Annotated in this window: 98 protein-coding genes and 1 riboswitch (1 of these 99 only partly in view); of the genes, 31 read left to right on the top strand and 67 right to left on the bottom strand. The window is 42.7% G+C overall.

Annotated elements, in window-relative coordinates; all coding sequences use genetic code 11:
• Nucleotides 1–139: 139 nt before the first annotated feature.
• Nucleotides 140–2,494, top strand: a complete 2,355-nt coding sequence (locus DUL71_RS01965; RefSeq protein ID WP_114936501.1) for a T9SS type B sorting domain-containing protein — start codon at nucleotides 140–142, stop codon at nucleotides 2,492–2,494.
• Here DUL71_RS01965 and DUL71_RS01960 read toward each other — a convergent pair.
• Entirely contained in the window at nucleotides 2,491–3,207 is a 717-nt protein-coding gene (locus DUL71_RS01960) for a pyridoxine 5'-phosphate synthase (RefSeq protein ID WP_114936500.1), read from the bottom strand. The two genes, DUL71_RS01965 and DUL71_RS01960, sit on opposite strands and share 4 nt — an antisense overlap.
• A gap of 367 nt (nucleotides 3,208–3,574) precedes the next feature.
• Here DUL71_RS01960 and DUL71_RS31825 point away from each other — a divergent pair, with 367 nt between their 5' ends.
• Together DUL71_RS31825 and DUL71_RS01950 are read left to right on the top strand one after the other, a co-directional pair.
• On the top strand, nucleotides 3,575–3,799 hold the full coding sequence (locus DUL71_RS31825) for a hypothetical protein (RefSeq protein WP_154402292.1): 225 nt from the start codon (nucleotides 3,575–3,577) through the stop codon (nucleotides 3,797–3,799).
• Nucleotides 3,780–4,781 carry a polysaccharide deacetylase family protein gene (locus tag DUL71_RS01950; RefSeq protein ID WP_244228680.1) on the top strand — a complete coding sequence of 334 codons (1,002 nt, stop codon included), beginning with the start codon at nucleotides 3,780–3,782 and terminating at the stop codon, nucleotides 4,779–4,781. The genes DUL71_RS31825 and DUL71_RS01950 overlap by 20 nt, the downstream gene beginning before the upstream one ends.
• An 89-nt stretch (nucleotides 4,782–4,870) precedes the next feature.
• Here DUL71_RS01950 and DUL71_RS01945 read toward each other — a convergent pair whose 3' ends face one another.
• The 4 genes from DUL71_RS01945 to DUL71_RS01930 all read right to left on the bottom strand — a co-directional run bounded on the left by DUL71_RS01945 (nucleotide 4,871) and on the right by DUL71_RS01930 (nucleotide 8,878).
• A complete protein-coding gene (locus tag DUL71_RS01945; RefSeq protein WP_114936498.1) occupies nucleotides 4,871–5,467 on the bottom strand; it encodes a hypothetical protein in 597 nt (198 codons plus the stop codon).
• Between the two features lie 436 nt (nucleotides 5,468–5,903).
• Nucleotides 5,904–7,220 carry an adenosylhomocysteinase gene (gene ahcY, locus DUL71_RS01940; RefSeq protein WP_114936497.1) on the bottom strand — a complete coding sequence of 439 codons (1,317 nt, stop codon included), beginning with the start codon at nucleotides 7,218–7,220 and terminating at the stop codon, nucleotides 5,904–5,906.
• 264 nt (nucleotides 7,221–7,484) lie between these two features.
• Complete coding sequence (locus tag DUL71_RS01935) at nucleotides 7,485–7,868, bottom strand: bactofilin family protein (protein WP_114936496.1); 384 nt, start codon at nucleotides 7,866–7,868, stop codon at nucleotides 7,485–7,487.
• A 140-nt stretch (nucleotides 7,869–8,008) separates the two neighbouring features.
• Nucleotides 8,009–8,878, bottom strand: coding sequence for a M23 family metallopeptidase (locus DUL71_RS01930; RefSeq protein WP_114936495.1), 870 nt, complete (start codon nucleotides 8,876–8,878; stop codon nucleotides 8,009–8,011).
• A 200-nt stretch (nucleotides 8,879–9,078) separates the two neighbouring features.
• Here DUL71_RS01930 and DUL71_RS01925 point away from each other — a divergent pair, with 200 nt between their 5' ends.
• On the top strand, nucleotides 9,079–9,489 hold the full coding sequence (locus DUL71_RS01925; RefSeq protein ID WP_114936494.1) for a BrxA/BrxB family bacilliredoxin: 411 nt from the start codon (nucleotides 9,079–9,081) through the stop codon (nucleotides 9,487–9,489).
• A 207-nt stretch (nucleotides 9,490–9,696) separates the two neighbouring features.
• On the opposite strand, the gene DUL71_RS01920 is transcribed toward DUL71_RS01925, so the two are convergent.
• The 4 genes from DUL71_RS01920 to DUL71_RS01905 form a co-directional block, all read right to left on the bottom strand.
• Nucleotides 9,697–12,090, bottom strand: coding sequence for an ABC transporter permease (locus DUL71_RS01920; RefSeq protein WP_114936493.1), 2,394 nt, complete (start codon nucleotides 12,088–12,090; stop codon nucleotides 9,697–9,699).
• 118 nt (nucleotides 12,091–12,208) lie between these two features.
• Nucleotides 12,209–14,569, bottom strand: a complete 2,361-nt coding sequence (locus tag DUL71_RS01915; protein ID WP_114936492.1) for an ABC transporter permease — start codon at nucleotides 14,567–14,569, stop codon at nucleotides 12,209–12,211.
• A gap of 191 nt (nucleotides 14,570–14,760) precedes the next feature.
• Entirely contained in the window at nucleotides 14,761–17,190 is a 2,430-nt protein-coding gene (locus DUL71_RS01910; protein ID WP_114936491.1) for an FtsX-like permease family protein, read from the bottom strand.
• Between the two features lie 159 nt (nucleotides 17,191–17,349).
• Entirely contained in the window at nucleotides 17,350–20,133 is a 2,784-nt protein-coding gene (locus DUL71_RS01905) for an ABC transporter permease (protein WP_244228679.1), read from the bottom strand.
• 330 nt (nucleotides 20,134–20,463) lie between these two features.
• Here DUL71_RS01905 and DUL71_RS01900 point away from each other — a divergent pair, with 330 nt between their 5' ends.
• Nucleotides 20,464–21,510, top strand: a complete 1,047-nt coding sequence (locus DUL71_RS01900) for a sterol desaturase family protein (protein WP_114936490.1) — start codon at nucleotides 20,464–20,466, stop codon at nucleotides 21,508–21,510.
• 56 nt (nucleotides 21,511–21,566) lie between these two features.
• Here DUL71_RS01900 and DUL71_RS01895 read toward each other — a convergent pair whose 3' ends face one another.
• Nucleotides 21,567–22,121: an arylesterase gene (locus DUL71_RS01895; protein WP_114936489.1), complete on the bottom strand. Its 555-nt coding sequence runs from the start codon at nucleotides 22,119–22,121 to the stop codon at nucleotides 21,567–21,569.
• Between the two features lie 12 nt (nucleotides 22,122–22,133).
• A complete protein-coding gene (locus DUL71_RS01890) occupies nucleotides 22,134–22,343 on the bottom strand; it encodes a hypothetical protein (protein ID WP_091175047.1) in 210 nt (69 codons plus the stop codon).
• Between the two features lie 101 nt (nucleotides 22,344–22,444).
• Here DUL71_RS01890 and DUL71_RS01885 point away from each other — a divergent pair, with 101 nt between their 5' ends.
• Nucleotides 22,445–23,194, top strand: a complete 750-nt coding sequence (locus DUL71_RS01885) for a YdcF family protein (RefSeq protein ID WP_114936488.1) — start codon at nucleotides 22,445–22,447, stop codon at nucleotides 23,192–23,194.
• Here the strand turns inward: DUL71_RS01885 and DUL71_RS01880 are convergent, their stop codons facing one another.
• Together DUL71_RS01880 and DUL71_RS01875 are read right to left on the bottom strand one after the other, a co-directional pair.
• Nucleotides 23,195–23,419 (bottom strand): hypothetical protein, encoded by a 225-nt coding sequence (locus DUL71_RS01880; protein ID WP_114936487.1) that lies wholly within the window; start codon nucleotides 23,417–23,419, stop codon nucleotides 23,195–23,197.
• A 68-nt stretch (nucleotides 23,420–23,487) separates the two neighbouring features.
• Nucleotides 23,488–24,492: a nucleoside hydrolase gene (locus DUL71_RS01875; RefSeq protein WP_114936486.1), complete on the bottom strand. Its 1,005-nt coding sequence runs from the start codon at nucleotides 24,490–24,492 to the stop codon at nucleotides 23,488–23,490.
• A gap of 759 nt (nucleotides 24,493–25,251) precedes the next feature.
• On the opposite strand from DUL71_RS01875, the gene DUL71_RS01865 reads away from it, so the two are divergent.
• Together DUL71_RS01865 and DUL71_RS01860 are read left to right on the top strand one after the other, a co-directional pair.
• Nucleotides 25,252–25,989, top strand: coding sequence for a proteasome-type protease (locus DUL71_RS01865; RefSeq protein WP_114936484.1), 738 nt, complete (start codon nucleotides 25,252–25,254; stop codon nucleotides 25,987–25,989).
• Between the two features lie 4 nt (nucleotides 25,990–25,993).
• Nucleotides 25,994–26,842 carry a transglutaminase-like domain-containing protein gene (locus tag DUL71_RS01860; protein WP_114936483.1) on the top strand — a complete coding sequence of 283 codons (849 nt, stop codon included), beginning with the start codon at nucleotides 25,994–25,996 and terminating at the stop codon, nucleotides 26,840–26,842.
• A gap of 301 nt (nucleotides 26,843–27,143) precedes the next feature.
• On the opposite strand, the gene DUL71_RS01855 is transcribed toward DUL71_RS01860, so the two are convergent.
• On the bottom strand, nucleotides 27,144–27,548 hold the full coding sequence (locus DUL71_RS01855; RefSeq protein WP_114936482.1) for a transmembrane 220 family protein: 405 nt from the start codon (nucleotides 27,546–27,548) through the stop codon (nucleotides 27,144–27,146).
• A 306-nt stretch (nucleotides 27,549–27,854) separates the two neighbouring features.
• Nucleotides 27,855–27,969: riboswitch (SAM riboswitch) on the bottom strand.
• Between the two features lie 459 nt (nucleotides 27,970–28,428).
• Between DUL71_RS01855 and DUL71_RS01850 the strand changes: the two genes are divergently transcribed.
• Together DUL71_RS01850 and DUL71_RS01845 are read left to right on the top strand one after the other, a co-directional pair.
• Complete coding sequence (locus DUL71_RS01850; RefSeq protein WP_114936481.1) at nucleotides 28,429–29,190, top strand: SDR family oxidoreductase; 762 nt, start codon at nucleotides 28,429–28,431, stop codon at nucleotides 29,188–29,190.
• 203 nt (nucleotides 29,191–29,393) lie between these two features.
• Nucleotides 29,394–30,329 carry a DUF72 domain-containing protein gene (locus DUL71_RS01845; protein ID WP_114936480.1) on the top strand — a complete coding sequence of 312 codons (936 nt, stop codon included), beginning with the start codon at nucleotides 29,394–29,396 and terminating at the stop codon, nucleotides 30,327–30,329.
• On the opposite strand, the gene DUL71_RS01840 is transcribed toward DUL71_RS01845, so the two are convergent.
• Nucleotides 30,321–30,824 (bottom strand): hypothetical protein, encoded by a 504-nt coding sequence (locus tag DUL71_RS01840; RefSeq protein ID WP_114936479.1) that lies wholly within the window; start codon nucleotides 30,822–30,824, stop codon nucleotides 30,321–30,323. The two genes, DUL71_RS01845 and DUL71_RS01840, sit on opposite strands and share 9 nt — an antisense overlap.
• Before the next feature lie 9 nt (nucleotides 30,825–30,833).
• A complete protein-coding gene (locus DUL71_RS01835) occupies nucleotides 30,834–32,099 on the bottom strand; it encodes an alkaline phosphatase family protein (protein WP_114936478.1) in 1,266 nt (421 codons plus the stop codon).
• A 159-nt stretch (nucleotides 32,100–32,258) separates the two neighbouring features.
• On the opposite strand from DUL71_RS01835, the gene DUL71_RS01830 reads away from it, so the two are divergent.
• The gene (locus DUL71_RS01830; protein WP_114936477.1) at nucleotides 32,259–33,227 is read left to right on the top strand and encodes a glycoside hydrolase family 5 protein; all 969 of its coding nucleotides are present in this window, start codon (nucleotides 32,259–32,261) and stop codon (nucleotides 33,225–33,227) included.
• Nucleotides 33,228–33,568: 341 nt separating this feature from the next.
• Here DUL71_RS01830 and fmt read toward each other — a convergent pair whose 3' ends face one another.
• Together fmt and DUL71_RS01820 are read right to left on the bottom strand one after the other, a co-directional pair.
• Nucleotides 33,569–34,486 carry a methionyl-tRNA formyltransferase gene (fmt, locus tag DUL71_RS01825; protein ID WP_114936476.1) on the bottom strand — a complete coding sequence of 306 codons (918 nt, stop codon included), beginning with the start codon at nucleotides 34,484–34,486 and terminating at the stop codon, nucleotides 33,569–33,571.
• A gap of 32 nt (nucleotides 34,487–34,518) precedes the next feature.
• A complete protein-coding gene (locus DUL71_RS01820) occupies nucleotides 34,519–35,760 on the bottom strand; it encodes an exo-beta-N-acetylmuramidase NamZ family protein (protein ID WP_114937440.1) in 1,242 nt (413 codons plus the stop codon).
• An 86-nt stretch (nucleotides 35,761–35,846) separates the two neighbouring features.
• Between DUL71_RS01820 and DUL71_RS01815 the strand changes: the two genes are divergently transcribed.
• Nucleotides 35,847–37,067 (top strand): FtsX-like permease family protein, encoded by a 1,221-nt coding sequence (locus tag DUL71_RS01815; RefSeq protein ID WP_114936475.1) that lies wholly within the window; start codon nucleotides 35,847–35,849, stop codon nucleotides 37,065–37,067.
• Between the two features lies 1 nt (nucleotide 37,068).
• Here DUL71_RS01815 and DUL71_RS01810 read toward each other — a convergent pair whose 3' ends face one another.
• The 5 genes from DUL71_RS01810 to mazG all read right to left on the bottom strand — a co-directional run bounded on the left by DUL71_RS01810 (nucleotide 37,069) and on the right by mazG (nucleotide 41,375).
• Nucleotides 37,069–37,821, bottom strand: a complete 753-nt coding sequence (locus DUL71_RS01810; RefSeq protein WP_114936474.1) for an outer membrane beta-barrel protein — start codon at nucleotides 37,819–37,821, stop codon at nucleotides 37,069–37,071.
• Entirely contained in the window at nucleotides 37,818–39,344 is a 1,527-nt protein-coding gene (locus tag DUL71_RS01805) for an outer membrane beta-barrel protein (protein WP_114936473.1), read from the bottom strand. Before DUL71_RS01805 ends, DUL71_RS01810 begins: the two co-directional genes overlap by 4 nt.
• Nucleotides 39,337–39,891 (bottom strand): RNA polymerase sigma factor, encoded by a 555-nt coding sequence (locus DUL71_RS01800; RefSeq protein WP_114936472.1) that lies wholly within the window; start codon nucleotides 39,889–39,891, stop codon nucleotides 39,337–39,339. Before DUL71_RS01800 ends, DUL71_RS01805 begins: the two co-directional genes overlap by 8 nt.
• A gap of 174 nt (nucleotides 39,892–40,065) precedes the next feature.
• Complete coding sequence (locus tag DUL71_RS01795; protein ID WP_112567280.1) at nucleotides 40,066–40,494, bottom strand: hypothetical protein; 429 nt, start codon at nucleotides 40,492–40,494, stop codon at nucleotides 40,066–40,068.
• 77 nt (nucleotides 40,495–40,571) lie between these two features.
• Nucleotides 40,572–41,375: a nucleoside triphosphate pyrophosphohydrolase gene (mazG, locus tag DUL71_RS01790; protein ID WP_114936471.1), complete on the bottom strand. Its 804-nt coding sequence runs from the start codon at nucleotides 41,373–41,375 to the stop codon at nucleotides 40,572–40,574.
• A 139-nt stretch (nucleotides 41,376–41,514) separates the two neighbouring features.
• On the opposite strand from mazG, the gene DUL71_RS01785 reads away from it, so the two are divergent.
• A complete protein-coding gene (locus tag DUL71_RS01785; RefSeq protein ID WP_114936470.1) occupies nucleotides 41,515–42,345 on the top strand; it encodes a hypothetical protein in 831 nt (276 codons plus the stop codon).
• A 7-nt stretch (nucleotides 42,346–42,352) separates the two neighbouring features.
• Here DUL71_RS01785 and mnmC2 read toward each other — a convergent pair whose 3' ends face one another.
• Nucleotides 42,353–43,030 (bottom strand): tRNA (5-methylaminomethyl-2-thiouridine)(34)-methyltransferase MnmC2, encoded by a 678-nt coding sequence (gene mnmC2, locus DUL71_RS01780; RefSeq protein WP_114936469.1) that lies wholly within the window; start codon nucleotides 43,028–43,030, stop codon nucleotides 42,353–42,355.
• Between the two features lie 110 nt (nucleotides 43,031–43,140).
• On the bottom strand, nucleotides 43,141–44,487 hold the full coding sequence (locus DUL71_RS01775) for an MBL fold metallo-hydrolase (RefSeq protein WP_114936468.1): 1,347 nt from the start codon (nucleotides 44,485–44,487) through the stop codon (nucleotides 43,141–43,143).
• Nucleotides 44,488–44,613: 126 nt separating this feature from the next.
• Here DUL71_RS01775 and DUL71_RS01770 point away from each other — a divergent pair, with 126 nt between their 5' ends.
• Nucleotides 44,614–44,802: a hypothetical protein gene (locus DUL71_RS01770; protein WP_114936467.1), complete on the top strand. Its 189-nt coding sequence runs from the start codon at nucleotides 44,614–44,616 to the stop codon at nucleotides 44,800–44,802.
• Nucleotides 44,799–45,179, top strand: coding sequence for a type II toxin-antitoxin system death-on-curing family toxin (locus DUL71_RS01765; RefSeq protein ID WP_114936466.1), 381 nt, complete (start codon nucleotides 44,799–44,801; stop codon nucleotides 45,177–45,179). The genes DUL71_RS01770 and DUL71_RS01765 overlap by 4 nt, the downstream gene beginning before the upstream one ends.
• Before the next feature lie 10 nt (nucleotides 45,180–45,189).
• Here DUL71_RS01765 and DUL71_RS01760 read toward each other — a convergent pair whose 3' ends face one another.
• Both DUL71_RS01760 and DUL71_RS01755 read right to left on the bottom strand, forming a co-directional pair.
• Complete coding sequence (locus DUL71_RS01760) at nucleotides 45,190–45,636, bottom strand: DUF1569 domain-containing protein (protein WP_114936465.1); 447 nt, start codon at nucleotides 45,634–45,636, stop codon at nucleotides 45,190–45,192.
• 153 nt (nucleotides 45,637–45,789) lie between these two features.
• Nucleotides 45,790–47,865 (bottom strand): M13 family metallopeptidase, encoded by a 2,076-nt coding sequence (locus DUL71_RS01755; RefSeq protein ID WP_208645463.1) that lies wholly within the window; start codon nucleotides 47,863–47,865, stop codon nucleotides 45,790–45,792.
• Between the two features lie 788 nt (nucleotides 47,866–48,653).
• Here DUL71_RS01755 and DUL71_RS01745 point away from each other — a divergent pair.
• Nucleotides 48,654–51,302: a valine--tRNA ligase gene (locus tag DUL71_RS01745; protein WP_114936463.1), complete on the top strand. Its 2,649-nt coding sequence runs from the start codon at nucleotides 48,654–48,656 to the stop codon at nucleotides 51,300–51,302.
• A 90-nt stretch (nucleotides 51,303–51,392) separates the two neighbouring features.
• The gene (locus DUL71_RS01740; RefSeq protein ID WP_114936462.1) at nucleotides 51,393–53,204 is read left to right on the top strand and encodes an ATP-binding protein; all 1,812 of its coding nucleotides are present in this window, start codon (nucleotides 51,393–51,395) and stop codon (nucleotides 53,202–53,204) included.
• 152 nt (nucleotides 53,205–53,356) lie between these two features.
• Here DUL71_RS01740 and DUL71_RS01735 read toward each other — a convergent pair whose 3' ends face one another.
• The 7 genes from DUL71_RS01735 to DUL71_RS01705 form a co-directional block, all read right to left on the bottom strand.
• Nucleotides 53,357–55,315, bottom strand: coding sequence for a M1 family metallopeptidase (locus DUL71_RS01735; protein WP_114936461.1), 1,959 nt, complete (start codon nucleotides 55,313–55,315; stop codon nucleotides 53,357–53,359).
• A gap of 198 nt (nucleotides 55,316–55,513) precedes the next feature.
• Nucleotides 55,514–56,758 carry an anthranilate synthase component I family protein gene (locus DUL71_RS01730; RefSeq protein WP_244228678.1) on the bottom strand — a complete coding sequence of 415 codons (1,245 nt, stop codon included), beginning with the start codon at nucleotides 56,756–56,758 and terminating at the stop codon, nucleotides 55,514–55,516.
• A gap of 229 nt (nucleotides 56,759–56,987) precedes the next feature.
• Nucleotides 56,988–58,265 carry an adenylosuccinate synthase gene (locus DUL71_RS01725; protein WP_114936460.1) on the bottom strand — a complete coding sequence of 426 codons (1,278 nt, stop codon included), beginning with the start codon at nucleotides 58,263–58,265 and terminating at the stop codon, nucleotides 56,988–56,990.
• Complete coding sequence (locus tag DUL71_RS01720; protein WP_114936459.1) at nucleotides 58,265–58,897, bottom strand: nucleotidyl transferase AbiEii/AbiGii toxin family protein; 633 nt, start codon at nucleotides 58,895–58,897, stop codon at nucleotides 58,265–58,267. The genes DUL71_RS01725 and DUL71_RS01720 overlap by 1 nt, the downstream gene beginning before the upstream one ends.
• The gene (locus tag DUL71_RS01715) at nucleotides 58,852–59,145 is read right to left on the bottom strand and encodes a DUF6922 domain-containing protein (protein WP_114936458.1); all 294 of its coding nucleotides are present in this window, start codon (nucleotides 59,143–59,145) and stop codon (nucleotides 58,852–58,854) included. The genes DUL71_RS01720 and DUL71_RS01715 overlap by 46 nt, the downstream gene beginning before the upstream one ends.
• Nucleotides 59,146–59,151: 6 nt before the next feature.
• Complete coding sequence (locus tag DUL71_RS01710; RefSeq protein ID WP_091222155.1) at nucleotides 59,152–59,619, bottom strand: Fur family transcriptional regulator; 468 nt, start codon at nucleotides 59,617–59,619, stop codon at nucleotides 59,152–59,154.
• A gap of 170 nt (nucleotides 59,620–59,789) precedes the next feature.
• Entirely contained in the window at nucleotides 59,790–62,012 is a 2,223-nt protein-coding gene (locus DUL71_RS01705; RefSeq protein ID WP_112567231.1) for a RelA/SpoT family protein, read from the bottom strand.
• Nucleotides 62,013–62,121: 109 nt separating this feature from the next.
• On the opposite strand from DUL71_RS01705, the gene DUL71_RS01700 reads away from it, so the two are divergent.
• The 3 genes from DUL71_RS01700 to bshB1 are packed head-to-tail and all read left to right on the top strand — an operon-like array spanning nucleotide 62,122 to nucleotide 63,986.
• Nucleotides 62,122–62,736 (top strand): DUF4294 domain-containing protein, encoded by a 615-nt coding sequence (locus tag DUL71_RS01700; protein WP_112567228.1) that lies wholly within the window; start codon nucleotides 62,122–62,124, stop codon nucleotides 62,734–62,736.
• Nucleotides 62,737–62,740: 4 nt separating this feature from the next.
• On the top strand, nucleotides 62,741–63,247 hold the full coding sequence (locus DUL71_RS01695) for a glutathione peroxidase (protein WP_114936457.1): 507 nt from the start codon (nucleotides 62,741–62,743) through the stop codon (nucleotides 63,245–63,247).
• Between the two features lie 13 nt (nucleotides 63,248–63,260).
• Nucleotides 63,261–63,986 (top strand): bacillithiol biosynthesis deacetylase BshB1, encoded by a 726-nt coding sequence (gene bshB1, locus DUL71_RS01690; RefSeq protein ID WP_114936456.1) that lies wholly within the window; start codon nucleotides 63,261–63,263, stop codon nucleotides 63,984–63,986.
• 100 nt (nucleotides 63,987–64,086) lie between these two features.
• Here bshB1 and DUL71_RS01685 read toward each other — a convergent pair whose 3' ends face one another.
• Entirely contained in the window at nucleotides 64,087–64,524 is a 438-nt protein-coding gene (locus DUL71_RS01685; RefSeq protein WP_112567219.1) for a hypothetical protein, read from the bottom strand.
• A gap of 223 nt (nucleotides 64,525–64,747) precedes the next feature.
• Nucleotides 64,748–66,079: an L-lysine 6-transaminase gene (lat, locus tag DUL71_RS01680; RefSeq protein WP_114936455.1), complete on the bottom strand. Its 1,332-nt coding sequence runs from the start codon at nucleotides 66,077–66,079 to the stop codon at nucleotides 64,748–64,750.
• A gap of 350 nt (nucleotides 66,080–66,429) precedes the next feature.
• Here lat and DUL71_RS01675 point away from each other — a divergent pair, with 350 nt between their 5' ends.
• Entirely contained in the window at nucleotides 66,430–68,442 is a 2,013-nt protein-coding gene (locus DUL71_RS01675) for a sensor histidine kinase (protein ID WP_114936454.1), read from the top strand.
• Nucleotides 68,443–68,445: 3 nt separating this feature from the next.
• Here DUL71_RS01675 and DUL71_RS01670 read toward each other — a convergent pair whose 3' ends face one another.
• Nucleotides 68,446–69,336, bottom strand: a complete 891-nt coding sequence (locus DUL71_RS01670) for a 1-aminocyclopropane-1-carboxylate deaminase/D-cysteine desulfhydrase (protein WP_114936453.1) — start codon at nucleotides 69,334–69,336, stop codon at nucleotides 68,446–68,448.
• A 75-nt stretch (nucleotides 69,337–69,411) separates the two neighbouring features.
• Here DUL71_RS01670 and DUL71_RS01665 point away from each other — a divergent pair, with 75 nt between their 5' ends.
• A complete protein-coding gene (locus DUL71_RS01665; RefSeq protein WP_114936452.1) occupies nucleotides 69,412–70,449 on the top strand; it encodes an RluA family pseudouridine synthase in 1,038 nt (345 codons plus the stop codon).
• 73 nt (nucleotides 70,450–70,522) lie between these two features.
• A complete protein-coding gene (locus DUL71_RS01660) occupies nucleotides 70,523–71,359 on the top strand; it encodes an aminotransferase class IV (RefSeq protein WP_114936451.1) in 837 nt (278 codons plus the stop codon).
• A 201-nt stretch (nucleotides 71,360–71,560) separates the two neighbouring features.
• Here DUL71_RS01660 and DUL71_RS01655 read toward each other — a convergent pair whose 3' ends face one another.
• Nucleotides 71,561–72,238 carry a DUF3050 domain-containing protein gene (locus DUL71_RS01655; protein ID WP_425270973.1) on the bottom strand — a complete coding sequence of 226 codons (678 nt, stop codon included), beginning with the start codon at nucleotides 72,236–72,238 and terminating at the stop codon, nucleotides 71,561–71,563.
• Between the two features lie 138 nt (nucleotides 72,239–72,376).
• Here DUL71_RS01655 and DUL71_RS01650 point away from each other — a divergent pair, with 138 nt between their 5' ends.
• On the top strand, nucleotides 72,377–73,096 hold the full coding sequence (locus DUL71_RS01650; RefSeq protein ID WP_114936449.1) for a hypothetical protein: 720 nt from the start codon (nucleotides 72,377–72,379) through the stop codon (nucleotides 73,094–73,096).
• Between the two features lie 46 nt (nucleotides 73,097–73,142).
• Here DUL71_RS01650 and DUL71_RS01645 read toward each other — a convergent pair whose 3' ends face one another.
• The 5 genes from DUL71_RS01645 to DUL71_RS01625 all read right to left on the bottom strand — a co-directional run bounded on the left by DUL71_RS01645 (nucleotide 73,143) and on the right by DUL71_RS01625 (nucleotide 76,898).
• On the bottom strand, nucleotides 73,143–73,874 hold the full coding sequence (locus DUL71_RS01645; RefSeq protein ID WP_114936448.1) for a YqjF family protein: 732 nt from the start codon (nucleotides 73,872–73,874) through the stop codon (nucleotides 73,143–73,145).
• Nucleotides 73,875–73,925: 51 nt separating this feature from the next.
• Nucleotides 73,926–74,726 (bottom strand): M48 family metallopeptidase, encoded by an 801-nt coding sequence (locus DUL71_RS01640; protein ID WP_114936447.1) that lies wholly within the window; start codon nucleotides 74,724–74,726, stop codon nucleotides 73,926–73,928.
• Nucleotides 74,727–74,731: 5 nt separating this feature from the next.
• Nucleotides 74,732–75,382 carry a glycerol-3-phosphate 1-O-acyltransferase PlsY gene (gene plsY, locus DUL71_RS01635; protein WP_112567189.1) on the bottom strand — a complete coding sequence of 217 codons (651 nt, stop codon included), beginning with the start codon at nucleotides 75,380–75,382 and terminating at the stop codon, nucleotides 74,732–74,734.
• Nucleotides 75,383–75,485: 103 nt separating this feature from the next.
• Nucleotides 75,486–76,331, bottom strand: a complete 846-nt coding sequence (gene nadC, locus DUL71_RS01630) for a carboxylating nicotinate-nucleotide diphosphorylase (protein WP_114937437.1) — start codon at nucleotides 76,329–76,331, stop codon at nucleotides 75,486–75,488.
• 168 nt (nucleotides 76,332–76,499) lie between these two features.
• A complete protein-coding gene (locus DUL71_RS01625; protein WP_114936446.1) occupies nucleotides 76,500–76,898 on the bottom strand; it encodes a DUF4783 domain-containing protein in 399 nt (132 codons plus the stop codon).
• A 195-nt stretch (nucleotides 76,899–77,093) separates the two neighbouring features.
• Here DUL71_RS01625 and gpmI point away from each other — a divergent pair, with 195 nt between their 5' ends.
• Nucleotides 77,094–78,617, top strand: a complete 1,524-nt coding sequence (gene gpmI, locus DUL71_RS01620; protein WP_114936445.1) for a 2,3-bisphosphoglycerate-independent phosphoglycerate mutase — start codon at nucleotides 77,094–77,096, stop codon at nucleotides 78,615–78,617.
• Nucleotides 78,604–79,170: a hypothetical protein gene (locus tag DUL71_RS01615; RefSeq protein ID WP_114936444.1), complete on the top strand. Its 567-nt coding sequence runs from the start codon at nucleotides 78,604–78,606 to the stop codon at nucleotides 79,168–79,170. The genes gpmI and DUL71_RS01615 overlap by 14 nt, the downstream gene beginning before the upstream one ends.
• 21 nt (nucleotides 79,171–79,191) lie before the next feature.
• Here DUL71_RS01615 and DUL71_RS01610 read toward each other — a convergent pair whose 3' ends face one another.
• Entirely contained in the window at nucleotides 79,192–79,842 is a 651-nt protein-coding gene (locus tag DUL71_RS01610; RefSeq protein ID WP_114936443.1) for a tetratricopeptide repeat protein, read from the bottom strand.
• Nucleotides 79,843–80,210: 368 nt separating this feature from the next.
• Here DUL71_RS01610 and lon point away from each other — a divergent pair, with 368 nt between their 5' ends.
• Nucleotides 80,211–82,685 (top strand): endopeptidase La, encoded by a 2,475-nt coding sequence (gene lon, locus DUL71_RS01605; RefSeq protein WP_114936442.1) that lies wholly within the window; start codon nucleotides 80,211–80,213, stop codon nucleotides 82,683–82,685.
• Nucleotides 82,686–83,091: 406 nt separating this feature from the next.
• Nucleotides 83,092–84,051: a lipid A deacylase LpxR family protein gene (locus DUL71_RS01595; RefSeq protein WP_114936440.1), complete on the top strand. Its 960-nt coding sequence runs from the start codon at nucleotides 83,092–83,094 to the stop codon at nucleotides 84,049–84,051.
• 160 nt (nucleotides 84,052–84,211) lie between these two features.
• Here DUL71_RS01595 and arfB read toward each other — a convergent pair whose 3' ends face one another.
• Nucleotides 84,212–84,622 (bottom strand): alternative ribosome rescue aminoacyl-tRNA hydrolase ArfB, encoded by a 411-nt coding sequence (gene arfB / locus DUL71_RS01590; protein WP_114936439.1) that lies wholly within the window; start codon nucleotides 84,620–84,622, stop codon nucleotides 84,212–84,214.
• A gap of 71 nt (nucleotides 84,623–84,693) precedes the next feature.
• Here arfB and cmk point away from each other — a divergent pair, with 71 nt between their 5' ends.
• Nucleotides 84,694–85,371 (top strand): (d)CMP kinase, encoded by a 678-nt coding sequence (gene cmk, locus DUL71_RS01585; protein WP_112567162.1) that lies wholly within the window; start codon nucleotides 84,694–84,696, stop codon nucleotides 85,369–85,371.
• A gap of 65 nt (nucleotides 85,372–85,436) precedes the next feature.
• Here the strand turns inward: cmk and DUL71_RS01580 are convergent, their stop codons facing one another.
• Both DUL71_RS01580 and DUL71_RS01575 read right to left on the bottom strand, forming a co-directional pair.
• Nucleotides 85,437–85,910: a deoxycytidylate deaminase gene (locus tag DUL71_RS01580; protein WP_114936438.1), complete on the bottom strand. Its 474-nt coding sequence runs from the start codon at nucleotides 85,908–85,910 to the stop codon at nucleotides 85,437–85,439.
• Between the two features lie 112 nt (nucleotides 85,911–86,022).
• Complete coding sequence (locus DUL71_RS01575; RefSeq protein ID WP_114936437.1) at nucleotides 86,023–87,657, bottom strand: MFS transporter; 1,635 nt, start codon at nucleotides 87,655–87,657, stop codon at nucleotides 86,023–86,025.
• 167 nt (nucleotides 87,658–87,824) lie between these two features.
• Here DUL71_RS01575 and DUL71_RS01570 point away from each other — a divergent pair, with 167 nt between their 5' ends.
• Nucleotides 87,825–88,481: a LysE family translocator gene (locus DUL71_RS01570; RefSeq protein ID WP_114936436.1), complete on the top strand. Its 657-nt coding sequence runs from the start codon at nucleotides 87,825–87,827 to the stop codon at nucleotides 88,479–88,481.
• A gap of 247 nt (nucleotides 88,482–88,728) precedes the next feature.
• On the opposite strand, the gene DUL71_RS01565 is transcribed toward DUL71_RS01570, so the two are convergent.
• From DUL71_RS01565 to DUL71_RS01555, 3 genes are all read right to left on the bottom strand, one after another.
• A complete protein-coding gene (locus DUL71_RS01565) occupies nucleotides 88,729–90,636 on the bottom strand; it encodes an amidophosphoribosyltransferase (RefSeq protein ID WP_114936435.1) in 1,908 nt (635 codons plus the stop codon).
• A 171-nt stretch (nucleotides 90,637–90,807) separates the two neighbouring features.
• Entirely contained in the window at nucleotides 90,808–92,787 is a 1,980-nt protein-coding gene (locus tag DUL71_RS01560) for an amidohydrolase family protein (RefSeq protein WP_161964354.1), read from the bottom strand.
• A gap of 65 nt (nucleotides 92,788–92,852) precedes the next feature.
• On the bottom strand, nucleotides 92,853–93,461 hold the full coding sequence (locus DUL71_RS01555) for an alpha-ketoglutarate-dependent dioxygenase AlkB family protein (protein ID WP_114936433.1): 609 nt from the start codon (nucleotides 93,459–93,461) through the stop codon (nucleotides 92,853–92,855).
• Nucleotides 93,462–93,774: 313 nt separating this feature from the next.
• Between DUL71_RS01555 and DUL71_RS01550 the strand changes: the two genes are divergently transcribed.
• Nucleotides 93,775–95,772, top strand: coding sequence for a KUP/HAK/KT family potassium transporter (locus DUL71_RS01550; protein WP_112567141.1), 1,998 nt, complete (start codon nucleotides 93,775–93,777; stop codon nucleotides 95,770–95,772).
• Nucleotides 95,773–96,173: 401 nt separating this feature from the next.
• On the opposite strand, the gene DUL71_RS01545 is transcribed toward DUL71_RS01550, so the two are convergent.
• From DUL71_RS01545 to porG, 17 genes are all read right to left on the bottom strand, one after another.
• Nucleotides 96,174–97,481, bottom strand: a complete 1,308-nt coding sequence (locus tag DUL71_RS01545; RefSeq protein ID WP_114936432.1) for an ammonium transporter — start codon at nucleotides 97,479–97,481, stop codon at nucleotides 96,174–96,176.
• Between the two features lie 95 nt (nucleotides 97,482–97,576).
• Nucleotides 97,577–99,070 (bottom strand): NADH-quinone oxidoreductase subunit N, encoded by a 1,494-nt coding sequence (locus tag DUL71_RS01540; protein ID WP_114936431.1) that lies wholly within the window; start codon nucleotides 99,068–99,070, stop codon nucleotides 97,577–97,579.
• 7 nt (nucleotides 99,071–99,077) lie between these two features.
• Entirely contained in the window at nucleotides 99,078–101,057 is a 1,980-nt protein-coding gene (locus DUL71_RS01535; RefSeq protein ID WP_114936430.1) for a DUF4139 domain-containing protein, read from the bottom strand.
• A gap of 8 nt (nucleotides 101,058–101,065) precedes the next feature.
• Nucleotides 101,066–102,670, bottom strand: a complete 1,605-nt coding sequence (locus DUL71_RS01530) for a complex I subunit 4 family protein (protein WP_114936429.1) — start codon at nucleotides 102,668–102,670, stop codon at nucleotides 101,066–101,068.
• A gap of 5 nt (nucleotides 102,671–102,675) precedes the next feature.
• Entirely contained in the window at nucleotides 102,676–104,736 is a 2,061-nt protein-coding gene (gene nuoL / locus DUL71_RS01525; protein ID WP_244228677.1) for an NADH-quinone oxidoreductase subunit L, read from the bottom strand.
• 93 nt (nucleotides 104,737–104,829) lie between these two features.
• Nucleotides 104,830–105,135 (bottom strand): NADH-quinone oxidoreductase subunit NuoK, encoded by a 306-nt coding sequence (nuoK, locus tag DUL71_RS01520; RefSeq protein ID WP_114936428.1) that lies wholly within the window; start codon nucleotides 105,133–105,135, stop codon nucleotides 104,830–104,832.
• A complete protein-coding gene (locus DUL71_RS01515) occupies nucleotides 105,132–105,680 on the bottom strand; it encodes an NADH-quinone oxidoreductase subunit J family protein (protein ID WP_114936427.1) in 549 nt (182 codons plus the stop codon). Before DUL71_RS01515 ends, nuoK begins: the two co-directional genes overlap by 4 nt.
• Nucleotides 105,677–106,267 carry a 4Fe-4S binding protein gene (locus DUL71_RS01510; protein WP_114936426.1) on the bottom strand — a complete coding sequence of 197 codons (591 nt, stop codon included), beginning with the start codon at nucleotides 106,265–106,267 and terminating at the stop codon, nucleotides 105,677–105,679. The genes DUL71_RS01515 and DUL71_RS01510 overlap by 4 nt, the downstream gene beginning before the upstream one ends.
• Nucleotides 106,268–106,395: 128 nt before the next feature.
• A complete protein-coding gene (gene nuoH / locus DUL71_RS01505; RefSeq protein ID WP_114936425.1) occupies nucleotides 106,396–107,466 on the bottom strand; it encodes an NADH-quinone oxidoreductase subunit NuoH in 1,071 nt (356 codons plus the stop codon).
• Between the two features lie 183 nt (nucleotides 107,467–107,649).
• Nucleotides 107,650–108,498: a glutamate racemase gene (gene murI, locus DUL71_RS01500; protein ID WP_114936424.1), complete on the bottom strand. Its 849-nt coding sequence runs from the start codon at nucleotides 108,496–108,498 to the stop codon at nucleotides 107,650–107,652.
• Between the two features lie 66 nt (nucleotides 108,499–108,564).
• Entirely contained in the window at nucleotides 108,565–109,077 is a 513-nt protein-coding gene (locus tag DUL71_RS01495; protein ID WP_112567114.1) for an OmpH/Skp family outer membrane protein, read from the bottom strand.
• A gap of 222 nt (nucleotides 109,078–109,299) precedes the next feature.
• Complete coding sequence (locus DUL71_RS01490; RefSeq protein WP_114936423.1) at nucleotides 109,300–109,812, bottom strand: OmpH/Skp family outer membrane protein; 513 nt, start codon at nucleotides 109,810–109,812, stop codon at nucleotides 109,300–109,302.
• 48 nt (nucleotides 109,813–109,860) lie between these two features.
• Nucleotides 109,861–110,391 (bottom strand): OmpH/Skp family outer membrane protein, encoded by a 531-nt coding sequence (locus DUL71_RS01485; protein WP_112567108.1) that lies wholly within the window; start codon nucleotides 110,389–110,391, stop codon nucleotides 109,861–109,863.
• 16 nt (nucleotides 110,392–110,407) lie between these two features.
• A complete protein-coding gene (bamA, locus tag DUL71_RS01480; RefSeq protein WP_114936422.1) occupies nucleotides 110,408–112,960 on the bottom strand; it encodes an outer membrane protein assembly factor BamA in 2,553 nt (850 codons plus the stop codon).
• Nucleotides 112,961–113,023: 63 nt separating this feature from the next.
• Nucleotides 113,024–113,764 (bottom strand): isoprenyl transferase, encoded by a 741-nt coding sequence (locus DUL71_RS01475; protein ID WP_114937435.1) that lies wholly within the window; start codon nucleotides 113,762–113,764, stop codon nucleotides 113,024–113,026.
• A gap of 372 nt (nucleotides 113,765–114,136) precedes the next feature.
• Nucleotides 114,137–114,655 carry an ExbD/TolR family protein gene (locus DUL71_RS01470; protein WP_114936421.1) on the bottom strand — a complete coding sequence of 173 codons (519 nt, stop codon included), beginning with the start codon at nucleotides 114,653–114,655 and terminating at the stop codon, nucleotides 114,137–114,139.
• A gap of 174 nt (nucleotides 114,656–114,829) precedes the next feature.
• Nucleotides 114,830–115,343, bottom strand: partial view of a type IX secretion system protein PorG gene (porG, locus tag DUL71_RS01465; RefSeq protein ID WP_114936420.1) — the 3' portion only. It continues 272 nt past the right edge of the window; 514 of the gene's 786 nt are visible here — the last part of the coding sequence; its start codon lies off the right edge, out of view; the stop codon is at nucleotides 114,830–114,832.

The following is a 115,343-nucleotide window of genomic DNA, read 5'->3' as shown; positions in this document are numbered from 1 at the left end:
ATTCAAAACTTCACAAAACAAAACAACCTGTGTGACACTGTAGCGTTATTGTCAACAAAGTCGTAACTTACTATCGGACAATATCAACCAATTTATTGCCAATTAATTATAAACTAATATTCATACCCAAATCGCAACCATGAAACAAAGGTTGTTGCTGTTTACGTTATTCCTGGTACTGGCCGGTTCGCGTGCTATTGCTGCTGTATTTACAGTTACAAACAATGCCGATGCCGGACCGGGTACATTACGTGAGGCCCTCACCCAGGCAGCCGCCAACGGAACGGTTCAGCAGGATGTTATTAATTTTAATATAACGGGCAATTCAACCATAACACTTTACACGCAGCTTCCGGAAGTTACCTCCAATTTAATTATCGACGGCAGTACGCAACCCGGGCCAAAATTTGGCCGGAGCGACGCCAGGGTTTACATCATACCTGACGTAAGCTATACCTTTCCGGGCACTAAGGCCGCCGCGTTTCTCATGACCGAAGTTACCGATGTCAGTATATATGGCTTATGTGTAAAAGGCTACAGCAGCAAACTCACAAATTTTAACGGCAACCTGCTTTTCACTGCTATATCGGCTTATGATTGTGCTAATATCACTATAGGCGCACCCGATAAAGGCAACGTTTTTTGCGATAATATTTATGGCGTTTACTGTGGTACAAACTCGTTAACCGATTCAAAGAACAACGATAACATAATTATCCAATCAAACTTTATCGGTTATGACGAGTCGGGAGTTAACGTTGTTGAACTGGGCTATGCGCTTGACATTACTGCAGATAACTCGTTGATAGGTGGCGCGTCACCAAAAGAACGAAACTATTTTGCTACCGCTATAGCCCTGAACGGGATCGATAATAAGTTTATTAACAATTCGCTTTCGCTTGATGTAAACGGACAGGACAACCGTGGTAATTCATCTATTTTGTTACGGTTTCAGGGAAGTAACGCACTGATAACTGATAATGATTTTTGCGCTACACAGTTTCAATTTGTTTCAGTAAACGGATTCCTGTTTGTACGGAATAAACAAAGCAGTATACAGGGCAATTCAGGCATGTCCTTATTTAAATGCAATAATGCTTTTATTGGCGATAATAATGACAGCGATATCAATATTTTCAGAAATGATGGCGGCGCGTTTTATGCCGTGCAATCAACCAATATTACTATAGCTAAAAACAGTATCATGTGCAATACTGTACCTTATCTTATTTCGCAGGGCACAGCAATACCTGATATTAACGTACTCATCAGCAATGCCGATGAATTTTCAGGAACAGCATCGCCTGGGGCTGCCGTCTACATTTATAATGATAATACAGATTGTGATGTTTGTAACCCGGTTCAATACATAACCACAATTATTGCCGATGCCAACGGCAAATGGAAGTTTACCGGCGACCTGCACAATAAAAAAATGGTAGCAAACGCTACACTTAACAACAGCTCGTCTGAATATACACAGCCGGTTATTTCAACTTTAGCAGCTGATTATATTAAGGTTAACCCAACCTGCTTTAAAAATAACGGCTCAATCACCCTGCAAAATTTAAAGAATGTGATTGGGGTGGACTGGTATAATGACCAGGACCACCTGGTACAATCCGGCGGCCCTAAACTGGATGGTGTTGGTATTGGCACCTACTATGCCAAATGTTATAACGGCAATTGTTTTGCAAAATCTATTCCGATAACATTAACTAGCTCAAACCCCGGCGTAGATGATTCAGGGATTCAGAAAATTAATGCCTCATGCGATGCCGCAAACGGCAGCATCAGCAACTTAAAAATCATAAACACCAATGACGTTGTACCACCATTAAAGTGGACAAACGAAGCAGGCGATGTAATACGTACCACTCTTGACGTGGATAAACTTCCGGGCGGAAATTATACGCTTACCATCGACCCTGACGGATGCGCCGTACAATATCATGTTACCATTCTTAACCAGGAACTTATTCTTGATCCGCCGGTGGTTAAAAATTTTCAGCTATGCGGCCCCGGCGAAACCATTATACCGGTTAGCAACCCGGCGGCAACATCAACCTACAGGCTTTATGTTAACGAAACAGACGTCACTCCGCTTGATGAGGAAGCCAATGGTAAGTTTAAGGTAAACGTTACTACCAACAGGAGTTATTACATAAGCCGGTTTAGTAATGCCTGCGAAAGCACCCGCACTAAGGTTGATGTAAGTGTAGGCCTCTCCAACCTCAATATTGCCAATGTAATTACCCCAAACAACGATGGCGTAAACGATTACTGGCAGATAGCAGGCATGGAAAATTATCCTTTGGCAACGGTAAAAATATTTAACCGTTACGGGAAAAACATTTTTGATTCAAAAGGATACAGCCATCCCTTTAACGGCATGTATAATGGCCAAAAATTACCTTCCGGCAGTTATTACTATATCATTAACCTTAGTGCGGGGTGCGGCCTGTTATCAGGCAACTTAAGCATTATCCGCTAAGCCAGTTGTCGTAAATACATCTGGATGGTATTTTCCAAACCGTAATACAGGGCATCGCTTACCAGGGCATGGCCAATGCTAACTTCAAGCAAGCCCGGTATGTTTTCGGCAAAGTATTTCAGGTTATGCAAATCAAGGTCATGACCGGCATTTAAGCCCAAGCCTGCTTGCTGAGCAGCTTTCGCAGCTTCAACGTAAGGAGCAATAGCCAATTCTTTTCCTTGTGGGAAATGGGTAGCATAACCTTCGGTATACAGTTCTACGCGGTCGGTACCGGTTTTAGCGGCACCTTCAACCATTGCGGGAATAGGGTCAACAAAAATAGATACACGGATACCGGCTTCTTTAAATACCGCTATCATATCTTTTAAATAATGATAATTGGCGATGGTATCCCAGCCGTGGTTTGAAGTGATCTGTCCCAAAACATCGGGCACCAGGGTAACCTGTTCGGGCTTATTGGCCAATACCAGGTCGATAAATTTTTGTTCCTGGCAATTGCCTTCGATATTAAACTCGGTAGTAACAATTTTCTTAAGCTCAAACACATCGTTATAACGGATGTGGCGCTCGTCGGGACGCGGGTGTACGGTGATACCCTGCGCGCCAAAACGTTCACAATCTTTAGCAACCTGTATCAGGTCGGGGTTATTACCACCACGCGAATTGCGTAAAGTGGCTATTTTGTTGATATTGACAGATAGACGGGTCATATTTCAAAGTTAGATATCATTTAGATAAAATGCCCGATATATTTAACTTTAGGTCATGAAGCCTAAACAAATTGTTATTGAACCTGCAATACTAATTTCACTATTTGCACTTGTAACATTGGGCATCCGCTTGATTTGGATGGCCTTTTTTAGAAATTTGAATATAGAGATCGGCCTGCATGATACTTATCTTTCTTTGCCTTTCAACTGGTTATATTTCGGAATCATACCCTTTTTATTAGTTACAGTAATAGTTTATTTGATCAGAGCACTTTTAGGCCGTTTCAAAAACCAATTGGTAAATACTATTCTCGTAATAAGCAATTTAGCGCTAACAATTCTCCTTCTTAAACTATTGAAAATCGTTATGTCGCTTGAACAAAACATGGTTGGCAACTCGCGCGGCTGGACTATATACCCTCCTTTATCGGCACTTCCCGATAATCAATTATCCCGGGGACCTGGCGAACACCCTAATTTTGATACTTATGTAATAACCTTTATTTCCATTTTTATATTGATATTGGTTGTAAGCAGTATCCTCACCGGGAAAAACTGGAACGCTAAGACCCATGAACAAAACATTAGTTAAATTAATACCCGCACTATTATTTTGCTTAATAGCTTTTATTGAGCAGTTATCGGCCCAAACCATCTACCGTAAAATAGAAAACTACAAGGTTTATTACGGCTGGGCACACAATTACCCGCAGGATTGGATGATCCTACGCCGCTTTGATAATGAAGGCCATAATTACCTGCTCATGGTAAATCCGCAAACGCTGGAGACCAAAATAAACGAAAGCAGTTTTTACCAGGTAAAGCCCATGACAATGGAACAGGCACGTGATTTTTTTAAAAGCACACCTTATCAAAAAGCTTTAACCAAAGCCGAAAAACAATCGGTAAATATCCAGGATGCGGGTATTGAAAGCGGCATCCCCAAACAAACAGGTATCAGCCTCACTGCTGATCTTTGCCCCTCCCATCGTCCGCTGGATAAACGCATTTTCACCGATATCTTTACGGAGTTTAAAAAGGTGGAGCGCCCGGTTCCTATCGCACTTTCGGTAACCGGTATCTGGATGCGCCAACACCCGCAGGACCTGGCCTGGCTAAAGCAAATGCAGGCGAACCGCGAGATCTATATCACCTGGATCAACCATTCCTTCAATCACCGGGTGAGCCTGAAGGCTCCACTCAAAGAAAACTTTTTATTGGAACCCGGCACTGATATCAGTTACGAAGTACTGGAAACGGAACAAGCCATGTTACGCAACGGACTGTTACCATCAGTATTTTTCCGCTTTCCGGGACTGGTGTCTGACCAACAACTGGTTTACCAAATCACCAACTTCGGATTGATACCCGTTGGTACTGATGCCTGGCTGGCTAAAGGTCAACAGCCGCAAAACGGCAGCATTGTGCTCATCCATGGCAATGGCAACGAGCCTGTTGGCGTGAACGATTTTATTAAACTGCTGCAATCAAAAACACGATCCATAGCAGGGAAGCAATGGTTACTGTATGATCTTCGTGAAAGCGTAGATGAAGAGTTTAGCGAAGCACCCTGAGTTCAGTTGGCAGTTTGCAGTGGCAGTTGGCAGTTTCAGACATACAGCCTTACGAAGTTTTGAAAACTTCGTAAGGCTTTTTTAACATGTTATAAACTTTTATCAAGCGCGTCCAACTGCACCCAAACTTTATGGCCGTATGATTGCGGCGATGCTTCAAAATAAACTGCGGTAACATCACTGCCGGGTTTCGCTTTTTTAACGTGGATCCGGAAGTTAAGAATTAGCGGATCCTGCGTCATATAATCAGTCATTGCCGCCTTACCTTCAAAAGTCTGAGTATCTTTTTCATTTGTTTTGATATTTCGAAGTTTTACTTTTACGGGTGCAGCAATCGCGGTATCAATTTTTGCTTCTTTGAAATTGGCCTTTACCAGGCCTGTATAATAATCGCACATGTATTTTTCAAGTTGTGTTTTGGTAAAAGTGGCCTTCCCGGTAATTATCCATAAAAAAGCATAAGTCCAGTAACCTTCCGATCCCTTTTTTGCCCAGTCAGGTGAAAAGCGAATGTCCTCAGTACCTTTAAAAGGCAAGCTATTTGCAAACTGCGGAGGCAACGAAAAAGTTTCGGTATGCCAGTTTTCGGGTTTAGTTAGCGCATATGCCGGTGCGGCTTGCTGGCCATAGCAAGCGCATTTCAATAAAACGATGAACAAACACGTAAAAAACGTTTTGAAATGCATAATAGTTTAGATTTATGATCAAAGTTAAGGTAAAGCAACCTGGGTATTTGTTAAAAAGAGTTAAGAGCGCGGGTAAAATAAAAGCCCCATAGCACTCGCTGCATGGGGCTTTAAACCTAAACCTTATCACAAATCCGGGTGTAGATACCCGTTATTGAATTGTAAATATAATATGAATTTTGATAATTGTATCACGTTTGTTACAATTTTTCTCGTTTATATCATATCACATCTATTGTTACGGATTTCTTAGTTTTTTGTTACGATTAGCGAAATATTTGTACTAAAAGTTGCATAAAAGTATAGGCATACAAGCCCGTTATCCGCTTACGTTACGGTAGAAATAAACCAAAAAAGGCACGGTTTTGAAAACCATGCCTTTTATATTTAAATAGCAAAAACCTTTCAGCTTTCGCCTTTAACCTTTCACCTAAATTTAGTAACGGTAGTACTCAGGTTTAAACGGACCTTCAACAGTTACACCGATGTAATCAGCCTGATCCTGGTCAAGTACTTCCAGTTCAACACCAATTTTAGCTAGGTGTAGACGGGCTACTTTTTCGTCAAGATGTTTTGGCAAAGTGTAAACTTTGTTTTCGTAAGCGGCACCGTTTGTCCAAAGCTCTAACTGGGCCAAAGTTTGGTTGGTGAACGAGTTACTCATTACAAAGCTTGGGTGACCGGTAGCGCAACCTAAGTTAACCAAACGACCTTCGGCTAATACAATAACGTCTTTGCCATTGATTGTATATTTATCAACCTGTGGTTTAATTTCAACTTTAGTATTGCCATAAGCACCGTTTAACCAGGCCATGTCAATTTCATTATCAAAGTGACCGATGTTACAAACGATAGCTTTATCTTTCAAGGCACGGAAGTGTTGCTCACGAACGATGTTTTTGTTACCAGTAGCGGTAACCACGATATCAGCTTCAGCGATAGCGGTGCCCAATTTTTTAACTTCAAAGCCTTCCATTGCAGCTTGTAAAGCACAGATAGGGTCAATTTCGGTAACGATAACACGAACACCAGAGTTACGTAATGAATCTGCCGAACCTTTACCTACGTCGCCATAACCGCAAACAACAGCCACTTTACCGGCCATCATCACGTCAGTTGCGCGACGGATAGCATCAACCAATGATTCGCGACAGCCGTATTTGTTATCAAATTTTGATTTGGTAACCGAGTCGTTAACGTTAATTGCCGGCATTGGCAGGGTACCTGCTTTCATGCGCTCATATAAACGGTGTACACCGGTAGTAGTTTCTTCTGATAAACCTTTGATAGCAGCAACCAGTTCAGGGTATTTATCCAATACCATGTTGGTTAAATCGCCACCATCATCAAGGATCATGTTAAGCGGCTGGCGCTCTTCGCCAAAAAATAAAGTTTGTTCAATGCACCAGTCAAACTCTTCGGCATTCATACCTTTCCAGGCATACACAGAAATACCGGCAGCAGCGATAGCGGCAGCAGCATGATCCTGAGTTGAGAATATATTACATGACGACCAGGTAACTTCGGCACCAAGAGCAATCAGGGTTTCAATCAAAACAGCGGTTTGGATGGTCATGTGTAAACAACCGGCAATCCTTGCACCTTTAAGCGGCTGGCTTGGACCGTACTCTTTACGCAAAGCCATTAAGCCAGGCATCTCAGCCTCAGCCAGTTCAATTTCCTTGCGACCCCACTCTGCCAGCGACAGATCTTTTACTTTGTATTTAACGAATGCAGTTTCTACTGATGACATATCGATTTTTATTTTTGAGAGTGCAAAGTTAACTTATATCCTTGTGAAAATGAAATGTTTGGTTTGCATCTAAAGTATTATCAATTTGAAGGTTGCACCTATGGCGCAAAACTTTTATTGAGTACTTTGAGCTATAAACATGGTACTCCTACGGAGTTTTTAGAAAAACATGCTGACACTCCGTAGGAGTATCGTGTTTGTAGTATTAATATAAACGGCAATTTGGCTCCGTAGGTGCCTCCTACTATCTCCATTACCCAAACCTTACGCCTGCAACTGCTTTTGCATCTCTGCCTGCTGCATGGTAAGGTTGCCATTGTAAACCCCGCCATTTTCAACGGCCAGGTTCTGTGTTTTGATGTCGCCGGTGATACGGCCCGTAGCTTTTATTTCAAGCGATGAAGTATTGATATCACCCCTTACCGTACCGTAAACAAATATCTCTTTGGTATTTATATTCCCCTTAACCTCGCCCTTTTCGCCCAAAATGAGGCCTTCATCAACAGTTACATCACCGTTAACCACACCGTCAATACGCGCAAAAGCCGGAGCTTTTAAATTACCTTCCAATACACTGCCTTCACTAATGAGGGTTGAGATTGCCTGCAGGTCGAGCGCAACCTTCTCTTTTTTAGAAAAAATAGCCATGTTGTTTTTAGTCTTAAGTTCTAAGTAGGTAGTCGTAAGTCAATGGTTTCAAATCTTAAGTTCTAAGTTTAAAGTAATAAATAACCGGTCGCCGACTTAGGGCTCACGACTTAAGACTCAGAACTTCAGACTAAAAAAACCTATTTATTAAGGGTTAAAAAGTTTACAGGATTAACTGGTTTTCCGTTTTTACGTACTTCATAGTGCAGGTGTGTACCAGTTGAATGGCCGGTTGAACCTACTTTGCCAATATTGTCGCCAACGGTAACTTGTTGACCAACCTTTACTTCAATTTTTGAAAGGTGACCGTAAAGCGTTTCCAAATCATTGATATGTTTTATACGGATGCAATTACCGTAACCGCCGGCCCATCCCGCAAAAACAACTTTGCCGCTGGCAGTACATTTTACCTCGTCACCGCGATGGCCCTGAAAATCGATACCCGGATGAAACTCGGCATGCTCCGAATTAAAAGGATCGCTCCGGTAACCAAAAAACGAAGTGAATGAACTGATCCTTGGGTAACCCATTGGGGTAAATGCAATGGTGCTGGTTAAATGTTTAAGATAATCGTCGTACAAACTGTAAGCTTCGGTATCAGGAAGTTTAGCCGCCTCATTGTTACCACTGCCCCCGGTTCCTTTAATAGCGAAGCCTTTAAGGCCTCTTCTCTTCAAATATTCGTTTATTGTTTTAAGCTTTACTTCGATAGATTGAATATATGACTGCGCAGTAACTTTGGTATTTACTACAGGGCCCCGAGCTACCGGAATAGCACCCTTAAGCTTAGCAATTTGTGCCTGTAACTGCAGGTTTTGAGCTTCCTGTTCGGCACTTTTATGATGCAGATAAAACACCAGGCCACCAAGTACGGCAACAACTGCCGCAATACTCCATGCATAGTGTTTTAACCTGTCAAGATGTTTAGTTTTTATTTGTAATGATTTGGTATGTTGCTGGTTTTTGTTGATGATAACAACGGTACTAATATCAGATGTTTTACGCTTCATCAAGTTTAAATAAATTAGGGAATGCAAGTTATAAATTACCGATAATAAAACAATATTAAATGTATGTAAACAGGTTATCAATAGAATAGCCTTGTACGCTAATCGTCAACCAATTGTTATTATTAAGTTTTTATAAACGTAAACCAAGTATCATTTCTTATTTTTGTAATACTGATTTTATTGTAAAGCAAAAAGAAATGATGTATCCTGAATATTTAGTAGCCCCGATGCGGGAAGACCTGACCAAGGTTGGATTTGAGGAATTGAAAGATGCAGATGCTGTAAAAAACGCTATTGAAAGCGAAGGTACAGTATTTGTAATGGTTAATTCGGTATGTGGTTGTGCTGCAGCTAATGCACGCCCTGCTGCTAAAATTGCTGCCGCTAACGGCAAACATCCCGATAAACTGGTAACCGTATTTGCCGGTATGGAAAAAGATGCTGTTGATACTGCACGTAACTACATGTTGCCTTACCCACCGTCATCACCAGCTATGGCGCTGTTTAAAGATGGCAAACTGGTACATATCATCGAGCGTTACCAGATTGAAGGTCGCCCGGCACAAATGATTGCCGATAACCTGATCGACGCGTTTGAACAATACTGCTAATTAAGCTGAAGGCTGAAAGCTAAAAACATAAAAGAGCTGAGGGAAAATCCTTCAGCTCTTTTTTTGTTTGTCTGAACTCGAATTTATTGAATTAAAGAATTTATAGAATTCTCTGTTCTTCTATTCTGATAATCCATTAATTCAATAAATTTAGGTTCAGACAATTCCGAAATCCATCTAACCTCTAATCTCCAATCACTAACCTCCCTACTCCGTTTTCAAACTTTTTACAGGGTTCATAGATGCAGCTTTTATACTTTGATAACTTACTGTAAGCAGCGTAATCGCGATGGCGCCTATTGCCGTAAGCCCGAAGATCCACCAGGATAATTCGGCCTGGTACTTATAATCCTTCAACCAGCCTTCCATAAAATAGTAGGCTGTAGGTATAGCGAACAATAAAGAGATACTCACCAATACCACAAACTCTTTCGACATTAGCTGCCAAAGGCTGAAAACAGACGCGCCCAGTACCTTGCGTACCCCAATTTCTTTAGTGCGCTGTTCGGCCATGAACGATGCCATGCCAAATAAGCCCATACAACTGATAAAAATAGCCAGCAGTGTGAAAAAACCGGCCAGTTTGCCTATGCGCTCTTCATTAGTGAATTTACGGGCATATTCCTCGTCGGTAAATTTATATTCAAACGGACTTCCGGGAGCGTACTGTTTAAAAACCGGTTCTATTTTGGCAATAGCCTCGTGCGCGCTCATTTTTGGGTTTAAGCGGATATCTACAAGCCCGCCCGGGTCATTATCCAGCAAAAATATCGACGACTTGACCGGCTCGTACGGCGATGACATCACCATATCCTTTACTACACCTATGATCTTAAATTTTTTTCCCCAGTCTATTGTTTCACCTACCGCATGCTTAAAATTCATAAAACGGGCGGCAGTTTCATTTACAATCATGCTTGATGAATCGCCCAATCTGTTGCGTTCAAAATCGCGGCCTTCAACCAACTTCCACTGAGCAACCTTTCCAAACTCCGGACTAAGCGTTATCGTAGCGAAGTCGTCCTGTAAGCCGGCAGGTTTACCACGCCAGTTTAGTCCGCTATTGTTTGAATACACAGCAGTAAGCGGACTACCCGACTCGGCAATTTCAATGATAGCCCCCGATTTAAGCAGATCGTTCCTTACGGCTTCAAAATGTTTATGAATTTCATCGGTGCGCATATCTATCTGTACCAACCCGGTACGCTCATAACCGATAGGCCTGTTCTTGGTGTACTGCACCTGCCTGAAAACAATGATTGTACCTATGATAAGCGTAACTGATACGGCAAACTGCAGTACCACCAGTACCTTACGGGGTATAGCGGCGTAACGGCCGGCCTTAAAAGTACCCTTAAGTACTTTAACAGGCTGGAATGACGACAGATAGAACGCCGGGTAACTGCCCGCTGTTAAGCCGGTAGTGATACTGAAGCCTAATCCAAGCAGCCAAAAAATAGCGCTGCCCCAAAGTATATGCATAGTTTTGTCGGCAACGGTATTGAACCATGATAGCGTAAGCTGAGCAAGCAAAATCGAAATAAGAAAAGCAAACAGCGCCAATATTACCGACTCAATAAAAAACTGGCTAATGAGTCGGCTCCTTAATGATCCAACCGTTTTACGGATGCCTACTTCTTTAGCCCGCTTTTCGCTGCGGGCGGTGCTCAGGTTCATGAAGTTAATACAGGCCAGCATTAATACAAATACACCTATGATGCCAAACATCCACACAAATTTGATATCTCCTCCGGTATTAAAACCATCTTTAAACTCAGAGTGCAGATGCCATTTACTCATTGGGTGCAGGAATACTACCGGTTTAAAGCTGGCCCCTACATCGTCTCCCTGGGCTTTGATAGCATGCAATTTAAGGTCTTTGATCTCGGCAGAAACTTTAGCGGCGTCAACACCGGGTTTCAGCTGTGCGAATATTTGCCAGGAGTTATTGCCCCAACGTGTTTCAGCTCGTTTTAACCACGGCGCGGTGGTCATGTATAAATCCCACGGAGCTATAAAACCCAGCTCGCGAAATTCTGAGTTGTGCCGCATGTCTTCATAAACACCGGTTACTTTAACATTCCATACGTTATCAATTTTGATGGTTTTAAGCATCGGATCGGTATCTCCAAACAAAGCCTTAGCCAATGAAGCTGAAAGTAAAACAGACGATGGATCTTTCAAACCCTCACGTGTGCCCCTCAGCATTTTTAACGTAAGCATATTGGGCGCTTCGGCTTGCATATAACTTCCGTCCTTAGTAAGCTTTTTCTCACCATAGGCCATAATGTGTCCGAAATTCCAGGAAGAAAGCACCACGTATTTAAAATCGTGTTTATAATCATCCCTTAACTTATAACCCAGGGGTATAGGCATGGCCGTTTGAGACCCTGTTACACCGTTAAAAGTCTGGTTTTGCCAAACCTGAACTATCCGGTCATAGTTGTCGAAGTTTTTATTGTACGATAACTCATCCCAGATCCAAAGGCCAATGAGCATAGCAACAGCCATCCCCACCGAAAGGCCCGTAATATTAATAAGCGTATGCGCCTTGTTCTTAACAAGATTTCGCCACGCAACGGTTAAATAGTTTTTAAACATGATATTATATCATTAGGTCATTTACTGCGTGTCATTCGGTCATTTTTTGCTTGTCAAATTTGATAGCGCCAGGCAAATGACTCAATGACGCAAAGCAAATGGTACAATGACATATCTATTATTCACTCCTCAAATTCTTCACCGGATTAGCCAGTGCCGCTTTTATGGCATGATAGCTCACGGTTAGCAATGTGATTACTATAGCACCCACACCCGATGCCCCGAAGATCCACCAGGTTATGGTTGATCGGTATTCATACCTGTGCAGCCAGTTGTTCATGTAGTAATAAGCAACCGGTATAGCGATAAACAACGATATGGTAACCAGCACCACAAATTCCGTCGAAAGCAAACGCCACAGGTTAGCTACCGATGCACCAAGTACCTTACGCACGCCTATTTCCTTAATACGCTGCTCGGCTACAAATGAGGCCAGGCCAAACAAACCAAGGCATGATATAAATATAGCCAGCACCGCGAAAATGGCAGCCAGGTTGCCTATGCGCTGCTCGTCCGAAAACTTGCTCGCATATTCATCGTCATTAAATTTAAAATTGAAGGGGCTGCCGGGATTATATTTTTTAAACGCAGGTTCTATCTTTTTCAATGCTTCCTGCATTGGCATAGTGGGTTTAACCCTCAGGGTTATAAAGTTAACCCAACCCGGAATCATCATAAATATGGAGGCTACAGGTTTGTTATAGGGCGATTCCATGATCATGTCCTTAACAACTCCGGTAACCAAATGAGGCCTACCTCCCCATTTGATCACCTTGCCTATCGGGTTTTTAATGCCTGTCATTTTTACTGCCGACTCGTTCATAATAAAGCCGCCGGTATCCGTAGGAAAACTTCTTGAAAAATCACGGCCCTGGATAATTTTCCAGCCTATGGTATTTCCATAATCATAGGTTACCGCAATTGATGCAAAGGTGGGTTCAAACTTAGGATCTTTACCTTCCCATTCAAAACCGCCGTTGCGTGCCCAGATCTCATTAGTTGTGCTGTTAGATTCGGCCATGTCTTCAACCGCTCCTGTTTGGATCAGGTCGTTACGCATTGCTTCATAGTGCCCGTAAATTTCGGGGGTATTCATATCGATAGTCAACAGTCCCGCGCGTGAATAACCCACAGGCCGGTTTTTAGCATACTGGATCTGCCTGAAAACAACAATGGTGCCGATGATGAGCATTATTGAAACCGTAAACTGTACCACCACCAATACTTTCCGGGGCATTGAGGCTAAACGGCCAACCTTGAATGTGCCTTTTAATACTTTCACAGGCTCGAATGACGATAGATAAAAGGCAGGATAACTTCCTGCAATGATCCCTGTAAACAACGTAAAACTTAAAAGCATCAGCCAAAACCATACATTACCCCAGGGTAGCGCTATCTGCTTATCAGCGATGTGATTGAATGACGGCAACGCTATCAAAACTATTCCGAAGGTAACTACCAATGCCAGGCAGGAAAACATGACAGATTCACTCAGGAACTGATTAATTAGCTGTGAACGTAATGAACCGATAGATTTCCGGATGCCAACTTCTTTCGCCCGCTTTTCACTGCGGGCTGTGCTTAGGTTCATAAAATTGATACAAGCCAGCAGCAATACAAACACCCCGATAATACCGAACAGCCAAACCATTTCGATAAGGCCGCCTACGGGTTTCCTATTCTTAAATTCGCTGTATAAATGCCACTTGCTCATGGGATGAACCTGTATAGTTTCATCAAAAGGCTTAAAATGCGCTTTGGTAACGTTGCGTATTTTGGCCGAAACTTTATCAAAGTCAGCATTATCTGCCAGTTGAACATACAACGAACAGCCGTGGTTATCCCAGGCAGCGGTTTGTGTACTCCACCAGTTGTCTTTGTTAAAAAAAGGCATCAGGAACCTTGTTTCGTAAAACGAAGTATTACGTGGCAGGTCTTCATAAACGCCGATAACTTTAAGGTTTGTTTTATTATCAGCCTTAATGGTTTTGTTTAGCGGGTCGGCATCACCAAAAAGTGACTTGGCTACCGATTGTGAAATGATCATTGACGATGGATCTTTAAAATCGGTATAACCGCCCTTAACCATTTTCAGTGCCAGCATTGCCGGCATACCCGCTTCGGCCCAGCCACCGGTTTGTGTTATTTTTTTATCACCTACAGCGAGGATATGCGCCCCCGGCCAGAAAAGAGAAATATGTTTAAAATCGCTGCCATAGCGAGTACGCAAATCGGCACTCAAGGGTACCACGGTTGACCGGAAGGTTATCACATCGTCATTACCCTTCTGGCTCGTCATGATCTGCCCTACGCGATCATAGGTGCTGTGGTATTTATCAAACGACAGCTCATCCCAAACCCAGAGACCGATAAGCATGGCCACCGCCATCCCTACCGATAAACCCGCAATGTTAATAAAGGCATGCACCTTGTTTTTAACAATATTGCGGAACGCGATTTTAAGGTAATTTTTTAACATGGTTTTCAGTTCATTGGTTCACTTGTTCATTAGTTCATTGGTGGCCTATCACTCATGTCATTGCGAGCGCAGCGTGGCAACCGCACGGAAGCAGCGCCGCTCTGTATAGTATGCGATTGCTTCATGCCTTCCAATGACATTATTTATTATTTCTCAACTCCGAAATCGAACGTCCGAAATCCGAAATCAATCTACTCCGCCTTCAAACTCTTCACCGGGTTCATTCTTGCCGCTCTGACGGCTTGCGAGCTTACCGTGATAAGCGCTATTACCAATGCCAGCACACCGGCCAGGGCAAACATCCACCAGCTTATGCTTACCCGGTATTCAAAGGCCTGCAGCCATTTGCTCATACCCCACCAGGCAATTGGAGTGGCTATTACAAGTGCTATCAGTACCAGCTTTACAAAATCTTTTGATAACAGCTGTACAATACCGGTTACGCTGGCTCCAAGTACTTTGCGTACGCCAATCTCTTTGCTGCGCTGCTCGGCACTGAAGGCTGCCAGGCCAAACAAACCAAGACAAGAAATTACGATAGCCATCAGCGTAAAGGTGTTGATGATTTGCGAAAGGGTAACCTCACTCTCATATTGCTTTTGTACTTCGGCATCTAAAAATGAATATTCAAATGGAGCATCGGCAATGTCTTTTCGCCACAGGGCTTCCATTTTGTCAAGCATCGATTTATAGTTTTTGCTACTGGTTGATACCACCATTACATTAAACTGCCGCGGATCGTTCCGGTAAACCAACATAAATGGCTTTACTTCCATATGCAGGGAGTTGTAATTAAAATCTTTCATTACACCGGCCACCTCAACAAAACTTACCGGATCCGGCGCATATTGGGTATAAAGCCGGGTGCCGGGTGCGGCGTCAGGTTTTATTCCTAATCGTTTGCACAAAGTTTGATTGATAAGCACGCGGGTTGTATCGCCAATACGAAAATCTCTGCCTGCAATTATTTTAATGCCGTTTGCTTTGGCAAAAAACTCGTCAGTATTAATATTTTGCGCATCTGTTGCGGTAGCCATGTTGCCGCCTGCAGTATAAACCCCATGATCATGAGGTACAAACTGGCTTAGGTAATTATCGGCATTGCTTACAGTTTTAACCCCGGCCAGCTGCCTCAAATCGTTTGCAAAATTTTTCATTTTGCCTTGGGTGGTTTCGGTATAAAAATTAAATATCAGCTTTTGGTTTTGATCGAAACCCAGGTCTTTATTCTTCACGAAGTTAAGCTGGCTGTATATCACAATAATGCCTGCTATCAACACTATCGACAATACAAACTGGAATACCACCAATGATTTACGGATACCGGCAGCCGAAATATGATTGGTAAAATTCCCCTTGATCACCTTAATGGCTTTAAACGCCGACAGGTAAAAAGCCGGATAGCTACCAGCCACAAGGCCGGTAACCACCACCATACACACCAGCATTACCCAAAGTTTATAATTGGTAAAAAACGACAAGTGAATATCGGTATGGGTAATTTGGTTTAGATATGGTAGCAGTACTATCAGCAATGGCAGGGCTATAGCCACGCCAATGAGTGTGAGCATAAATGATTCGCCCAAAAATTGTTTCATCAAATCGCCCTGACCGGCACCTATTACCTTACGTACACCAACTTCCTTAGCCCGTTTTGATGCCCGTGCGGTTGAAAGGTTCATGAAATTAATACACGCCACCACTTGTATCAGCACGGCCACCAATATCATGATATACAAGAATGCCGGATCAAGCGTTTTGGTAGGTTCATGCTCAAGTCCTGGCGTTGTATGAATGATGGTTACCGGTTGCAGGTGCAATACCTTTTTCATGCCGAGCGTTTTCAGTTGATCGGCCCCGTATTTATTTAAAAAGTCGGGAAGCTTTTTTTCAAGCGCGGCAGCATTAGCATCCGGACGAAGTTTTACATAAGCGTACAAAAAGTTGTTGCCTGCCCAGGTTGTATTTTGCCTTACGTACTGACCTAAGCCACCACTGTTCATGGCTATGAACATACTCACCTTAATGTGCGACTGGCCTGCACTTTCATCTATTACCCCGGTAACCTTAAAATCATGCTTACCGAATGAATTATCAATAGAGATCATTTTCCCTACCGCGTTTTCACTGCCAAAAAGTTTATCGGCAACGGGTTTCTCCAATACAATGGTATAAGGCTCGGACAGTACTTTATTAGCATTACCGGCTACAAAATGGAAGTTGAACACATCAAAAAACGTAGAATCAACATAAGCGGCATTTTGCTGATAAAATGATTTTTCCTTGTAACGTAACAGGTGCTGCTTGGCGCCAAAACCTTCGGTAGTTACCAGGCGGGTATATTGCAATACCTCACCAAAATCGTTTTTCATGGCCAGTGTAATCGGCGGCGAGCTGGTGGCACTATTGTGTTTATCACCTGTTAGTTCAAGCGCGGTGGTAACGCGATAAATATCTTTAACATCCTTATGTTGCTTATCATAACTGTACTGATCCTGCACATACAGCAAAATGTAAAGGCAGCAAAGCGTACCCGTAGCCAAACCCACTATATTAATCAAACTAAAGGTTTTGTTTTTCAACAAAAACCGCCATGCCGTTTTTAAATAACTTTTTATCATTTTATTGGTTCAATGGTTCATTAGTTCACTTGTTCATTGGTGCTTGTCGCACAATTGTCTGAACTGGAATTTATAGAATTAAAGAATTAACAGAATGCTGAGCAAATTCTATAAATTCTTTAATTCGTTTAATTCAGGTTCAGACGCCTCTAACCACCTCTACTCCGTTTTCAAACTCTTTACCGGGTTCATTAACGCGGCTTTTATGCTTTGGTAACTTACTGTGGCCAGCGCTATCATGATAGCAGCTATGCCTGCAAGAGCAAACATCCACCACCTCAGCTCTACCCGGTAGGTGAAATCCTGCAGCCATTGGGTCATAGCGTAATACGCTATAGGCGTTGCTATTACAATGGCAATAAATACCAGTTTCACAAAATTCATGGACAGCATGGTAGTGATGTTTCCTATAGTAGCGCCCAGCACTTTACGGATACCTATTTCCTTGCTGCGCTGCTCGGCCATAAAGGCGGCTAAAGCAAACAAGCCAAGACAGGCTATGATGATAGCCAATACCGCGAAACTGGTAAAGATGCGTCCCATACGCTGTACATCGGCATACATGCTGGCAAAACGCTCATCCATAAAAGTATAGCGGATTGGCTGGTTGGGCGCAAATTGTTTCCAGGTGGCGGTAATCTGCGCGAGGGCGTTCTTCACATCACCTGCTTTTATTTTTACAGATACTATTGATTCGCTTGCTTCCAGGTGGAGTACCATAGGCTCGATACCATCACGCATGGATTCAAAATTAAAATCCTGCACTACGCCAATAATTGTTCTGCCAGCCCCGTAATTAACGATCTTTTTACCTATCGGATTTTTGAGCCCCAGTTTGCTCGCCATGGTTTGGTTAATGATCACGGCCTGTGAATCCGTTTTCATATCAGGATTAAAATCACGACCTGCCACCAGTTTAATGCCTAAAGTTTTCAGGTAATCATGATCAACATTCCAAAACTGACCGCCAACACCAGCTTCTGTTTTTTGCTTACCATCGTTAAAAAACTGGTTGCCATTGCGCTTGGTGCCTGATACAGGCAGGAAATCACTGATGGAAGCACTTTTAACTGTAGGCAGCTTTACAAGTTCATTCTTGAATGCCTTCACCTGGTTATCAAGCGTGTTGGTACCCTGTATCATCACTACCTGGTCTTTTTCAAAGCCTACCTTTTTATTAAGGATAAACTGCATCTGGTTATAAATAACCACTGTGCTGATAATGAGTATAATAGATGTTGTAAACTGAAAAACTACCAGCACATTCCTGAGGCCCGAGCTTTTGCTGCCGGTGCTTAGTTTGCCTTTCAGCACATCAGCTGGTTTAAAGCCCGACAGGTAAAACGCGGGATAAATGCCGGCCACAATACCAATCAGGAAAGCCGAAGCTAATACCACCGGAACCAGCCACCATTGTGCCCATGGCATATGCAGCGATTTGGATGCCAGAATATTAAAGTAAGGCAACATAACCCAGGCCAGTATTAAGCCTAAAACAAAAGAGAAAAAGCTATATAGTAATGATTCGGTAAGGAACTGCCTGATCAAGCCGCTCCGTTGCGAGCCAACTACTTTGCGCAAACCTACCTCCTTGGCCCTGTTGGCCGATTTGGCGGTTGAAAGGTTAATAAAATTGATACAGGCAATCACCAAAATAAAGCCGGCTACCGCGCCAAACAACCAGATAAACCTCATATCTCCGTGCGACATGCCATCATGAATATCATAAGAACGGAGATTGATATCCTGGATATTCTGCACCTTCAGGCTAAATATATCCATCACCTTGCTGGCGCGCTTATCGCCATTTTTAATCATGTTGGGCACATAGTAGTTTTTAAGAATATTGGTGCTTACCTTTTTTTCAAACTGTGCTATGTTAGTACCGGGTTTCAAGGCCATATAAATATGGTAGTTATTGGCGTCCCAGGTGGCTTGCTCACCATTCCAAAACTCAACTCCGGCAAGAGTCAACAAAAACTTAAACTCGTGCAGGTGCGAGTTTTGCGGCATATCCTGCATTACTGCCGATATTTTAAAAGGCCTGGTTTTGTTATTATTAAGGTAGATCACCTTCCCTATAGGGTTTTGGCCGGGAAAATATTTATCGGCCTTGCTTTTTGAGATAACGATACTCAAAGGCTCGGTTAAAGCGTGTTTAGGATCACCGTAAACCATGGGCACATTCAAAATGTCAATCAAGCCCTGATCAGCATAGGCAAAACCTTCCTCGTGCGTGTTATCAGCCTGATCTGCTCGCTTCAGTTCATTGCTGCCAGCACCCCAAAAAAGCGAATTAGGCATCAGGCGGCCCGATTTTTCCACCTCCGGAAAATCCTGTTTGATAACCTTACCCATAACCGAAGGCCAGTCGACACCTTTTTCGTGCGACCCGCCATCGTGATAATCGCCAATCAGACGATAAATATTATTGGCATTGGGATAACTTTTGTCAAAGCTTAGCTCATCACGAATGTACAGGGCTATTAAAAGACAGGCTGCAATACTAAACGCGAAACCACCAATTTTAATAGCGGTATACATCTTTTGCTTACGCAACTGCCTAAAAGCTACTTTCAGATAATTTTTGATCATGGCTGTACGGTTAAAAAACGGACTATATGGTTTTAATTCCCTATCGCTGTTAAAATTGGGCTTCCGGTGCACTTCCTGCTTAACCAGGGATGATGCTTTAACAGCGGGTTCAGGCGAGGCGTTCCCTTCAATATCTTTGATCTTTGCCTGGATCTTGCCAAATAAAGCTAAGCTACTATTCTCAAGCTTTTCTTCTCCATCATCCCACCATTTAGACATTAACTTTAGCTGACTGTGCAGTTCGGGATTTTCGGCCAATAAAGCGTTCAACTCGTGCAGCTCCTCATCGGAAGCTTCACGGGCCAACTTCTTTGAAGCCAGGTTCCAAACGTGGTCATCTAAGTTCATATCCCAAACAGGTTATCAGTTTATCAAAAGGCAGTACACAACTACAGTTACTAAATAAAACATGTGCCATTTATACAACTTATTAATTATCAAATATTTAAACAAAAACAAGTAGCATTACTGTACGAAAGCGTACATGCTGCGTCCGCTTTTATAACAACTGCACAGTTACCAGAGTTACAGGCTGTTAAAAAGCTTAAAGCATTACGCTCATTTACAACACATTTAAAGAGACGTTATTTTCTAAAAAAAGTAACATGTACCTACATACATACAAATAAAATTTATAGATTTGGAAAAACCTTTTACCGGTTAACCTAATTTTTCAAAATGGATTTTTTAAAAGCGATATACGATCATATTACAGGATTTTTTGGCTTAGGCGGATTATATGACATCGTCAAATCGGGCGATTATGGTAAACTGCTCACCTATGATGGCATCACAGCCTTATTGGGGCCCATGCTGCCTGTACTCCTGGTATTCGAGATCATTAGGGGCGCTTTTTATAAAAAATTCAAAGTGATCCATTATAAGATCTCATTTTGGACATACGTACTTAATGCTTTTGTTGGTAGCGTATTATCTATAGCCATGGTAGGCTTCTGCATTGGCTTTTTTTCGAGGTTCACGATATTTAAAACCTCGTTTACCTGGTACTGGTTCATTTACGGTTATATCGTGTGGGAATTCGCGCATTTCTGGTACCATTATCTTGCACATAAGGTAAGGATACTCTGGTGCCTGCATTCAACTCACCACGCGCCCGAAAGCATGAACCTTTCGGTTACCTTCGCGCACTTTTTCCTTGAAGCTCCTTATGCTGATCTCATCCGTACCAGCATTTGCATTTTACTGGGTGTAAACCCGCCAATGCTGTTTGTGATTATGTTTATAGATGGTTTCTGGGGATCAATGATCCATATCGGCGAAAACCTTATTGAAGATGGCCGGCTCGGTTTCCTGAATAAAATTGTACTTACGCCATCGCACCACAGGGTGCATCATGCGCGCAACCCATTATATATGGATACCAATTTTTGCAACCTCCTGCCTATATGGGACAAAGTATTCGGCACTTTCCAAAATGAAGACCGCAAAATCCCGATTGAATATGGCATCAGCCGCCCTATGATTAAAAACAGCTTTTTAGATGCCTACTTTGGCGAGATCATAGCGCTGGCTAAAGATGTGCGCAACGCCCCGGGTATCAAAAACAAGTTCCTGTATATTATTATGCCTCCCGGCTGGAGCCACACCGGCGATCATAAAATGACAACGGTAGTTAAAAAGGCCTACTTTGAATCTCTTGAGCCAAAAGACCATCAACAGGAAAAGAAAACTGTAGAGCAAGGTAAAAAAGAAGAAATGGTTTAGTTTAAAGGCTGAAAGCAGAATGCTTAAAGCCGAAAGCCAACACATTCAGTATTAATTTACAGCAACTTTTTTATTACTGGCCAAACGTTATCGGCTATAACCTTATAACCTTCGGCGTTTGGATGAAGCCTGTCGGGCAGGTTAAGGTGAGCTATACCGGCAACATCCTGTAAATAAAACGGGACAAAAGCCGTGTTATTTACTTCTGAAAGCCTTCGGAAAATGGCTTTAAACTGTGCAGCAAATGCACCGGGAATAAAAGCAGGAATTTCCATACCCATTAAGGCTATTTTAACATCAGGATGTCTTTGTTTAACCCTGTCAATTATGGTTTGCAGGTTATGCGCCGTAGTTTGGGGCGGGATTCCCCTAATGATATCATTAATACCCAGTTCCAACACAAATACAGCTACAGGCCGGTTAATCCAGTAGTCAAGTCTGTACAGGCCGCCTGAAGTAGTATCGCCGCTGAGCCCGCCATTAATTGTGTGATAAGCCAAACCCGCGGCATCAATTCTTTGCTGGATCAGCGCAGGTAATGATTCATTCTTTATATCTTTAAGGCCATAGCCTGCCGTAAGGCTATCGCCAAAGAATAATATATTGTGCATAAGCAGGGTAAGTTAACGCCTGCTGTTGTCCCTGAAATTTTGAGTGCGTACGGCAATTTGCTCTAAAGTAAGCTCACCGTATTTTTTAGCGCGATCTGCCCATTCAGGGGCATTGTCAACCAGGTTATCGATGATCGATTTACCGTCCGGTCCTTTTTTGGTTACGTAATTTATGCCGTAAGCAACTGCAGCACCTATAGCAAGAGTTTTGATAAAGCCCATTTGAATTTTCTTTTCTAATATATGACAATGATAATGCCAGTTTGTTACCCGGTATACTAAAAGCTTCTATATTTGAAGTACTTAAACACAATAGCCACAATATGTTTTTTATATTTTCAAAAGTGCTTTCATTTATAATGAACCTGCTTTTATGGGTATTTGCATTTTTACTGATAGCCCTTTTTTCAAAGAACGTAAAACGTAAACGGAAATTTTTGCTTATCGGTATTATTGCACTTTATATTTTCTCCAACCCGCTGGTAATTAACTTTGTAAGCTGGTGCTGGGATATCAGGGAAATAAATGTACCAGCCGGTAAAAAATATACTTGCGCTATTGTGCTGGGCGGTTTCAGCTCAGATGATGGCAACGGCGGAGGCTTTTTTAACGCTGCTGCAGATAGGTTTATTCAAGGCGTACGATTACAAAAAACCGGTCAGGTTAGTCATCTTTTGGTAACAGGAGGAAATGGTCTTTTGATGCCTTCAGCATTCAGGGAGGGCGATTGGACGAGGGAGCAACTGAGGGAAATGCAGGTACCCGACAGTTGTATACTCAGCGAATCCAAATCGCGTAACACCATCGAGAATGCTGCATTTTCAAAAGTAGTACTGCAACAGCACAAACTTAAAGGCCCCTATCTGTTGGTTACCTCGGCATTTCACATGCGCCGCTCCTTGATGATATTTAAAAAGCAGGGGGTTGATGTTATCGCGTACCCATGCAATTTTTCAAGCCGGAGATTTGCCGTATCATTCGATGACTTCCTGCCCAATGCCGGCGCCCTGGCCGGTTGGGGAACGTACATAAAAGAAGCCATCGGCTACGTGGTAACCCGCTATTTTAAATGATCAGCCGTGCTTTAGCTGACTGGATACAAGTATTTTAGGATCGCGCTTATTATGCTTATTCCAATTGGCAATATCAACCAAACCCGGCGGAGTTTGATAATGATCCGGATTGGCACCGCATCTCACTATAAATTTACCCTTGGCCTGTGCAATTACAGGTCTGCTGCCGCAAATGATGCAAGGCTCGCAAAAAATTGATACCTGAATTTTAATTGGTTTGCTCATAATTTAAAACTAAGGTGCCACCAATCGGCCGAAAATTCAATACCAAGTAGTTGGTATTTTTTTAACCACTACCGTTTGGCCTTTTTTAAAGGCTGATGCATCATCAGTTGTTCAATATCTTTTGCAATAGCTCCCGGTTCCATGGCAAACTGAAGGTATAAAAACCGTTCGCCCGGTATTACCACGTCGGTACCATCATCCTTTATCTCCATATTAAGCTTTCGGTACGCAAAATAGGGCTTAGGCCCTCTGATGGCAGTTAGCACGGCTGTTTCATCCCAACTGTTACGGCCTATTGTATTTTTATCCATGTCCAGCGCAATCTGAAAGGCATCCTTTATCGGGCTGTTTTGTATCGAATAATTATGGGTGAGCTTAATTCCCGTCAGGATCTTTTCGCCTATTTCAAAACCGCTTAAGGTTATCGGCGTAGGCCAGTTTTTAAATACCTCCTGCGCCGAAGCTGCGTCTACATTTACATTATACTCGCTAAATGTTTTACCATCGGCACCTATGCCGGTAGCCATAGATACCAGGTTTTTCACTTTCTGTTTTACCAGTTGCACTCCTGTTAACTTGCTGTATTTATCAGCTCCTGAACGAAGCAAATCGGCCAGGTTGGTAAAAAAACCTACCGAAATAATGGTTACACTGCCATCGGCCTGGCTTGCCAGTATTTTGCGATAAAGCGACACCGCCTCAACTGCCTGGCTGTTTGATTTAATTTTATGCGGATATCCGGCTATGATTGCTTGCGCCCATCGTTGCGCGCAGTCTTTATTGGGTTTATCTTTTTTTACAATCCCTATCGGGATTTCAGGCCTCCCAAAGTATGTATTGATCACGCTGATGGTTGGCGCGGTGGTTTCAAAAGCATTGCATGATATCGTTGCTAAGATTTTTGCCTCCCCTTTATCGGCAAAGGCATGCAGCAATGCCATCGCCCCTACATCGTCATAATCACCGGCAATATCAGTATCAAAAATAACAGGGATCGGATTGTGTTTTTGCGCTTTGGAAAAGCTCAAGGTAAAAAATAATAGCAAGGTGAGGGATGCTGATCTAAGGTTCATTTTTTACAATAAAATTTTTAGGTAGATGCTAAAAGATGCTATTAATAATTGGTTATTAACAAGTTGCGATACTATAAATCTAAGAAATTAATTCGCATTTATTAAAATGATTATTCTAATCAATTAATATTAAATGCGCGGTAAAAAGAAAAATATAGATCCCGCCCCGAATTATTTAAAGCCATGTTATGCATTTGCAGTTATGGATTTTGTTCTTCAGCTATGTTCTTCGTCGGGGTGCTTTTTTAATCTCTTATCATCATATTAAATTGATTTTCGATTGTAGTTTTTTTTGTATCTAAAATTTGTCTTAAATGCTGCATGTTAACTATAGCCGCAGAAAGTTCATTAACCCCGACGCTATCTATAAGAAATTGTACGTGACCTTGAATAAGGAGTATTGAAAACTTGACATTCTTAGTCATCCCAAATGAAAACTTCAAATTATATTTCGACGTGGAGTCTTGATAGCAGAACTTTTCATAAAATTTGTTCTTATTGAGGTTGGTTAAAATCGGTTGTATTTCCTGTTGCGAGTAGTGCATGGAGATAGATTTTAAACAAGGTAGGAATATTTTTGCGCAAAATAAGCTTTGTGAACTTTCTTTTTAGGATAGGATATTATATCTTAAGGCAGTTAATTAAATTCAAATTCAACTTCAGGAATTCCTAAAAGGCTGCGATGGCTTTTTAAAGGTTAATTATCACATTATTTAATTACTTTGGCAGGTATTAATTTATAACGAACTCGCTAAACAAATGACTTATTGCCTGGGAATTAAAGTTAAAGAGGGATTGCTGGCCATTGCCGATACCCGTATAACTTCGGGGACCGATACTACTGTAAAAAAGAAGATCACAATAGAACAAAAAGATCACTTCTCGTTGTTTATCATGACCAGTGGTTTGCGCTCGGTACGCGATAAGGCCGTGATCTATTTTAATGAGCTCCTGGAAACAGCCGAGTTTAATAAAATGTACAAAGCCGTGAATGCTTTTGGCGAACAGGTGAAACGCGCCGCCCAGGAAGATAAGGAATCGCTTGATGCCTCTGGCTTACGGTTTGACCTGAATACCATCATAGGCGGACAATTACGCGATGATGATGAGCACAAGCTGTTTTTGCTTTATCCCGAAGGGAATTGGGTAGAGTTGGGACAAGGTGCGCCTTATGTGGTTATCGGCAATTCTGGCCATGGCAAGGCTATCCTTAACCGGATCCTTGATGAAGATTCGAGCCTGAAACTGGCTTTGAAAACAGGCTTCCTTTCGTTCGATTCGACAAGGGTGAGTTCAAACAATGTGGATTTCCCTATAGATGTTGCTGTCTATAAAAAGGACAGCTTCAATATTGTTGAGCAGCGCTATAACAAGCAAGATCTGGAACACATCTCAACCCAATGGGCCGAAGAGCTGAAGCTTGCCCTCGACCATATATCGGAAGACTGGATGGACGCGACATTTAACAAATTAGAAGAAATAAAAACAGAAAGTTGATAACATGAAATTCGATGTGTTTTCCCAAATGGAATATGTGGTGCGGTCGCCCGGCACATTGATTTTAAACCTACATGCATTACGCAGCCCCAATCAAACCATACTAAGCGAAGAATTTAGCTTAGAGCCGTACATTAAGTTTGAAGAACTGCAAACGCTGCAGGGCGAAAGCCGTTTAGTGCGCTTTGATGTGAGTGCCGATACGCCTGATGTTAAAGTCACTTACAAGGCTGTAGTTGATAATTGCTATGAAGTAGCCGATTTCAGTGAGCTACAGGAAACCCACGTTTCGGAATTGCCTTCGCCTGTGTTGCCTTATCTTAACCCCAGCCGCTATTGCCAGTCGGACAAGTTATACCGCCTTGCGCATAACATGTTTGGGCATATAACCAACCCTTTTGAACAGGTAGTTGAATTAACCAACTGGATCCATAAAAACGTGCAGTATTTAAGTGGTTCAACCAATTCACAAACATCAGCTTTCGATACAGTGACCGAGCAGGCTGGTGTTTGCCGGGACTTCGCGCATTTAGGTATCGCCCTTTGTCGTGCCTTAACTATTCCGGCGAGATATTTTACGGGTTATGCCTATCACCTTAAACCTGCCGACTTTCATGCCTGCTTTGAGGCGTACCTTGGCGGCAAATGGATTTTGTTTGATGCTACTCGCTTAGTGCCATTAAACGGCCTGGTCAAAATAGCCACCGGTCATGATGCCGCCGACTCGGCCATAGCCAACATTTTTGGCGACGTTACCTTTACAACCATGCAGGTAAGCTGCGAGCTTGCCGAAGACGGCTTTGAACCATTTTATTACGTTGATGGTGAGTTTAAGGGATTGTCGTATTTGTAGGAGAAATGTTAAACAAGAAGCTGTTCTTTAAAAGAAGGACTTTACGGTATTCCCGTGAACTATCATATTCCTAAAGTGTCATTTCGATAGAGCAGCGAGTTGGGTTGATGTGCGGGGCGAAAGAGAAATCTTATACTCAAAGCAAAGCGAAAATGCAAGGTGTATAAGATTTCTCCTCACCGGAGCTCAACCCCAACGCATGTTCGTCGAAATGACATCGCTTATTTACTCAAGATTTGATTTAAAAATAACCTATCCAGTAGCTTTTCGAAGATGTGGAAGAAGGCTTTCTACAATCCCCTTACCTTTTCCCTTTCTTTTTAACCGGCACTTTTTTACGCTCTTTCACCGCGTAAACCCAATTGGCTCCCAGTACTGCTATACATATCACCAATCCAAAAAACTCGCGTACTTCCTCAACCCAGGGCTTTTCGGCCTTCATGGTTTCAACAAGGCTTTCGGCGTGGTGATATTCAAACCAATCTACCAGGCCATTATTGTCAAATATTTTATAAATGGCATAACCTGTAAAAATGGCGATACCTACCGCGTATCCAATTGGATAAAATTCTTTTTTTGCCGCAAGATAGCAGAACCAGGCGCAATACAAATAAATAGGCATCCAAAGATATGGGTCGGGATCATTATACTGTAAACCCGCGAAGATGATAAAAAGTACAACCCATACAATGTTGAAGATTTTCATAAGTAAAAAGCAATTGCAATAATTTATACTGGTTTTGGCGCCTAATATGCAGGTTAAGCAATGCTAAATATATGAAAATATGTTTCGGTTTTTAAAAGCAAAAAATAGTTTTTATGCACTTAAAAAGCGGCAAAACACGACAGGAAAAATTAATGGATATAAAATGAAGCTGATGAAAATTAGATGTCGCGGGCAGATTCGAACTGCCGTTTAGGGTATTGCGGACCCCCACCTATCCTCTCGGTCACGCGACTTGAAAACTATAGAAAAAAATCACTTAATCAGATCGGTTGTGGGGTGTAGATATAATTATCTCTCTCCCGTTTTGCACAGGAGCAGGAATTAGCACCTTTTACATTATGCGGATGTACAGGTTGCTAAGACGTCTTTGGGCCTTTCCCTCAGTCTTTCTTGATAAGTTATAAAAGAACGCTTTGTCGTTGTTGACAGTGCAAATGTAATAATTAATTATATAAATCCTATAGTTTTAGTAGTTTAATTTTGCTTTTCTTTGTTCTGTATTGATTATGAGTAAAATAAATTCAGGACGGGAGAGGTTGTGATGTCTCTTTTTGAAACAGGATAGCCATTAGACCATAAAAAGAAAGAGTGCGGGCCGTGCGATTCCCTCCCCTGGGAGGGTGTAGGAGGGGTTCAGCGAGATGCCGGTCATTGCAAAGACGTATAAACCCCTCCCTTCCAATACGCAACCCTAACGCACCCCTCCCGGGGGAGGGAATTTCCGATATCTTAACTTTGTTTTTTGGTACTCCCCACACTAAAAAACTTAAATGATCACCATTTAATCTGAAGTAGTCACCATAATTTTATTAGCTAACCATTGCACCTTTGTATTGTTAAAACATTAAAACACACCATAATGAAAACAAACAAAATAGCATTAATAACCGGCGGCAGCCGTGGCCTGGGCAAAAACGCAGCTAAGCACATCGCCCAAAAAGGGATTGACGTTATAGTTACCTACCGCACTAAAAAAGAAGAAGCCGAAGCTGTTGTAGCCGAAATTGAATCAATAGGGCAAAAAGCCGCCGCTTTGCAGTTGGATACGGGCATTGTATCAACCTTTGATGCTTTCATCACAACATTAAAAGCAACCCTGAACGAAAAATGGGGACGTGATACTTTCGACTTCCTGATCAATAACGCGGGTATTGACGCGGCATCACCATTTGCACAAACCACCGAAGAGGATTTTGACAACCTGTTTAACGTGCATTTTAAAGGCGTTTACTTTTTAACCCAGAAAAGCTTGCCAGTAATTGCAGATGGCGGCCGGATCATCAATTTCTCGACCGGGTTGGCCCGCTTCTCAACTCCCGGATATGCCGCTTATGCTTCCATGAAAGGCGCTATTGAAGTGTTTACCAAATATCTTGCTAAAGAATTGGGTAGTCGTGGTATAGCCGCAAACATTGTGGCCCCGGGTATCATCCAGACTGACTTTACAAAGGCGGCATTCGATTCGCATCCCGGTTTGGAAGAAATGATGTCGAAATCAACAGCTTTAGGCAGGGTTGGCCAGCCGGATGATATCGGAGGCGTAGTAGCTTTTCTTTGCACAGAAGATGCCCGCTGGATCAATGCTCAACGTATTGAAGCTTCAGGTGGAATGTTTTTGTAGTTTAGTGAGTGGTTGATTTTTAGGTGAGTGGTTGATTGGGTTGATTAAGTGAGTAGTTATAGGCTGGATGCTTGTTTGTGAGCTTTCAACATAATCAACTACTCACCCAATCAACCATTCTCCAATCCCCCCTAATCAACTATTCACCCAATCAACTACTCACCTAATCAACCAAATCACTATCTTTCCCACAAAAAAGGCAAATGGAATTTGGTAGAGTAACAGATGAGGAATTAGCAAGGGTTGATTTTACCCTGCCGACAGATCCGCAGATAACTGTTGAAACGCTTGCAGCGGCCAAAAACGATGTACCCCTGCAGGTACATGTTGGCTGTGCTAAATGGGGACGTAAAGAATGGATCGGCAAAATCTATCCGCCAAAAACCAAAGACACTAATTTTTTAGATGAATATGTTAAGCACTTTGATTGCATAGAGCTTAACGCCACTTTTTACCAGGTTTACGGCCCCGACACTATTGCTAAATGGAAAGCCAAGGCAGATAGTAATCCCGGTTTTAAATTTTGCCCTAAATTTTCGCAGAGCATCAGCCATATCCGTCGGTTAAAAAATGCGGATGATATTACCACTACTTATTATGAAGGTATTTTAGCCTTCGGCGAAAAGCTTGGTCCACTGTTTTTACAGCTGAGCGATAACTATACGCCAAAAAGCTTCCCGGAACTGAAAGCCTACCTGGAACAATTGCCGAAAGATATCCCGGTATTTGTTGAACTGCGCCATAAAGACTGGTTTGCCGTTACCGAAAACCGCGACAGGGTATTTAATCTTTTCCGCGAGCTTAATATCGGTTCAATTATAACTGATGCCAGCGGCAGACGCGATGTGGTACACATGGCATTGACAACACCACATGCCTTTATCCGCTTTGTAGGTAACAGCCTCCATCCTACCGATTACGCCCGTGTTGATGAGTGGGTTGAACGGATCAAAAGCTGGAAAGATCAGGGCCTTAAATCGGTATGGTTTTTCATGCACCAGCACGATGAGCGCTACTCGCCCGAACTGGCCGATTATGTGGTTGAAGAATTAAACAAAGCGCTGGGCACGCAGTTAATGCGACCAACGTTTATCCAACGCGACGATAAGCCAACCGCACAAACCTCGCTGTTATTGTAATGGCTCGGTAGTAGCAGGTGGAATTTTTAAGGCCGGGTTAAAATTCGGGATCAATTGCTTCACCTTATCGGCGGTAGAATTATTCATATCCAGAAACGACCAGTTTTTGCCGCCATCGCCGCTAACCGCCAACAGGTTGCTATGCATAGCCACACGGCCTTTAGGGCTCGACATAACAATGGTTTCCGGCAGCAGGCAATGAGTTTCGGTACCGGCCTTGTAAAACTTGCCGGGCTCGCCTACGGTAATACTTTCAAAGTTTATACCAGCGGCTTTCATCTGCTGCATGGCTGCGCCCATCATGGCTGTCATTTTTTCTTTACCACCGGCCATTTGCACCGCTTTAGGATAAGTGTAATTAACGATGCCTTTGTAATCGCCCTTCGTCATGCTTTGGGCCATTAGGGTAGCCTGCTGTTTTACTACGGCCGGGTTTTGCGCGTGTAAAACCAGTGGCGACAATATGATGATCAGGAGCCTGAATACTTTTTTCATAGGGTGTTTTTATTTTTTAATGAGGATCTCATCGGCAAGTTGATCGGTGCCATCAACCTTACCATTGTATTTAAGTCCCAATATCCGATTTACTAAATTAAAAACATCAACATTTTTAAAAGAAGGTACTTGTTTACCAGTTTTAAAGGCCGGCCCCCAAGCCAGGAAGGTGGCATGCATATCTTTTACAGTGTAGGGATCATAACCGTGCCAGCCGATATTTATCTTTTTACTGTTCCATAAATTAAAAATCAGAGGATAATGCGGGATCAGCAAAATATCGCCTATGCGGTTATGCCAATCATCGGCAGTGCTGTAGTGCATATTAGCCGGCATATTGGCTTTCAGATATACATCATAATCCTTTGCTTCGGTTTTAAGGCGATCATAAGTTGACTGGATAGCCCCTTTGTCTTTGGCATACAATTCAACCAATATGCCATCACCAGAGATTTTGAATTTAGTCGTGTCGATTGCAGCAGGGATGCCAAGGGTATGTTCACGGTCAATTTTGGTCATGCCATGATCTGATACAAAAATGAAGTTAACATCAACGCCGGTAGTTTTTACTGCCTTGTTCAGCTCGTTAACTGCCGAATCAACAAAATGTACCTCATGCTCGGTTTCGGGAGCATCGGGACCAAAGGTATGGCCCGCATGGTCAACCTGTGGAAAGTAAAATGTGATCAGGTGCGGGCGCTTATCTTCAGGCAGCTTCAGCCAGTTTACCACGGCGCTGATACGGTCGTGAATGTCTATTTTATCATTATAAACATAATAGTAAGTTGGGTTGATGCCCTGTATTGCGGCCTCTGAAGCCACCCAGTAAAAACTTGCCGAAACCATTTTTTGCTGCTCGGCCAAAACCCAAAGCGGCGAGCCAAAATACCAGCTGCTGTCCTTTACCTTTTGCTTATTACCCATGGAATAGCTATCGTTACGTGCCCGATCATAAAAGGAGTTGTTAACCAAACCCGAGTGCGATGGATATAAACCACTCACTAAAGCATAATGATTAGGGAAAGTTACCGAAGGATATGAAGGGATCATAGATTCGGCCTGTACGCCTTTGGCGCTTAAACCAAGTAAATGCTGCGCGTTGTATCTTTTAGCATAATCATACCTGAAGCCATCTGCCGAAATCAGGATAACGTAAGGCTTTTTCTGTTGAGCAATGCTGTTTTTACGGTTTGGGATGATTTTTTGAGTGGTATCCTGCGCAAAGGCGGTGGTAACCAGTAATAGGCAAACTAAAAGAATACTGTACTTTTTCATGCTGAAACAATGATGCGCGAATTTATAAATACCGCGTTACCGGAATAAAAACAGCCGGTAAACTTTGGCTGTTTTTAGCATTATCTAATCAAATTTTTACATCTTGCTATAAAAGCAGCAACGTAGCTATAAATTACTTTCCTCTTAATTTAATTGCGAATGAAAATCTTTATAGCGCTATTATTGTCAGTTGCCTTTAGCTGGTCTGTATCGGCCCAAACACCGGTTGCCCAAAATGGCAGATTAAAGGTAGAGGATGGCAAACTTGTAAACGAACACGGCGTGGCCCCGCAGTTAAGAGGAATTAGTTTTTCATGGTCGCTTTGGCAGGGGCGCAAATATTTTAACCCGGGCGTAGTTAGTTGGTTAGCCGACGATTTTAAAGCATCAATTATCCGGGCCGCAATGGGTGTGCAGCCCGATGGCGGCTATCTGCAACAACCTGAAGAGCAAGAAGACCTGATTATAAGTGTAGTTGACCAGGCGATAAGGAGCGGTATTTATGTACTTATAGACTGGCACGATCATAACTCAAACCTGCATGTGAGCGAATCGAAAGATTTTTTCAGGCAGATGGCTAAGAAATATGCCGGTGTACCTAACGTGATCTACGAGATCTGGAACGAACCCGAAAAAACCGACTGGAAAACGGTTAAGGATTATGCATTGCAGATCATCCCCATCATCCGCAAATATGATAAAGACAATGTAATAGTAGTGGGCAGTCCGCACTGGGACCAGGATGTGGACATTGCCGCCGCCGATCCGATCAAGGGCTACGACAATATTGCCTATTCTTTCCACTTTTATGCCAGCGACCCCTATCATCAGGATGCCTTACGCGCAAAAGCTGATAAAGCCATCGCCATGAAATTACCGTTAATTGTTACCGAATGGGGCGTAGGTGAAGCCAGCGGCGATGGTGAGTTTAATCTGCAAAAAACACAAACCTGGCTTAAATGGACCGAAGACAACAAACTAAGCTGGACCAACTGGAACATCACCGACAAACACGAAACTACTGCCTTGCTGCAAAACAATGCCCCCATACAAGGCGGCTGGACAGAAGCCAACCTAACCCCTGCGGGAATCTTTATCAGGAATGTGTTAAGAGAGTTAAATAAGTAAGTTATTAACAATGTTAAGTTTAAAGACCATGTCGAGCGTAGCGCGGCAGTCTTATAATGTAGTGGCAACCCGGAAACAGTCAGTAACCTATTCAAGACTCCGCGTGGGTAATTCCTCCAAAAACATATCGCGACAGCAACAACGGCCAAAGCACTTAAAAACAAAAACTGTCATCGATAGAGCAAGAACGGGCACGTGCGTTGTCGGGACGAAAGAGAAATCTTATACACCATACTCGCAACGGTCTTTAAGCAGGGCTCAGGAGATTTCTCCTCGCTCCCTTCACACCACATCCCCATCCCAATTCGTCTAAATGAAAAAGGATTTCATAAAGCAATCGACTACAACTTCACCCCCCTTAAAAAGTCTTCAATGCCCATGCGTTTTTTGCCCTCTAATTGAATGTCTTTGAGCAATACAAATCCATCTTTAGCTGCAAATTTCAAATAGGTTTTGTTATCCGTTAAAAACCCGCCTGGTTGTATTGCCGGTTCTGATAACTGATATTCTGTTGCGTAAATCTTTAAATTTTTCCCATTAAGTTCCGTATAGGCAGTAGGTACAGGGCTAAGGCCACGAATTTTATTATAGATTAATAAGGCAGGTTGTGTCCAATCAATCTGGCAATCATCTTTAAAGATCTTGGGGGCGTGTTTTAATTCGGTTCCCTCGGCCAGTTGCGATTGCGGGTGCTCATTGTAACGGCCGCTTTCAACCGCTTTAACAGTTTTCACCAGTAAGCCTGCGCCTTTGTTCATAAGGCGGTCGTGCAGCTCGCCGGCATCTTCATGGCCGGTAAGGGTTATTTTTTCGGTGAACAGAATGTTACCGGTATCGATATCGTGCTTTAAAAAGAAGGTAGTTACACCGCTTTCTTTTTCGCCGTTAATGAGTGCCCAGTTAATTGGGGCCGCGCCACGGTATTGCGGAAGTAACGATGCATGTAAATTTATGGTGCCCTTAGGTGGCATGTTCCAAACAGCTTCGGGCAGCATCCTGAAGGCTACTACAACCTGCAAGTCGGCTTTTAATGCTTTTAGTTCAGCAATAAAATCTTCGTTCTTCAATTTTTCGGGCTGCAGCACTTTTAATCCGTTGGCTTCGGCATATTGTTTCACTGCCGATTCACTCACCTTCTGACCCCTTCCGGCCGGTTTATCGGGCGCTGTAACAACGGCCACAATATCACTGCCGGCTTTAATTAAAGCGTCTAACGAGGCAACGGCAAACTGGGGCGTACCCATAAATATAATTCTCATAGTATGTTTAGGTATTAGATGTCTTTATTCTGTTATTCGTATAGTAAATATTTTTTTCTTGTTTCTTTAAAAGCAGCTAAACCCGGCTGCCAGCTGGCGCGGATCTCATCTTCGGTTTTGCCTGCTTCAATCTGTTTCCTTAACTCGGCTGTGCCGGCCAGTTTTATAAAATAACCGTTAAAGAAATGATCTTTATCCGGGAAAGCCTGGTATAATTCTAAGAGCCATTTCAGGTTGATAGCGCCCATGCCGGTAATGTCATTTGGCGAAATATTTTGCAGATCGATGCCAAAACATTCCTGGTCTTTCTGCGGCGGGTTTTCGCTCATACCCGGAATACTTTTTGGTGTAAACGAAAAGCTGTACTTGCCTTTCAGTGCCGGATGCCCCAGCACGGCAAAAGGAACAAGTGTCCCCCGGCCTAAGCTAAAGGTGGTGCCCTCAAACAGGCAGGTGCTTGGGTACAATAAAACTGATAGCGGCGTATTTAAGTTTGGCGACGGGTTTACCGGTAAGGTATAAGGCAAATTATGTTTGTAATTAGCAACTTTAATGATCTTTAGCTTGCATTTTACGCCATTTTTTAGCCAGCCTTCGCCGTTTATCATTTGCGCGTACTCGCCAATGGTCATGCCATGGGCTATGGGAATGGGGTGCATGCCTACAAATGAGCGGTTAACTGTATCCAGGATTGGCCCGTCAATTAAATAACCGTTGGGATTGGGGCGGTCAAAAATCATTAGCTCTACGTTGTTCTCGGCGCAGGCCTCCATAACATAGTGCAGGGTTGATATATAAGTATAAAAACGGGTGCCCACATCCTGTATATCAAATATCATCAGGTCTATTCCCTTCAAATCTGCCGGTGTTGGTTTGTAGTGTTTGTTGCCGTAAAGCGATATTACGGGTAAGCCTGTTGTAGGGTCTTTGGCATCGCCAACGGTAGCGCCATTGCTGGCATTGCCCCTGAAACCATGCTCGGGGCCGAAGATCTTTTTTATACTAACTCCGGAATGAACCAAACTATCTACACTGGCAGTTAAATTTTTACCAATAACAGAAGTTTGATTAATCACCATCCCGATATTTTTTCCCTTAAGATAGTTAATATACAGCGGAATTTGATCGGCTCCGGGAATAATAGGGCCGATTTTTTTGTTTTTTTTGACAGATGCTGTTTTGCAGCTTTTACAATCGGTTGCCTGGCTGCACGCGGTGTTTGCAAGTAAAACTGTTATAAGGACAAATCGTAAAAAAACACAAATCTTATTCATAAAATATTGAGTTGAAACAATTTTAAAAGTGGCAGGTTTAACAGCAAAACCGCATATTTGCGAAGGTACAAAAAAACAGTTTGCCATTGAGTTTCGCCTCTTTTATATCAGCCCGTATAACATTTAAATCAAAACGCACTTTCTCTAAACTGATAGTGCGCATTGCAATTATAGGTATTATGCTGGGCCTTGGCGTAATGATACTGTCACTTGCTATCGTTAAAGGATTTAAACACGAAATCCGCAATAAAGTTCGAGGCTTTGCGGGGGATATCCGCGTGGTTAAGTTCGATCTGAATAATTCATACCAGAGTTCTTCGTTCCCTGCCGATAAGGAGTTTGTTAAGCGTGCACTCAAAAGTTCGTTTATTACCCATGTAATGCCGGTGGCTACCAAGCCGGGTATTGTTAAGGCCAATAACGAAATTGAGGGCGTAGTACTTAAGGGTGTTGATAAAAGTTACGACTGGGGCTATTTTAAAAAAATGATGGTTGCCGGCGATGTCATTAGCTTTGCCGATTCGGTTGAGGCGCAAAAGGAGATCATGATCTCACAAACAACGGCCGACAGGCTTAAACTTAAGGTTGGTGATAAGCTACTGATGTATTTTGTGCAGGAACCATTGCGTAAACGTCAGTTTAAAATAAAAGGGATCTTTAACATCGGTGTTGAGGAAGTGGATAAAACCTTTGTTATAGGCGCGCTATCGCTCATTAACCGCCTTAACGACTGGAAACCGGATGAAATTGGCCAATACGAACTGCGTGTATCCGATTTTGAACACATTAACGAAGCCGCCAACGCGCTTGATACCGTTTTGCCCGTAAAACTGAAAGAATATACCATTGAAGAAGATTATCCAACAATATTTGAATGGCTCAATCTGCTGGATGTTAATTCGGTAGTGATGCTGGTATTGATGGTAGCAGTTGCCGTTATCAATATGATTTCGGCATTGCTGATCATGATCCTTGAGCGTACAGCCATGATTGGCATGTTCAAGGCCATGGGAGCTTCCAACTGGGCTATCCGAAAGGTATTCCTCATCAATGCTACTTACCTGATAGGTCTGGGCTTATTGTTAGGTAATTTATTGGGCATTGGTTTGGGCTACTTCCAAACGTACACCCACTTTTTTAAACTCGATCAGGCATCTTATTACATGACCTTTGTACCGGTTGAGTTTGATAGCGTTGACATTATCCTGCTAAATATTGGTACGCTGATCATCTGTTTGCTGGTGCTCATTATCCCATCAACATTGGTAAGCCGAATCTCGCCGGTGAAAGCAATCCAATTTAAATAGTTTAAAGCAAGCGGTAACTTAATCCCAACCTAAAATATTCGCTGTGTGTGTTAAAGGATGCATCGCCTATCATGTCTTTCATGTAATTACTCACACCATGGGCGAAGCTTGCATTTAAACCGTAACGACCATAACTGGCAGCAGCACCAAGGCGTAAGCGGATATCGGTTGGTGCTTTACTTCTTTTGTAGTCGACTTTATAAATTTTACCATCTTTGTCCTTAACCTCTCCCTTATCCCTGCTGTTCAATATCAGGCCGATATCCATCCCCGGTAAAATATCGAGGTTAACTTTACTAAGCAGAAAACGATAACCGATGTATGGATTAAGGTTAATACTTTGGGTTTGGAAGGCTACGTGTCCGGTTACCGTGAAACTGGGATCATTTGCTGTGATGGGCAGATAGTCATAGTATAAAACGGTTGTAATAGGTGAATATTTATCTACCTCAACTTTACTTCGTAATAATTCATAACCTCCCTGTAAGCCAACAATGAACCCGCCTTTTGAAATAGTTTGAACCTGGATACTGCCGCCGTAACCAAAAGCGTTTTTATTTCCGTAAGGATTATTGGCCCGGTTCATCGGGTCGCCGGTAATTGAGCCCTGTAATACCTGGGTGGTAGCTGTTGATGATTTACCTGCGAAATGGAACAAGCCGGTGTTAGCCTGTACAGAAACTTCTAATTTTTGGGCGCAAAGCCTCAGCCCGCTAAACATTAACGGGGCAAGGATAAGGAGGTACTTTTTCATTTTTTATGAGTTGTAAAGTTCAGTTTCAGGTTTAAACCGCCTGCTCCAAATTTTATCTGCTGTGACCCAAGCCCATCAAGCGGGTATTTCAAAAATGGTTCAATAATCAGTTTGTTCGATTTTCCTAAAGGATATCCAACTCCAAATGCCACATTCAGGGTTCTGGCAAAGTAAAAGCTGTTAAAGCTTTTGTGTGTTGTTTCGTCGGATGTTTGCGCCTGCACACCTGCCGCCATTGCAAGGCCTGGGTAACTGTAACTTGCCGTATAGGCTTCGTTAACAAAAGTACCGGAGCTTACACCTGCCGATATATAGGTGTCGTTTTTTTGTGGATTAAACTCATATTTAAGGTTAACCGGGATATCTAAGCCAACCAGTTTGGCATTGTAATTTGTAAATGTTGGTGAAGCCGATACTTTGCTAAAGTCAGACAAGCTATTGTACCCGGCAACTAAAGCTGGTGAAAAAGAAACTGCCTCACGTGTATTTGTTGGCTTATTTTTATCATAGTTAAGCGTGTTTTGGGCCAGTGCCAAACCGGTTGATAGTTTAAGGTTTTTGCTCAGCCTGATATCAGATGTAAAGCCCGCGCCCGCATTTACCTGGTTCTGGCTGCCCTTTGCATAGTTGAAGAAGGTAGCAGCATAAACGCTGAATTTCACCCTGCGCTCGCCCATATCGGCATCAGGCTTTTTAGGCTGATCGTGATCGCTGGCCAGCAATGCCTCCATCGAATTAGTCTTTGGTTTAACTTTTACAACCGATGGGACGTTGTTTGCAGGAGCTGCTTTTACCGGGTTGTTATTAACCGGAGACTGTACAGCCGGATTATTGGCAAGTTGTTGTGTATTGGTTTGCGGCAATACAGTGTCAACACTGTCGGCTTTTTTACCTGCAGGCACGTTGATTACTCCGTTGTTAGCCGGTTGGGTAACAGGCGGCACATTGGTAGCAATGGTGTTAAGCGGGTTTGTAGCCAAAGGATTTGCCTGCACCGGAGTAAAGGCAGGTACTTTTATTCCCGGCTGATTTACAACCGGATTAGCAGCCGGTTTATTTAAACCATTATTATTCGCGAAGGTGTTAGCCTTGTTTGCTGATACACCACTAAGGGGGTTTGTTTTTGTAACTGAAGATTGTGTGCTGCTATTATTGCTTGCAAGGTTGGTTGCAGGCGATTGTTTAGCTGTTACAGGCGGCTGTACAGGTGCAATATTTTGATTAGTACTATCGGCTGCCGCGTTGTTTTGAGGCTGCGCAGGTTTTGACGGTTTTACCGAAAATGTTTGGCCGTTATTATTTACTTTGGTTTTGTTTGTCGCAAACCAAATGCCTATACTTAAAAATAGCAGCAGGGCAGCGGCCGCGCTTGCCCACCATAGGTAAACCGGGCGGCGCTGCTTTTCCTGAGCAGGGAATCTCTCCCTGAGCAACAGCCAGCCTTCATCAGCAGTAGTGTCTTCGTAATTATCAAACACTTCCCTGATGCGGTCTCTTAAGTCGTTATCCAACTGATCATCCATGGTTTTGTGCTTCTTTTCTTAATATATTCCTTAATCTCTCTTTCGCCCTGCTCAGGTAAACGCGCGATGAGCTTACCGGGATGCCGAGCGTAGTGGCTATTTCATCATGATCGTAGCCGTCTATCTCATACATGTTAAAAATGGTTCGCTGAATAGCCGGGAGCTCAACCATCAACTTTAAAATATCCTGTGCATTTAAATTATCAACCGGCCCCATGTTACTCCTGATAGGGGCGGCATTATCCAATTCAACATTAAGCTGGAATTTAAGGTCCTTACGCCGGCGGTCGATGGCCGTGTTAACCAAAATGGTGCGGAGCCAGGCTTTAAACGGCTTATCGGTATTGTAGCCGCCAATAGCATTAAATACTTTTATAAAAGCATCATTTACAGCCTCAAGAGCATCATCGCGGTTTAAGCTGTAACGCAAACTTATACCCATAGCGTAGCCATAGAACTGCTTGTATAGCAATTCCTGGTGTTTTAAGCTGCCTGTTTTGCATTGCCTTACGATTTCTTCTTCGGTAATGCGAGGGGGTGGATGCATTAAATGTACTTAGTTCCGCTAAATGTTGTTTTAAAAGCCTTTACGCAGCAGAAGATTTAAATGATACAAAATAAATAAAAAAAATCTGCCGATATAGTCTGCCTCTTGTAATCAAAAAAGCCGGTACCCCGAGTAGGGGCACCGGCACGGTAATTAAAACAATAGGACTTTTAGTTAATTAGTTTTCTTTAAATTGTACTGAACGGTAAGTGTATCACCATTGCTGTTACGTTGCAATTGAAATACGCTACCATCATAATAGTACTGGTAAACACCTTTAAGGTGGAATTTATTAACACCGGGCACCACTGCAGTTGAGTCATTAAACTGGATATAATATCCGTTATAAGCAAATGCTCCATAGCTGGCCACATGCTTCCTGGTTTCGGCACCTACTTTAAATAAAGAGGTAGCAGAAAGATTTAGCGCTATAGTATCCCGAATAGTATCATAGCCGGTGCCGGTGGTTTTTTTAACCAGCGCGCCAAATGTTCCGGTAAAACTACCTTGTGGTTGAGCAACCGGTACAACCTCGTTTTTTGGTGAACAGGCAACACCTAATGTTAACAGTAATGGCAGCAGGTAAAATAAATTACGTTTCATATATCTTATCTCGTTATCAATTTTTTTTAACCATTACGCACGTTTTTAACTAAACGCTACACCTCGCCGCGGTATTTTTATAGTTTTTTTGCCTCATCCCAAAAAACATCCATTTCGGCCAGGCTCATATCATGCAATTGTTTGCCGTTTTCCTGGGCCTTAAGTTCCAGATACTGAAAACGTTTGATGAATTTTTTATTGGTTTTTTCGAGGGCGTTTTCTGGGTTAATGTTGATGAAGCGTGCATAATTAATCAAAGAGAACAGCAGGTCGCCAAATTCGGCTTCTGCTCTTTCGTGATCAATGGTGCTTTCATCTTCGGCGTTAAACTCGTTTTTAAACTCCTGCATCTCTTCCTCAACTTTGGCCCAAACCTGGCTTTTCTCTTCCCAGTCAAATCCAACGCCACGGGCCTTTTCCTGAATGCGTGATGCTTTTACCAACGCGGGTAATGAAGCAGGTACGCCACCTAAAACAGATTTGTTACCTTCTTTAAGCTTGATCTGCTCCCAGTTGCGTTTAACATCCTCTTCATTCTGCACCTCAACATCGCCATAAATATGTGGGTGGCGATTGATCAGCTTTTCACAAACACTATTCAAAACGTCGGTGATGGTAAAATCGTTGGTTTCGGAAGCAATTTTAGCGTAGAATACCAGGTGCAGCATAATATCGCCAAGCTCCTTTTTTATTTCGGGCATATCGCCGCCTAAAATGGCATCGCTTAGCTCATAAGTTTCTTCGATGGTAAGGTGGCGCAGGCTTTCAAGCGTTTGCTTTTTATCCCAGGGGCAATTGGCCCGCAGGTCGTTCATGATAATGAGTAATCTGTCAAACGCTATGGCAGCGGTAGGCGCGGTTTCAGGGGCTTTTAAAGGCATAAAATATTTATAATGAATACTTATACCGCAAAGGTATGATAACATCTTTAATGAAAACTTACTGTATCATTAATTTTAAACTAACATTAATTAATTTTATTAGCCAATTGTTAATGCTATCTGATAAATACATTTTACCATGAGAAAAATTTACCTGTCTATTCTTCTTTTTGTTTCGATATTTAAAGTAAGCCATGCGCAGCAACAGCCAGTTGGCGATGTGGCTAACAGTACTTTTAGTCAGCCACAGCCTTTCCTGTTTACCGTGAGCACACTTAACCCGCAAGGCCGTAACTGGAGTTTAAACTATTCGGGCGGCTATGGCGAGCGCACCGTTACCCCATTGGGATTTGATGGTGTCGATCAAAATTTTTCGGCTAAAGGATACCTTGGCAATAAGTTTACGTTGATGGCCATGCTGGGTACAGGTTTTAGTAATAATGGCGGCGTGCGCACGCTGCAACAAGCTGAAGTATTGCGTGACTTTATCGGCGGTAACCAGCCGATGGGTTTCAGGGCAGGTGCCAGTCTGGGTTTCAGAAGAGAGTTTAACAGCGACGCGGTAGCATTTAGCCGGATCACTGCAGCTTACGAAGTATCAAATTGGAAACTTGGTGCTAACCTTCGCTTTGAAAAAGCGTTCGCGACTAATCGCGATGGATTAGACCTGATCACCAGCGTGGGTGTACATCGTCATATCTCCGGGCAACTATTCGGCGGATTTGAAGCCGTAGGGCAAGATCTGGAAGGCTTTTGGGAAGCGGATGAAGCCGAAGGCGGCGCCCGTTTATTGATTGGCCCATCGCTTAACTATGCTCCTGTTAATTCGCGTCTGGCGTTTTCGCTTTGCGGCGGCCCTATCATTTATGCTACCCGCAGTGCCGCCACCCAGGGCCAGTTTGCTTACCGCGAATTGCCTACTACCAATGGTTTCACACTGAAGTTCAATGTAGGCTTCAGGTTCTTGTAGTCTGAAATTAAAGTTTTACCGCCCTGAGCATTTCGCGTTTGCCGGGTGCTCCGGGCGCTTTTTCTACTTTAAAGCCCATGCTTTTGAGCATACGTTTCAGGTTGCCGGTAATAGCGTAGGTAACAAATACGCCGCCCGATTTTAAAAAGCTGACGGTATGACCAATAGCTTCCTCGTTCCACATCTCGGGTTGATGAATGGCGGCAAAGGCATCAAAATAGATGATATCAAATTGTTCTTCCGATTTAAAATCCAAAAGTTTGGTATGGGCGATATGCAGTTTAGTAGTTGGGTTGATCTTAATCTTCTCGGTCAGGGCATTAGCGTAACTATCGTTGAACTGCTGCCACAGCAATTCCGGAATATATTGCTGATAGCCGGTTTGCAACATCATACCGGCATTTACCGGGTAAGCTTCAATGCCGGTGTAGTTTAACTGTATCTGCTTATTGTTGCATGCATCGGCAGTTAGTAAAAAATTGAGGCCGGTACCAAAACCTACTTCAAGTATACTTGCCTCTGCGGTATCATTGCGTTCCAGAAAATACTGCAATCCCGATTTAACAAATACGTGCAAGCTCTCCTGTAAAGCCCCATGGCGCGAATGATAATGCTCGCCTACTTCGGCATTATAAATGGTATTGGAGCCGTCGGCTGTGGTGACTATGGTTAGTTCATGGTTCATAGATGATGGTTCATGGTTTTTTGGTATACTTAGTTCATGGTTTACGAATGATAGTTCATAGTTTCCTGGACTTTATTGGCCATGAACCATGAACTATCATCCATGAACTATTAATGCATTTCCTTCATCATCTCTGTTACAACCTCGCCGAGGTCATAAACCGGTACGCTTGTAATAGCTGCCGAAACAATGCTTACGCCTGCCGCCGAACGGTAACCGGCCGCGCAATGTACAACAATCGGTTTATCAGCAGGGATCTCGTCAACCCGTTCGCGTAGCTCAGGCAGGGGAATGCTGATGGCATTTTTAAATACCTTGCCTGCGGCAACCTCGCCATGATTACGAACATTAACCACTGTATAGTCGTTTTCGTTTGCTTTGAATGCGTCTAAGTCCAGATCTACCGATACTTCATCTGTATTAGCAGGGGCTAAAAGCGCGGCTTTGATATTTTGCTCGTAGCCAATTTTAGCTGTCTTTTTAATCAGGGTATCAAGCTTGTCATCGTTTTCGGCAATGAGGTAAAATTGCTCATCCGGACCGATAATAGAACCCAGCCAGGTTTCAAATTTTTCGCCGTCCTGCAGGTTAATGGCCCCGTGCAGATGGCCGCTCCTGAACTGTGCTTTAGGGCGACTATCAACTACCAAAATACCGTTTTCCAAAACACTGTCTGCATCAATACGTGGTACAGCAACAATGCTGCCCTCAAAGCCGGATACACCATTTTTATTCAACTCCACATCCCGGCCAAAGTATTTAGGCATAAAAGGCTGATCGGTAGTAAGGGTTCTTACAAACTCCAGCTCATCCATTAATTGCAAGGCATAGTTTTCGCGCAATTCGCGGCCAATGGTGCTTTCCAGATCGGGGCTCATGCTTTTGCCGCATAGCGAGCCGGGGCCGTGCGCCGGGTAAACTATTACGTTTTTAGGCAGCGTCATGAGCTTTTGGCGGGTGCTCCGGTACATCTGGCGGGCAAGCTCTTCTTTTTTTGCAGTGATGTTGCCCACGTTTTCCCTTAAGTCTGGCCGGCCTACATCACCAACAAACAGGGTATCACCGGTAAAGATGGCTGTTTCACGGCCTTCTTCATCTATTAGCAAGATGCAGATAGAGTCGGGCGAGTGGCCGGGGGTATTGATGGATTTTAGCTTAATATCGTTCAGTTGAATAACGTCGCCGTCATCAAATGTTTCGTGCGGGTACGCCGCACCGGTTAATTTACTGCAGTAAATGACAGCGCCCGTGGTTTCGTGAATTTCGAGGTGCGAACTTACGAAATCGGCATGCGGGTGGGTTTCTATAACACCTACAATGTCGGCATCATGTTGGGCCGCGAAATCATAATAAGGCTGCGGATCACGCGCCGGGTCAATAACTATCATTTTGCCTGTGCGGATCACGGCATATGAACCATGCGCCAGGCCTTTATCGTAAAATTGTTGAATGATCATATTTTGCCTGCAAAGATAATGTTTAGGCAATATGTTTTATTTGCGCAATGTTTAACTGGTGTAAATATTGATAGCCTTTGTGTAAACCTGTGAAGTTGGCTTACGATAAAATGATTAAATTTGAATATGACAGTTACTGAAATAAAGACCGAGATTAATAAAACGCTTGAAAATGTTCCGGAAGAAGCTTTAGCGGATATTCTTTCATACCTGAAACAGTTGCAGTCGAAATCATCGGGCGATATAAAATTAGCAACGCATTTGAGGCAGATACTTACCGAGGATAGCGAATTATTAGAAAAACTTGCTCAATGATAAGTGTTGAAAAAGCCGATCAAATACATAATGTACTTATTGAAAAATTTGGCGGACTGACAGGGATACGTGATTTGCCTGGATTGGAAGCTGCCCTTGCGCGGCCTTATGCTACTTTTGATCAGCATGAGTTATATCCGGATCCAGCGGATAAGGCTGCTGCCATTTTTGAGAGCCTTATTATAAACCACCCTTTTATGGATGGAAACAAAAGGATATCCTATGTATTGATGCGGTTGATTTTAATGGAAAATGGATTTGATATAGCAGCGACACAAGACGAAAAATATCAAATGGTTATTGCTGCAAGTACAGGTCAGATAAGATTTGATGAAATAAGGAGCTGGATAGTAGCAAAGTTGATCGCCGTTAAATGATCTTGCCGCTTTAATTACTAAACTGCCTCAAATGATGATCGATATGTTTATACGCTAATTGCCCCATTTGCTCCCTGGTCATTTTTCCGAAAAAGGTATGTTCAAAATCGGTTTTGGGAGTCCTGCCGTATTCTTCAACCAAATTAATCCATTGTTTTTTCTGCGCTGCTATATCACCACCTGGCTCTGTTACTTTGCATTGCGGAACGGTTGGATTGTTTTTTGCCAGCGGACTATCATCCTTGAGCATCCCCTTCAGCGCCACTTTGCCAAATAACCTGCCAATAAACGCTCGTTTATAATGGGTAATGCCCAGGTACATCTCGTCAGACAGGGTGCAATGTTTCAGCATTTGATAAACATTCATTTTACCCCATTGCGGCTGACTGTTTTCGTTAACTGAATTGATGCGGGTTATCAGGCCGTCACGGGTTTCTTTATCAAATATTGTTTTCATTTGTTTTAAAAGGTTTATACCATAAAGTTATCACGAAATTACAATATGATATAGGTGTTTTTGAGCCATATACAGGGCGGATTTATGCCAATAAGCTATAAAATAAAACAGGCCCGGCGATGAACCGGGCCTGTTTTTATAAAAAGGGTTTGATTACCAGATTTTAGTCCTGTCCTCAGGCTTCTTATACATCTTATCGCCCGGTTTTATATCAAAGGCTTTGTACCATGCATTGATATTGGTTATAGGCGCATTGGTGCGGAAACGCTCAGGCGAGTGAGGATCTGTCAGGATCCTTTGCGCTGCCGACTCCGGAGTTTGCGAAGAACGCCATACCTGTGCCCATGACAGGAAGAAACGCTGATCGGGCGTAAAACCATCAATGGTATTAGCCGATTGACCCTGTTTGGTTTTGCTGAATGCCTCGTACGCGATATTTAAACCGCCAAGATCGGCCAGGTTTTCGCCAAGGGTAAGCTTGCCGTTTACGTGCAGGGTATCAACTACCGTGAAAGCATTGTATTGGTTAACCACCTGGTCGGCACGCGATTTAAACTTATCGGCATCCTCTTTAGTCCACCAGTCGCGCAGGGTGCCATCGGCATCGTACTGGCGGCCTTGGTCGTCAAAACCGTGGGTCATTTCGTGGCCAATTACGGCACCAATGCCACCGTAGTTAACAGCATCATCAGCCTTAAAATCAAAAAAAGGAAACTGCAGAATACCTGCCGGGAACACAATCTCGTTATTAGTTGGGTTGTAATACGCGTTAACTGTTGGCGGTGTCATTCCCCAACGGGTTTTATCAACCGGTTTGCCTAAACGGCTCACGTTAAAATTGTAGCGCCATTTGCTTGCGGCACGCAGGTTACCGAAATAATCATCACGGTTAATTACAATGCCGTCATATTTTTCCCAATTATCCGGGTAGCCAATTTTTACAGTAAAGGCATTTAGTTTTTTAAGCGCACGTTCTTTGGTTGCCGGGCTCATCCAGTCAAGGCGTTTAATGCGGTCGCCAAGGGTTTCTTTAAGGTTATTCACCAGCTCAACCATGTATTGTTTAGCGGCTGGCGTAAAGTATTTTTCAACAAAAAGCTGACCCAGCAATTCGCCAAGATAGCTATCAACCAGGGCGCTCATGCGCTCGGTACGCGGAGTTTGTACTTTTTGACCGCTTAACGCGCTGGTATAAGCAAAGTTTGCATTAACAAAATCAGAGCTTAAGTGCGCGGCGCAGCCCCTTAACATATTCCAGCGCAGGTAAACTTTCCATTTGGCAATAGGAGTTGCTGCAAATGTCGAGTCCATGGTTTTGAAAAACGAAGGCTGACCAACTATAATGCTGTCCTGACCACCCATATTAAGGGCCGGTAATATTTTTGACCACTTTAAGTGTGGGGTTTGCTTCTCAAAATCGCTCACCAGGAACTTGTTGTATGTAACATGCGGGTCGCGCATGGATACACGACTCCATTGCGCCCTGGCCCAGGTATATTCCAGGTCATAAACTATGGCGGTGTTTTTCGCGGCCTCATCTGCGCTGCTTCCGCTAAGGGTAAATAAAGTGGTGATTAGCTTTTTTAAAGCATCCTGTGCTTTCTTCGACCGCGGATCATTTTTGAGATAATAGTCCCTATCAGGCAAGGTAGTACCACCCTGACCAAGGCTTATTACATATTTATTAACGTTTTTGTCGTCCTGGTCAACGCCCGACCTGAAAATTGGCGAGCCAATTCCGTTTACACGTTCATAGGTGAGTTCGTTAATAAAATCGTCGAGGCTTTTTATTTTATCAATACGCTGCAAATCGGGTTTGACGGGATCGTAACCGCGTTTTTCGATAGTTAAACTATCCATGCCACTGGCGTACAGGTCGCCAACACGCTGTTTCAAACTGCCTTTAGGTTCTGACGCTGAAGTTTGGCTAACTTCCTTCAGCAGACCGAGCAGTTTATCCGTATTTTCCTGGCGAAGGATATTGAAACTTCCCCAGCGGGTTTCCTTAGCCGGAATACCGTTTTGTTTTAACCAGCCGCCATTGGCATATTCAAAAAAGTCATCTCCCGGCTTTACGCTCAGGTCCATATTGGCGGGATCAATAAACTTTTGAGGAGGCGTGGCGGATTTGTGCCTGGTTTTTACGGGTTTAGGCCCGTCTGCTGCAAAAACATTTACCGACATACCGAGGCTGGCGGCCAGCAATAAATAGTTAAACTTTAATTTCATGTCAATACTTAAAAATTAAAGTTAATAAATAGCAGGTATTACGCAAAAAAAGGCGGGGGCTGGCCTTTAATGATTGAACCAATTAATGATGGCTTCGAGTTTGGTTTTTTTCAAAACATCAAGCCAAAAGCGGTGAAAAGGCATTGTTTTCATGACAATTTGAATGTTACATTTATTATAACTGGTTAATTGTAAAAATATTGTGGGAGTGATAGTTCATGGTTGATAGTTCATAGATCATGGTTATGGGGGTGGTGTATGGTTGTATAGATAATGTTTAAAAAGAAAACGTTTTTGCGTTAGGGATGGTAGCGGATACCAGCCATGAGCGTAAGGCCTGCAGGCGTATGAGCGTACAGCCCGGGCCGGAGGCAACGCCCATTGCCTGATCGAATTAAACGAATTTTGAGAATTTACTGAATTTACCTGGCATTCTGTTAATTCTTTAATTCAAAAAATTCGGGTTCAGACAAACCCGCTAACCTTAAAACATCACCACTTATTTCTTTATACGGGCGTTCCCGTCAGCTGACGGGCCGGGCTGTACGTTGCAAGTCCTCGCCTTGCCCCGCACGTTTCCTCCGCACGCTGTGGGCTTTCCACTACCATCCCTAACGCAGCCTCCGCTCTTATCCCTCTATAAACAATCAGATCAAGCCTATCTTCTTCCATCAACCATGATCTATCAACCATGAACTACCTTCTACCATGAACCATCAACAATGAACCCATAAAAAAATCCCCTAACCTTTGGCTATGAACCGCTAACTATCGTATTTTTGCGCGTTATGAGTATTGCTAAAACATATATCCCGAAAGAAACCGAAGAAAAATGGTACAGTTACTGGTTGCAGCACGGCTTTTTTAAGTCGGTGCCTGATGAGCGCGAGCCTTATACAATAGTCATTCCGCCGCCAAACGTTACCGGGGTTTTGCACATGGGGCACATGCTTAACAATACGATACAGGATGTACTGGTTCGCCGCGCCCGTATGAAAGGCAAAAATGCCTGCTGGGTTCCAGGTACAGATCACGCCAGTATTGCCACCGAAGCCAAGGTTGTGGCCATGCTTAAAGAGCGCGGCATCAGCAAAAAAGACCTTACCCGCGAAGAGTTTTTAACTTACGCCTGGGAGTGGAAGGAAAAATACGGCGGCATTATCCTGGAGCAGCTTAAAAAATTAGGCGCTTCATGTGATTGGGACCGTACCAGGTTTACTATGGACGAGAGCCTTTCGGAAGCGGTTATTGATACTTTCATTCACCTGTATAAAAAAGGATTGATCTATCGCGGTATCCGTATGATCAACTGGGATCCACAGGGTAAAACCGCGGTAAGTGATGAGGAAGTTAATCGTAAAGAGGTAAATCAGAAGCTTTATTATATTAAGTATAAAGTTGTAAGTCAAACTTCGGACTCAGAACTTCAGGCTTCAGACTACCTGACCATCGCTACCACCCGCCCAGAAACCATTATGGCTGATGCGGCTATCTGTATCAACCCTAATGATGAGCGTTACCTGCACCTGCATGGTAAAAGGGTATACATCCCGCTTATCAACCGCGAGATACCGGTGATACTGGATAATTACGTAACTATGGATTTTGGTACCGGCTGTTTGAAGGTTACCCCTGCTCATGATTTAAATGACTATGAACTGGGCCAGCGTCATAACCTGCCAGTTATTGATATTTTAAATGACGACGGTACGCTGAATGAAAAGGCGCAGATACTAGTTGGTGAAGACCGTTTTGCCGCCCGTAAAAAGATAGCTGTTTTGTTAGAGGAAGCCGGCGTACTGGAAAAGGTTGAAGAGTATAAATCGCAGGTTGGTTTTTCGGAACGTACCAACGCGGTTATTGAGCCTAAGCTATCAATGCAATGGTTTTGCAAGATGGGCGAGATGGCTAAACCAGCTTTAGATTATGTATTGAACGGCGAGATTAAACTGATTCCCGAAAAATTTGTAAATACCTACCGCCACTGGATGGAGAATGTAAGGGACTGGAATATCAGTCGCCAGCTATGGTGGGGGCAACAGATCCCGGCCTGGTACCTGCCTAACGGCGAATTTGTGATTGCGAAAAACGCTGATGAGGCGTTGACGGAAGCACAGGCTAAAAATCCGGAACTTACCGCTGCCGACTTGAGGCAGGATGAAGACGTGGTTGATACCTGGTTTTCATCATGGTTGTGGCCAATTTCGGTATTTGACGGTTTTAAAGATCCTGATAACGCCGATATCAACTATTATTACCCAACCAATGACCTGGTTACCGCACCCGAAATCCTGTTTTTCTGGGTAGCGAGGATGATCATGGCCGGTCATGAGTTCAGGGGCGAAGTGCCGTTCAGGAACGTGTACCTTACCGGTATTGTAAGGGATAAGCTCGGTCGTAAAATGTCGAAGTCGTTAGGTAACTCACCAGACCCGCTCGATTTAATTGAGAGCTATGGTGCCGATGGTGTACGTGTAGGTATGCTGTTATGCTCTCCTGCCGGTAACGACCTAATGTTTGACGAAAGCTATTGCAAGCAAGGTTCGGGCTTTGCCAACAAAGTATGGAATGCCTTTAAACTGGTAAAAGGCTGGGAAGTTGATGAAAGCCTTGCTAACCCCAATGCTGTAGCCATTGAGTGGTTTGGTAACAGGTTTAACCAGGCGCTTACCGAAATTGAAGCTAACTTTGCTCAATACCGTTTATCGGAGGCCCTCATGGATACCTATAAACTGGTATGGGACGATTTTTGCGCATGGTACCTGGAGATGATCAAGCCTGCTTATCAGCATCCAATTGATAAAGCGACTTATACGGCTACTATCCAATTTTTTGAAAATATATTAAAAGTGTTACATCCCTTCATGCCTTTCCTTACCGAAGAGTTATGGCATGATGAACTATTTGGCGAACGTGCTGAAAAAGACTGCTGTATTGTAGCGCAATTGCCCGCTATTGGGGAAATAAATTCACGCTTATTAGCTGAGGTTGAGATAGTAAAAGATATCGTTACTTCTATCAGGAATACTCGTAAAACAAAACAAATATCGGATAAGGAACCGCTTGAATTATTTGTTAAATCAAATTCCGGTATCGGATATAGCCAATATCAGGCCATCATTACCAGGCTTGGCAATATCAGCAAGTTTGAAACCGTTACCGATAAAGTTGACGGGGCTATAAATTTCTTAGCTTCAACCGATGAATTTTATGTTCCGTTCAGCGAAGAAATTGATCCGGTTGCTGAGTGCGCTAGGCTGAAAAAAGAGCAGGAATATCTGCTGGGTTTTCTGAAATCTGTTAACGCGAAACTGGGCAATGAACGGTTTATGGCCAACGCCAAACCCGAAGTGGTTGAGGTTGAGCAAAAGAAAAAGGCAGATGCCGAAGCCAAATTAACCATCATTGAAGAAAACCTGGCAGCTTTGGCTTGCTAATTGCAGAACTTACCGGCTTTGTATAACAAGTTAGCGTACAATACGTATGCTAACTTGTTCAAATTACATGGCCAATGTTAAGTTCTGAATATGAGTAAAAAAGTAAGTTTCTTCAACTTATCAATTTATAAAATCTTGTCGAAGGAGCAGCCGTTCCTTGACCAGGCCCGTATCCGTTTATTGTATTATGGGTTCTTCCTTATTTTTGTAGCCCTTGGGGCGCTATACCTCAACGTTTATTTCCAGGGCCAACGGATGCTTGCCCAAACTGCCCTGGTTTTAATGGGATCGGTAGTATTACTATTTAAATATTTAACCTGGCGGCCCGACTGGCGTGGCGCGGCACATGCCCTACTTGTGGTAGGTACTCTTGTTAATGCCAGTTTGGTTTATGTTTCTATACAAACTGTAAATATCATTACAGTACAGGTAATTATCATTGTTATCGTATTTAGCTATTACATGCTCGGGCAGCAATGGGGGCTTATTTATTCGTTGCTCAACACGGTACCGGTGCTGGTATTTATGATCATTGAATATAACAGCGGGTACGTTATCGGTATTAAGCCTAATAAAATTGATCAGTCGACCATTATCATTAGCCTGTTTGCCAATTTTATACTGCTCATATTTATCCACAGTCATTTTTATACGGCTTTCTTAAAAAACATCAAGCATCTTAAAGATAGCAGCTCGGAGCAAGCCCGGCTTTACAATAAAATGGAAACTGCTATTGAGAAGGCAGAAAAATCGGCTCAGGCAAAATCCGAGTTCCTGTCAACCATGTCGCATGAAATACGTACGCCTTTAAATGCTGTTATAGGGATGAGCAACCTGCTCATGATGAGCGGCCCACGCCCCGATCAGCGCGAGAACCTTGAAGTACTTAAGTTTTCGGCCAATAACCTATTGGCTATTGTTAATGATGTGCTCGATTTCAGCAAAATTGAATCAGGTAAAGTGGTGTTTGAAAACATCCGTTTTAACCTTATTGAGCTGATGAACAGTATTTGCGGCGGTCAAATATTAAAAGCCGAAGAAAAAGGACTGCTGTTTAAGCTTGATGTTGATAGCTCGCTGAAAAATAAAGTGCTTTTTGGCGATCCTACCCGCATTACCCAAATCATTTTTAACCTGGTGAGTAACGCTATAAAATTTACGGCGCAGGGAAACATATGGGTAAGGGTTACCTGCGTGGAAGATAGGCACAACATGGTTACCGTTAATTTTTCGATAAGGGATACGGGTATTGGTATTAAAAAGGAAAACCTCGAAAATATATTTGAACCCTTTACGCAGGAATCGTTAGCTACTACACGTGAATATGGTGGTACCGGTTTAGGGCTGGCTATTGTTAAACGATTGCTTGAGCTGCAAGGCCTGCAAATGACGGTTAACAGCATAACGGGGCACGGATCTGAGTTTTCATTTAATATGGAGTTCCCGGTATCAACAGAAGTAGTGGCTGAAGCAGTTGCCGCGCCGCAGGCAAAGCAATCGGCAGAAGATACCCTGGCCTCCCTGCGTGTGCTTATTGCCGAAGATAACATGGTGAATGTAATGCTGATGAAAAAATTGCTGAGTAAATGGAGCATTAACCCAACCATTGCCGAAAACGGTGAACGCGCGGTTGAGTTTATGCAGTACGGAAACTTTGATATCGTATTAATGGATCTGCAGATGCCGGTGATGAACGGTTTTGATGCATCAAAAGAGATCCGTAAAATGGCCGATCCAAAAAAGTCAGGTGTGCCTATCATCGCGCTTACTGCTTCGGCGCTTTTTGATATCAAAGAACAAGTGTACGAGGCAGGCATGAACGACTACGTAGCGAAACCATTTAAACCGGACGACCTGCTGGAAAAGCTTAATAATTACGCTGTGAGGAAAAGGGTGGGGTAATTAAAATATTCAATTAACATACGACGAGGAACTAAGAGAAACCTTACACACCTTGTACCGATGTTGAACAGGACGTCTACAATTTCTCACTCGCCCAAACTCATATTTCCTCGCTTGCTCTGTCGTATGACAGTTTGTGGCGACTAAATAAGTTATTTCTTCACTTCATAACTATTATTGCTCCTATCCGCATCCGGGTAGATCTTATCCGGGTCAATAATAACTTTGGCGACAGCTGCTTTTTTATCGCCGGTAAAAGTGTAAACACTACTATATTCCCAAATCTCAACAGGAAACTCACGATGCTCCTTCGAGCCATCGGCGTAAGTTATCTCAACCACTAATGGCATTGCAGCCTTGTCCATGTTTTCGATTGTAATAACTGGTTGACCATCTGCCGGACTGTCTACTTTAGTTATCTTTTGATCGAGGCGATAGTTTTCGAGAAACATGGATTTCCAGAACCAGCTCAAGTCCTCCCCTGCCGAACTATCTATGCTCCTGAAAAAGTCCCATGGTGTTGGGTGTTTATAGGCCCAGTCGCGGATGTATTTTCTGAAAGCACGATCAAAACGTTCGGGGCCCAATATCTGATTACGCAAAAGAGCCAATGAATAGGCCACCTTTTGATATTGCAACGGATAAACCTGGTTGCCTGGCAAGGCATCGGGACGGGTAACAATAGGCAACAATTTTTCAGCAAACAATGAATCGAGCGGACTATCGATCTCAACGTAGCCTATAAACTCGCCTTTGTTAAAAGCTTTGGTAGCAATTTTATCAATAAACATATTGAACCCTTCGTCCATCCAGGCATATTTACGCTCGTTACTGCCCACCACCATCGGAAACCAAGTATGCCCCAACTCGTGGTTTACCACAGCAAAATACATATTGCCGGTATCTTTAGCCGAGCAAAATACCATACCGGGATACTCCATGCCATCAAGATTTGAAGCTACGTTAACCGCTTTGTTATAAGGATATGGAAACCATTTTTCTGAAAAATGCTGCAAAGTAAATTTGATGTACTCTGATGAGCGCTTCCAACTGCCCTGCTTCTCCGACCCTACCGGATACAACGAACTGCCCATTACTCTTTTACCATCAAAAAGTTTAAAGCTTTCCATTTCCCAAACAAAGGAACGGGAAGCTGTCCAGGCGAAATCCCTTGCATTATCTAATTTAAACTTCCAGGTACAGGTAGCTTTTGCAGGCCTTGATGAGGGATCAGTTACGTCTTTCGCCGTTCTGATCTGCACTGGCGTATCACCTTGCTTAGCAGCCTGCCAGCGCTTAAGGGCTGTTGGGGTTAGCACTTCCTCAGGATTTAGCAGGTCGCCGGAGCTTTCAACAATAAGGCCCGATGGCACCGTAATATTAACCTTGAAATTACCATACTCCAGGTAAAACTCGCCATTACCTAAATATGGAAGCGTGTTCCAGCCTTCAACATCATCTAACACGCACATCCTGGGATACCATTGCGCTACGGCATAGATGTTCCCATTTTTTGTTGGGAGGATATCGGTACGGTTAACCAGGAAGTCGGCATTTTTATAATTTACCGGGAAGTTATACTTATAACGGATGCTGAAGCTTATAGACTGACCGCTTAGCAGCGGTTGCGCCAGTTCCACCTGCATGCGGGTATCGTAAATATGGTATTTAATATTTCCGCCTTTGCCATCTGCAAGCTGCACTCCTTCTATCTGGTAGCCGCCATCAGGAGTAGTTTTTTCAGGATCCTGGTAAAGGAACAATTTAGATTGAATCCCACGCGAATCTTTTTTAAATACATTTTGCTCCAATTGCAACCATAATAACGAAAGCAGTTTGGGACTGTTATTGGTATAGGTGATGGTAGCCGTACCGGTTATGATATTGGTTTTATCATCGAGTGCCACATCAATCACATAGTCGGCCCGGTTTTGCCAATAAGCGGGTCCTGGTTCGCCGGTTGCGGTACGATAGGAATTGCCTGCTGGTAACAATGGTTGTGCCGGGAATAAATCTGAAGGATGATACTTTGTTTGGGCTGAGGCAACATCGGTTGTTAATAAACACAGGGAAACGATAATTAGCTTTATGTTTTGTAGGGGTCTTAACATATTGACAATTAAAAGCGAATAGTGATGGTACTTTTACAGCCAATATAGTAAAAAATTGATGATTTGCTACAGTACGCGCGTCATTGCGAGGAACGAAGCAATCCCCAATCAGCAGAGTAGCTATGCAAATCCGCCCTGTAAAGTTGCGGATTGCTTCGCTCCCCGCAATGACGGATTATTTTTTAGCTTTCAAAATAATCAATTCCCGCCCAAAACCTCCATCACCGCGGTGGCTTTCAACAAACATTCTTCATATTCATTTTCGGCAATGGCATGGTAAGTAATGGCTCCTCCGGCATGAAACGAAAGGTATTTGTTGGAGGAATTATAAAGCAACGAACGAATTACCACATTAAAATCAAAATCATCATCCGGACTAAAATACCCTATAGCGCCGGAATACACGCCGCGCTTACTACGCTCGTATTGCTCCATCAATTGCATACAGCTCACTTTTGGAGCCCCTGTCATGCTGCCCATAGGAAAGGTATTTTTGATGGTCTGTACATTTGGAAGATTATCTTCTATTTCGCAAACCACAGTTGAGATCATTTGGTGTACCTGCTTAAAGCTATAAATGCCAAAAAGCTCTTCGGTTTTAACGGTGCCGGGCTTGGCAGAACGCGTAAGATCATTACGCACCAGGTCAACAACCATTACATTTTCCTGTAGTTCTTTAGGGTGATTACGCAGGACTTGTTTAGCCTGCTCATCGGCCTTAGTGTCATCAAGTCTTTTGGCAGTACCTTTTATAGGTTGCGATATCAACTTGCTTCCTCTTTTAGCCAAAAAGCGTTCGGGCGAGGCACCAAGGATATAATTCCCATTCCATTTGAAAAAGGTAGAAAACGGATTAGGTGAAACTTCATTCAACTTTGTGAAGATCTCCAGTGGCTCAAGGGCTACATCCTCGGCAAAAAACTCCTGGCAAAAATTAGTGACGTAGATATCACCGCGGGTGATGTGTTCTTTTATCCTATTTACAGTATCAATGTATTCCTGCCTGCTAAAGCGAGGTTTTAGGTTGATAACAGATTGTTGGGCAGACCGGACTAAAGCTTGCTCATTTATTGCTTTTAAAACCAGATCGGGATGATCTGAAATGATCTCCGCCTCATCGCCTTTTATTAAAATAAGATGTTCGGGAACAAAGAAATACAAATCCGGAAATTTTAAACCATCTGGATTGGCAGAAGTGAGGGCTTCGATTTCGTTTTTAAGATCATAACCCAGGAAGCCGGTCATCCAACCGGGGTTATTTTTCCTAAACTCATCAAGCCGATCAAAAGCGTCGCCTGCATTTGCGGTAAGTTCGGCACGGGAACCGGCCGCTATCAGTGTATCAAATTTGGAATAGGGATCATTAAATCCGTTTGAATCAAGGTAGCACAGCGTATCAAAACTTGCAGCCCATTGCAACGCCTTTTTCCTAAACTCCGGCAAGTTATTTACCTGTACAATCACCCTGCAAAAATAACCAAGTAAATGAAATAAGGTGGTTTAATGTTTTTCAATTTGCATCATCAAATGCGGTTCGTGAGGACACGAACCGCGAGGGAGCTAAATGCATAAGGCCGGTATAGCCGGCCTTATGCATTTTCTTATCCTATTTCCCGTGTCCCCACGGGCAATAAATAGTTACGCCGTGAAGGCGCGGGCAACGTATATATTATTAATGTAACGTTAAAGTCTGTTTCCTGTCCGGACCTACAGATAAATATTTTACCGGTACGCCAAGTTCGGCCTCAAGGTAATCAATATATGATTGTAGTTTAGCCGGGATCTCAGAAAGTTCGGTGATACCGGTCAGGTCTTCGTTCCAGCCATCAATTTCCTTGTATACCGGCTCCGGTTTTACCGAGCAGATATCGTAAGGCATATAATCAATCTGTTCACCTAAATAGTTATAGTGGGTGCAGGCATAGATCTTGTCAAAACCGCTCAATACGTCGGCTTTGGTCATTACCAGTTGGGTAACACCATTAAGCATAATAGCGTATTTTAAAGCAGGAAGATCAATCCAGCCGGTGCGGCGTGGCCTGCCTGTAGTTGCGCCAAATTCATGACCTACTTTACGCAGCTCTTCGCCGGTTTCGTTTTCCAGTTCAGTTGGGAACGGGCCGCCACCTACACGGGTACAGTAAGCTTTAAAAATACCTATTACATCGCCAATTTGTTGCGGAGCAATACCTAAACCAGTGCAAGCACCGGCAGCGGTAGTATTTGATGAAGTAACAAACGGATATGAACCAAAGTCGATATCAAGCATAGCGCCCTGAGCACCTTCGGCCAAAACTTTTTTGCCGTCTTTGATATAGCTGTTAACCAAATGTTCAGAGTCAACAAGCGGGAATTGACGTAAAACATCAAGCGCTTCAAAAAATAAAGTTTCGCGCTCCGAAAAATCTGCCACTTCGCCATAAAGCTGTTGCAGCATGGATACGTGCTTATCAACCAGTTTCTGGTAACGTTCTTTAAAATCGGGCAGGGTGATATCGCCAATACGTAAACCGTTACGACCAGTTTTATCCATATAAGTTGGGCCAATACCTTTTAAGGTTGAACCAATTTTGCCTTCGCCCATCTTTTTTTCATTAGCAGCGTCAAGCAACTGGTGAGTTGGTAATATCAGGTGCGCTTTTTTAGCAATTAAAAGATTCTTTTTAGCCAACAGGTCATGTCCGGCATCTTTTAATTTATCCAGTTCTTTTTTCAGGGTGATAGGATCAATCACCACACCGTTACCGATAAGGTTGATGGTGTTTTCAAAAAATATACCTGAAGGAATGGTGTTTAAAACAAACTTTTTACCGTCAAACTCCAACGTGTGACCGGCATTTGGCCCGCCCTGGAAACGTGCAATCAGGTCATAACCTGCGCTAAGCACATCAACAATTTTTCCTTTTCCTTCATCGCCCCACTGGAGGCCTAATAATACGTCAACAGCCATTAATTTCTAATATTTCTATAATAATCGTCAAATGCGTTTGTGATGGTTTGTTTCACTTTGTCCCATGTCATTCCATCTAATGACTCGGGAGCTATAGTATTTTCAGCGTCAGCAAAATAAACTACTGATCTTATGACCGCAAAGGTATCATCATAAGTATATCTATCATGATAAAATTGAAAAAGTTTTTCAAATGAATAAAACTCTAAGAGTTTCGCTATATCCCAAAAATCTTTTTTTACCCCTCTGCCTTTCACAGCATTAAGCTTTAATGCCGCTAAATCGCGAATATCTGCAATAGGGATTCCTTCTATTATTTGTGCCGAATAAGTAAATGGATCTTTGACAGAAACAAAGTCAACTTTTATATTTTCAATGAGGCATTGATAGATTGATTTAAACCTGTCGTTTTCGCTTGTAACCTGATCAAAGTTATCATTAAGCGTTTCTTTTATAAACTCTTTATCAAGCGGCTGGTCTGTAAAGAAATCAAGATCGATTGACAATCTGTGCCCATAAAGAAGTGAAAGTGCTGTACCCCCAACCAGCCTGAATTGTTCAAATCCAGGAAACGAAACTATCTTTTTTAAAAGTTCCAGTGTTGCAGGTTCAACTGTTTCTTTTCGTAGCATTTAAAATCGGTAGGTTTAACCTTAAACAGCATGCAGCAAAAATTGATGCTAATATCTGAAAGCCATAGTGCTTGTAACGCCAATTCTTTTACCTTGTTAAAACCATAAAATTTTAACAGATTATTAAAATCTTCAGCTTTTCCCCGTTCAATAACCTTTTCAACAACATGCACAGCATTTTTCTGATAATCGATACTATCCATATCTACATCCCAAAATGCCTGTTTGCTTAAAATAGGTTTGTTCATTAACAGTTAAATTTTTCTGTCACAAAAACCGTCTCTTAATTTGGTACAATTACCATAAAGATTTAAAGAGTGGTGTTTGATGTCAAATTTTAAGATATCGCCCATCATACTCTGGATCTGCTGGATACGCGGATCGCAAAATTCAACCACCTTTCCGCAGTCGATGCAAATGATGTGGTCATGCTGTTTATAGCCGTATGATTTTTCGAACTGGGCCATGTTTTTGCCAAACTGGTGTTTGGTAACCAGATCGCATGAAACCAATAGCTCAAGTGTGTTGTAAACCGTAGCGCGGCTTACGCGGTATTTTTTATTTTTCATGTGGATATACAACGACTCCACATCAAAGTGATCTGTACGGGAATATATCTCTTCGAGTATAGCGAAACGTTCAGGGGTTTTCCTGAGGTTTTTATTTTCGAGGTAAGCCTCAAAAATTTTCTTAACCATTGGTATGGTATCCTGCTGTGACATAATGATGTATTAACGGGGCAAAGTTATTAATAATTTGTGGAAAAGAGTCAGGAGATCAAGAACCAAGAGTCAAGGAGTCAGGAATCAAGACGAGAAAAATTGATCTGTCATGTTTATTATTCCTTAAACTCATTTCTTGCCTCTTGAATCTTGAATTCTTGATTCTTTCCTCACGACGCTTTCTCGATTGCCGAATCAAAACGGTTAACCGCGGTTACGCCTTTCACTTGTTTTAGGTTTTTAATCAGGGTGTCAAGGTGGCTGGTGTCATTAACATATAACATCAGCGACCCTTCAAATATACCATTATCACTGTCAACTGTAATAGACCTGATATTTATTTTAAAATCGTTTGATATTACCGTGGTAAGCTTGTTAATCAACCCCACCTCATCAATACCCGTGATGCGTAAACCGGTAAGGAAAGCAAGTTCCTGTTGGTTTGTCCAGCGGGCTTTTACTATCCTGTAGCCATAATTTGCCATTAGTTTGGCAGCATTAGGGCAATTGGTACGATGGATCTTGATGCCGTCGCTCACGGTAACAAAACCAAAAACATCATCGCCGGGGATAGGGTTACAACAGTTGGCCAGTTTATAGTCTATCTTTTGCATATCTTCGCCAATAAGCAATATGTCGCTGTCTTTGGCTTTGATATTTTTGATGAGGTTTTGAACCTGTTCCTGGTCTATTTTATCCTGCGGTTTGCTTTCAATTATTTTTTCTGAGGCCTGGTATTCTTTCAGATCCTTCATATCAAGAATACCCTTGGCAACATTGTAAAAAAGGTCCTGAGTGGCCTGCAGCTTAAAAAAGTAAGCTATCTTTTGCAGGTTTTCAGAGTTATAAGTGATCTTGAGCGATTTCATTTTACGCTCCAGGATCTCTTTACCATCCTCCGCGATTTTACGTTTTTCCTCTTTTAACGCCGATTTGATCTTGGCTTTAGCCTTTGCAGTAACCACAAAATTAAGCCAGTCTTCTTTAGGAGTCTGCTTGCTTGATGTGATGATCTCCACCTGGTCACCGTTTTGCAGCTTATAACTTAGCGGCACCAGTTTATGGTTTACTTTGGCACCAATACAGCTTGCGCCTACATCGGTATGGATCTCGAAAGCGAAGTCAAGCGCTGTAGCATTTAAAGGTAACTGGATCAACGCACCTTTGGGTGTAAAAATGAAGATCTCATCGCTGAAGAGGTTCATCTTAAAGTCGTCGATAAAGTCGAGCGCGTTGGTATCCGGGTTTTTAAGCATTTCGCGAACCTTAGTTACCCATTGATCAAGCCCGCTGTCGGTACTTGCTTCCTTATATTTCCAGTGCGCAGCAAAACCCTTTTCAGCAATCTCATTCATGCGTTTGGTACGGATCTGTACTTCAACCCACTGCCCTCTCGGCCCCATTACTGTAGTATGTAACGATTCATAACCGTTAGCCTTAGGCGATGAGATCCAGTCGCGCAGCCTGTCGGGATTTGGGCGGTACTGATCAGTTACTATAGAGTAAGCTTTCCAGCAATCAGCCTTTTCATGTTCAGGGGCGCTATCCAAGATGATACGGATGGCGAAAAGATCATATACCTCTTCAAAAGGTATCGATTTCTTCTTCATTTTATTCCAGATAGAATGGATAGATTTCGGCCTGCCAAACACATCGGCCTCAAGTCCCTGGCTTTGTAATGATTTATTGATAGGCTCGATAAAATCGCGGATAAAACGTTCACGTTCGGCCTTTTTCTCGTTCAGCTTATTTTTGATGAACTGATAGGTTTCACGCTCCATGTATTTCATGGAGAGGTCTTCCAGTTCAGATTTTATGGCGTATAAGCCCAAGCGATGTGCAAGCGGGGCGTACAGATATACTGTTTCTGACGATAATTTAAGCTGCTTGTCCCTCGGCATAAACTCCATGGTACGCATGTTATGCAGCCTGTCAGCAAGTTTGATCAGTATCACCCTTACGTCATCGGCAAGGGTAAGCAGCATTTTACGGAAGTTTTCGGCCTGTAATGAGCTGTTGGTATCAAATACGCCTGATATTTTGGTAAGGCCGTCAATAATTTTGGCAACCTTTTTACCAAATTCCATCTCAATTTCATCAAGCGTCATGTTGGTATCCTCAACCACATCATGCAGCAGGGCGCACACTATTGATGTAGTACCCAGGCCAATTTCTTCGGCGGCTATCTGGGCAACCGCAATAGGGTGATATATGTAAGGCTCGCCGCTTTTACGGCGCATATCCTTGTGGCTTTCAAGAGCCATATCAAATGCCTTGCGTATCATGCGTTTATCGCCCTTTTGCAGGGTTGATTTACAGGCACGCAGCAGGGCACGGTATCTTTTTAGTATCTCGTTCTTCTCGGCTTCCAGGTCAATCACTAAGTCTTTCATGTACGGGGTATTAGCGGTATCTAATCATAAACATGCAGCAAATAAATATTATTGCAGGTATTAGTAAAATACCAAAAAAAATTACATTATTTTTGTATTAAGTAAAAATATGAAATTTATTGGTTCTCTGTTACTGTTATGTTGCTTGATGGGTGCTGCAAAGGCCCAAACAGTTACTCCTGCTCCAGTACAGCTTGGCAAAAATGATACCATCAGAACAGCCATGACCAACCTTGACGGTGAACTTGTACCCTGGATAGTTGAACCCGAAGTTAAGATAGTTGATACCCGTATTTTTGCGAGCGAGGCCGACAGGCAAAACTATCGCCGTTTGCGCTATAACGTAATGAAAGTGTTGCCTTATGCACGTTTTGCAGGGCAAAGGTACCGTCAGTTACAACGCGATCTGGCTGTTACCGCCGACAGGAAAAAACAAAAAGAATTGGTGAGCACCTGCGAGGGTGAAATCAAAAACCTTTTTAACAAGGAAATAAAAAACCTGACAATTAGTCAGGGAGAGGTTTTAATTAAACTTATTGACCGCGAAACCGGGCAAACCAGCTTTGCCATGGTTAAGGAATTAAAGGGCGGCTTTAAGGCTTTTATGTTCCAGTCGGTCGCCAGCATATTTGGCCATAATCTTAAAGAAACTTACGACCCTGAAGAACAGAAGGATATCGAGGCCATATTAAACCAGGCCGGATATAATTCATACAGCAATTAGTTTAATGGATAATAAAAGTATTTACCAGTTTAACATTCATAAGTTAAACGGTGAAGAGATCAGTCTTTCCGAATATAAAAACAAAGTCCTTTTAATTGTAAACACGGCATCGCAATGCGGCTTCACCCCGCAGTTAAAAGAACTTGCCGCTTTAAAAGCCGATCTTGCCGGTAAGGATTTTGAAATTCTTGCATTTCCCTCAAATGATTTTGGCGGCCAGGAGCCTTTAGATGGCGAAGCTATCGCGGTTTTCTGCGAAAACTTTGGAGCAAATTATCCCATATTTCAAAAAATAAGGGTGCGTGGCTCTTATGCAGATCCCCTGTATAAATTCCTGGCAGATAAAAAAGAAAATGGAAATGTAGGCTCGGCCCCGCGCTGGAATTTTCACAAATATTTAATTGACAGGAACGGCCATGTAGTTGATTTCTACTACCCTTTCACCAAACCAAACTCATCAAAGGTGAGGCGAAAGATTGACCGCCTGTTGACAACAGCGTATAACCAATAGATTATTTTTGCGCATGCTAAAATTAGATATATTAGTTTTATCTGTACACCCCGATGATGCTGAATTAGGATGTTCAGGTACAATTGCAAAACATATTGCCCTTGGTTATAAAGTTGGTATTGTCGACCTTACCCGCGGCGAACTGGGCACCCGTGGTTCGGCCGAGATCCGCAAACAGGAAGCTGCCGCCGCTGCCGAAATATTGGGTTTAGCCGTACGCGAAAACCTGGGTTTACCCGATGCTTTTTTTGAAAACACACGCGAGCACCAGGTAAAGGTTATTGAAGCTATCCGCAAATTTCGCCCTTCAATAGTAATCACAAATGCGTACCATGACCGTCATCCTGACCACGGCCGTGCCAATGAGCTTGTTGAAACTTCGGCATTTTTAGCAGGCCTCCGTAAAATAGAAACATTTGATGCCGAAGGTGTAGCACAAGAAGCATGGCGACCAGATATGGTACTTCATTTTATACAGGACAATTATATAACTCCTGATATATTAATTGACGTAACCGGATATTGGGATAAAAAAATAGAGAGCATTTATGCTTACGGATCGCAGTTTCATAACCCAAGCTGGGAAGGTGAACCACAAACCTATATTTCAACACCCGATTTTATTGAAATAGTTACAGGCAGGGCACGTGAGTTTGGCAAAAGCATTGGGGCAAAATACGCCGAAGGCTTCACCAGTAGAAAAATTTTAGGGGTGGATAATTTATTTAACCTAAAATAATACTATATTAACTATAGATTATATATAATTAATCTATTCCAATAAAAAAGGAGCCTGATTTTTCAGACTCCTTTTTTATTAACTTTAATATGAGCAATACTTAAGCCCTGATGTATTCAAAGCGGTTATTCTCATTGCTTCGCTCTCTTCTCAGCTTGTTTTCGTTAGCTAATTTTAAAAGGATACCTGAAAGTTCAGATGTTTTAAAATCAGAGTCATACTGATCCTTACAGTAATTGGCAATAGATGATATAGAACGCTGACTATCAAAGAAATCGGTATTTAATAATTGATTAAGTATTTTGGTAGCACCCGGTTTCTTACGTCCCGCTATAGCACCACCTTCATCCTCAATACGTAATTTCCTTGCTTTTTTACCAAACATTTCAACACCTTCGGCATCTACCTTCTCCGACTCGATCATTACTTCCAGTAAACGGTCAATTATTCGAACCTGTACAGCTTCAGATTTGAATGAATTTACAACCTCGGCTACTTCAACCAGTTGCTTCTTTAATTTCTCTATGTGTTTGCTCATGGTGATTGAATAGAACTGAGTTACTTTAATAGGGTTGCAACAAATCTAATTGGAATAATAACAAAAAATATGGCCTATTTTGGAAAAAAAGTAGCGTATATTAATATGTTTTTCCTTTTACAAATAATAGATGTTGTTTTTACCTTATTAAATATTAGTTAATTCCACACGTTTCATGAGCAGGATTTAGCTGTAGCCGGTATTGATCTTCTTTACCTATTTGTTAAAAAGTGGCCGAAAGCTGTTCAAGCATTTCAAGACCGGTATCAATATGGCTTTTTTCAATGATTAGCGCAGGACGGAAACGTACGCTCCTTTCGCCACAGCCAAGGTACATAATATTATTCTCAAAACCTCTTTTAATAAAATTATCTCTTATGGTTTTATCCGGAAAATCAAAGGCTGTAAGCAGTCCCTTTCCACGCACATTACTTACAACAGGGTGTCTCCCGGCAATTTCACTTAAGCCGTTTTGCAGATATTCGCCCATCACCGCAGCGTTATCACAAAGGTTATCTTCCTCAATAATTTCCATTATTTTTGATGAGCGTACCATATCAACCAAACTACCTCCCCAGGTTGAGTTTATGCGTGACGATACCTTAAATACGTTATCCTCAACCTCATCAATACGCCGGCTGGCCAATATACCGCAAACCTGCATCTTTTTGCCAAAAGCAATAATATCGGGGCGTGCTTTTTCACCAAAGTGTTCATGGCACCAAAATTTGCCAGTTAGCCCCACACCTGTTTGCACCTCATCATATACCAGTAACGCCTCATATTCATCGGCAAGTTCGCGCAGCTTTTCTAAAAACTCTTTACGTACGTGGTTATCTCCCCCTTCTGATTGTACGGGCTCTATTATTATAGCACATATATCATCCTTATTATCCTCAAATGCCTGCCTGATCTGCGCTACTGATAATTGCTCGCGCCTTAACAGATCTTCGTGATTGGCATCGCTGTAGGGGAAATTGATATAAGGTACAGATACGCGCGGCCAGTCAAACTTGGCAAACCATTTGGTTTTATTGGGAACTGTATTGGTGAGGCTTAACGTGTAGCCCGACCGACCATGAAAAGCATGTTCAAAATGCAATACTTTAAACCCTTTTTCTTTAGTGTATCCCCGGGCAAAATTCTTCTGCACTTTCCAGTCCATAGCCACCTTCAGCGCGTTTTCGATAGCCAATGAGCCGCCTGCTATAAAAAAAGCATGTGGCAAATATTCGGGAATACCAATCCTGTCAAAAGTTTCAACAAACTGGGCGTATTGGATTGTGTATATATCTGAGTTTGACGGATTGGTTAAAGCGGCAAGCATCAGGTTTTTCTTAAACTCTTCGTCATTCAGCATTTTGGGATGATTATAGCCCAAAGGCACCGAAGCGAAACAGGTAAAAAAGTCAAGCAGTGTACGGTTATATTTTGCGTCATAAATATAAACACCCTTACTTTTTTCCATATCAAAAGTGAGGTCGAAGCCATCGGCCAAAACATGCTTCTGAAGCGAAGCCTGGACATTCTGCGGAGAAACAAGTAGGTTGTACATATCAATTTGGTTTATTACAAATTTAGCAAAAACCGCCTAAAATCAAAATTTAAGCGGTTTTTGAACCGATTGACCAAAAAGTAACTTTAAATTGTTTAAAGTTACTTTTTGTACCAAACTTAAATCCGGTACACTTGTTCCTGATTCTAAAACGTAGAAAAAACGATGAGCCAAAATCACCTTTACCGCGCAATTATGATCAAAAACCGCCCATTGCCGCAGTAACGCGATAATTAAAAATTCGCCGCATTTTCATAACAAATATTTCTTTTTGATTAAAGCCCTGAGGTTGGCTATTTAAATATTAAATTCGTACAACATACAACCAAAGGGAGGTATTATATAATAACATGGGAGAAGAACCATTACCTGCTCCAAAAGCAGCATTTAATAATATTGCTACCTGGGATTTGCTTGAAGACCTGCCCGTAGCCGTTTATACCTGCGATAAGCATGGCTATGTAACCTCGTTTAATAAAGCTGCTGTAAAGCTTTGGGGTAAAACGCTGGAGGCTAATAAAGACAAATGGTATATAAACTGGCAGATATTTAATATTGATGGCACACCGCTGAATCTTGAAGAAACTCCTACAGCCAGAGTGTTAAAATACGGCAAAGCCGTAAAGCAGCAGGAAATACTTATCAAACGCCCCAACGGTAGTATTAGTTATATATTATCAAATCCTAAACCCCTTTTTGATGAAAGCGGCCAGCTTACAGGCGTGGTCAATACGTTAATAGATATTACTGAACAAAAAAATGCCGAGGCTAAACAAGGCATGCTGGCTTCCATCATTGAATCATCCGAAGATGCCATTGTAAGCAAAAACCTCGATGGCATAATTACCAGCTGGAACAATGCCGCGCAACGCTTATTTGGCTATACTGATGAGGAAATCATTGGCAAGCACATCACAACGCTGATTCCGGAAGACCGTTATGATGAGGAAGAACTGATCATCAGTAAAATACGGGCCAACGAGCGGATAGAACATTTTGAAACCATTCGCAAAACAAAAAGCGGCGAAGAAATTCAAATTTCGCTTACCATATCTCCTATAATGAACAAGGCCAATAAGGTAATAGGGGCTTCAAAAATAATACGTGATATAGGCAAACAAAAAAAAGCTGAAGACAGGCTGCAGCAGTACGCCGAACGCCTGGAGATATTAAATTCGATAGGACAGGTTATCTCGGCAGAGCTGGATATTCAAAGCATTTTGCAAAAAGTTACCGATTCTACTACCCAGTTGTGCGGAGCGCAGTTTGGTGCTTTTTTTCACAACCTGGTTAATGAGCAGGGCGAGTCATACATGTTATTTACGCTTTCGGGCGCACCACGTGAGGCATTTGAAAAATTTGGAATGCCCCGCAATACGGCAGTGTTTCATCCCACCTTTAGCGGAGAGGGAACAGTAAGGGTGGATGACATTACCAAAGATCCCCGCTACGGAAAAAATGCACCTCATTTCGGCAAGCCGGCAGGGCATTTGCCGGTAGTAAGTTACCTTGCTGTGCCGGTAAGGGGTAAATCGGGCGAGGTTATTGGCGGACTGTTTTTTGGCCATGAGCAACCGGCCAGGTTTACCAAAGAGCATGAACAGCTTGTTTTGGCCGTAGCCGCACAGGCTTCCGTGGCGCTGGATAATGCCAAACTATACGAGGATATCAAACAACTCAATGAAAAAAAGGATGAGTTTATAGGTTTGGCGAGCCATGAATTAAAAACACCGGTTACCAGCCTGAAAGGGTACCTGCAAATCATCGCCCGAAATTTACCTGCTGAGGATAGAAACAAGCTACTGGCAAACCGCGCGCTTGAACAGGTAAGTAAATTAACCACCCTGATATCAGATCTGTTGGATGTTACCAAAATCCAAACCGGTAAACTACCTTTTACCTATGCCGATTATGATATCATAAAATCAATTACCGATTTGCGCGAGATCCTGCAACAAACCGAATCATCGCACCAGATCATTTTAAACTATCCCCTTGAACGGTTAATTATCCATGCTGACAGTCAGCGTATCGAACAAGTGATCATCAATCTGGTAACCAATGCGGTTAAGTATTCGCCCAAGGGTGATAGAGTGATCATTACTGGTGCTGTTATCAATAATAAATTAAGGATCTCGGTGCAGGATTTTGGCATTGGTATTCAGCCAGATCAGCTGGAACGCGTGTTCTCGCGCTTTTACCGGGTCGAAAACCTTGCGTCCCACATGTCGGGATTAGGAATAGGCTTATACATTTGCCAGGAAATTGTTAACCGGCATCAGGGCAGGCTTTGGGTTGAAAGTACCTACGGCGAAGGCTCTACCTTCTATTTCGAGCTACCGTTAAATACACCAACTAATTAGGGTTTATTTAAACTTTTCCTTCATCCCCAGTAATCCCCAAATGCCACCACTATGAATAGCCAGGATTCGGCTGCCGGATTTGAAATGTCCTTTAGCAATCAGATCATATAATGCATACATCATTTTGCCTGTGTATACCGGCTCAATTAATATGCCTGTCGCGGCTACAAATTGTTTAATGAAGCTAATGAGTTCATTATTCGCTTTACCATAGCCTCCGAAATGATAATCTACATGGAGATCGTAATCCGTTTGTTGAGTTAAAAAGCGATCGATCTCATCTTTTATAAAGCCACCGTTCTTAAACACAGGTACCGCGTTAAATTTTGTTTTAAGCTGATGCCGGTTTAATCCGTTAAGGATGCCCGCCGCGGTGGTTCCTGTACCGCAAGCGCAAAAAATATGATCATAACTTTCCGGCAGCTCGTCAACCAGTTCGCTGCAACCTTTAGCTCCCTCGGCAGATGCGCCACCCTCATCAATAAAAAAAGCTTGCTCATCGTGGCCAAAATATTGATTGAACAGGGCAGGTTTATCACGGTAGCTATCCCGATCGGTAAACAGTAGTTCCATACCATGCAGACGGCATAAAAACAAGGTATCATTATCAACTTCCTCTCCCCTTACAATACCCGTTGATTTAAAACCAAACTTCGCGGCAGCGGCAGCTGTAGCCATCAGGTGGTTTGAATATGCACCGCCAAAGGTTACAAGAAGTGTTTTTCCTTCAGCCTGCGCCTGTTTAAGCAAGTATTTAAGCTTACGCCATTTATTTCCCGATATCATGGGGTGGATCAGGTCATCGCGCTTGATAAAAACTTTTAAGCCGTACTCATCAAAAAAAGGGTTGTTGATTTGCTGTACCGGGCTAAAAATTTCAAGATCAATGTTCATAAAATAATACGGCGTTAATGCTATTGCAATATTACGTTTAACCTACCACAAAAAACGATTACTTTTGCGCCTCAAATGGCACACGAACCCGAACTTATTGAGCAGGAAGAACAGGACTTGTATGAACACTTACGTATAGTGGTTGACAAGGGCCAGTCGCTTTTGCGAATTGATAAATTTTTGATGCACCGCGTAGAGAACGCCTCGCGCAACCGCATTCAAAATGCTATTGAACTGGGCAATGTGCTGGTGAACGATAAAACCATCAAATCAAGCTATAAAGTAAAACCGCTTGATGTAATCTCGGTAGTACTGCCGCATCCGCCTCGTGATACCGAAGTTTATCCCGAAAACATCCCCATCAAAATCATTTATGAAGATGATGATGTGCTGGTTGTTGACAAGGAAGCAGGCATGGTGGTACACCCCGGCTATAACAACTATACAGGTACGTTGGTGAACGCGTTGGTATATCACTTTCAGCAATTGCCAACCCTGCCGGGTAATGACGGTCGCCCCGGATTGGTACACCGCATTGACAAGGACACCTCTGGCTTACTGCTCATCAGCAAAAATGAGCGCGCCATGACCTGGCTCGCTAAACAGTTTTTTGAGCATACCATCACCCGTAAATACCTCGCATTAGTTTGGGGTGATTTGCCTGAAGATGGCACCATAACCGGCTATATTGGCCGCAGTGTAGCCGACAGACGGGTAATGTCGATATACGACGACCCGGAAAAAGGCAAGTGGTCGGTAACCCACTATAAAGTATTGGAGAGAATGGGTTATGTTACGTTGATCGAATGTCAGCTGGAAACCGGTCGCACACACCAGATCAGGGCGCATATGAGGCACATTGGTCATCCTCTGTTCAGCGATGCCACTTATGGCGGCGATAAAATTTTAAAGGGTACCATGTTCAGTAAGTATAAGCAGTTTGTTGAAAACTGTTTTGAGCTAATGCCACGGCAGGCGCTGCACGCGCAAACACTCGGCTTTTTACATCCCACGTTAAAAAAGCGGGTACATTTTGAATCGCCGCTACCGGCCGATTTTGAAGCAGTACTTGCAAAATGGCGAAAATACAGTGATACAGATACGAAGCAATAGACGTTAGATAAAGCATACAAATAATACCCGGTAACCAAATAAGCACGATCAAATTAAAATATCTACCTGTCCCATGATGCCCGTATTCATCAATTTTAACGGCGAATATCTCCCTCAAAATACACCATTGCTCACCATTGGCAACAGGGGCTTTAAATATGGCGATGGCCTGTTTGAAAGCATGCGGCTAATGAAAGGCAAACTAAAATTTGCCGAACTGCATGCCGACCGGCTTCAGCGGGGCATGAAAGCCCTTAAAATTGACGGCTATTCGCAAATGGATACCTGGTTTTTAAACGATATAGTTAACGAGCTTGCCCGCAGAAACAAGGTAAAGCACGGCAGGTTGCGTTTAACGGTTTACCGCGATGCTGAAGGCCTGTATACCCCTACTCAAAATAAAATGGGCTATTGCCTGGAGCTAACCCCATCAGAAGAGCCACGGTACTTTTTGAACGAGAAAGGGCTGATCATGGATGTGTTTACCGAGTTGCCCAAGCCATCCAATTATCTGTCGAACATTAAAACCTGCAACTCGCTTATTTACGTGATGGCCAGCTTGTACAAAACCCAGAACAAGCTGGATGATGTGTTTTTGCTGAACCAAAGCGGCAACCTTTGCGAAGCCAGCAGCTCTAATATTTTCATCAATTATCAAAATCACCTGTATACCCCGGCATTAAGCGAAGGCTGTGTTGAGGGTGTTATGCGCCAGGTAGTGATTAAGCTGGCCCACGAAAACAACATCGAAATAACCGAAGCCCAGATAAATCCAGATATTTTATACGAAGCTGATGAGGTGTTTTTAACCAACGCTACCCGCGGCATACAAACCGTTATGGGTTTTGGTGTACGGCGTTACTTTAACCAGTACAGCAAAATACTGATGGATGAGTTGAATAAGTTGTAGAGATTTTCAGCGTTTTATTCAATAAAACCTATTGTCATTCGACGAACCAGTGGGGGAAGTGCGCACAGCGTGAGGAGAAATCTTATACGCCTCGTTATAAATCATGCATGATGATCTTGCCAGACGCATAAGATTTCTCTTTCGCTCCAACGCTTAGTCCTTCCTGCTCTGTCGAAATGACAACTTTTATAGAGTGTATGCTTAGAAGGAACTTACTTCCTGTACTTTTATCGCCTCCAATATCCCATCCCAAAGCGCAATGCGGGCTTGCAATGCTTCTTTAACAGCTCCAGTAGCTTCGGCCCATTTGTTATCGTCTTCACCGCAAAGTTCGGCTGTCATTTGATAAGCTAATTGTGAATGATGATCGCCATCAACTTCAATATGGCGTTCAAGGTAGTAAAGCAAGATATCGACTTTACCGGGCAATTGCTGACTCAACTCTTTTACTATGCTCACAAACATATCCGGAATCAGATCTTCGCGACCAAAGGTGAATACCGCTGCCTGCAGATAATCTTTGTTGGTAACTATAACATCAAAAGTATGTTGCACAAAGTTGCGGGCTGCCACCGGGATATTGGCTATGATCAGCGCCTCATCAATATGCTTACCGAAATTCAATTCGTTAAACAGGTTATTAATGCCTTCGGCTGTACTACCGGCCTGCTGCATGGCACGTAAATACAGTTCAAAATGGCTTGCGCGGTTACCTTGCTCGTCAATATCACTTTCCTCACCAGCAACAATTTCATTGATCAGATAACGGGTATTAGCGTTTCCTGTAGGCATCCATGGCGTAACGGTGCAGGTAAGTTTTTGCTGCAAAGCTTTTAACAGCGACATAAAGTCCCATACAGCAAACACATGGTGCTCCATAAAAACGGTAAGCTCTTCAAGCGAGGTAATATTTTTATAAAGCTCGTGATTGATAAGCTGGTCGCGTAAAGGCTGGATCTCGTTTTTTAAATGTGCAATGCGGTTACTGTAATTTGCCATGTATAAAAAATTGTATGGGTGGCAAAAATAGTAAACAAGGTGATTACTAATGAAATGATTATTTTTTTTGACGGGATGGTGATGAGGATTGATGGTAGTGCTGTATATTTAATCATAAAAACCGCCACCCTGTCGCTTGTTGCTCTTCTTTTTATACTGTTATCTTGTAATCATACCTCTTCTAAAAACAACATTCAACAGAATGCTAAACCCTTACAGGATAATAACATTGATTACAGCAGTATAAAAGGCTCAAGAGGAGATGACCTCCTGCAGGATATTTATGTAGATCAGGCAACAAAGCAACCAGAACTGCAAAACCTCGAAAACATGATAAATCATTTTAATAATGGGTCGCAAGACAGCTTGAGCAACTTCCAAACTTATGACAATAAAACGCTCTCTTACTATAGATCAGCGAACAAGGCATTAAATCATATGCAGGATACGGTTTTAAGGGATCGCCTGCGTGCATTAATAAATGAGAGCAATCATAAATATCTTGATACAATAAAAAGGTTTTCAGTTTTGATGGCCCACATTGACAGTAATAAAATAAAAATAGAAGATTATCACACTGTCTTAAAAATTGCTGTTACTCTTCCTATTATCGAAAGCTACCAGCTTAACAACATACCCGATATCAAAAGTGTAGCAAACCTTGCTAATGAAGCTCAACGACTAAAGGCAAAAACAATTCAATTAACAAATAAGCACCTTCCCAAAACCAACCAATAACATTTAGCCGCAAAATGTCTAATCAGGCATTAGAGCAACGCCCTCCTTACTTCCCCACCACTATCTTCTCACCCATCCTTACAACAATATCCGAGCCCAGCGCATAAAAAGCCGAAACAGGTTCTTTTTCAAGATATGGTTTAAATTCCTTACCATACAAGGCTGCAACATCGGCATCAAAAACATAACCCCGCACCAGGCCGGTTTGCCAGGAGATATGTTCAACCTGATACTCCATGGTTTTTGTTGCGCTTAGCCCATTGTATCCCCAGTAATGCTCTAAAATAAACTCCTCGGGACTGCCCGGCTTAATATCAACTAATTCATTACTCGCGGTAGCGCCAAGCTTGTTCCAGCGCCCCTTGAGTTTCCATTCATACAAAAATTCGGTATGATGATCTTCGGTTATAATAACAGAGCTGCGCATAGGCAACGCGCGGTAATGCTCTTTATAAAGATTATTAGCAATAAGCACGATCATGTGTTTCGGTACAATTTCGCTGATAAAAACAGCGCCACGCTTCCATTCGCTACCGTTGAAGTATCGCACATAAAAACGCAGATTCACCTCTTCAAAATTCACGTGCCACGGCCACTTAATGCCCATCACTTGTGTATCCAAAAACATAAAGCCAACCATGCTTACCAGCGCTTTGCCTTCCCAAAGATCGAGTACGGTACCTGCAGGTATGTAAGGTTTTAATATAGCGGCGTCAACCTCGTAATTAAGCATCACCAGGTTTTTCCATTGAGCCTTTAAAAATTCGCCTTTAGCCATAAAAAGAAAAATCCCGCCTTTTACCGGGCGGGATTTATTATAATGAGATAATTAGTTTTTATAATATTTCATAGCCTCCGGTATAAGCCGTTGGATATCGGCAATACGGGTAGCATCAGCCGGGTGGGTGCTCAAAAATTCGGGTTGAGCGCCGCCTTTGTTTTGGGCTGCCATACGTTGCCAAAAAGCGATGGCATTATGCGGATCATAACCGGCCATAGCCATAAAGGTTAAACCTAACCTATCGGCTTCTGACTCCTGTTTACGGGAATAAGCCAACAACTTTAACTGGCTACCTACACCATATAAAGTGCTGATTGCAGTTTGTGTGGCTTGTGATTGCTGGCTCGTTGCTGCGCCAACCAATTGTCCACCACCCTGCACCAGCATTTCCTGAGAAATACGCTCGGCCGAGTGGCGCGCAATGGCGTGACCAATCTCATGGCCCATAACTACTGCAAGGTACGCATCGGTATTAGCAACAGGTAATAAGCCGCTGTAAACAGCAACCTTGCCACCAGGCATACACCAGGCGTTAACCTCGCTGCTCTGGATCAGGTTAAACTCCCACTGAAAGCTATACTGATCGCCGTAGCCATTTTCTTTAAGATATTTTTCAATTGCGGCTGCCAGCCTGTTACCAATAACCTTAACGCGCTGCGCGTCATTACCACTGGCAACAACTTTGGTTTTAGGATCTGTAAGGAGTTGTTTGTAGCTTGCCGCCGCCGATTGGTTTACCTCGGCATCACCAACAAGACTTAATTGTTTACGGCCGGTAAGCGGCACGGTTGAACACGAAAAGATAGCCATGATAGCTATCAGGACTAATGCAGGTTTAAATTTTTTCATAATGATCAGGCAGTTGCTTTCTTTTTAAAAAAATTGACTTTTGATTCTTTGCCTCTTATTAAGCGTTCAATGTTTTTTTGGTGCGTTACCAACACAAGTACACAAATGCACATGCCATAAATCACTATCGACCGGATAGGTGTCGGGAAAACAAATGTAACGCCAATAGGATAAGTAAAGGCTGCTGCAATTGAGCTAAGCGACACGTACTTTGAGATCAATAACACCGTTATAAAAACAATTATGCATAATAAAGCGGCATGAAAATGTATAGCCAAAATCATTCCAAACAGGGTTGCTACACCTTTACCTCCCCTGAAACCTGCAAAGATTGGGAACAGGTGGCCCATAACCGCGGCTATACCCAAAGCAAGCTCATAGTTGGTATATGCGGTTGAATTGATGGCGCCTGTAGCAGACGCGCCAATAAAATAAGCGAAGTTAGTAGCTGCCCAGCCTTTAAATATATCAAGCAGCATCACCGGGATGCCCGCCTTTTTACCAAGAACACGAAAAGTATTTGTAGCACCGGCATTACCGCTTCCGTACTCACGTACATCCACTTTGTAAAAGGCCATACCTATCCAAACAGCCGTAGGTATCGAGCCGCACAGATAAGCCATTATGAGTGCTGTAACAGAGTAAACGGTTATCATTCTCCTGCAATATTACAAAATTGAAGCGGTAAAAGCGTTTTAATCTCGGCGCTTTTACCACTAAACTTTGTTTAACAATATGTTATCTGTTGTTTAACTACCCCTATTTTACAGCTTTAAGACTAAGGTCAAGGCTTTTAACAGAATGAGTAAGCGCGCCTACCGAAATATAATCAACTCCACAATCGGCATACTCACGGATGTTATCAATGGTAATTCCGCCCGAAGCTTCGGTGATGAAACGCCCTTTGTTCATGGCTACAGCTTGGCGCAGGTTGTCGAAATTGAAGTTATCTATCAAAATGCGGTTTACATTACCGGTTTGTAAAACCTGCTCCAGCTCATCAAGGTTGCGAACCTCAATTTCTATTGCCAGTTTTTTTCCGTTATCAGCCAGGTATTGGTTAGCACTTTCAATAGCTTGTCTTATTCCGCCGGCGTAATCAACGTGGTTATCCTTGATCAGGATCATATCATACAAACCAAACCGGTGGTTTACGCCGCCGCCTATGCGCACTGCCCATTTTTCGAGGTAGCGAAGTCCCGGAGTAGTTTTACGGGTATCTAAAACTTTGGTGTTGGTACCTTTCAGCAGGTCGACAATCTGGCGGGTTTTTGTAGCAATTCCCGACATGCGCTGCATACAATTCAGTACCAAACGCTCGGCAGTTAAAATGCTGCGCGAACTGCCTTCAACCTCAAAAGCCACGTCGCCATATTTTACAGGAGCACCGTCCTGTAAAAACACGTTCATTTTAAGGTTGGGATTAACCACATGAAATATTTCGGCAGCCAGCTCAACACCGGCCAGTATTCCTTCGTCCTTAACTAAAAGTTTTGCTTTGCCGGTAGCATCGGCAGGGATAGTTGAAAGTGAAGTATGGTCGCCATCGCCAACATCCTCACTTAAAGCATTATTTATAAACTGATGTATTAGTTCCTTATCCAATTGTGTACTTTTTATAGTGTCAAAAGTAACAACAATTTTCAAATGCGGGGGTTTGATTACGGTAAAGATAATGGTTCATTGTTCATTGTTCATGGCAAATCATTGACTATGAAAACTATTCGGCTCAAACAGGTGCCATGAACCATTAACTATGATCCATGAACTGTGTCACTTCACCTTTTCATCTTCAATTTTCAACTCGACAACATTGGTGCTTTTGCCAGCGTCTTTTAAGGTTATTGCAACGCGGAACTCGCCTTTATCTGTATTTAGAATATATACGCCAAAATGGTAATTACCGCCCGAGTTTACTTTATGCAGCAATTTGATGCCCTGGGGCTTATTCTTGGCGAAAAACTTATCCAATATTACCGCTGCCTGGGTTTGAGAGTAAACATTCTCATCTTCCATGATGGTTATCTCCACGTTGCTGGCAAACAGCCTGGAAAGCTCTTTGGTATTACCGGCTTTTAAAAGATTAGCCACGTTATCTATCACATCGGCATACGACGAAGCATATGGGATCAGCAACAACAAAACTAACGATGGCAAGTATTTCAATTTCATACTATAATAACGTACTAATAGGTGTTAAAGTTACAAAGGACGACTAACTGTTTAGTTGTTTTTCATGTAAGATAAAATGGCATTTCAAAACCTTGTATACTACATACTAACACGGAAGTCGCACTTTTATTTCAGACCGCTAACCTAAATTAAAAAATTATATATAAAGTACCCCGTTGCCTTTATATTTGCATTGTGGAAAACAAAAAAAAACTCGCATTAATAATACTTGATGGCTGGGGTTACGGCCGCAACGATCAATCAAACGCTATAATAGCAGCTAAAACTCCTTTTTTTGATAGCCTGATTGAACAATATCCAAATTCAAAACTTGAAGCTTCAGGAACAGCGGTAGGTTTACCTGCCGGGCAAATGGGCAACTCTGAAGTTGGTCACATGAACCTTGGCGCTGGTCGCGTGGTTTACCAGGAACTTGGCCGTATTCATAAAGCAGTTGATGATAATGAACTGCCCACCATCCCTGTATTGAAAGATGCCTTTGAATACGCTAAACAAAATAATAAAGATGTACACTTCATTGGCTTAGTATCTGATGGTGGTGTGCACTCACATATCAGGCACGTAAAAGGCCTTTGCGATGCAGCCAGACAACTGGATGTTAACAACGTATATATCCACGCGTTTTTGGATGGCCGCGACACCGATCCTAAATCGGGACTTGGCTTTGTTACTGATCTTGAAGCGCACATTGCAGGCACAGGTGCTAAAATTGCTTCTGCAATTGGCAGGTACTATGCCATGGATCGTGATAACCGCTGGGAACGCGTGAAACTGGCTTACGACCTGATGGTGAATGGCATTGGTACGCCAACTCAAAATGTTACCGACCTCATTAAGCATTCATACCTTGAAGATGTTACCGACGAGTTTGTAAAACCAATAGTTGCTACGGATGCAGAAGGAAAACCATTAGCTGTTATTAAAGATGGCGACGTAGTGATCTGCTTCAATTTCCGTACCGACAGGGGCCGCGAGATCAGTATCGCGCTTACCCAGAAATCGTTCCCTGAGTACAACATGCACCCGCTGTCTGTCCGTTACATCACCATGACCCCATATGATGAAACGTTTAAAAATGTTCAGGTTGTTTTCAACAAAGAAGATCTGACTAAAACGCTGGGCGAGATCCTGCAAAATGCCGGAAAAAGCCAGATCAGGATAGCAGAAACCGAGAAATATCCACACGTAACGTTCTTCTTTTCAGGTGGTCGCGAAAAAGAATTCGCTAACGAAAAAAGGTTATTAGCGCCATCTCCAAAAGTTGCTACTTATGATCTGCAACCTGAGATGAATGCTGCTGGTATCCGCGATGCTATCATCCCTGAACTGGAAACAGGCTGGCCTGATTTTGTTTGCCTTAACTTTGCCAACACAGATATGGTTGGCCATACAGGTGTATTCAGCGCGGTAGTTAAAGCTGCTGAAACTGCCGATAGCTGCACCAAAGCCGTTGTTGAAGCTGGTTTAGCCAATGGCTACTCGTTCATTATCCTGGCCGACCATGGTAATGCCGATTATATGATTAACGAAGACGGTTCGCCAAACACGGCACACACTACCAACCTGGTACCTTGTATTGTCATTGATAAAGACGTAAAAGAAGTAAAAGACGGAAAACTGGGCGATGTGGCGCCAACAATATTAAACATATTAGGTGTTGCCATACCTCCCGAAATGACTGGTAATGTATTGGTATAATCCAAAAAACATAAGCAAAGCCGCCCTCATGGGCGGCTTTTTGTTATTAATAGCAACTTTATATTCGTGCAGGCCCGATAACAAGCAAAGTGGCGCTAAACTGACTTATTTTGATCTGAAAGAATTTTTCAGGGGCGATTCTGCGCGGCTCACTAAGTTAAACCCGGCTGTTGTTAAAACGGTTACCCACAACGGCGTTACCGAAACTAAAACGGTACACATTGGCAACTGGAACCAGGAGCTCAATTTATTTATCCAGTCGGACATTAACCGACCTGCCTGGAAAAATAGTTATATAGTTAGCACCAGCGATAGCGCTATCGTTTACAGGGCCCGTACACCCGAGTTAAAAACCCGTCGCATTATCATCAAAAAAGCAGGCGATAAAGTGGAATGGATCCTGATCTACAACCACACCAAAAACCTGTTGTACGAAACCAACGAAAAATTGAGTTATTTTCCCGACTCGCTTTACATGATCCAGAAAACACAGCATGTAAAACTGATGGGACGTAATGACTATAAAGTGCAGGGGACTTTACCAAAAAGGTAAATAGAAAAGTTTTATAAAATTTTAGTGCTGTTTCACCAATGTACTGCCACCGGTAGTAGCCTGGATAAGTTTTTCTTTCGATTGATCAATCAACGCCGCGATATCCATACGGCTTGGGTTATCGGCAAGTACTTTTTCCAGGTCGGCAATGGAAGCCTTTAATGAGTTTATACCCCTCGCCTTATCAAAAAAACGCGAAGTCGATTGCAGTTTAAATACGCCGTATTCACGGTAAGCTATACCCCTGTTCTGGTAGTATTTATTGTCTTTTAAATCGTTGTTGATGGAGATGGCTTTGGTAAGGTCAACTATTGCTCCTAACAAATATAATTCCTTATCAGCCGGCGACGCCTGGTTATCTCTGCCAAGATAGCTTTTTGCCCTGGCCCTGTAATAATACGCGGTAGCATCGGCAGGTTTTACGGCAATTACCTTGGTGTACGCCAGTATTGATTTTTTATAGTTATCGCTATGATAATAGGAATACCCCAGCATCCACATGGCATTGGCATTTGTTGAATCAGTTATGCATGCCTTTTCCAGGTGCGATACCGCCGAACGGAAATCGCCATCCATAAGTGCCTGCTGGCCAAGACGAACGTAAGCGTTTTGTGCCATAGCCGACTCAAGCGAAGACATGATCAGAAGGGGCAGGATAACTGATAACTTCATTAAACGGATTACTGGTAAAACAAAAATGGTATTATATTAACTATCAATACATCAAAATATTATGCAATATGGCAGTTTTGTGAAAAAAAATTTCACATGTGCATAAAATTGTGAACAGCGATACTATGACTTTTTTTCATCTTTACCAATAAAATCTTATTTATTTACAATACTTGCCATAAATTTGTAACAAACATATAACCAGTACGTTAAATCAACGATTTATTTGTTGCTATTAATCGGCGTAACTTGGCACAGCTCTTGAACCATACACAGGTGCGATTCATAATCGCGCAATAACCTGTAATTGGCGTAATTGTCGTTTTGCAGGCTGACAACATGGCGTTTTATTCTATAAAATATAATTAATGAATTTCGATCCGTTTGATTTTAAAAATGCTTTACCGGTTATAAATGAGGATTCAGAATTTTTCCCGTTAATGTCATCGGAAGATGAGGAGGAGATGAATAATGAGGAGCTTCCCGATGTAATGCCTATTTTACCCTTGCGCAATACCGTTCTTTTTCCGGGTGTTGTTATCCCAATTACGGTTGGCAGGGATAAATCAATAAAACTAATCCGCGATGCCAATAAAGGCAGCCGCATGATTGGGGTGGTTTCGCAACAGGATGTGGGTATTGAAGATCCAACCTTCAGCCAGCTTAATAAAGTTGGCACCATAGCACTCATCATAAAAATGCTGCAGATGCCCGATGGTAACACTACCGTTATCATCCAGGGTAAAAAACGTTTTTATTTAAAAGAGGAAGTACAAAGCGAACCCTATATAAAAGCTACAGTTGAGCCCTTCCATGAAATAAAAGGCAAGGAAGATAAGGAGTTTAAAGCCATGGTATCATCCATTAAGGATATGGCCATGAACATCATCCAGCTTTCGCCAAACATCCCGAGTGAAGCGGGTATCGCTATCCGTAATATCGAAAGCACATCGTTCCTGATCAACTTCATATCATCAAACATGAATGCTGATATGAGCGCCAAGCAGCACCTGCTTGAGATTGCCAACCTGCGCGAACGTGCCAACCTTGTACTGGAACACCTGACACTTGACCTTCAGATGCTGGAACTGAAAAACCAGATCCAAACCAAAGTACGCGTTGACCTGGATAAGCAGCAGAGGGACTACTTCCTGAACCAGCAGCTTAAAACCATCCAGGAAGAATTGGGTGGCAACACGCCCGACCTGGAAATTGAGAGCCTGCGCCAGCGTGCAAGTAAAAAGAAATGGGCTAAAGAAGTTAAAGATCACTTTAATAAAGAGCTTGAAAAATTGGCACGTACTAACCCGGCGGCAGCCGATTACTCGGTACAGATCAACTATCTTGAGCTATTACTTGATTTGCCGTGGAACGAGTTCACTAAAGACAATTTTGACCTTAAACGTGCGCAAAGGATCCTGGATAAAGACCACTTTGGCTTAGATAAAGTAAAACAGCGCATTATCGAATACCTTGCCGTGCTTAAGTTAAAGCATGACATGAAAGCCCCTATCCTTTGCTTGGTAGGTCCTCCGGGAGTTGGTAAAACATCGCTGGGTAAATCAATAGCCAAAGCTTTGGGTCGTAAATATGTGCGTATGGCATTAGGCGGCATCCGTGACGAAGCGGAGATTCGCGGTCACCGTAAAACTTATATTGGTGCTATGCCCGGCCGTATTATTCAGTCAATTAAAAAAGCAGGCGCATCAAACCCGGTGTTTATTTTGGATGAGATAGATAAAGTAGGTAACGATTTCAGGGGAGATCCTTCATCAGCACTACTTGAAGTACTTGACCCCGAACAAAACGGCACTTTCTCTGATCATTATGTTGAGATGGATTATGACCTGTCGAATGTCATGTTCATTGCTACAGCAAACTCTCTGAGCACTATTCAGCCTGCTTTGTTAGACAGGATGGAAATCATCGAGGTGAACGGTTATACCATTGAAGAAAAAATTGAAATAGCCAAACAACACCTCGTACCAAAACAACGAGAGGCCCATGGCTTAAAAATAAAAGATGTTAGCCTTAAGGCCGATGTGCTTGAAAAGGTAATTGTGGATTACACCCGCGAATCGGGTGTACGATCATTGGAGAAAAAAATAGGCTCGGTTGTACGTGGTGTGGCCAAAAACATCGCCATGGAAGAGCCTTACAACAGCGTTGTAAGCAAAAAAGACATCGAGAAGATTTTAGGCGCCCCTATTTTTGATAAGGACCTTTACGAAGGCAACGATGTAGCAGGCGTTGTAACAGGCCTGGCCTGGACTTCAGTTGGTGGCGACATCCTGTTCATTGAAGCAAGCTTAAGCCCTGGAAAAGGCCGCCTAACGCTAACAGGCAGCCTTGGTGATGTCATGAAAGAATCGGTAACCATTGCCCTCGCCTATCTACGGGCTCATGCCGGCGATTTTAATATCAACCCGAAGCTGTTTGATCAATGGGATGTACACGTACACGTACCGGCAGGCGCTACCCCTAAAGATGGCCCGTCGGCAGGTGTAACTATGCTTACGGCGTTGGTATCGGCATTTACACAGCGTAAAGTAAAACCTAATCTGGCCATGACCGGCGAAATCACATTACGTGGCCGTGTTTTACCGGTAGGTGGTATTAAGGAGAAGATCCTGGCTGCCAAACGCGCCAACATCAAGGAGATTATCCTTTGCAAATCAAACCAAAAGGATATCCTGGAAATTAAAGAAGATTACATAAAGGACCTTAATTTCCATTATGTTACTGATATGAAGGATGTGATATCCCTTGCCCTTCTTAACGAAAAAGTTAAAAAACCAATAGATCTTACCGTTAAGGAAGATGAAAAAACTGTGATTAATTAAACAGTTTACTTACCAAATAAAAAAGCTTCACAGCATGCTGTGGAGCTTTTCTATTTTAAATGGAATGAAAAGAGCGATTCCCCTCTCTCGAGAGTAATAGCCCATGGGTTGACAATTCCCTCCCTTGGGAGGGGTGCGTTAGGATCGCGAGTTGGCAGGGAGGGGTTTATACGGCATTTAGCGAATAAGCCTATCGATGAAACCCCTCCCTACACCCTCCCAGGGGAGGGAATCGCACAACCCGCACTCTTAAAAACTTCTGACTGTCTTTTGATGGGCTATTACTCTCAAGAGGGGATTTTAAAAAGTTTGATACGGTTATACGATTTCAAACACACAAACTGATAACTGCTTTATTTGCATTGGGTTTTTTATATATTAGCGCACATATACTATATAAACCCCAATGCCTAATAAACTATTTTTAACACTGGTATGCCTGCTAAGCGCTACCTGTTTATTTGCACAAACCCGCGGTCACGAATTTGGTATCCAATCTGATAATGATTCATTCCTTGCCCAGGGATCTGACAGGTATTACACCAATGGTATTTTCTTTTATTACCGCAAAGCTTTGCCGGTTAAACCAACTGAAAAAGATCTGGCAAACAAAGTTTTGGGCTTTGAATTGGGGCAAAAAATGTTTAACCCACAATCAGGCTATGTGCGCGGGCCATTTGATATAGACAGGCCATTTGCCGCTTATACCTATTTAGGCTCGACACTCAACTTCCTTTATAAAAACGAAAGCAACCTGAAGTTTGGCGCTCAACTGGGCGTTGTAGGTCCAGCTGCCGGTGGCGAGCCGGTACAAAAGCTTATTCACAATACGTTTGGTTTTTATCAGCTTAATGGCTGGCAGTACCAAATCAAAAACGATGTGGAACTTAACCTTTCGGCCGAGTATAATAAGCTCTTAGCCAGAGCTTCGTGGATCGACCTTACATTTAGTTCATATGCCAACCTTGGCAATGGTTTTACCGGTGCTGGTGCCGGAGGAATGGTACGTATAGGCAATTTCAACCAGTTGTTCAACTCTATCAGTACCCAAAGTACGGTATCAACCGGAGGCGAGGATAAACTACTACACAAGCACGAGATCTTTTTCTATTACAAGCCTTTGGCCAATGTAGTTGGCTATGATGCAACCATACAAGGCAGCCTGTTCCGCAAACATGATGATCCTAACAGTTTGGAGGTAACTTCAGAAAAGAAACCTTTTATATTTAGTCAGCAGGTTGGCGTAGCTTTTACCACCAGTCGTTTCGCGTTTGATGTTGCTGCGGTATTCCATACCAAAGATGCCAAGGAAATGATCCGCTCGCACCAGTGGGGATCAATTACCGGGTTTTACAGGTTTAAGTAAAGAGATTAGAGGTTGGAGATTAGTGATTAAGAGAAACGTGCTACATCAACCACCATGTCATTGCGAGGAACGAAGCAATCGCACGGAAGCATTGCCGCTCTGTATTGTATGCGATTGCCACGCTTCGCTCGCAATGGCGTAGTTTTAGTGAATCCTCAAACTAATCCCTAAAATCAATTTTCCTATTCTCCTTCTTAGCCGACTGCATTTTCTTATTATCCAACCTCGCGGCTTTAGCGGCTTTACTTACTTTAGTTGGCTTTCGTACTTTAGGCTTTTGGAGGGCTTTTGTCAGCAATGATATTAATCTTTCAATTGCTTTTTCTTTATTGAGATACTGGCTCCGCTCCTCATCGCATATCACCTGCACGTAACCATCTTTATTAAGCCTATTTTGTAATTTATCGGTTAGCAGCAACTTTTCTTCATCGGTAAACAATGCGGACGAGGCTATCGAAAACAACACTTCAACCTTGCTCGAAACCTTGTTTACGTTCTGGCCGCCCTTTCCTCCGCTTCTTGATGTTTTGTAGCTCGTTTCCTTCTGGAGATCGGCTTTGGTAAAATTCATCCCCAAAAATAAGTCTAATTGCGTTAGCTCCGGCAGGCCATTTAACGATTATTTGCTAACTTAGCGGCTCTATGAACAACAATATCGTAGTAGCTATTGACGGCTATTCATCGTGCGGAAAAAGCACCCTGGCAAAAGCTTTAGCAAAAGAGCTTCATTTCATTTATGTGGATAGCGGTGCCATGTACCGCGCGGTAACTTTGTACTTTTTAAGACATAAGATCGATCTGGAGAACCATGCGCAGATAGCTGAGGCCTTACATAACATCCATCTTAACTTCCATACGCAAAATCATAAAACCTTTATCACATTAAATGAAGAGGATGTATCTGATGAGATCCGTCAGATGCATGTTGCCGAAAAAGTTAGTTCGGTAGCTGCTATTAAAGAGGTTCGCGTAGCTATGGTAAGGCAGCAACAGCGTTTAGGCCGTTCAAAAAACATCATTATGGATGGCAGGGATATCGGCACAGTAGTATTCCCGGATGCTCAGGTGAAGCTGTTCATGACTGCCGACCCGAAGATCCGCGCCGAACGCCGTTATAAGGAGTTATTGCCAACAAATCCTACCATCACCTTAGAAGAGGTTTTTGATAACCTTGCCCACCGCGATTACCAGGATACCACGCGCGAGGAAAGCCCGCTTACCCGCGCCGAAGACGCCATTATATTAGATAATACCGATCTGAGCCAGGACGAACAGCTTATGTTTGCCATAAGCCATATTGAGCCGTTTATTGCGGAGTAAAAGTTGAACCTTGATTTTTAGGATTAGAGGATTTCCTGATATATCGAACAACATCAGGAAATCTTTTAATCAAGCGCATCATGGTTCTGTTTGAATTTCTCCGCCTTAACTCCAAACCTGTTTAAAAAATCTACCCCCTCATCGCTTGGCAAGCCTTTATACTCTGCATAGGATTTGTCATAGTAAACATGTGTTATCCCTGCCGAATAGATAAGCCTTGCACATGGCAAACACGGCGATAGCGTAGTATACAGTGTAGCACCTTCAAGTCGTGCCCCGTTTTTCACGGCGTAAAGTATAGCATTTTCCTCGGCATGCAGGGCAAGCGAGCAACTACCCTTTGAATCGCGCGCGCACCCAACTCCTGGCCATTCCTCATCGCAATTGTGCGTGCCTGCAGGGGGCCCGTTATAACCGATGGATATAATCCTGGTATCGCGCGTTAAAACCGCTCCAACGTGTGCTTTAACACAGTGTGAACGCAATGAAAGGTCATTGGCCAGGTTCATGAAAATATGATCAAAGCTGGGTTTTGTCATCGGAGATCAGAGGTTAGAGATTCGAGATTAGTTAAAAATTATTATAAAAAGAAAAGAGGTTGGAGATTAAAGGCCTAACCTCTAATCTCCAACCTCTAATCTCTTAAAATTATTAATGTCCGCCTTTAACTTCAACGTGGTCAAGGTCGATACCCTGACTGCGAAGTTCGCGGCTAACTTTCCATGCAAAATAAGCAAGGTATGCAAAACCAATTACAGGCACAATGTATGAGAAGTGGATACCGCTCACGCCCGGAATAACACCGGTTGCACCATCGGCAATTTTACCTTGTAGCGGCGGAATAATTGAACCACCCAGGATCATCATAATTAAAAATGCAGACCCCTGGCTGGTGTACTTACCCAAGCCTGTAATAGCCAATGAGAAAATTGATGGCCACATGATAGAGCAGCATAAACCACCACTAATAAACGCGAAGGTTGCTACTTTACCTGTAGTGAACAAACCTGCAAGCATGAATGCTACACCTAATATACCAAGTACTGATAAAGTACGGGTTGGTTTCTGCTGACCGATAAAGAAAGCAACCACCAGGATAGCTACACAAATTGCGTAAGCATACAAGTTACTTACATTAACGCCGGTTGCTGCATTCACCAATAATACAATACCGAAAGCAAGGAAAGGGATTAATACATATAATATGTATTTAACAGATTTTGAAAGATTGAACGCATCGATAGAACCGGCAAAACGGCCAATCATCAAGCTACCCCAATATAAGGAAATAAAAGGAGCGATATCAGACTCGGCGAAAGAACCAAATTCAGGCGTTTTCAATAAAGCGCCCATGTTACTTTGAATAGTTACCTCGGTACCTACGTAAGTAAATATGGCAAGCATACCTAATATCAATTGAGGATATTGCATAGCGCCCCAGCCTTCTTTGTTCTTTTTGGCAGCGAAAATAGTGCCTACCAATGTGAATACGATTATAGCTAATGAAGCGTATACAAAATACTGACTTGGAATGCCGGTAGCCTTGCTGATCGGATCAGCTGCAAGAATCAAAAGGAACGCAACAAACATTACCAATAACGGCGTATTTGCTTTAGAGCTTGATTCGATTTTTTCATCGCTGGTAACTTTTGGTAAGTTTGAGAACCAGAAGAACAAAGCAACTGCGATAAATAGACCTGCTAATAAATAATATAGGTTATTAATTGATGATATCTTAACATCGGCAGCAGCGGTTTTTGCGGTTGCCGAGCCAAATAACACCACACCTACTACTACCGGCCCTAATAAAGCGCCGATATTATTGATACTACCCGCAAAATTTAAACGGTTTGAACCAGTTTCTGGCGGTCCCAATGCAACCACAAAAGGGTTTGCAGCCGTTTGCTGTAATGAAAAACCAACTGCTATAATGAAGAAAACAGCCAGGATAAAGCCAAATGCGCCTGAAGCTACAGCAGGGATCATACCCAACGCACCTACAGCCGAAATAACAAGCCCTAAAATGATACCATTTTTGTAACCCAACTTGTTCATGATATCCACCTTACTTGCCTGCGATGCAAAATAAAGTATCAGTGAACCAATGAAATACCCCCCATAAAAGGTAAAGTCAATTAATTGCGATTCGAACTGGGTGAGGTGAAAGTGCTCTTTACAGAAGGGTATGAAAATACCGTTAGAGGCCGCTAAAAAGCCCCAGAAAAAAAACACGGTAATCAGCGTATACAGGGCTGTACCGTAGTTTTTAGCATTGTTTTGTTCCATTTTAAAGTAGGTTGTACTGATTTGATTTTTGAATCTCTAAACATAATTCAATTTTGGTAAAAGTCTCCACTCTTTTTTAAATAAATTAAATCACAATTTTATGTTTCGTTGTTTAACTGATAAAATTGCATATTCGCAATGTTCAAAAAAGAACAAAGCTTAACTTAATGATAAAAGCCATTGTTTCGGGTATCGGGTTTGGATTAGTACTTACGTTTATAACCGGCCCGGTTTTTTTTGCGCTTATTAAAACCAGTATCGAAAAAGGCTTTCATGCCGGTGTTTCGCTTGCCCTTGGTGTAGTTTGCAGCGATGTGGTTTTTGTGGGTGCAATCCTGTTTGGTTCGCAATATATCGACGTATCCGACCATACCAAGGTCATAGCAGGCGTTGTGGGCAGTGCTATACTATTCGCGCTTGGCTTGTACTACATGTTCAAGAAAAGTGAGATCAACTACGAAAATAAAGTTCCCTCAAGTGCCGACCGCTTTGGTTACGTACTCAAGGGTTTCCTGATGTGCATTTTTAACCCTACCCTGCTATTCCATTGGACGGTGGTTATCGGTGCTGCCAGTACCACATTCCTGGTAGGTACGCCACACAGGTCGTTCCATATCGCTGTCATGTTTCTTACCATACTTATTATTCAATTTGGTATGGATACCCTCAAAGCTTTCTACGCTAATAAACTCCGTGCCCGTATTTCGGTTAAATTTATTCACCGTTTAAATGAGGTTGCCGGCATAGCGCTTATTATCGCCTCGTTAGTGTTGATTGATAAGCTGGTTACGCATTTTGTATTTGCGGCGCCTCCGGGATCGTAATAATTCAGCTGTCGTAAATAAGATCGAATCCCTGCTTAATACTTGATTTTTTTTAGAAGAAAAGACTTCTCCGCATTGTCATTGCGAGGTACGAAGCAATCCCCGACTTTACAGGGTGGATCTGCTAATAGGGGATTGCTTCGTACCTCGCAATGACGCCCTTAGATATTAAATTGTTTAAAAACAAAAAAGGCGATGAAAAATCATCGCCTTGTATATCATTTCCCCTTTAGGGAATTAAGGGATCTTACATATAAGCTCTTTGGTTTTTACCTTCCATCCAGTTAACAAAGGCGCGGTTAACAACCTTGTTACCGCCTGGAGTTGGATAATCGCCGCTGAAATACCAATCGCCAAGGTTATCAGGACAGGCAACGTGCAGGTTATCTAAAGTTTGATAAATTACCTGTACTTCACAGTTTACATTTTTAGGGGTGATGATCTGGGCGATACGGTCAGAGATCTGCTGATCTGTAAACATCGCGTAAATCTCTTTAACGTAGTTTTGAACTTCTTCTTTCGGTAATTTCTGGCTGTCTTTACATTTTTGGTAAACATCCAGGATCACATCTTCCCTGTCCATCTCTTTCAACAGGCTGATTGCTGCTTCAAAAGCAACAAACTCACCCATGCGCGACATATCGATACCATAACAGTCAGGGTAACGGATCTGCGGAGCAGATGAAACCACAACAACCTTTTTAGGGCCAAGCCTGTCAAGAATTTTCAGGATACTTTGTTTCAGCGTAGTACCACGAACAATTGAATCATCCAATACCACTAAGGTGTCGGTGCCTTTTTTGATGAGACCATAAGTTGTATCATACACGTGGGCTACCATTTCGGTTCGGTCGGCATCCTGTGTAATGAACGTGCGGAGCTTAACATCTTTAATGGCGATCTTTTCAACACGCGGCGCAACCTGGAGTATTTCGGCAACCTTCTCTTCGGTAATATCGGCTCCAAGCTTCACTAATTCCTCGTGCTGATATTTCTTCACATACTTGTGCATACCTTCAACCATACCGTAAAAAGCAACTTCTGCTGTGTTTGGTATGTACGAGAATACCGTGTTTTTGATATCGTGATCAACAAAATCCAGAATTTGTGGACAAAGCAACCTGCCTAATTGTTTACGCTCACGGTAAATGGCCGCATCGCTGCCGCGCGAAAAGTAGATCCGCTCGAACGAGCAAGCTTTTCTTTCCTGTGGCTCGCTGAACATATCTTCGGTGATCTTACCGTTCTTTTTAACGATCAAAGCATGACCCGGGCGAATTTCCCTGATCTGTTCCATCGGTATATTAAAGGCGGTTTGGATAGCCGGACGCTCAGAAGCAGCAACAACGATCTCGTCATTATAATAATAATAAGCCGGACGAATACCTGCAGGGTCACGCATTACAAAGGCATCGCCATGACCAAGGATACCGGCAATGGTATAACCACCATCCCAGTTTTTGGCCGATTTACGAAGGATCTTGGCAACATCCATATCATTAGCGATAAGTTTGCTGATTTCCCTGTTATCGTCCAATCCCTCACGTTTGTACTGATCAAACAAGCCTTGATTTTCGGTATCAATAAAGTGGCCTATTTTTTCGAGCACCGTAACGGTGTCGGCTTTTTCTTTTGGATGCTGGCCCAAAGCATATAACTGCTGCAATAACTCATCAACATTGGTCATGTTAAAGTTACCTGCAATAACCAGGTTACGGGTCATCCAGTTGTTTTGCCTTAAAAACGGGTGGCAGCTTTCGATGCTGTTTTTGCCGTGGGTACCATAACGCAGGTGCCCTAACAAAACCTCGCCGGTAAAGCTAACGTGTTCTTTAAGCCATTCGGCATCGGCCAGTTTTTCGGGAGCTTCTTTCTGAATATCCGCAAATTTCTTTTGGATGTATTCAAAAATATCAGCAACAGCATTTGAAGCCATTGAACGGTGACGGCTGATGTATCTTTTGCCCGGTTCAATATCCAGTTTAATGGTAGCAACACCTGCGCCATCCTGGCCGCGGTTGTGCTGTTTTTCCATTAAAAGGTAAAGTTTGTTCAGGCCGTACAGTGCAGTTCCGTACTTTTTCTGATAATAAGATAGTGGCTTTAGTAAGCGGATAAATGCCACACCGCATTCATGTTTAATCTGATCGCTCATGATTCGGAATGAGGCTGCAAAGGTATCATTTTAAAATGAAGTATCCTTACTTTCAATTGTCATTAATTAGTAGTTTGTTACTTTTTTGTTAACTCAAATTATTATTAATTTAACACAAAGTTATTCCCTTGAAAATTAACCACTCACCAATCAACCAAATTAACCACTCGCCTACTTTTTAAACCCAACCATCTGGTGCAACTTAACCGGGTCATAGATCCGGCCTTCTTTTATTACTCCCGATACCTTCCTGATGTCGCTGATATTCTTCAGCGGATCACCATCGATGATCACAAGATCGGCTTGTTTACCGGCTTCAATTGAACCGGTTGTTTTATTAAGGTTCATTACCGTAGCTGGTGTTATGGTTGCCGTTTTTATAGCCTGTGCCGGAGTTAAACCAGCTTCTACATAAAGTTCAAGCTCCCGGTCTACGCTATAACCAGGGAAGCCCATATCTGTACCGGCAACTATCGGCACTCCCGCGTCATACAGTATCTTAACGGCCTTCTTCATGCTTTCATACAAGGGCTTAAGCTTAGCTGCCTGCGCAGGCTCCTCACCCATATTTTTGAACAAGGCCTGAAGTGGTAGAGGCAGATTGTAGTAATTAGGTTCCAGTTTGGTTATATCATCCTTAACGTTTCGGAAAGCCAACTCAAAAACACCAACTGTAGGATCAATAACCACGTGATGGTCTTTTATAAACTTAATTGCAGCAACGCTAACAGAATCATCAAAAATAATCGACCTGTCCCTATCCCGTTTCATGATGGAATACACATACTGAATATGGTTAACCATATTCATCCCCGAATCAACACCCTGCTGCAGGGTCATGCCATTGGGGATATGCCCGGTTACAGTTAAGCCCAACCGGTGTGCTTCATCGCAAATAGCTTTTACTATAGCCGGTTTTACCGAACTGTAGATTTTGATCTGCTGAAAACCATATTCTTTATAACGATCAACCGCCTTTATAGCCTCTTCTTTAATATCAGCCTGAATAATGCCCAATGCATAAGGCCCTTTACCATCAATAATACCAGCTTTAATAATATTAGGCCCCACACCTTTGCCTCCATCAATAGCGGCTTTTATAGCGTTAATGTAGCCAAACTCATTACCGCAATCACGTACGGTGGTAACGCCTGCAGCGAGATAGGCAGGCCCCCATTCGGCCTGTTCAAAGTGCGCGTGCATATCCCACAGGCCTGGCAAAACAGATTTTCCTTTAGCGTCGATGATCTTCGCCCCTGCCGGAATTTTTACTTCGCCAACTTTGCCGATTTGTTTAATAACACCATCTTCTATTAAAACAACAGCATTAGGCGTACTTGTGCCGGTATTTACGTCAACCAGGTTGCCTCCGGTAATAGCTATCACTTTATCAACCTTACCCGTTGGCGCGGCAGCTTTGGCAAATAGTTCCATACCATAAGTAGCAGCTTTACTGATCAGTTGCGGCAGTATTTCTTCATAAGGCACGCGCATCATTTCCAGCTTGTCGCCTTCCGCGTCATTGGTGATCAGACAGATGAGCTTACCTTCCTGATCTGTCCAAACCAGTTCGTTACCCCAAACCAGTCCGCTAATAGTAAGCCGGTTTAACACAAGCGGCTTACCATTAAAAGTAAGCTGATCAATACCCGCTTTTTTGATCTGAACCGCGCCGAATGGCAAGGTATGGATACTTTCGGGCTGTTTATGCTTATTCCAATACTGAATAAGCACCTGCTGTACAGTGCCCGGCGAATATCCGGCTACCGGGAAACTCGGTGGTAATAACTTTTGAGTATATGACGAATCATTAACACGGATTGACGCTTCCCCGCCGCGGGTGGTCACTTTATCATCAATGGTCGAAAATCTTGAAGTACTTCCTTTAATAGTCAATTCAAGCGGTTCAACGGCAGGGTTTACTTTTAATTCGGCTTTAAGGGGTACCGGCGAGCCACGGTCGACAAACTTAAAATCGATGGTATAATGAACCGCGTCTTTATATTTATGTACGTAGTATGTTTCCTTGCCTATATGCTGTTCAAATTTGTGCAGGAAAAATGTTCCGCTGTCGGTAGGCAAATCGGTTTGTGCTCGGGCATTTGTTATCAGGACAGAAAAAGCTGCCAATAGTAATAGATGTCGTTTCATAAGGTCAGTAAAGTTAATGTAAGATAGTAGTTTGCCGGACATCTCACAAAAACAGTTTATACGCACTAACCAATAAACCTAAACGTAATATTGATCCGCGCACCTTGCATCTTGCTTGTTTTAGGGACCTGATGAAGCCAGTGATGCTGCGTTTCCCCCTGCATAATGAGCAAATCACCATTGTTTAGTGCGATAGAAACTTTCGCGTTCTTATCCCGTTTATGCTTAAACTGAAAAGCCCGCGAAGCACCAAATGATACCGAAGCAATGACCGGGTTACCACCCAGTTCAGTTTCATCATCGCTATGCCAGCCCATGCTATCGTTACCATCACGGTAATAGTTGAGCAACGCGGTATTGAATGTACGACCGCTTTGCCGCTCGGCCGCCTGTTTAATATCCAACAACAGCGGACTAAACCTCACCGGTACATTCACCACACCAGAATATACATAAACCTCGTCGCTCTCGCCATACCAGGCCGTAAGCCGGGGGAAGTTTACCTCCTTACCGTAGATCTTCATCTTATCCTGCTTCCATGGCGTTTCATTAACCAGTTGCTCAAACACATCCTGCTTAAAAAAATGCGGATAAAACAGCACCTCGCCATCAAAAGGCAGCAAGTTTTTTGAGGCACCGAACAGGTTTAGCTGATCATTATTAAATAGATCCATGCTCAAATATCTGTAATATCGCGATAAAAGCACCATACCGCAATGGTTCTCAAAATGATAAAACCTATCATTTTGATAGTAACACCTCATACTGAGAAAAGCTTTATCAATATGATAAACAATTGTAAATCAAAAGTCTAATAAATTCAAATAGCTAATGGCATGCTAATTGGCCATGCGCTTTCGTAATCAAAATATAATTTACGATGGTATTGTTTATCGCGGCAGCAGCAAAATTTGCACAACGGACCACAAACGTCCCCGCCGCAGCCTTTTACATCCTTTCTTTTTCCCCTAATAATTTATACAATTCATGAATTCGCACGTTAAGCAACTCACTTTCGCGGGTATGATCGTTACCCTCGGTATTATTTTTGGCGATATTGGTACTTCTCCCCTTTATGTTTTTCAAACCTTGTTGGTTGAAGGTGGAAAAGTGAACACCGCACTGGTGTTAGGCTCAATCTCCTGTATCTTTTGGACATTAACCCTTCAAACCACTTTTAAATACATCGTTATAACACTACAGGCCGATAACAAAGGCGAAGGCGGCATTTTTTCCCTTTATGCATTGGTAAGGCGTTACGGAAAATGGCTGGCTATCCCGGCTATTATAGGTGCAGGCACTTTGCTTGCCGATGGTATCATTACCCCGCCAATCTCGGTAACATCGGCCATTGAAGGCTTGAATTTGGTTCCGGCATTTTCGACTGTTATAGTACCGGGCAATAACCTGATCCTCATTATTGTAATTTCTATTATTCTATTACTGTTCTTCTTTCAGCAGTTTGGCACCAAGGTGGTTGGCTCGGCTTTTGGACCTGTTATGCTAATGTGGTTTATCATGCTGGGTGTATTGGGTACCTTGCAGATAGCTCATTTCCCTTCTATATTTAAAGCCCTTAACCCTTACTATGGTGCCCGCTTGCTGATGGATCACCCTAAAGGTTTCTGGCTGTTAGGCGCTGTATTCTTATGTACAACAGGTGCCGAAGCTTTGTATTCCGATTTAGGCCACTGCGGCAGGCGCAATATCCAGGTAAGCTGGATCTTTGTAAAAACTACCCTGATATTGAACTATCTTGGTCAGGGCGCATGGGTACTGTCACAGGCACCAGGCAAAAATTTTGCAGGCGTAAATCCATTCTTTGAAATTGTTCCTCACTTTTTCCTGCTACCGGCTGTTGCTTTAGCTACGTTGGCCACCATTATTGCCAGTCAGGCTTTAATCAGTGGTTCATTTACGCTGATCAGCGAGGCCGTGAGCATGAATTTCTGGCCAAGGATCACTATTAAATACCCGTCAAACATTCGCGGACAAATCTATATCCCAAGCATCAACTGGATGCTGTGTATTGGCTGTATCCTGGTATCGTTGTACTTCCGTACCTCAAGCGCTATGACCGCCGCCTATGGTTTCAGTATCACCATCGCCATGCTGAGCACTACCATTTTGATGTACTACTTCATGCGTTATGTAAAGCACTGGCCTGTTTGGTTGGTTACTATTATCCTTTGCGTGTTTGTAACTGTAGAGTTTTCATTCTTTGTAGCCAATGCGGTTAAAATATTAAAACGTTTATTCTTTGTAGGCTTCGAGGTTGGTTTGATCTTTACCATGTACACCTGGTTTAAGGCACGTAAGATCAACAACCGCTTTCTTCACTTTACTGATATTAAAGAGAAACTGCCATTACTTAACGCGTTGAGTAATGATACTACGGTAAATAAATACGCTACTCACCTTATTTATTTAACCAAGGCCAATAACAGTAAACAAATAGAAGAAAAGATCATTTATTCGATCATGAGCCGCCGGCCAAAACGTGCCGATACCTATTGGTTTGTACACATTGAGCGTACCGATGAGCCTTATACCATGGAATACAGCGTTGACCAGATTGAGCCCGGCAAAGTTATCCGTGTAGAGTTCCGTTTAGGTTTCAGGATCCAGCCGAGGATAAATGTACTTTTCCGCAAGGTAGTTGAAGATATGGTTGAACGTGGCGAAATCGATATCACCAGCAATTACCCATCGCTGAAACAATATCATATGGCTGCCGATTTCAGGTTTGTGATCATGGAGAAATTCTTGTCGTACAATAACCTGTTCAGCGTATCCGAAGGTTTTATTCTGAACAGCTATTTTGCCATCAAAAAATTGGCCCAGTCTGAAGCTAAAGCATTTGGTTTGGATACCAGCGAAACACGCGTTGAAAAGATCCCTCTGGTAGTAAAACCGGTTAATAACATTCATATCAAACGGGTGGATGACCCGGTAAACAACTTAGTTTCCGAGTTTGCTGATTAAAGCAATTCACCCAACGTCGCTGCGCGTGTTACCCCTCTTTGCTTTGCAAGGAGGGGTTTTATTTTTATCATTATTTGAGAAGCGATATTAAACCATTATTTGTGAGAGCGGTGCGACTATCAAACTATGTCATTGCGAGGAACGAAGCAATCGCATACTATACAGAACAGCTATGCCTCCGTGCGATTGCTTCGTTCCTCGCAATGATATAGTTTTTACTTTACAGCTTCCTTCCGCAGCTTGACTCCAACCGAACGATCGCATATTCTACGAAGCGTCTCTGCCTCCGTGCGATTGCCACGCTGCGCTCGCAATGACATGATTTTTTATTCCCCCAAAACAAAAAATCCGGCCTTTGGGCCGGAAGTTTCTTAGGTTTGGTGGTTGGTTTGAAAGTATTATTATAATTTTTCGCCGTGCTGACTAAGGTCGAGACCTTGTTCTTCCTCTTCGGCAGATACCCTTAATGGCGAGATCATGTCGGTGATCTTCAATAAAAGCAGTGAGCCAAAGAAAGCGAATATAGATACGCACACAAGTGCTACAAGTTGCACAATAAATAAGTGGGTTTCGCCAAAAAATAAACCGTTACCTGTTGTATTACCATGGTTAACTTGCTGGCTGGCAAATACACCGGTCAGTAACATACCCACCATACCGCCTACACCGTGGCAAGGGAATACGTCAAGCGTATCATCGATGCTGGTACGCGTACGCCATTCAACCACCAGGTTACTTACCACTGCCGAAATAATACCGATAGCCATTGAATGCGGTACCGTTACAAAACCTGCGGCAGGTGTAATAGCCACCAAACCTACAACAGCACCAATACAGGTACCCATTGCGGATGGTTTACGACCAAGCAGCATATCAAAAAATATCCAGGTAACACCTGCGGCAGCCGAAGCGGTTGTACTGGTTGCCAAAGCGGTAACAGCTAAAGCATTAGCGCCAAACGCAGAACCCGCGTTAAAGCCAAACCAGCCAAACCACAATAAGCCGGTACCAATCATCACATAAGTGATACGGGCAGGCGCATGGTTAGCTTCAGTACGGCGTTTCAGGTATAACGCCGATGCCAGGGCAGCCCATCCGGCCGACATGTGAACAACGGTACCACCTGCAAAGTCAAGCACGCCAAATTTGGCTAATATGCCATCAGGGTGCCAGGTGCAATGCGCCAGCGGCGAGAATATGAATATCGAAAACAGTACCAGGAAAATAATATACGAGTTAAAACGGATGCGCTCTGCAAATGCACCGGTAATAAGCGCCGGGGTAATAATGGCAAACTTTAACTGGTACATGGCAAACAACAACAACGGAATGGTTGGCGCCGCTTTCCAGGTAGCATTACCCAGCATACCTTTCATCATGAAAAAGGTTGAGGGGTTACCAATAATTCCGTAGAAACTATCGCCAAAGGCTAAGCTGAAACCGAAAATGCCCCACATTACCGTAATGATCACCATACAAACAATGCTTTGCAGCATGGTTGATATTACATTCTTTTTGTTAACCATACCGCCATAAAAGAAGGCAAGACCAGGCGTCATGATCAAAACCAGCGCTGTTGACATCAGCATCCAGGCAATATCGCCTGTATTAAAATTAGGGTGACCGGAATCCTTGAAATCTACTGACGGAAAAAGGAAAGTAAGGGAAAGTATAATTAAGATCAGGAAAAAAGGGATATACCTCTTCATGTATTCAGAAAAAATATGTTTTAAATCTGCATGAAAGGTATGATTTTTTCTAAAAACAAAAGAAATTAATTGACTTTTGTTGAAAAAAACATCAGTTATAAATATTTAAGGATAGAATTTGGGAAAATCCCCAATAAAACAAGCAGAAAACTAATAACAATAGCTAAAACAAGAAGATTATATGACCTTTCACTTGCAACTTCTGCATTTTCCGTTCTTTTCAGAAATAAATACAAAGGAATTTTAAGGTAATAAAACAACGACACCACAGTAGTTAACGCGCCGGTGATCATCAAAGCCATTAACCAGATGCTGTGCGTTTGCTCATAAGCGCTGTAAACTGCCGAAAACACAAACAATTTACCCGTAAAACCTGCGGTAACCGGGATTCCGGTAAGCGAAATGAGGATAATTACAAAACAAACCGATGCAGCAGGGTATTTTAAGCCCAAACCTTTATAATCTTCTACTTCTTCGGCACCAACAACGTTATTAAAATACGATGCGAGGGCCAAAGCGCCGATATTTGCCAATGCATATACCGCCAGATAGTAGGTAAGTGACGATAAACCCTGTACATTAAAGGTAACTACGGCCATTAAAGCAAAACCGGTGTGGCCAATACTCGAATAAGCCAACATTCTTTTCACATTGTTCTGCAAAACGGCAGCAAAGTTTCCGGCAATCATGGTGATAATACCAATGGCCGATAAAACGATGCTAAAATCAATTCCCTTCCAATCTGCCGAAAACAGGAATAAAGGCATCACATTTACCAGCAACGCGAAGGCGGCTATTTTAGGAACCGTTGAAAGATATGCTGTAACGGGTGTAGGTGCTCCCTGGTAAACATCGGGTACCCAAAAGTGCATAGGCATAAATGATAGCTTGAAGCCAACGCCTATCAACACCAATACTAAAGCGAAGGAAACGCTCAGCGGGTTCACGTTTGGCAATTGCGCTACAATATTCAACAGATCAAGCGAGCCGCTGAAACCATACAATAATGAAATACCATATAGCATGATGGCAGATGAGGCCGCGCCGAACAGCACATATTTTAAACCAGCCTCGGTACTCAAAGCCGTTTCGGAACGATAAGCCACCATCAGGTATGAGGCCACCGATACCATCTCGATGGCAAGATAAACCGACAACAGGTTAATTGCCATAGTCATTAAATGCAGGCCTAATATCGATGCGATGGAAATAGTATAAAGATCAGATACTCCCTTTGTGTGGGCTTTCAGCCTATCATCCCAGGTAAAATTCAATAGCAGGATGAACGAGAGCAGATCGATGATAATCTTGAAAAATACCGCAGAGCGTCTGAGCAGCAACATACTGCCGAAGATAACGTGATCGCCGTCAAGGATCAGGGCTACCTGCTGCAGGTCTTTAAACAATACAAGCAGCAAGCCTGCACAGGCCACAATTTTACAAAGCTTTACAGATCTGCGCCCAAATATCAGGTCGGTTATCAGCACTACCAAAAACAGCACGGTTAAATAAATTTCAGGCATGAAATAGGGAATACTGCCAAAAACATTGGTTAACTGAGCTGATATATGGGGTAGCAGATCGTGCATCTATATTTTATTGTACTATTACTGATTGATTTTTTGGGTATTTTACCTGGTATTTCAGCTTCACCTTCTTTTCATCAAGCGAATTTAACACGAAATTCCATGAAACCTTGCCTGTTGTGGCATCAGGTTTTGCACCTGATGTTTCCTGTGCCTCTACCTCGATATCTTTATTTTGCGAAACCGGTACCTGGTCTTCAAGCAACAAATTTACTGATTGACTTTTTCGGTTCTTTACATCGATGAGCCAGTTGCGCGTTTCCTTAAGGTTTGAACCAGATGACTGCCTCATTGCCAGGCCTTTTTCCATGCTACGGGTAACAACAATATTTTTATCGGTACCCAGGGATAGGTTTAACGTATCTGTAGTGGCATCGGTATTTATAAGCGATTTCCCGATATAAGTACCTTCAAAAAACAGGTTAGCCTCGCCGGAGAGGAAACTGTATTTATTCCAGTTGGTAAGCTGGGCTGTAAGGAAAACATCGGTACTTAGTTTAGGCGCTACATAATATTGGTAAGTAGCATCTATACTGTACTGGCTTATTTCAACCGCATATTGTTTACCATCGCTTGGCACTGTATAAGGGTTAGCGATATTGAACTCAATGTTGGTTTGGTTTTCTTCTTTTTTTACTTCGATAGGAACTGTGTTAACAATATTTTGCGGGCGTATCGTTGCAACAGCTCCAGTCAAATCCCTTTTATATTCCGTGCCATAACCCGCAACAACAACTTCGTTAAGCTGTTGCGAAGACGATTTTAGGGATACGTTAATCAGCGGTGCGTTAGCCTGTCTTTCAGTTGTTTCGAAGCCAATGAAACTATAGGTTAGTACAGCATTAACATTAGGTAGCTGGATGCTGTAATTTCCACCGGCGTCACTTACCGCCCCTATTGAAGTTCCTTTTACACGGATAGCAACGCCCGGTAATGCCTGGCCATCATCACCGGCCACCACCCTGCCCATTACCTTAGTTATAGGGGTTGTAGAGCCGGAGTAGTACATACCAAAATTAAGGTAAGTAGGTGTAAGTTCGGGCTTGGCGCCGTTTACTGTCGGGTTGCCTGTTGATAAAGTAAGCTTAGCGCTTTTCCAGTCTTCACCTGTTTTTTGCGATACATTGGCTTTGTAAACAATAGTTATAGGGCTGTTTACATTTTTTGCACGAATATCATATGTTGGGAACCAGCTTGCATTCCGTACCAGGTAGCTCAATGTAAAATTTGCCTGCAATGCTGCTTTTGAAGATACCGTTACCAAAACATTGCTGGTAGTTTTGGAACCTGTCCTGTTAATTTCGGCAATTTGCTTGTCATAACCTTGCAGTTCGTCGTTAAGCAGGTCAATCTGATCATTAACCACTTGCTGGTTCTTTTTGATCTCGTTTAAACGGGCTGTCTGAAAATCGAGTGTCTGTTTCAGCTTAACCGGATCCAAAGCAACATTGGTACCGTTGCTTATCGGGTTTTTAGCTAAGGTATTGGCTTCTTCCTGGTATATGGAAAGCATATTGTTTTGCAGGGCTATCTTATTCCTTACCAGTTTTTGCTTGGCCTCTATAGCCTGTATATTCTTCTGCCTGATATCATTGTCGGCAAAATCAAGCTCGTGGTTAACCGAAAGAATGGTAAAATCGCCACCGGCATTTACCTGGATGCTTTGCACATCAATACCCGGCGACAGGTTTTCAAATACCAGCGTTGAGGTGCCGGGACTGATATTCACCAATGCGGTGCGGTTAACCTGTGCCCCGTTTAAAAACACGGTTACTTTTTGAACTTTTGAGGCTACGTGCTGACCTTCGTTTGCCCTTGTTGCGGCAGCGATAAAAAATAATGCTGCGGCGATAGATAATTTTTTAAACATAATTCCTTCGGTTAAATACACACCATCTGTTATTTCGCTTACGCCCGGGTTACCTGGGGCAGCGTAAATAAAAGATGCAGGGGTATGCACTTTTCCATAAAAGAATTTATGTTGAAACACTATTATTTTTATTTAGCCTGTAAAAACTGAATTAATGCCAATACCGAATCATTGATCTTTCCAAATACAAGCGATGGCATCAAACCTAAGGCAAGCGCCGCCGCAGCCATTGGTATCAGCGCCAGCTTTTCGCGGATGCTTACATCGGTAAGCGCTATTTTCCAAACCTCGCCGCCTTTAAGCGATACTTTTCCGAAGAACATGCGTTGCAGTGTCCACAGAAAATAGGCGGCACCCAATAAAATACCTACTGAGCCGCATATAGCCATCCAGTATGGCAACAAACCGTTAACTGTTGGCGATTTAAATGTACCTGCCAATGTAAATGCTTCGGCCACAAACGCCGAAAAGCCTGGTAAACCTAATGAGGCAAAAAAAGCTACCATCACAAAGGCTGTGTACTGCGGCATCTGGGTACCCAATCCGCGGAAATGATAAATATCCCTGTCGTGTACGCGGTTATAAACCACGCCAACCAAAAAGAACAGCATTGATGATAAAAAGCCATGGCTCACCATCTGCATTACCGCGCCGCTTACACCCTCGGCAGTTTGCGAGGCAATACCCAGCAATACAAACCCCATATGCGATACCGACGAATAAGCGATCAAACGCTTCAGGTCGCGCTGGGCCAGCGCATTGCAGGCGCCATATAATATCGACACAACGCCTATTAAACCAAGCCAGAAAGCACCGGACGAGGCTATCTCCGGGAAAATCCCGAGGCAGATCCGGATAATACCGTAACCACCTATTTTAAGCAATACGCCCGCGAGTATAATTGATACCGGAGTAGGCGCTTCAACGTGAGCATCAGGCAGCCAGGTATGTAAAGGAACAATTGGTACTTTAATAGCAAAAGCAATAAACAATACCACAAAACCAACCGTACGTGCCGGCATGCCCAATATGGTTTGATGCGCGGCCGCAGAAAATACCGAGCCAGAAGTATAGTTGGCCGGGTTCATCATCTGGATAATATTAAACGTATGGCTGCCCGTTGCCGGGTCATTTACCGAAAGGTATAAACCTACCATCACCAGCAACATAAATACCGACCCAAACAAGGTATAAAGGAAAAACTTAATAGCTGCATACTCCCGGCGTACACCACCCCACATCCCTATCAGGAAATAAAGCGGCAGCAACATCAGCTCATAAAACAGGTAAAACAGGAAGAAATCTAACGCGCAAAATACGCCCATTACGGCCATATCCAGCAGCAGGAACAACAGGAAGAAGCCTTTCAGATTGCTCTTGATCTCCCATGAGGCCAGCGTAGCCACAACCATTACCAGTGCCGACATTACCAGCAGCGTCACCGAAATCCCGTCTATCCCAACAAAATAATCTATCTGCAATTTCCCCATGCTGCCCAGGTTAAGGCCTATCCATGGCAGTTTCTGAACAAACTGAAACTGATCTTCATGGTTTATCCCCGCCGAAGCCGCCCCGGTTTTAAAATTGAGATAAATATATATGCTGATGCCCAGCTGCAGCAATGTAGCCAGCAGCGTAATATATTTAAAACTGCCCCGCTGCGACGATGGCAACAGTACAATAACCAGCGCAAACAATACGGGTATAAATATGAGCAGGGTTAACAGGTTCATTAAATTCAGATCAATATTTTTAAAACAAACAGTATCAATACTATCAATAACATGCTGTACAGGTAATACTGTACTTTACCGTTTTGAAATTTACGTGCAAAATTGCCAATGCTTTGCACTAATGCCGCCATCAAATGCAAAAATCCGTCGACAATATGTTTATCGCTCCAGGCGGTAAGGGCGGCTACCATCCGGCTTGAGCGTTCAATCAGGTGGATTAGTCCGTCTATAACATTCCTGTCAAACCAGAAACAGGTTTTACCCAAACCAAGTATAGGCTTTACAATCGCTTTTCTGTAGATCTTATCCAAATACCACTGGTTATAAGATAAGCGGTAAAGGAAACCGGTTTGCGGGAACGAGAACGTATTTCTTTTTACGTAGATGGCATAGGCCGCATACATCACAAATACGCTTAATATGTTTACTCCTATAGGGATAATGGTATGATAGATATTTTCGCGGGCCATGAATTCGGCGGGCTTTAAGCTCTCAAACAGCCAGGCCTTTTCATAAAAGAAAGGATTAAGCGAAAACAGCGGGAACAAGCTGCATATTGCCAGTAATATCAAAGGTACGCGGTATTGCCAGCCGCCATCGCTGATATGGAGCTTTATTTCGGGATGTTTTTTTAACAATCGAAATTCGCCGAAAAACACTTTTACTATCAGCCTTGATACGTAAAACGCGGTGAGCCAGCTGGTAAATAGCGCCCCTGCCGGGATCAGTTTAAGCCAAGCGCTGCGTCCCTCGCTCCATTCAAAAGCCTGGATCAGGATCCCGTCTTTTGACAGATAGCCAGATGTAAGCGGAATACCAATAAGCGCTAATGAACCCACTACAGCCGCGATAAATGTTACCGGTAGCTTTTTGCGCAGGCCACCCATGTATTGGATATTCTGAGGGTCGATATCAAGGTTATTTTCTTCTTTGATATGCTGCATCTCATGGATCACCACACCAGCCACCAAAAACAGTAAACATTTAAAAAAGGCATGCGTAGCTAAATGGAATAACGACGAGCCGTAAGCCCCTACCCCCATAGCCAGGATCATATAACCCAATTGCGATATGGTTGAATAAGCAAGCACCCGCTTCAAGTCGTTTTGCGTTAACGCGATGGTGGCTGCCATAAACGCAGTAAAGCAACCGATAACCCCAAGAATGGTTAACTCGCTATCGGTAAACAATGGATACACCCTGCCCAGCAAAAACACCCCGGCAGCCACCATGGTAGCCGCGTGGATTAATGCCGAAACTGAAGTTGGCCCCTCCATGGCATCAGGTAACCAGGTATGCAAGGGAAACTGTGCCGACTTAGCCGCGACAGCCATAAACACGCCAATGCAGGCTACGTATTGCCACACCGCAGGAATCTGCCCTGAAGCCGAGATCCACAAACCATCATGGATAACCGATTTAAATACCAGGTTATCGTTTATAAATAGTGTGGCGATATCAAATGTATGGAACTTGGCAAAAATGATAATGATGGCGCTCAGTAAACCAATATCACCAATACGGTTCATGATAAAGGCTTTTTTGTTGGCCTGCACCGCTTTATCCTTGGTAAACCAGAAACCGATAAGCAGGTATGATGAAAAGCCCACCAACTCCCAAAAGGCATAGAACAACACCAGGCTATCTACAACTACTAAACCCAGCATGCTGAAGCAGAAGAAGCTGAGGTAAGTGAAGTAACGGCTATATCTGTCGTCATGCTTCATGTATGCAGTAGAATAGATATGCACCGGCAAAGCAATCAGCGATACCAGCAGCAACATCATCACCGACAAGTTATTAAGCAAGATCCCCGCAAAAACTTTGGTAGTACCAATAGTAAACCATAAGGTTTGAACGTGCTGAGGTTGCTGGTTCCAAACTGCTGCAAATACCATTGCAGACAATACACATCCAACCAAAATAGCCAGCGTTGAAATCCAACCTGCTGCTTTACTTTTTACCGGCAGGCAAAAATTGATCAAAGCAGCAAATAGCGGCAGAGCCACAGCTAAAATAGCATAGCAGAAGATGGAAGGATCTGTATATGATATCGCGTTGTTCAATTATCTTTTTTATCTTTTTGTAGAGACGCATCACATGCGTCTTTTCTGTTGTATCTGATTTATGAAGACGCATGTGATGCGTCTCTATGCTTTTTAATCCCTCAAATTTTTAATCTCATCCGGATCAATGGTTTTATATCTCCGGTAAACATTCAGGATAATGGCCAGCGCAACCGCGGTTGTTGCAGCCGCCAGTACAATGGCAAACAAGGCAAATACCTGCCCTCCATTATTCAATTTATCGTATTTACCAAAAGCCACCAGATTTAAAATGGCAGCGTTCAGCATTAACTCAATGCCTATTAAAACCTGTATCGAGTTGCGTTTAGATACAATCATGTATATGCCTGTACAAAACAGCAAAGCACCTACCAGTAAAAAATCGGTTAGCGTGATCATGCGCTGCCCTCCTTCCGTGATAAATGCGCCGCGCCTACCAATGTCATCAGCAGCAAAACAGAAATAGCCTCAAAAGGCAGCAGGTAGGTGGTCATTAAATTAACACCTATGTTTTCGATGGTGGAGTTGGCAGGTGTTATCTCATTGTTTTGTGCTATGGCCTGTTTTACCCATGGCAGGTTATCCGCATCGGCTTTAAGAATAATGTTTACTATCACGGCTAAAAACAATACAGCCAGAATAACTGCCGGTACTTTAGCCATATTAATAAATTTTCCTTTTTGCTGCTGGATCACGTTGAGCGTTTCCTTGCCCGAGAGCATAAATGCAAAAAGGATCAGCACCAAAATACCGCCTACGTAAATTACTACCTGCGTTACGGCCACAAAATCGGCAAGGGCAATTACGTATAGCCCGGCAAGGGCAAACAAGGTCACAAAAAATATAAAAATACTCCTGACCAGGTTTTTACTTAAAGCGGCATACAGCGCCGAAGCAATGGCGATAAAACTCATCACATAAAACAACAAGCGCACTAAGGTCATGCCCCGCCCTCCTTTTGTTTCATGGCGGCTAGTTTGGCAGCTTGTTTTTCGGCCTGCTGCTTATCAAATAAAGCGCGTTTTTCGGCAGCATCCTCGGGTTTCATATCCGAAAACTGGTAAACCAGGTCGCTAAGCTGAAAAACAGTTTTATCATATTGGTTAGTCATGGTGATGCATTCGGTTGGGCACACAATGGTACACAGACCGCAATACATACATTTGGCCATATCAATATCAAACTTGGCGGCGTACAAACGTTTGGTAGTCCCGTCGGATGTTTGCCCGATAGCTTCCGTAGCCTTGATCGATTCAATATCGATACAATTAACCGGGCACACTTTAGCGCACAGGTCGCATACGATACAGTCATCCATTTCCACATCCAACTGATAACGGCCTACTTCGGGCACAGGCAACTGCTGTTTAGGATATTGAATGGTATTGGTACCATGTTCAAGCTGTTTAAAGTAATTGCTATCGCTCACGGTCACAATCTCCCGTTTGCCGTTACCGGCAAAAAGGTGGCGTATGGTAAGGCTTAAACCCTTCCATGCTGTTGTAAACGCGTTTATTACTCTTTGAACCATGATTTTTAGGATTTTAGGATTACCATGATGTTTCCTGCTAACCTGCTAATTCCCTTTTTCTATTTAATTAATTACAAATCTCAATTTTCTAAATCCGAAATCGAACATCCGACATCCGAAATTAAAAATCACATCAGCCACAACCGCCACAAGCCCGATATTAGCATACAGGCAAAGGCCAGCGGGGTTAATACTTTCCAACAAAGGTTCATCAGCTGGTCAACCCTTAAGCGAGGCAATGTCCACCTGATCCACATTTGTACGGCTACCAGTGCCAGTGTTTTTAATACAACCCATAGTATGCCCCAAGCAACCCCGGTTGTCCACGTTGCCAGTTTAACGCTGCCAATGTTGGGCAGGGGCGTATTCCATGCACCTAAAAATAATATTACCGCTATCATGGATACCAGGAACATCATCGAATATTCGGCCAAAAATACCAATGCAAAACGGATCCCCGTAAACTCGGTATGGAAACCGGCAACGAGCTCCGATTCCGCTTCCGGGATATCAAAAGGTGCACGATTACTTTCGGCCAGTGAAGCTATAAAATAGATCACAAACGCCACAAGCAAATGTGGGGCTCTGAATACATTCCAGCTAAACAATCCGCCTATCTGGGATACATCCCAAAAACCCGCGAATTTGATTTTCTCAGTCGCCAGGATCCCTTGCTGGGCCGAAATCACTTGCAAGTCCAGTGTTTGGGCAATCATCACCACAGATATAATAGCAAAACCGGCAGGAATCTCATACGAAATGATCTGCGCTGCGGAGCGCATAGCGCCCAGTATCGAGTATTTATTGTTCGATCCCCATCCGGCCATCAGGATCCCTAACGTTTCGATGGAGATAATAGCGAAGATATAATACAGACCGATGTTCGTTTTTGAAGGAATAAGTCCGGGTGCCCATGGCAGCGCGGCAAAACCAAGATATACAGCTATGAATATTACCGCCGGAGCCAGCATAAACAACCATTTATCTGCAGCTGCCGGAATGATGAGCTCTTTCTGAAGCATTTTCAGAATATCGGCCAGCGTTTGCAGTGAGCCGTATTTTCCTGTCTCGGTTGGGCCAAGCCTGTCCTGTATAAAAGCGGATATTTTACGCTCGGCATATACACCGAATAATGCAAAGAAAGCTGAGAAACTAAACAGCCCGATTGCCGCGATAAAATATGTAATATAATAGTTCAACAGGAATATTTGCTTAAGGGTGCAAACTTACTAAATGTTGAGTTATTTAGAATGATTAAATTATATATTAAGTTGATAGGAATTATTGGTGAATGGTTAATTGGTGAGTGGTTGAATTGCTGCGATACGGCACGCACAGATTATCCGCCCGGGCAACCACTCTCTACTCACCTCATCAACCACTCACTTACAAGCCACCAAATCATTAGCGGATATAAATGTTGACTTTACCGGGGCTGAGAAAAATAGCGAGGCATGATGATCAAAGTCGGAAGTATCATCGGTTGTGGTGTAAAACTTACTTTCGCCGTTACGACTTATTTTTTGTTCAATTTCGGGGTGACGGTTTAAATAATCAACAAGACTTTTAGCTACTATATCGCCCTGCCCAACTACATTAATACCTTCAGGTAAATAGGCTTTGATCTTATCCTGGATAATGGGATAATGTGTGCAAGCCAGTAAAATGGTATCTATATTGGGTGACTGCGCCATGATCTGATCCAGGTAAAGCTGCACAAAGAAATCAGCACCAGGTTTATCGTACTCCCCATTTTCAATCAGTGGCACCCAAAGCGGGCAAGCCTGCTGATGCACCTTAATATCAGGAAAAAAATTATTGATTTCGAGCAAATATGACCCTGATTGTACCGTGCCTTTTGTGCCCAGTACTCCTATTTCCTTGGTTTTGGTATAATCGCCAATAATCTCAGCCGTTGGGCGGATTACACCTAATACCCTTTTTGTAGGATCAGCTATATTTTTAAGGTCTTGTTGCTGAATAGTACGCAGCGCCTTGGCCGAAGCAGTATTACATGCCAGGATCACCAGCGGGCATCCCTGATCAAACATCCACTGCACACACTCCCAGGTGTACTGATGTATGGTGCTGAACGAGCGGTTGCCATAAGGTGCACGGGCGTTATCGCCCATATAAATATAATCATAGCCGGGCAGTTGCTCTATGATAGAACGGAATACGGTTAAGCCGCCAAAGCCCGAATCAAAAATACCAATGGGTTGATTTGACATACACAAACATAAAAAAAGCGTCCCGTATATACGGAACGCTCTTATATAATTTACTTAAAGGTGATCTTATTTTAAACCTAATTTCAATTTTACAGCAGCCATTAAATCGTCGCCTGCAGGAGATACGATCATGCTAACCTGTGATGAATCCAATACGTAAGCGTAGCCTTTTTCTTTAGCCACAGCTTGTACAGCGGTTGAAACTTTATCAATAATAGGTTTACCCAATTCTTGTTTTTTAGCGTCAACCTGTTGCTGAGCGTTGTTCTGATAATCATTCATGCGTTTTTGGATGTCCTGCAATTCTGAGGTTTTTGCCTGACGTACAGCATCAGTCATTGAAGCCGCGTTTTTATCCAAATCGGCACCTTTGGTTTGCAATTCATTGTTCATAGTAGTTAACTGATCAATGAATGTTTTTTGATAGGCCTGTAATGTTGTAGAAACGGTTTTAGTTTCAGGCATCTGATCAATAACCTGGCTAAAATTAACATAACCTATTTTTGTTTGCGCTTTAGCGAAACTACCCACGAACAACATACCTGCTGCAACTAAGGCGACTTTAAATAGTTTTTTCATTTTGATTTTGTGTCCTGTGTTTTAATAATGGATAATAATTATCTGTTTTGTTTTTGTAACGTGTATCAACAAATTACTTTATCAATTACCCCGGAAACAACTTACAATGAACAGGAACATTGGCAGCTATCTTACCCCGGATTAATTACAAGTAATCTTGATTGGTAAACATAAAAAAAGCGTCCCGTTTAATCAGGGCGCTTTTTTTATTATTGGCGATTCTTATTTCAAGCCTAATTTTAACTTCACAGCAGCCATCAGGTCATCAGCATCAGGAGATACCAATAAAGTGATCTGTGATGAATCTAATACGTAAGCATAACCTTTTTCTTTAGCTACTGCCTGTACAGCCTGAGTAGCTTTATCAATAAGGGGTTTACCTAATTCCTGCCTTTTAGCGTCAACTTGTTGCTGGGCATTATTTTGGTAATCGTTCATACGTTTTTGAATATCCTGCAATTCGCTTTCTTTAACGGCACGTACTGCATCGGTCATGCTTGCCCTTTTTGATTGGTAGTCCTGACCTTTTGTTTGATACTCATTGTTCATAGTGGTCAATTGATCAATGAACGTTTTCTGGTAAGCCTGGATAGACGCTGTCACAGTTTTAGTTTCGGGCATCAAATCAATCAGCTGATTGAAGTTGATGTGGCCGATTTTAGTCTGAGCATTTGCAAAGCTGCCCGCAAATAATAAACCTACTGCAACCAAGGCAACTTTAAATAGTTTTTTCATTTTCCTTTTTCTGTGTTTAAATAATAGTTCGATTTATCTTAATTCAAATTATTTAGCAAATACTCCCGGCTTTAATCCTAACCTGGTTATAACATCCGCGCTTTTATCATATCGCGGGCTTGCATATAACATAATCACCTCGCTGTTTTTGTCAAAAATCATATCCAGGTTATCGCCTTCAGCAACTGCTTGTACAGCTTTAGACACCCTATCCTGAATTGGTTTAATCAGCGCTGTGCTTCTTTGCGAAAGCTCACCATCCGGGCCAAACTTCTGGCGTTGAAAATCTTTCGCCGCCTTCTCTTTATCTACAATTTCGGCCTCACGGCGTTTCTTCATGTCAGGGGTCATCAGCACCTGATCGGCCTGGTAGGCCTTATACAAACGGTCAATTTCCTGAAAACGGCCATCAACCTCTTTTTGCCATTGATCAGATAATGCAGCCAGTTGCTTTTGTGATGAGGCATACTCAGGCATGTGCTTTAATATATACTCCGAGTCAACATAAGCAAAACGTTGCGCATAAGCTCCTGCAAAAGCAGTTAACGTTAAAAAGGCTACTAAAATTATCTTCTTCATAAATTCGGTACGCAAATTAATTAAATCCGCCGGATAAACTCTGAGAAATTGTAAAATGGAACTGGCCTTTATTTGCATCCGGTTGTCCCGGTATTTTGTCAAAGCCATAGCCATAATCTAACCCAAGCAAGCCAAATATAGGTAAAAATATCCTTGCGCCCACACCTACCGAACGTCTTACGTTAAACGGATTAAACTGGCTAAACTGGTTCCACGCATTACCACCTTCAGCAAATGCTAACAGGAAGATAGTTGCCGACTGGCTTGCAATAACCGGGTGACGAAGCTCCAGGGTGTATTTATTGTAGATAGCGCTACCGGTGTTGGTATTCTGATTTTCGTTTGAACCTTCAGGCACAATCGAGAAGTTTTGGTAACCACGTAAACCGATGATCTCGCTACCTTGTAAAAACTGGTAGCTCTGCATACCGTCGCCACCCAATTTAAAGCGCTCAAACGGTGAAGGACCTACTTCGTGGTTGTACTGACCAAGGAAACCGAACCTCACTTGCGACATCAATACAAACTTACCTACCAGTTTAGAGAACCATTGCGCGTCATATTTAAATTTATAATACTCAACAAAGTGGTAACGCTGCTCTGGAGTAGCAATACGGTAGTTGATGTTATTAAACAATGAATATGGCGGCGTAGCCTGGATAGTTAGCTTAATGTTTGAACCCTGTGTTGGGAAAATCGGCGCATCTATCGAGTTGCGTGTCAATTCCTGGGTTAACTTGATATTATAAGAGGTACCGTTTGTAAACAGGTAACCGGTATAGTTATCAAGGCTATAATGGTCAAAGTTAAGTGAGTAGTTTAACTGGAAGTAGTTATCTGGCCATTTCAAACGTTTACCCAATGTAACACCCACACCATTAATACGCAGGTTGTTATAGTAAGGGCTTGATTTTGGATAGTACTGACCGGTTGAACTTCCCTGGGTATAAGCTGATAACGCAAAGTAGATTGGTTTTTTACCACCTAACCATGGCTCAGAGAATGTGAACGAGAAGTTTTGATAAGTACGACCGCTTGACTGTCCCCTTAAGCTCAGTTTCTGGCCATCACCTTTTGGCAGTGGTTTGTAAGCTTTAAGGTGGAATATATTACGGATGGAGAAGTTATTAAAGGTTAAACCTAAAGTACCTACCAGCTGGCCACCACCAAAACCGCCCGAAAGCTCGATCTGGTCTGAAGGTTTTTCAACTACGTTATAAACCAAGTCAACAGTACCATCCTGCGGATTGATATTGGTTGGCTTAGGCTCGGTTTTTTGCTCATCAAAGTTACCCAGCTGACCAATTTCACGCGCACTGCGGATCAATAGCTCTTTGTTGAATTTTTGACCAGGTTTAGTCTGGATCTCGCGCATCACCACTTTATCGTTGGTAACATCATTACCTTTTAACATAACGCGGTTAATGGTATACTGTGGGCCTTCGTAAATCCTCACATCAACATCAACAGTATCATTATATACCCTTGTTTGTACCGGATCGGCATTGAAGGTTAAGTAACCATCATTCAAATAAAGTGATGAAACGTCATCGTTACCCGGAGTTGGGCCACTTAAACGTTTGTTCAGCTCATCTTCGCTAAATACGTCGCCTTTCTTAACATGGAGAATCCTGTTTAACAGATCAGTATTATACTTAGCATTGCCCGAAAACTTAACATTACCAAAGTAATATTTAGGGCCTTCGTATACTTTAAGTTTTACGTTTACAGTTTCATCATCGTGTTTCCAAACAGAATCGCTCAGGATTTCGGCATCGCGGTAGCCCCTGCCCTGCATTTTTTCTATCAGGTTCTGTTTATCTTCTTCGTATTTATCCTGCTTAAATTTCTTTGAACCAAACAGGTTATACCATTTACGCTTACGGGTTTTACTTAAAAATCCGCGCAGGGTACCTGTGCTAAATGCCTTATTGCCTTCAAAAATTACATCGTTAATTTTAACCTTTGTCTTTTTATCAATGGCAACATCCAAAATAACGCTGTTAACATCACCCTGATCTTTACGCTGGGTGATGGTAACTGTAGTATTTAAGAAACCTTTTTCGTTAAAATGCTTTTTAATAATAGCAGTTGTTGTACTGATGAGGTTTTCGTTTACGATCTTGCCCACACGGTCGTTCAGTTTTTTCTGAACGTCTTCAATCTCGCCTTTACGAATACCGGTCAGATGCATCCGTGATAAACGCGGACGTTCAGATACGGCAATCTCCAGGTAAACAGTATCCATATTAATTTTCGTGATGTTTAACTGAACATCATCAAATAAACCTTGTTGGTATAAGGTTTTAATTACCTCGGCATTACGCTCACCCGGAAGGTTGATACGATCGCCTTTGGTTAATTTGGATAATTGGATCAGGATGTCTTTATCAAGATATTTTGCGCCACTAACAGAAATACCACCAATAATATAATCTTTAGGATTAAGATAACTTAAACTATCAGCCGGTATCGATTTTGACAGTGTAGGCCTCGGCCCGTTGGATATCTGGGCGAAAGCCGTAGTAGCCAAAACCGAGAAAAGAATAGCAAAAAGAAATTTATACATTCGAATATTTTAGTGGGCTAAAAATAATTTATACAGTTGTTAAAATTTGTTAAAAGTAAAAATTTAGTTCACCTGCTCGCTTGTTAGGCCAAAACGGCGCTCACGTTTCTGGAAATCAATCACTGCTTCATACAGGTCTTCCTTCCTGAAATCGGGCCATAATTTAGTTGTAAAATACAACTCGGCGTAGGCAATCTGCCATAATAAATAATTACTGATACGGTATTCACCACTGGTTCTGATCAGCAGCTCGGGGTTCGGCATATCGCCGGTAAAAAGGTTTTGTTCAAAAACCTCTTCATTAATATCATTCACATCCAGCTCGCCATTTTTTACTTTTATAGCGATATTTTTTGCTGCGCTCACAATTTCACGGCGCGAGCTGTAACTCAAAGCCAGCGTAAGCACCACGCCTGTATTGCCTGAAGTTGTATCGATAGCACTATTAAGTTCGCGGAGACATCTTTCGGGCAACATATCCAGATCGCCTATGGCGTTAAGTTTGATGTTATTTTTCATAAAACCGGGAACTTCTTTATGAATGGTAGTTACCATCAGCTCCATGATTGCCATAACCTCCAGTTTAGGACGGTTCCAGTTTTCGGACGAAAATGTATATAACGTGATATATTTAATACCCAACTTATCGGCACCCTCAACAACATCCCTAACAGATGTTACACCGCTGTGATGGCCAAATATTCTTAGTTTGCCTTTGCCTTTTGCCCAGCGCCCGTTGCCATCCATAATGATAGCCACGTGTTTTGGTAGTTTCGACAAATCAATCTGATCCAAATAATCCATATTACTCATTATCAAAAACCACCCCGTACAAACACACTCGTGTAAAATTTTCCATCAATACTTATGGTCTGCTATATTCGGTTGTTAGACTAATCAATTAAAAATTAACCCTATCTGCCATTTTTGCCACGCAAATTGACGGATTTTTCAGGGTACAAAGGTAAAACTTACTTTGTATTTTTTTAGTATCCCGCACTAAAAGAAAATGTTATTGCGAATAATACATTAAAACAAGCTAAACAGCTGTAAAAACCATCATTTTTCATAATATTTAGGATAAAATAAAAAACCGGCAGCTATTATCTGTTTGATAATAAAAGCTGCCGGCCATGAAAAGTGACCTGTAAATTTGCTTACAATAGCGTTACACTATTATATTCCTTTTTGTTTAAGCGCATCAACATCTTCGGGTTTAATATCAACTATGGCGTATTGCTGGATACCTGTAATAGCCAGCTCATCAAGCGTGCTCACCAAATTGCTGTATTGCGATTTTTCGCCGGGCTTTACCAGTACAATCATGGATTTTCCTGTTTTATCATGTACCTTCTTATTTACATCGATAAGGGCTTTGCGGATACCATCAGCATTAAAATCTGTTATCGAGGGCGCGATAATCGGATTTTTGAGCTCGCCTAAAAAGTATATTGCCTTATTATCCTTACCGAGGCATACTGTTAAGGTACGACTGGCTCCTACTGCTTCACTTTGCTCCCCCACCGGCATGGCCAGGTCCATTGCCTTTGATTTGGCTAGTGTGGTGGTCATAATAAAAAAGGTAATGAGCAGGAATGCCAGATCGACCATTGCAGTAAGATCAACACGGGCGTTTATTTTTTTTCGTTTGTGTTTTCCGCCGCCATTTTGGGGAGATGAATTTAATTCGGCCATGACTTTAAGATTTAAGGTTAACAATTAATCACAATACTAAATTACAAAACACAACACATAAACAGAATTAAATATTGTATTTTAATTTAAAAACGAATTAAATATTGTTTTATTATCCAAAAAGACATAATAATTCCAAGGCGGATCCATGCTGTACCCATGAGACTTAGCCGATTAGAAGTAACAATTAGCCGTTACGAAAGTAAATGAGATGGTAAAATTGAGAAAGAAGTAAGTATCATGCGATTTGAAATCACCGCGTTGGGAACCAATAGTTCCGGTATAAACGCCGGTCTTTTCACCCGAGCGGTCAGAAAGTACAGCGGCAAGCGCGCTCATTTTGGTTTTATCGGCGTATACTCCACTTACATCATCAAGATAATCGGTAAAGGCATAGCGATATCCCATATCGGCCATGATCGTAAATTTACCCGAAAGATTATACTTAATGCCTAAACCATAGGGAATCACAACTGTATTGTTGCCATATGGTTTCAGCTGCCCCTCGGTTTTAAGCTGCCTTAGGCCAACTTCTCGGCCATGATAATCCTGCGCCCTGGGGGCATAAGATGTTACGCCTATACCTGTAAATATATATGGTGTATATTTATTTCGTCCGGCATCGGGAATATAATTCATGAAATTAAATTCGCCGGTAAGGCTAACCTCACGCAACTGATCTTTAAAA

It is taken from the genome of Mucilaginibacter endophyticus (assembly GCF_003351025.1).
GTDB lineage: Bacteria > Bacteroidota > Bacteroidia > Sphingobacteriales > Sphingobacteriaceae > Mucilaginibacter > Mucilaginibacter endophyticus.
Note: the sequence above shows the minus strand (reverse complement) of the source record. Positions and strands in the feature narration are given on the sequence as shown.

Excerpts from the sequence above, each read along its gene's own strand:
- DUL71_RS01965 (WP_114936501.1), top strand. The coding sequence starts at position 140 with ATGAAACAAAGGTTGTTGCTGTTTACGTTATTCCTGGTACTGGCCGGT.
- DUL71_RS01960 (WP_114936500.1), bottom strand. The coding sequence starts at position 3,207 with ATGACCCGTCTATCTGTCAATATCAACAAAATAGCCACTTTACGCAAT.
- DUL71_RS31825 (WP_154402292.1), top strand. The coding sequence starts at position 3,575 with ATGTCGCTTGAACAAAACATGGTTGGCAACTCGCGCGGCTGGACTATA.
- DUL71_RS01950 (WP_244228680.1), top strand. The coding sequence starts at position 3,780 with ATGAACAAAACATTAGTTAAATTAATACCCGCACTATTATTTTGCTTA.
- DUL71_RS01945 (WP_114936498.1), bottom strand. The coding sequence starts at position 5,467 with ATGCATTTCAAAACGTTTTTTACGTGTTTGTTCATCGTTTTATTGAAA.
- ahcY (WP_114936497.1), bottom strand. The coding sequence starts at position 7,220 with ATGTCATCAGTAGAAACTGCATTCGTTAAATACAAAGTAAAAGATCTG.
- DUL71_RS01935 (WP_114936496.1), bottom strand. The coding sequence starts at position 7,868 with ATGGCTATTTTTTCTAAAAAAGAGAAGGTTGCGCTCGACCTGCAGGCA.
- DUL71_RS01930 (WP_114936495.1), bottom strand. The coding sequence starts at position 8,878 with ATGAAGCGTAAAACATCTGATATTAGTACCGTTGTTATCATCAACAAA.
- DUL71_RS01925 (WP_114936494.1), top strand. The coding sequence starts at position 9,079 with ATGTATCCTGAATATTTAGTAGCCCCGATGCGGGAAGACCTGACCAAG.
- DUL71_RS01920 (WP_114936493.1), bottom strand. The coding sequence starts at position 12,090 with ATGTTTAAAAACTATTTAACCGTTGCGTGGCGAAATCTTGTTAAGAAC.
- DUL71_RS01915 (WP_114936492.1), bottom strand. The coding sequence starts at position 14,569 with ATGTTAAAAAATTACCTTAAAATCGCGTTCCGCAATATTGTTAAAAAC.
- DUL71_RS01910 (WP_114936491.1), bottom strand. The coding sequence starts at position 17,190 with ATGATAAAAAGTTATTTAAAAACGGCATGGCGGTTTTTGTTGAAAAAC.
- DUL71_RS01905 (WP_244228679.1), bottom strand. The coding sequence starts at position 20,133 with ATGAACTTAGATGACCACGTTTGGAACCTGGCTTCAAAGAAGTTGGCC.
- DUL71_RS01900 (WP_114936490.1), top strand. The coding sequence starts at position 20,464 with ATGGATTTTTTAAAAGCGATATACGATCATATTACAGGATTTTTTGGC.
- DUL71_RS01895 (WP_114936489.1), bottom strand. The coding sequence starts at position 22,121 with ATGCACAATATATTATTCTTTGGCGATAGCCTTACGGCAGGCTATGGC.
- DUL71_RS01890 (WP_091175047.1), bottom strand. The coding sequence starts at position 22,343 with ATGGGCTTTATCAAAACTCTTGCTATAGGTGCTGCAGTTGCTTACGGC.
- DUL71_RS01885 (WP_114936488.1), top strand. The coding sequence starts at position 22,445 with ATGTTTTTTATATTTTCAAAAGTGCTTTCATTTATAATGAACCTGCTT.
- DUL71_RS01880 (WP_114936487.1), bottom strand. The coding sequence starts at position 23,419 with ATGAGCAAACCAATTAAAATTCAGGTATCAATTTTTTGCGAGCCTTGC.
- DUL71_RS01875 (WP_114936486.1), bottom strand. The coding sequence starts at position 24,492 with ATGAACCTTAGATCAGCATCCCTCACCTTGCTATTATTTTTTACCTTG.
- DUL71_RS01865 (WP_114936484.1), top strand. The coding sequence starts at position 25,252 with ATGACTTATTGCCTGGGAATTAAAGTTAAAGAGGGATTGCTGGCCATT.
- DUL71_RS01860 (WP_114936483.1), top strand. The coding sequence starts at position 25,994 with ATGAAATTCGATGTGTTTTCCCAAATGGAATATGTGGTGCGGTCGCCC.
- DUL71_RS01855 (WP_114936482.1), bottom strand. The coding sequence starts at position 27,548 with ATGAAAATCTTCAACATTGTATGGGTTGTACTTTTTATCATCTTCGCG.
- DUL71_RS01850 (WP_114936481.1), top strand. The coding sequence starts at position 28,429 with ATGAAAACAAACAAAATAGCATTAATAACCGGCGGCAGCCGTGGCCTG.
- DUL71_RS01845 (WP_114936480.1), top strand. The coding sequence starts at position 29,394 with ATGGAATTTGGTAGAGTAACAGATGAGGAATTAGCAAGGGTTGATTTT.
- DUL71_RS01840 (WP_114936479.1), bottom strand. The coding sequence starts at position 30,824 with ATGAAAAAAGTATTCAGGCTCCTGATCATCATATTGTCGCCACTGGTT.
- DUL71_RS01835 (WP_114936478.1), bottom strand. The coding sequence starts at position 32,099 with ATGAAAAAGTACAGTATTCTTTTAGTTTGCCTATTACTGGTTACCACC.
- DUL71_RS01830 (WP_114936477.1), top strand. The coding sequence starts at position 32,259 with ATGAAAATCTTTATAGCGCTATTATTGTCAGTTGCCTTTAGCTGGTCT.
- fmt (WP_114936476.1), bottom strand. The coding sequence starts at position 34,486 with ATGAGAATTATATTTATGGGTACGCCCCAGTTTGCCGTTGCCTCGTTA.
- DUL71_RS01820 (WP_114937440.1), bottom strand. The coding sequence starts at position 35,760 with ATGAATAAGATTTGTGTTTTTTTACGATTTGTCCTTATAACAGTTTTA.
- DUL71_RS01810 (WP_114936474.1), bottom strand. The coding sequence starts at position 37,821 with ATGAAAAAGTACCTCCTTATCCTTGCCCCGTTAATGTTTAGCGGGCTG.
- DUL71_RS01805 (WP_114936473.1), bottom strand. The coding sequence starts at position 39,344 with ATGGATGATCAGTTGGATAACGACTTAAGAGACCGCATCAGGGAAGTG.
- DUL71_RS01800 (WP_114936472.1), bottom strand. The coding sequence starts at position 39,891 with ATGCATCCACCCCCTCGCATTACCGAAGAAGAAATCGTAAGGCAATGC.
- DUL71_RS01795 (WP_112567280.1), bottom strand. The coding sequence starts at position 40,494 with ATGAAACGTAATTTATTTTACCTGCTGCCATTACTGTTAACATTAGGT.
- mazG (WP_114936471.1), bottom strand. The coding sequence starts at position 41,375 with ATGCCTTTAAAAGCCCCTGAAACCGCGCCTACCGCTGCCATAGCGTTT.
- DUL71_RS01785 (WP_114936470.1), top strand. The coding sequence starts at position 41,515 with ATGAGAAAAATTTACCTGTCTATTCTTCTTTTTGTTTCGATATTTAAA.
- mnmC2 (WP_114936469.1), bottom strand. The coding sequence starts at position 43,030 with ATGAACCATGAACTAACCATAGTCACCACAGCCGACGGCTCCAATACC.
- DUL71_RS01775 (WP_114936468.1), bottom strand. The coding sequence starts at position 44,487 with ATGATCATTCAACAATTTTACGATAAAGGCCTGGCGCATGGTTCATAT.
- DUL71_RS01770 (WP_114936467.1), top strand. The coding sequence starts at position 44,614 with ATGACAGTTACTGAAATAAAGACCGAGATTAATAAAACGCTTGAAAAT.
- DUL71_RS01765 (WP_114936466.1), top strand. The coding sequence starts at position 44,799 with ATGATAAGTGTTGAAAAAGCCGATCAAATACATAATGTACTTATTGAA.
- DUL71_RS01760 (WP_114936465.1), bottom strand. The coding sequence starts at position 45,636 with ATGAAAACAATATTTGATAAAGAAACCCGTGACGGCCTGATAACCCGC.
- DUL71_RS01755 (WP_208645463.1), bottom strand. The coding sequence starts at position 47,865 with ATGAAATTAAAGTTTAACTATTTATTGCTGGCCGCCAGCCTCGGTATG.
- DUL71_RS01745 (WP_114936463.1), top strand. The coding sequence starts at position 48,654 with ATGAGTATTGCTAAAACATATATCCCGAAAGAAACCGAAGAAAAATGG.
- DUL71_RS01740 (WP_114936462.1), top strand. The coding sequence starts at position 51,393 with ATGAGTAAAAAAGTAAGTTTCTTCAACTTATCAATTTATAAAATCTTG.
- DUL71_RS01735 (WP_114936461.1), bottom strand. The coding sequence starts at position 55,315 with ATGTTAAGACCCCTACAAAACATAAAGCTAATTATCGTTTCCCTGTGT.
- DUL71_RS01725 (WP_114936460.1), bottom strand. The coding sequence starts at position 58,265 with ATGGCTGTTGACGTATTATTAGGCCTCCAGTGGGGCGATGAAGGAAAA.
- DUL71_RS01720 (WP_114936459.1), bottom strand. The coding sequence starts at position 58,897 with ATGCTACGAAAAGAAACAGTTGAACCTGCAACACTGGAACTTTTAAAA.
- DUL71_RS01715 (WP_114936458.1), bottom strand. The coding sequence starts at position 59,145 with ATGAACAAACCTATTTTAAGCAAACAGGCATTTTGGGATGTAGATATG.
- DUL71_RS01710 (WP_091222155.1), bottom strand. The coding sequence starts at position 59,619 with ATGTCACAGCAGGATACCATACCAATGGTTAAGAAAATTTTTGAGGCT.
- DUL71_RS01705 (WP_112567231.1), bottom strand. The coding sequence starts at position 62,012 with ATGAAAGACTTAGTGATTGACCTGGAAGCCGAGAAGAACGAGATACTA.
- DUL71_RS01700 (WP_112567228.1), top strand. The coding sequence starts at position 62,122 with ATGAAATTTATTGGTTCTCTGTTACTGTTATGTTGCTTGATGGGTGCT.
- DUL71_RS01695 (WP_114936457.1), top strand. The coding sequence starts at position 62,741 with ATGGATAATAAAAGTATTTACCAGTTTAACATTCATAAGTTAAACGGT.
- bshB1 (WP_114936456.1), top strand. The coding sequence starts at position 63,261 with ATGCTAAAATTAGATATATTAGTTTTATCTGTACACCCCGATGATGCT.
- DUL71_RS01685 (WP_112567219.1), bottom strand. The coding sequence starts at position 64,524 with ATGAGCAAACACATAGAGAAATTAAAGAAGCAACTGGTTGAAGTAGCC.
- lat (WP_114936455.1), bottom strand. The coding sequence starts at position 66,079 with ATGTACAACCTACTTGTTTCTCCGCAGAATGTCCAGGCTTCGCTTCAG.
- DUL71_RS01675 (WP_114936454.1), top strand. The coding sequence starts at position 66,430 with ATGGGAGAAGAACCATTACCTGCTCCAAAAGCAGCATTTAATAATATT.
- DUL71_RS01670 (WP_114936453.1), bottom strand. The coding sequence starts at position 69,336 with ATGAACATTGATCTTGAAATTTTTAGCCCGGTACAGCAAATCAACAAC.
- DUL71_RS01665 (WP_114936452.1), top strand. The coding sequence starts at position 69,412 with ATGGCACACGAACCCGAACTTATTGAGCAGGAAGAACAGGACTTGTAT.
- DUL71_RS01660 (WP_114936451.1), top strand. The coding sequence starts at position 70,523 with ATGATGCCCGTATTCATCAATTTTAACGGCGAATATCTCCCTCAAAAT.
- DUL71_RS01655 (WP_425270973.1), bottom strand. The coding sequence starts at position 72,238 with ATGGAGCACCATGTGTTTGCTGTATGGGACTTTATGTCGCTGTTAAAA.
- DUL71_RS01645 (WP_114936448.1), bottom strand. The coding sequence starts at position 73,874 with ATGGCTAAAGGCGAATTTTTAAAGGCTCAATGGAAAAACCTGGTGATG.
- DUL71_RS01640 (WP_114936447.1), bottom strand. The coding sequence starts at position 74,726 with ATGAAAAAATTTAAACCTGCATTAGTCCTGATAGCTATCATGGCTATC.
- plsY (WP_112567189.1), bottom strand. The coding sequence starts at position 75,382 with ATGATAACCGTTTACTCTGTTACAGCACTCATAATGGCTTATCTGTGC.
- DUL71_RS01625 (WP_114936446.1), bottom strand. The coding sequence starts at position 76,898 with ATGAAATTGAAATACTTGCCATCGTTAGTTTTGTTGTTGCTGATCCCA.
- DUL71_RS01615 (WP_114936444.1), top strand. The coding sequence starts at position 78,604 with ATGTATTGGTATAATCCAAAAAACATAAGCAAAGCCGCCCTCATGGGC.
- DUL71_RS01610 (WP_114936443.1), bottom strand. The coding sequence starts at position 79,842 with ATGAAGTTATCAGTTATCCTGCCCCTTCTGATCATGTCTTCGCTTGAG.
- lon (WP_114936442.1), top strand. The coding sequence starts at position 80,211 with ATGAATTTCGATCCGTTTGATTTTAAAAATGCTTTACCGGTTATAAAT.
- DUL71_RS01595 (WP_114936440.1), top strand. The coding sequence starts at position 83,092 with ATGCCTAATAAACTATTTTTAACACTGGTATGCCTGCTAAGCGCTACC.
- arfB (WP_114936439.1), bottom strand. The coding sequence starts at position 84,622 with ATGAATTTTACCAAAGCCGATCTCCAGAAGGAAACGAGCTACAAAACA.
- cmk (WP_112567162.1), top strand. The coding sequence starts at position 84,694 with ATGAACAACAATATCGTAGTAGCTATTGACGGCTATTCATCGTGCGGA.
- DUL71_RS01580 (WP_114936438.1), bottom strand. The coding sequence starts at position 85,910 with ATGACAAAACCCAGCTTTGATCATATTTTCATGAACCTGGCCAATGAC.
- DUL71_RS01575 (WP_114936437.1), bottom strand. The coding sequence starts at position 87,657 with ATGGAACAAAACAATGCTAAAAACTACGGTACAGCCCTGTATACGCTG.
- DUL71_RS01570 (WP_114936436.1), top strand. The coding sequence starts at position 87,825 with ATGATAAAAGCCATTGTTTCGGGTATCGGGTTTGGATTAGTACTTACG.
- DUL71_RS01565 (WP_114936435.1), bottom strand. The coding sequence starts at position 90,636 with ATGAGCGATCAGATTAAACATGAATGCGGTGTGGCATTTATCCGCTTA.
- DUL71_RS01560 (WP_161964354.1), bottom strand. The coding sequence starts at position 92,787 with ATGAAACGACATCTATTACTATTGGCAGCTTTTTCTGTCCTGATAACA.
- DUL71_RS01555 (WP_114936433.1), bottom strand. The coding sequence starts at position 93,461 with ATGGATCTATTTAATAATGATCAGCTAAACCTGTTCGGTGCCTCAAAA.
- DUL71_RS01550 (WP_112567141.1), top strand. The coding sequence starts at position 93,775 with ATGAATTCGCACGTTAAGCAACTCACTTTCGCGGGTATGATCGTTACC.
- DUL71_RS01545 (WP_114936432.1), bottom strand. The coding sequence starts at position 97,481 with ATGAAGAGGTATATCCCTTTTTTCCTGATCTTAATTATACTTTCCCTT.
- DUL71_RS01540 (WP_114936431.1), bottom strand. The coding sequence starts at position 99,070 with ATGCACGATCTGCTACCCCATATATCAGCTCAGTTAACCAATGTTTTT.
- DUL71_RS01530 (WP_114936429.1), bottom strand. The coding sequence starts at position 102,670 with ATGAACCTGTTAACCCTGCTCATATTTATACCCGTATTGTTTGCGCTG.
- nuoK (WP_114936428.1), bottom strand. The coding sequence starts at position 105,135 with ATGATCACGCTAACCGATTTTTTACTGGTAGGTGCTTTGCTGTTTTGT.
- DUL71_RS01515 (WP_114936427.1), bottom strand. The coding sequence starts at position 105,680 with ATGACCTTAGTGCGCTTGTTGTTTTATGTGATGAGTTTTATCGCCATT.
- DUL71_RS01510 (WP_114936426.1), bottom strand. The coding sequence starts at position 106,267 with ATGGTTCAAAGAGTAATAAACGCGTTTACAACAGCATGGAAGGGTTTA.
- murI (WP_114936424.1), bottom strand. The coding sequence starts at position 108,498 with ATGTCAAATCAACCCATTGGTATTTTTGATTCGGGCTTTGGCGGCTTA.
- DUL71_RS01495 (WP_112567114.1), bottom strand. The coding sequence starts at position 109,077 with ATGAAAAAACTATTTAAAGTCGCCTTAGTTGCAGCAGGTATGTTGTTC.
- DUL71_RS01490 (WP_114936423.1), bottom strand. The coding sequence starts at position 109,812 with ATGAAAAAACTATTTAAAGTTGCCTTGGTTGCAGTAGGTTTATTATTT.
- DUL71_RS01485 (WP_112567108.1), bottom strand. The coding sequence starts at position 110,391 with ATGAAGAAGATAATTTTAGTAGCCTTTTTAACGTTAACTGCTTTTGCA.
- bamA (WP_114936422.1), bottom strand. The coding sequence starts at position 112,960 with ATGTATAAATTTCTTTTTGCTATTCTTTTCTCGGTTTTGGCTACTACG.
- DUL71_RS01475 (WP_114937435.1), bottom strand. The coding sequence starts at position 113,764 with ATGGATTATTTGGATCAGATTGATTTGTCGAAACTACCAAAACACGTG.
- DUL71_RS01470 (WP_114936421.1), bottom strand. The coding sequence starts at position 114,655 with ATGGCCGAATTAAATTCATCTCCCCAAAATGGCGGCGGAAAACACAAA.